Source organism: Levilactobacillus brevis ATCC 14869 = DSM 20054 (assembly GCF_001433855.1).
GTDB classification, from domain to species: Bacteria; Bacillota; Bacilli; order Lactobacillales; family Lactobacillaceae; genus Levilactobacillus; species Levilactobacillus brevis.
The window spans coordinates 350,018-437,055 of the sequence record NZ_AZCP01000001.1; the positions used below are offsets into that span (position 1 = coordinate 350,018).

Below are 87,038 nucleotides of genomic sequence, written 5' to 3' on the forward strand. Positions count from 1 at the left end.
GCGCTAGTAGCTGTGTTATTGGTCACCACGGTCACGGTGAGTGTTAAAGCATTTACACCCACTAAGGTGACCTCAACGGCAAAGGTCGCCACAGGAACCACGAATATTGACGTAGCACTTAATAAGAAACAGGTCAACGCTTTGGCCGACTACTATGTAAATAAGTCGCTTAAAAATTCGACCATGAAATATCGCTTCCAGGTCTCAGATCAAGCAATGTTGACGGGGTCCACTCAAGTTCTAGGTGCAAGTGTGAACTTCGTCTTGCTCTTTAAGCCCACGGTCCTACCGTCTGGCGATGTGCAATTGAAAGCGCAGAAGTTATCGATTGGTTCACTTCCCGTGCCAATTAGTTTTGTAATGAATTATATTGCTAAGAATTATCCATTGCCCAACTGGGTAGCCATGAACACGGCAGATAAAACCATGACCTTACATCTAACGGCGATTGGTAATGGTAAAAAGTTATCCTTTGCTGCTAAAAAGATTGACTTGTCAGGGGACGGGAACTTCGTCTTCCAAGCACGGATTCCTAAGAATTAAGGAGGGACATATGCCCAAAACATTTTATGAGTTTCTAATGACGCAACGTAACCCGGAGAGCTATGAACCTGTGGCCAGTTTTGCCAATAACGCCTTTCTGGACAGCGCATTTCCCAAACAAGAAACACAGTTCGAACCACTCTCCAAATATTTAGAAGAAAACGCGCCTTATTTGCCATCAATGACTATCTTCGATGATGCTTGGCAATTGTATTTGGCAGCGTTGGCTTAGTGTGAAAGTCCTCGGTTGAGGGCTTTTTTATTTGTCCTGAATTTATCAGATAATATATGGTTTGACAAATCAGTATAGAGTTAGTAATCGCTTGGATCCTGGGAATTAAGTGCTCTTTACTCGCTCAGTAACTCTCATTAACATGATCAAAGTATTGTCAATAAAAGAGTTGTGATTTTTATTTAATTCAAAAAATAAAATTAATTTCATTAAAACCATGGAATTTATTTCATAGCAATGCTAGAATGATAACGGTTACAGAATCTTTAACTTATTTGCATCAATATTTTATAACACGAGGGGTGTTAGTTATGGAAACAAAGAAAAGCCACGATTTTGGATTGATCAAATTTCGTGGAAAAGAATTAGATAATGGATACACTAGCAAAATGCCAATTGTCCAATTTGTCTTGGTATCACTATTATTCCCAATGTGGGGAGCAGCAGCTAGTTTAAACGATATTCTAATTACTCAGTTTAAATCTATTTTCCAGTTGAGTAATTTGGCATCAGCCTATGTTCAAAGTGCATTTTCCCTAGGTTACTTTTTAATGGCAATCCCAGCATCGTGGTTGATTAAAAAAACGTCGTATAAATTGACAATTATTATTGGGTTATTGTTGTACTTAATAGGGTGTGCACTCTTCTTTCCCGCATCTGCTGCTGCAACTTATGGCTTTTTTCTAGCAGCATTATTTGTGCTAGCAACAGGTCTGACGGTTATCGAAACTGCTGCTGATACTGACTCAGCACTTTTAGGACCGGAGAAGCAGCGGACATTACGTTTGAATATTTCACAAACCTTCTTACCATTCGGTTCAATTGCTGGTATCTTACTTGGTAAATACCTTATCTTCTCTGGTGGCGAGAACCTCGATGAGCAATTAAGGAAGTTATCAGGTAGTGCTCGTGTTCGTTTTGGTGAAGAAGCCCTGCAAAAGACTCTCCAACCATACAAATACATTATTATGGTAATTGCAGTCATGATTATTTTGTTTTTAATCACTCAATTTCCCAGTGGCAAGCCAAAAGCTAAAGTAGACGAAACTAAACCTAAAGAAAATTTAGGCCAAACAGTAATGGCTCTGCTAAAAAATCACAATTTTACTTACGGAATGTTTACATTATTTATGTATGTTGGTTTACAAGTTTCTGTTTGGTCTTTTACGATTCGTTTGGCATTGAATTTGGATCACTCGATTAATGAAAGAACATCATCAAATTTCGTTATCGGTAGTTACGTTGCTTTCTTTGTGGGTCGGATCATTGCTGACTATTTAATGAAAAAAATTCCACATTTGAAGGTTCTACTTTGGTATTCAGTTCTTGGATTCATTGCAATCGGTTACATGATGATTGATCGGAGCTTCAATGGCGTTTACGTTGCCATCTTAGTATCTGGTTTAATGGGACCAGGATATGCAACAATTTACACTGAAACGCTGGGGTTCATTGAAGACGCTCATCAGACTGAAACTGCTGGTGCTATGCTAGTCATGATGGTTGTTGGTGGTGGTGTCTGGCCAGCTATCCAAGGCTGGTTTGCCGACATTACTGGTTCAATGACAATTTCGTTTGCCGTACACTTCTTAACATTTGGTGCAATAATCATCTATGCCTACCATTACATCAAACATCCATTTGATGGTCTTGCAAAGGAGAAAGAGGTAAAACAATGACAAAGTTCAGACTATACAAAGATAGTTTTAAAGAACAGACTCGCGTTTTGATTGAAAACGATGAATTCACCATTTCTAGTTTTAAATATTCGTCTGGCGTTAAAGCATTGAAGATTAGTAATTCGCGTGGTTATTTGACCTTTCTACCATTTGAAGGGTTAATGATCTGGGAAGCTGTATTTGATGGATTTGATTTGAAGATGAAAAATACTTTCAAACAACCATATCCGGGTAAGCAGATCACTGATTCATACGGCCCATTTCAATTTCACTCAGGTTTATTAGCAAGTGGAAACCCTGGTCCTGAAGATGATCACTATGCGCACGGTGAATTTCCACTTACACAAATGGATTCATCTTTTATAGATATAGATGAAGATAAGGTTACAATCAGTAGTCAAGTTGAATATGTACGAGGTTTTGGTGATCATTATTTTGCCAACCCCTCAGTAACTCTAAAAAAAGGGAGTGCATTGTTTGACATTAGAATGTTCGTTAAGAATCTTTCTGAATATCAGGAAATGCCATTACAGTATCTGACACATATCAACTATAAATTTGTAGAAGGTGCTAAAATTACTCAGAACATTTCTGACAAGGCATTTGAACTACGAACTTCGATACCAGATCACATTCACCCGACTAAGGAATGGATGGCATTTACAGACAACATTGCTAAATCAGGTAAGATGATCAACGATCTCGATAATATCAATCATTTTGATCCTGAAATCGTCTTTTTTGGAGATAAATTGAACAAATTCGTTGATGATGCCGTATTTGAGATGCAAATGGATAAAAAACACACTGTTAAGGTGGCGTTCAATACAACTCAATTTCCTGACGTAACGCGCTGGTTAATGTATAATCCCGATCTCCAAGTCGCCGCATTTGCACTTCCGGCAACTAGTCGAACAGAAGGACGTACGGCGGCCAAAGAGAATGGTACTTTGATTATGCTTAAACCGCAAGAGAGTCGAAGTTTTAAGGTAACCACAGGATTAGAAGACTAATTAATTCAAAAGAAGGTAAATTATCATGTCTAAATATATATTAGGAATTGATATTGGTACTTCAGGTACCAAAGCTATTTTGATGACCACCACTGGTGAAATTGTTGCTCAAAAGAAAGATAACTATTCATTTATGACGCCACACCCAGGGTGGGCAGAATCTAACGCCGAAGACTGGCTCAATGCTGTTACGGCTGTGATTCGAAAGCTATCATCACACGTTGATGATGACGACATTGTCGCTATCGGAATTGATGGATTATATGGCGGTTCCGGAATCCCGGTTGATAAAGACGGTTCTGTATTAGGCCCCGCTTTGATTTGGATGGATCGTCGGGCAACTGCTGAAACAGAGCAAGTTAAGCAACTTGTCAGCGACAAGGAATTAATGGATGTAACCGCTAATCTGGCTGATCCATATTATGGTTATACAAAACTTATGTGGTTAAAGAAGCATAAACCCGCTCTTTATCAACAAACAGATCAATTCTTACCACCCGAATCATTTATTATTAGAGAACTAACTGGTCAGACAAGTATCAATTATTCGGCTGCTGGGAATTTAGCTGGTATATTTGATATCAACAAAGACGAGTGGTCAACAGAGCTTGCCGATAAACTAGGCCTAGATGTTTCCAAGTTACCGCAGAAATTTGTGACAAGTACCGAAATAGCTGGCCAAGTCACTGAAGAATGGGGACAACGACTTGGTATTAAGTCTGGTACGCCAGTATTCAATACTGGTGTCGATGTTGGACCGGCAACCGTCGGAACCGGTGTTATTAAACCTGGTAAAGTAACGGTGGCCTTGGGAACTTCAATGAATGCTGCGCTGGTCACTAAGAAGCCGTTGTGTAATAATGGTCTCATTATTTGGCCATACGCTTATAACCCCAAAGGCCTATATTATAACTTTGCTGGTGCTAATACTGCTGGCGCTATTGTAGCTTGGTTCGTTAAAGAGTTTGAACGTGACTTTGATGAGAATGAAGGGCCAAAAGAATTAGATTTTCAAAGCGCTGATACTCCAGCTGGCAGTAATGGCTTACTCGTTTTACCGTTCTTCATGGGTGAACGCAGTCCATTATGGAATTCAACGGTTCGTGGTACTGTTTTAGGGTTATCTCTTAAGACAACCAAGTATGAGTTATACAACGCTTTTCAAGAAGCAATTGCTTATTCAGTACGTCAGAGCATCGAGACTTTTGGTGCTGATATTGGTAATGAAATTACCTTAGTCGGCGGGGTCAGCAACTCGAAGAAGATGGTCCAGATGATCGCAGATGTCACTGGTAAAACAGTTCTAACAACCAAGTCAGGTGGCGAGGCCAATTTGGGTAGTGCAATCTTAGCGGGTATTGGTATTAACGCGGTTGACCCTGATGATGTTTCAGATTGGATAAAAATCGACCAACGGATTGTTCCAAATTCTAATCGAAATTCATTGTATAATAAGTATTTCCAGATGTACCAATTGGCGTATAATAATGTTAAGGATTTCTACAAAGACTTTTCAACTATCAATAATGAGTAGCATTATTCTTAGGAGGTTTTTACAATAAGTACCCTTAACAAACGTAAACAAATGTTGCGACTCGCCAGATTGTATTATGTTGAAGGCGTTAGTCAAAATCAATTAGCAGAACGAGAGGGAATTTCTAAGGCAACTGTGTCTAGAATGCTTTCATTAGCGCGTGAAAATGGGTTCGTCACAGTTACTGTGAATGATGGTCTACGAGATGCCAATGTGTTGGCCAATCAGCTACGTGATATTTATCCAGACGTTCAGTTTACTGTTGTCCCGACTTCCCATAATGACCGAACAGAGATCCTTGATAAAGTAGCACTTGCAACAGCTCATTATTTAGATAGTTTAGTCAAAAATGGTGACATTATTGGGTTTGGTGGAAGTGAGATACTAAATATGATTGCAAAATATCTTACACCAAAGGATGTACGGGATGTTGTAGCTTTGTCCTTAACAGGAATCATTGTTAACCCTAACTGTGAGTCAATTGCTTATCAAACAGGCGTCAAATTAGCTAATGCATATCAGACTGATGCCAATTTTTTACCCCTACCGATTATTTTCGATGATATTGCTGCAAAGGAACTTGTTGAAAAAGAAGGACTCATCCGTCACCTCGAAAAACTTGGGCGCCTAGCAAATATCGCGTTAATTTCACTAGACTCGATAGAAGACAGTTCATTTTTAAATCAAATGAATTACTTTAAGGATGAGCAGAAGCGAAAAATAACTGAGAAGGCAGTTGGTGACATATTGGGACATTTTATCAATAATAATGGCGAGATCATTGATCCTACCTTAGATGAACGTGTAGTAACCACGCCCCTTAACAATCTTAAACATAAAGAGTATTCTATTGCTACAGTGCATAAGGTTGAAACTGTTCCAACACTTAAAGCTGCCTTGAAGGCTGGCTACTGTAACAAGGTTTTTATCGATCAGTATAGTACACAAGTTTTACTAGATTCATATGTTTAATTAATCCAAAAATCAACCCGATTTTTCCCAATAGTTTAGAATCATCTAGTTTAAGATTGTTTTCTAGGTAACTTGTCATGGCTCTTTGTCAACTAGTGTTGATGGAGGGATTTACGTGGAACTTCGTTCGCTTGCGAACGGGGTTCTTTTTCTTTATGTCATAGAATTATTTTTTGTTTTGTGTGAGAGTTGGTAAGTCGTATACTTAAGTAAGCATATTAATAAATCACTGGAGGTAATCAAGATGGATGAGCATGAGCAGCAACGACTCGAAGAGCTGGCTGAGCGAAGACGACCCGCTTTGGAAATTCGTGCGGAGATGGCGGGGCTTCAAGATAAAAAATACCGAGAAGGCCGAAAATCTCTGGCGACGTCTAAAGAGCAGGTACAATTTCTTCTTAATCTATGGTCGGAAGCTGCCAATCAGCATTTAGCGGGAGAACCCATTCCAGTGGACCTGCATAAATACTCGGGATTGGATCAAAGTGGCTACGGAGAAAATTCAATGAATAGGTTTATCGACGGTGTTCACCAGCAAATTATCCAAGCCGTTGGTGACCGAGACACGTACAAATATTTATGGGTTACCCAGCGTCAAGATGGCATGGTCGTCACGGTGGGGCAGACTTCTTTTAAAAAGGTGTTACATAAGGGTAAAGAATCCACGTCTAACAGTGATGACTTATTCAAGCAATTAAAGCGGCCAAGTGGGACGGCATCTATGGTTTTATGGCATTATCCTAGCGACCAGACAGACGCTGAAATCAACGAGTATCTACGAACTTATTTAAAATGGGCGTGGATTATTCCCGTTAACCTTGATAGGGCAACTGACGGTGAGACAGACCGTAAAAAAATTTCTCGTTTGGAGACCAAGTTGGGTGACTATTTAATTCGTAAGGATGTCCCTATTTTGAATTTCTATTCGCATCGCGCTTGAAGAAGCCCAAATTAATAACGACACGAAAAAGCGATCACCACATCAAATTCAGTGGTAATCGCTTTTTTCGGTGTCAATATTAACAGGCTATAGCTACTGATTAGTGATCTCGTTGGCCCGCTCAATTAGCGAAACAAACTGTAGAATAGTCTCAACTTGTTCGTCAGACAAACCACCTATTTTAAGTTGTTTTTACTATAAATGAGAACGATAAATCTAAAGTTAGTCTAACTAAAGAAATGCTTTAATTCCGACAGAGCCAATTATTGTAAAGCCAAGTATACTGAAATCAAGTACGCCAGCTCCAAGTGCAGCAGGAAAAAGGCATTCAGTCGTTGAAAAAATTATTGGAAAGTCACCACAAACTGGAGAAAAAAGAAGTGTATTACTTTTTGCTGGAGTGGGTATTGCTATATTAGGTGTTTACTTAATGAAAAAAATGGTAAAGGGGTGGTCTATAAAGTTAATATGGACGTGCATTGCCATGTCGTTCTTGCGGGCATAAAATTTATCCTGAAATTTCTCCAGTCATTGTTGTGGCCATTACGAATGGAGATAAGATTTTGCTTACAAAGTTTTTAACGGGTTATAAAAAACACGCTTTACTTTCCGGGTATGTTGAAATTGGGGAAACGCTTGAGGATACAATTAACAGAGAGGTTTCGGAAGAAGTGGGACTTTCTGTCCACAATATTAGGTATTATTCTAGCCAGCCCTGGGCTTTCACCCATTCTTTATTGATGGGTCTTACAGCTGAGTTGGATAAAGACTTGGCAATTAATCTCGAAACTGATGAGATTTCTAAAGCCCAGTGGTTTGACCTGGAATATGATTAAAGCTTTCCGAAACCATGAATTTTAGATTTTTAAAATAATACAGTCTGGATAACTTTTGTGGCCTTAGCTATCAAGTCGTTATCCAGACTGTATTTATATAGAATCGATATGAAATTAAGAAACTTTCATCTTGGTAACCTCAGATTCAGTATGTTTAAAGTATTTTAATTAGCATTTGTCCTTTTTTATCAGAAATGAAAGCGTCAAAATCCCCCCTGAATTGGATTTACTCCAGCTCAAAGGGGGATCAACTTGACCTTTGCCAAATATTAGCCGCTATTTTGAATAAGGTACGAGTTCGGTATCGGCATAATATAATTGTTGTGTACCGTTAAAACGCACTAAATATTTATTGTCCTTTTCATTGAAATAAATAACAGTTCCAATGACCTTGGTTGCCAAGATGGTTACAACGTCGCCCACTTTAAAGCTTTGCATGGAATCAATCCTTTCAGAAATGTCCTCAGCTTTTAAGGACTTCCGCATCTGGTCCAAAGATTGTATCAATTACCAATTCCTGTGTATAATCAATTTCAGTATACTCCTAAAAGAATATGCGGGTGTTAGCTGGACAAATATAATTTTTTATTTGCATAGACTGACTGGTAGGTAAAGCTTAAAGTATGCCCACCAGGTTATTGCCAGTGAATTTCTACTGTGGAGATAACATACGTATCTAAAGTAACCCCAAAAATGATAGAATAGAGTACGTCAGACTTCTATTCTTTCTCCCTCTATTCCTAGAAGTGATAAGATGAGTGGGCAGGGCATGTGAAGAAAGAAACTACGGACGGTTACACACATTCTCAAAAGAAGTCTGTTTCAGTAAGTGATAGCTTTGCTGTAATTCGGAAAGACATATGGCAAATTCTAGGAAATAAATTGATGTGCTATAAACGTTGATATAACAAAGGAGTACAAATTATGAGTACCATTCAATGGTTCCCCGGGCATATGGCCAAGGCCATCCGCCAAATGGAGGAAAATATTCACCTTGTCGACATCGTGTTTGAACTAGTCGACGCACGGATTCCCGCTGCTTCCCGTAATCCGGAAGTGACGCGGATTGCCAAAAACAAGCCACATCTCATTATCTTAACCAAGAAGGATTTGGCCGATCCGCAACAGACCGCAGCTTGGTTGACGTATTACCGTGAGCAGCACCAGCCCGCTATTGCGATCGATTCGCGGGCTAACGTGACACCCAAGCAAATTACCAAAATTGCGGCTAGTATTCTCGCCGACAAGCTCGCAGCCGAAAAGGCCAAAGGGCTGAAAGAACGACCAATGCGGGCCATGACCGTTGGGGTTCCCAACGTGGGAAAGTCCACACTGCTGAACCATTTAGTTCAGCGTAAAGCCGCTCAGGTGGGCGACACACCAGGAGTGACTAAGGGCCAACAGTGGCTACGTTCCAGCAAGCACTTGGAGCTTTTGGACACCCCCGGTATCTTATGGCCCAAGTTCAAGGACCAAGAAACGGCGCAAAAACTAGCATTGACTGGGGCCATCAAAGAAAAGCTATATGCCAAAGATGATGTAGCGTTATTTGCCTTGAACTTCTTTCGCCAATATCACGCCGATGCATTGATTGACCGCTACCATTTGGCAACGAGTGACCTAGAACTTAGTGATGTTGACTTGTTACTGAAAATTACCGAAAAAGTTGGGATGCGCGACGACTATGAACGGGCTAGTGAACGATTAATTTTAGACGCTCGGCGTAAAAAGCTGGGTGGTTTTACCCTTGACCGTGCTCCACGAGCAGCTGACGATCATGAGTAAACAACCCAGCCTGGCCCAACTTAAACAAGACTTAGCCGATATTGCCGACCTCAATGATAGCCGTCTTACGTCGTTAGCGACCGATTCACGCAAAGGGGCCCAACTACTCCTAAAACAGATTCAACACCGACTGGCGAAAGCTGAGGCCGCTGAGCAGGCCTTTCAGGAACGTTTGCACTACGAACGGCCGTTTTGGGCCCGTGGTGAACGGGTTGCTGGTATTGATGAAGTCGGCCGTGGCCCATTAGCTGGACCAGTCGTGACGAGTGCAGTTATTTTACCACCGGATTTTGATATTCCGCTAGTTAATGACTCCAAGCAACTAACTGCCAAAGAACGGGAACGCTTGTATCCCTTAATTCTAGCTCAAGCCCAGTCGGTTAGCATTGGTATCGGTAGTCCAGCACTCATTGACCAAATCAATATTTACCAAGCCACTCGGGTCGCTATGCAACGCGCTGTCTTGGGATTAGGCCTCGCACCTCAGCAGCTCATTGTGGATGCGATGCAGATTCCCGTTGACGTCCCTCAGATTCGGTTGATTAAGGGGGACGCTAAGAGCGCCAGTGTAGCAGCCGCTAGTATCGTCGCGAAGGTTTATCGAGACCATTTAATGGCCACTTATGACGAACTTTACCCGGGCTACGGCTTTGCCCAAAATGCGGGGTATGGTACGGCTGAGCATTTACAAGGCTTAGCCGATCGCGGCGTTACCCCGATCCATCGTCGAACCTTTTCACCCGTTCAAAAAATTTTACAGGCTTAATCACGGAGTTAACCCGAAAAGGGATAAGGAGGTTGCGATATGCAACTGCCACTTCGTGATTTTTTTCTGCGCTTACCATTACTAACTGGGGTTGGTCAACAGACCCGGCGTGCTTGCTGGCACTGGCTAACGGAACACCCAACGATCACGGCATTAACGCCGGCTAATCTGAATCGTCTCTGTCAAGAGGCGGCTATTTCCGCTGATCGCACCCAATTACTGCAACAGGTCTTCACGCCCCAATTAGCTAAACACGTAACTGAAAATCAGCGGCACACGGGCTGTTTGACCATTGTCGATGCTGCTTATCCAGAACAGTTACGCGAAACTTATGCACCACCCGTCGTCCTCTACTATTTAGGCGATCTCCGATGGCTAACGGGGCCGCAACTGGCTGTCGTGGGCTCACGGCAACCCAGTCCTTATGCCTTACGTGCCATGCGCCGGTTATTACCGCAAGTCGTCCGTCAGCAGGTCTGTCTAGTATCCGGTTTGGCTCAAGGCGTGGATACACTGGCACATCAAGCGGCATTAGCCCATCGTGGTAAGACAATCGCCGTGATTGGAACCGGGCTTGATCATTGTTATCCGGCCGGTAATCGCGATCTCATGACGGAATTGGCCCACCATCATTTAATCATATCTGAATATCCCTGGGGGACGGCTGGCGCCCGCCATCACTTTCCAGAACGTAATCGAATTATCGCCGGGCTCTCACAAAGCACTTTGGTGGTCGAAGCCGCTCGCCACTCGGGCAGTCTAATTACGGCTAATATTGCCTTACAGGAGAACCGAAATGTTTTGGCCGTTCCGGGGAGTTTGGACAACCCCAATTCGGTCGGAACCAATGAATTAATCTTGGCCGGGGCGAAACCAATCCTGAATTCTGAACATATAATAGAAGAAGTTTTAGTTGACAAGCGACTATGACTTGAAATATTATGTGTGAGATTATAGTGAAAGATTTAGCGAGCGAGAAGTTCGCCAGGAAAAATAATGCGATAGGGACCACGATCCGCGTCAGAATGGGATCCGCTGTCTATCATACGAGGGAGTAATGTGAGTTGCCGACAAAAGCAAAACCAAAAGCTAAAACCAAAACGCGGCGCAAACCGCAAAAAAAGTTAGTGATTGTTGAGTCACCGGCCAAAGCAAAAACAATTGAAAAATATTTAGGCCGAACTTATAAGGTGGTTCCGAGTCTGGGACACGTCCGGGATCTTCCAAAAAGTTCGATGGGGGTTGACACGGAAAATGACTACGATCCCCATTACATTTCCATTCGGGGTAAGGGTGATGTGATCAAGGGACTACGCTCAGAAGCCAAAAAGGCCAAAGCCGTCTACCTCGCATCTGACCCGGACCGTGAAGGAGAATCGATTGCTTGGCATCTAGCTCACGTGTTAAATCTGGACGTGACGGATAAAAACCGGGTGACATTTAATGAAATTACCAAGGATGCCGTTAAAGAGGCCTTTAAAACACCACGCTCCATCGACATGAATTTGGTTAACGCCCAACAGGCCCGCCGAATTTTGGATCGCCTAGTGGGATATTCCATTTCACCCCTACTGTGGAAAAAGGTCAAAAAGGGGTTAAGTGCTGGTCGGGTACAGTCAATTGCCCTATCTTTAATTATTCAACGGGAAAAGGAAATTAAAGCCTTCATCCCCGAAGAATATTGGACGATTGACGGTGAATTCAAGAAAGCACGGCACACATTTGCTGCCAGCTTTTACGGCTTAAACGGTAAAAAGACGGGCTTGAAGGATAATGATGCGGTACAAGCCGTATTGAGCAAGCTCGACAAAAAGGGGAACTTCGACATTACCAATGTTGTCCGTAAGGAACGCAAACGGACCCCTCAACCACCATTCACCACCAGTTCTATGCAACAAGACGCTAACCGGAAACTAAACTTCCGGACGCGAAAGACCATGATGGCCGCTCAACAGCTTTACGAAGGGATTAACCTCGGTAAGGAAGGCACGCAAGGGCTTATTACCTATATGCGGACTGACTCCACACGGATCTCTAATATCGCCAAGCATGAGGCATCCACGTTCATTCATGAAAAGTACGGTGCTGAATACGCGGCGACTAAGCCAATCAAAGGAAAATTGCCAGAAGGGGCGCAAGATGCCCATGAAGCGATTCGTCCAACATCTGTTTTCCGGACACCAGCTAGCCTAAAGGAACGGTTGACCAAGGACCAATTCCGGCTTTATCAACTCATCTGGAATCGATTTGTGGCCAGTCAAATGACGAATGCCATTATGGATACCATGGCTGTAACGTTGGAACAAAACGGCGTCACTTTCCGGGCTAACGGGTCTAAAATGAAGTTCGAAGGGTTCTTAAAAATCTATAAGGACGGCAAAGAAAAGGATAACCTGTTGCCCGACCTAGAAATCGGCGATCAGGTCAAATTAGCGAAAACCGATCCGGCCCAACACTTTACGCAGCCGCCTGCACGGTATTCCGAAGCCAACTTAATCAAGGCCTTGGAAGAAAATGGTGTCGGTCGGCCATCGACCTATGCCCCGACATTGGATACCATCCAACGTCGTTACTACGTCAAACTTGTCGGTCGGCGGTTCGAACCAACCGAATTAGGAGAGATCGTCGATGGCATTATCAACGATTACTTCCCTGATGTGGTTAACGTTGACTTTACCGCTGATTTGGAACACGAATTAGATGGGATTGAAGACGGCAAACAAGATTGGGTGAAAGTCATTGATAGTTTCTACAAGCCATTCTCAACCGAAGTGGCCCATGCCGAAGATGCGATTGAAAAGATCCAAATTCGGGATGAACCAGCCGGGTTTGATTGTGACATTTGTGGTGCGCCAATGGTCATCAAGATGGGCCGCTATGGTAAGTTCTACGCTTGCTCACGGTTCCCTGATTGTCGCAACACGAAGCCAATCGTTAAGGAAATCGGGGTGACTTGTCCCGTTTGCCACAAGGGTGAAGTGATCGAACGAAAGTCAAAGAAGAACCGGATTTTCTATGGTTGTTCCCGTTATCCGGACTGTGACTTTGTCTCTTGGGACAAGCCAGTCGGTCGTGACTGTCCTAAAGATGGTCATTACCTCGTTGCCAAGAAGATTCGGGGCGGTAGTCAAATTGTCTGCCCAAATGGCGACTACGAAGAAGCACCCCAAAAGTAAAGATTAAGCAAAACACGGCAACCTGCCAGACTATATCTGGTCAAGGTCGTCGTGTTTTTACGTTGTTGATTGCTCTAATTTATTAAAGTGTACTGGGTTTTTGATGAGTTAGTTGAGTTTTTTAAGTCCGTTTGCTAGCATTAACACAGACAGGAGGGGGTAGCTTGGATCGGGCGATTACAGCTTTTATGACGTATCTCAGTGGTGAACGCCAGTACTCTGCGGAAACGGTTAAAGCTTACCATGAAGATTTAAGTGAGTTTGTCCAGTTCTTAGCCGATAATGGTGGCGAGAAACCCTGGACAGCCATCGATCAATTGGATGTTGAGGTTTATCTGAGCGACCTGTATGATCGGCACTATGCGCGAACCACGATTGCGCGGAAGCTATCGACATTACGGTCACTGTATAGTTTTCTCATGAGTAATGGGCAGGCACAAGATGATCCCTTTGCCTATGTACAGCTCAAACGTCATCAGAATCATTTACCCCGTTTCTTCTACGAACGGGAAATGACGGCCCTGTTTACCGCAGCCGCGGCTAATCCGAATGAACAGCTTGCCACGCGAGATACCGCGTTGTTAGAAGTTCTTTATGGCACCGGTATCCGGGTGAGTGAGTGCGTTAACTTGGCCCTGTCGGAGATTGACTTTGACGGCCGGATCATGTTGATTCATGGGAAGGGCAATAAGGAACGCTACGTCCCGTTTGGCCACTACGCCAGCGATGCGTTGCAAACTTATTTTGACACTGCACGAACCCCATTGATGGCGCAGTACCAGCAAGATCACCCCTACGTGTTCATCAATCACCGAGGACAACAACTCACGTCCGCCGGTGTGACGTACCTGTTAAATCAAATAATCAAGCGTAGTACGCTAACAACGGATATTCATCCCCATATGTTGCGGCATACGTTTGCGACTCATTTACTAAATCGCGGGGCTGATTTACGCTCGGTGCAGGAACTATTAGGCCACAGTAGTCTATCAACCACCCAGATTTATACCCACGTGACGCGCGAACACTTACAACGAGATTATCGTCAATTCTTTCCGCGAGCAACGTCAGAACACACATCATCAAAGGAGACGGATTAAATCATGCCAGTAAAATTTGAAGCAACGACCATCTGTGCTGTCCGGCACAACGGTCACAATGCTATGGCCGGCGACGGTCAAGTAACCATGGGTGAAAAAGTTATTATGAAGGGGACGGCCCACAAGATTCGCCGGATCTACAACAATCAAGTTGTCGTTGGCTTTGCCGGCAGCGTGGCCGACGCCTTTAACCTAGAAGAAAAGTTTGAAGCCCAACTTAATGAATACAGTGGTAATTTACAACGAGCAGCGGTTGAACTCGCTAAGCAATGGCGTTCCGACCAGGCTTTGCAAAAGCTGGAAGCCTTACTCATTGTGATGGATAAGGATGAAATGCTATTGGTTTCCGGTTCAGGTGAAGTCATTGCACCAGACGACGACATCTTAGCCATTGGATCTGGTGGTAACTTTGCCTTAGCTGCAGCAACGGCACTTCATCACCACGTCACGGATATGAGCGCTAAGGAAATTGCCGAAAGTGCCATCCATATTGCCGGTGGCATTGATATCTTTACCAACGAAAATGTTATTTCAGAAGAACTTTAATGAACGGGGGATTTACCGTGGACGCAATTGATAAAACACCAAAAGAAATTGTCGGCTTATTAGACCAATATGTGATTGGCCAAGATGAAGCCAAAAAGGCGATTGCCATTGCCTTACGTAACCGTTACCGGCGGATGCAACTTGATCCCGCCATGCAAGAAGAGATTTCACCTAAGAACATGTTAATGATTGGACCGACCGGGGTCGGGAAAACTGAAATTGCTCGGCGATTGGCCAAGATCGTCCACGCACCTTTCACAAAGGTTGAAGCTAGTAAGTTCACGGAGGTCGGCTATGTCGGTCGTGACGTCGAATCAATGGTCCGTGACCTAGTCGAAGTCTCCGTTAGCATGCAAAAGCAAGATCAATTTAAAAATGTTCGGGCTGATGCGACCCAAGCGGCCAATAAGCGTTTGGTCAAGCTACTCGCACCAGCCAAGAAAAAAGAAAATAAGAACAACAATGATTTTGCCAATATGATGAATATGTTTACCCAGATGCAAAACGGGCAAACACCGACGGCACCAAATGATCAAGAGGAAGTCACCGATGAGATTCGTAATGAACGCTTATCGCTGACGGAACAGCTGAATCAGGGATTACTCGAAAACCACATGGTGGAAATCGAGATGGATGATCCCCAACAAGCTAATGCGACAGATAACAACATGCTGGGCCAAATGGGCATCGACCTAAATGACACGTTAGGGTCCATCATGCCGAAGAAGCGGATCAAACGAACGGTAACGGTTGCCGAAGCTCGTGAGATTCTGGTGGCTGAGGAATCCGAAAAGTTGGTCAACAACGCTGATATCAATCATGATGCGATTAAGCGGGCCGAGAATACGGGGATTATCTTCCTGGATGAAATTGATAAGATTGCCAAGGGCAGTAGCCAAAATAGTGGTGACGTCTCCCGCGAAGGGGTTCAACGCGATATTTTACCAATCGTAGAAGGTACCCAGGTTAAGACCAAGTATGGGACCATCGATACGGATCACATTCTCTTCATCGCAGCTGGTGCTTTTGCCGAGTCTAAGCCAAGTGATCTGATTGCGGAATTGCAAGGTCGTTTCCCAATTCGTGTAGAACTCAACGATCTTAGCAAGGCCGACTTCGTTCGCATCTTAACGGAACCCAACAACGCTTTGATCAAGCAATACATTGCGCTGATTGGGACCGATAATGTGAAGGTAACCTTTACCATGGAAGCCATCGAAGGAATTGCGGAATTAGCCTTTGAGCTAAACCATGAAAACCAAAACATTGGTGCTCGTCGATTACAAACGGTCTTAGAAAAATTGTTGGAAGACCTCTTATACGAGGGACCAGACATGGGGACCGGGGATGTCACGATCACCGAAAGCTATGTTAATGATAAAATCGGTGATATCGTCCAAAACAAGGACCTATCACGATATATTCTGTAATTTTTTAAGGACCAAGACACGTTTGTCTTGGTCCTTTTGTGTAGATGGCGTATGATAGTAGATGAATGCTCTATACCAATTGTGCAGGAGGAATTAGATGCTCACCCTTAAGAATGACTATCTGACCGTTAAAATCAATCCACTTGGCGCCGAGTTAACCAGTGTGGTCGATAATGAAACACAACTCGAATATATGTGGCAAGCTGACAAAGCCTACTGGGGACGGCATGCGCCGATCCTGTTTCCAATTGTGGGCCGTCTACAAGACAATCAATACCGATTAGGCGAAACGACCTATCACATGACCCAACACGGGTTCGCTCGTGACCGTGAATTTACGGTCATCGATCAGACCCCAACGCAAGTGACACTGGAATTAACGGCTGATGACCAAAGTTGGGCCTTGTTTCCAGCAGACTTCACGTTAACGGTGACGTTTGAACTCATTGACCATCAATTACGCTTCTCAGCGGATGTCTTTAATCCAGCAACCACCACGCTGCCATTTTCTATCGGCGCACATCCGGGATTCAATGTGCCGTTAGGGGATGCCTTAGCGGACTTCACGGATTATCAAGTGACCGTTTCACCGAAAAAGACGTATCAGCGCGTGCCACTGGTTGGTCCTTATAGTGACAGCCAGCATACTGAGCCACTCGATCTGACCCAACCATTAGGACTAGATCACGGGTTATTTGCCCATGACGCGCAAGTCCTGACCCTTGATAGCGAGACGACCGTCATGTTAAGTACGCCAACTAATGACCACGGGGTAGCACTAACAACCACGGCGCCTTACTTGGGAATTTGGTCACCTTATCCCAAACAAGCTCCCTTTGTTTGTTTAGAACCTTGGTGGGGATTAGCTGATGATGTCCAGGCCACCGGTGAGTTGACGACCAAGGTCGCCATTCATCATCTGGCAGCGCAACAACATTTCCAAGCTGCCTATCAAGTGACTTATTTTTAAACAAAAAGGACCCATCCGACTCAGTAAACCAGTCGAATGGGTCCTTTTTCAGGTTATTTAGCTTGCCGGCGATGATAACCCCGGCCGAAAGGAACCATTGATTCAGTTCCTTGACGAATCCGTTGAATGTTACTGCGATGACGATAGAAGACAAAAACAGTCAAGACCAGCGCAATGCCGGTTAAGTACCAATCCTGAAACACTAACGAGATCAGGGTAATCAAGGTAAAGGCAATCATGCTAGCAAGGCTGACTATGCTAGTCCAGTAGATTAAGCTGACCCACAAACCAGCGGCAATCACAAACATAATGGGGTTATAGGCCAAGAGCATCCCCGCTGAGGTCGCGACGGCTTTGCCCCCCTTGAAGTGATCGAAGATGGAAACGGTGTGCCCTAAGACCGCAAATAGTCCAAATAACAGGGGTGTCGCCGTTCCCAAGACCGTCTGAACGTGAAACACTATTGGCAATAACGTCGCCACTGATCCTTTAGCGATGTCCAGCACCATCACAATGGTTCCCGCATAGGGGCCTAAGACCCGATAAGTATTCGTTGTGCCAATATTTCCAGACCCCGCCTGACGGATATCCGTTTGAAAAAAGGCTTTACCAACCCAGACGCCATTAGGAATCGCTCCGAGAAGGTAGGCCACGATGAGTAAACCAATCAATTTCACAAGTTTTCCTCCGCTCTGAACTGCGATGACGACCGCCAATCAGGTAATCGTTACCGCTAAGCTGATTTATATTCTAGCATGTTTTCACGAGAACGCCAATATTCTATGGAATCTCTAGCCAGTTTTTAGTTTCCTGTGGTATGATTATGAAGTTATTGAATACCTCTGCCTAGCCGTTTAGTCCGTTTATTTGAACATACGTTCGGTTAGGGGTAAACTACCAGTATCATCTAAAAAAGTAAAGTAAAGGGGATTTACGCATGGCGAAAGCAAAACCAAAATATGACGATTCCTCCATTCAGGTTTTGGAGGGATTGGAAGCTGTCCGTAAACGTCCAGGTATGTACATCGGCTCAACTGACGGCCGGGGCCTGCACCACTTGGTCTATGAAATTGTTGATAACGCCGTTGATGAAGCATTGGCGGGTTATGGCAAGGAAATTAATGTCACGATCCATCAGGACAATAGCATCACAGTTGTTGATCACGGTCGGGGGATGCCAGTGGGGATGCATGCCTCAGGGATTCCAACACCCGAAGTTATTTTAACAGTGCTACACGCCGGAGGAAAGTTCGGCCAAGGTGGCTACAAAACATCCGGTGGACTCCACGGGGTGGGGGCTTCTGTCGTGAACGCCTTGTCTAGTTCATTAACGGTGACCATTGTCCGTGACGGCGTTCGTTATCAGGAAAAGTTTGCTAAGGGCGGTCATCCACAGGGCACTTTAAAGAAATTGGGTAATACGCGTGCTCACAACGGAACGACCATTGACTTTAAGCCCGATAGCCAAATCTTTACCACAACTGTTTATAACTTCGGCACCCTAGCGGAACGGTTACGTGAATCTGCCTTCTTATTGAAAGGCGTCAAGATTACCCTAACGGATGAACGCGAGGGGCAAGAACGCACCGAAGAATACCATTTCGAATCCGGAATCAAAGAATTCGTCAGTTACCTGAACGAAGATAAAGACACGTTAGGTGACATCATGTACTTTGATGGCAGTAAAGATGGCATTGAAGTAGAAGTGGCCGCGCAATACAACGATGGCTACACTGAAAACCTATTATCATTCGTGAACAACGTGCGGACCAAGGATGGCGGGTCACATGAGGCCGGCATGCGTAGCGGCTGGACCAAAGCCTTTAATGAATATGCCCGTAAAGTTGGCCTGCTCAAAGAACGCGACAAGAACCTCGAAGGGACCGATGTCCGTGAAGGGTTATCTGCCGTCATTTCGTTGCGGGTACCCGAAGACCTATTACAGTTTGAAGGGCAAACCAAAGAAAAGCTGGGCACGCCTGAAGCACGAACGATTGTTGATAGCATCATTAGTGAGCAATTAGGCTACTATTTGATGGAAAATGGCGACTTTGGCAAGATGTTAATCAAAAAGTCGACCCAGGCTCGCCAAGCACGTGAGGCGGCTCGTAAGGCCCGTGATGAAAGTCGTAATGGCAAACGGCATAAGAAACATGAACGGTTGTTATCGGGAAAACTAACCCCTGCCCAATCAAAGAACGCTGCTAAGAATGAACTCTTCTTAGTCGAGGGGGATTCCGCCGGTGGTTCAGCCAAGCAGGGGCGTAACCGAAAGTTCCAAGCTATCCTGCCATTACGGGGGAAAGTCCTAAATACCGAAAAGGCCAAGTTGCCCGATATCATGAAAAATGAAGAAATTAGTACCATGATTTATACCATCGGTGCCGGTGTGGGAACTGAGTTTAATATCGAAGACGCCAATTACGATAAGATTATCATCATGACCGATGCGGATGATGATGGTGCTCATATCCAAATTCTTTTGTTGACGTTCTTCTACAAGTACATGCGGCCCATGATCGATGCTGGGCGAATCTACATTGCACTACCGCCACTGTATCGGATTCAAAAGACTGGGAAGAAACCGACGATTGAATATGCTTGGACGAATGATGAACTAAACGAAAAGACCAAGAAGATTGCGAATCACGGGTATCACTTACAGCGATTCAAGGGTCTGGGTGAAATGGACGCTGAACAACTCTGGGAAACGACCATGGATCCAGACAACCGCACACTTATCCGGGTCCAAATTGACGACGCAGCGCTAGCTGAACGCCGAGTGACAACTCTGATGGGCGATAAGGTTGAACCGCGCCGTAAGTGGATTGAAAGTAATGTACAATTTACCCTGGAAGATGACGATACCAGTTTGCTAGAAAACGATAAGACGTCAGACCAATAACCGGTGAAAGGAGTTAAATCTCGTGAGTGAAGGACAAAAGATTCAAGAACTTACTTTGGAAGAAGTCATGGGCGATCGCTTCGGTCGTTATTCCAAATCAATCATTCAAGAGCGGGCGTTACCGGATATTCGGGATGGATTGAAACCCGTTCAACGGCGAATCTTATTTGCCATGAACAAGGACGGTAATACCTACGATAAGGGCTTCCGTAAATCAGCTAAGTCGGTCGGAAATGTCATGGGTAATTTTCACCCCCATGGTGACAGTTCCATTTATGAAGCGCTAACCCGGATGAGTCAGGACTGGAAGGTCCGCGAACCACTCGTTGAAATGCATGGTAATAATGGGTCAATGGATGGTGACCCCGCAGCAGCTATGCGGTATACAGAAGCTCGGCTGAGTAAGCTAGCAGGAGAAATGCTACGCGACATCGACAAAGATACTGTCGAAATGGTCTTAAACTTCGATGATACGGAGTACGAGCCAACTGTCTTACCAGCGCGTTTTCCTAACTTATTAGTCAACGGTGCCACGGGAATTTCCGCCGGATATGCCACGGAAATTCCGCCGCATAATTTAGGTGAAGTCGTGGATGCCTTAATCTACTTGCTGAGTCACCCTAAGGCAACGCTAGAAGAATTGATGTCCTTTGTTCAAGGACCCGATTTTCCAACCGGCGGGATCATTCAAGGGAAAGATGGCATTGTTAAGGCTTATGAGACTGGCCGGGGGCGGATTGTTGTTCGCTCGAAAACGGCCATCGAACCGTTACGGGGAAATAAGAGTCAAATTACCGTGACCGAAATTCCTTATGAAGTTAACAAGGCGCAACTGGTCAAAAAGATTGATGAAATTCGCTTGAATAAAAAAGTTGAAGGGTTAGCTGAAGTTCGGGATGAAACCGATCGGGATGGTCTACGGATTGCGATTGAGCTAAAGCGGGATGCTGATGCGCAAGGGGTCTTAAACTACCTATTCAAAAATACCGAGCTACAGATCACCTATAACTTTAATATGGTGGCGATTAATCATCAACGGCCTGAACACGTAGGCTTAAAGACCATTCTAAGTGCCTACTTGGAACACCAACGTAACGTGATTACCAAGCGGACCGAATATAACTTACAAAAAGCCTTGGATCGGCAGCATATTGTTGTTGGTTTGATTAAAGCCTTGTCAATTTTGGATCAAGTTATTAAAACCATCCGGGCTAGCAAGGACCGTCGGGATGCGCGTGATAACTTGGTTGAGGCCTATGACTTTTCTGAGAAACAGGCTGACGCCATTGTCGCCTTACAACTGTATCGGTTGACTAACACCGATGTTACGCAGTTAGAGGCAGAATCCGCCAAGCTTTCCGCGGAAATTGAGCAGGATCATAAAATTTTGGCTGAACCCAAAACTTTAAACAGTGTCTTGCGCCAGGAACTCAAGGCAGTGGCCAAAGACTATCGCAATCCCCGTCGGACAGAAATTCAAGATGAGATTGAAGACTTGAAGATTAAGACCACGGTGACGGTTGCTGACGAAGATGTCGTGGTCTTGGTCAGTCACGACGGCTATCTTAAACGGTCTGGTGTGCGGTCATATACTGCTTCGGACCCAACTGATAATGGCTTGAAAGATGGCGATTATCCTATCTTCATGCAAAAGCTTAGTACCTTGAATCACTTGATGATGTTTACCAGCAAGGGAAACTTGATCTACCGGCCGGTTCATGAGATTAGTGATGTGAAGTGGAAAGAAACGGGTGAACATATTTCCCAAACGATTGGTTTAGCCGCGGATGAAGAAATTGTTGCCACCTTTGCTTTTAAGACACTCAAAGAACCCGGTCGTTTCCTGATCGCAACCAGTGATGGGTACATTAAGCAAACGGCCTTTGCTGATTTAACACCCGGTCGTACTTATAAGAGTCGTGCCGCCGTTTATGAAAAGCTTAAAACAGCGGAAGCTCGAGTCGTTGCGGTGAAGTATCTGACCGAACCTGTGGAACAGGGAATCCTGCTTATTTCTAAGAACGGGTATGCGCTACGCTACCCAGTCGATGAAGTATCGGTCAATGGTGCCCGAACCACGGGGGTTCGCTCAATGGATCTGCGTGACGATGACGAGGTCGTTAATTTGGCCCTCGTTACCGACAATGAAACCATCGCGTTAATTACGCAACGTGGGGCCTTCAAACGCTTAGCGATGAAGGAACTCTCTGTCACCAGTCGTGCGCGACGCGGAGTGATTGTGCTACGTGAACTGAAACGAGATCCGCATCGTATTGTTGACTTCATGACGATTCCAGCTGGCAATCCGCCATTGGAAATTATGACTAGTCGTGAACGGACACATGATGTTATGCCAACGGATCATCCCTTAAGCGGGCGGTATTCCAATGGCTCATTTGTCATTGATACGGATGTTGAAGGACAGCCGCTACAGCTACGCGTTAAGCCAGCTGAATTAGTTCTAGATTAGGGGTTAACCAATCACCAATTTGTGAGGATAAATCGTTGCGCTTTTACTGTAAACAGCCTATTATAGAGTAATAGTAACCATTAGACCAGCCTCATTAACCCCATGTCTGACTAGTCATAAGGAGAACGAAGCGGATGAAAACGAAACAGGAAAGTATCTTTTCTTCTAAAACTCTAACGTACTTTTTACAGTTGGCAGAAACGATGAATTATACGCAGGCTGCTCAGATTCTAGGAATTACGCAGCCCGCATTAACGCAACAAATTAAAAAGTTGGAACGGACCGTTGGCGCACCACTATTTTATTCGGTAGGTAAAAAGCTCCGCTTGTCAGATGCTGGTTATACCATGTTAGAAGCAACGCACCAAATCTATGGTATTCTCAATCAGGCGACTGATGAGATTCAGCAGTCGACAAGTGCGACCCAAGGTGAGATTAACATTGGGCTATTAGCTTCGGTTGAAGACGCGGTGTTTGAAGACTTCGCCATTGGCTTGTATCAAAGCAATCCTGATCTGAAGATTTCCTTTCACATGTTGACGCGTAAGGAGATTTGGGAACGGTTGGAGAATAACAAAATTGATTTGGCCATCATGTATTTGCCAGATGATTCTATCAAGAATTGGAAACCCTACGAATCCAAAAAGATCATTTCCGATGATTTATTGTTCATTCACCATGATGAGCAATTGTCTAAGAAACGGCGAATTAAGTTTAAGGACACCACGAGCCAGCCATGGGCGATGTATCCAGAGGGCTACTACCTGGATCAAACGCTTCACGAAGCTTACAAGAACCAATTGGCTGACTTCCCACAAGGGGTTGCTAACTTTACCACGCCTAACCAGTTGCTTCATTTTTCAATGGAAACGCAGGTCTCAACGGCTCTGCCCAATTCATTTATGATTGGACAAGATAACTTGCCGAATACCTGGACGGCACATTTTGAACCCAATATTCGGTTTGATTTAGCCTTCGTCTTTCGTAAGGGCAAGGCAGAAATTCCGCGAATTAGCCTTTTCTTGGCACAGTTTGACCGGTATTTGCATACCGATGACTACATTTCGCGGCTCAAACAACTTCGGAACCAATTAAATTAAAACTATTTGATAAAGGAGTTTCTATCACATGAGTAAAGCATTAATCTTTGGTCACCAAAATCCTGATACGGACGCTATCGTTGCTGCTAAGGCGTTTGCCTACTACCAAACCCAAATGGGCTTTGATGTTGAGGCTGTCGCTTTAGGCAATCCTAACATGGAAACAAACTTTGTTTTGAACCACTTCGACGAACCAGCTCCTCGAGTTATCAAGACAGTGGCTAACGAAGTTGATACGGTTATGTTAGTTGATCACAATGAAGCACAACAAAGTGTCAGTGATTTGGATAAGGTAATGGTTAGCCACGTTGTTGACCACCACCGGATCGCAAACTTCCAGACGGATCAACCTCTATACTACCGGGCAGAACCCGTTGGTTGCACGAGCACGATCTTAACGGAAATGTTTGACGAATCTAAAATTGAAATTCCCGCTAAGCTAGCTGGATTGATGTTATCAGCGATTATTTCGGATACGTTATTGCTGCAATCACCAACTACCACTGATGCTGACCGTGAAGCTGTCCGGGCTTTAGCTGAAATTTCAGGTGAAGACGTTCAAAGTTATGGGATTGCCATGCTAAAAGCTGGTACTAACCTGGCTGCCAAGAGCGACAAGGAACTCATTGATGGTGATGCTAAGTCCTTTGATATGGCTGGTCGTTCAGTACGGATTGGTCAAATCAATACGGTTGATTTAGCTGACGTTTTGGATCGGCAGGCTGGCTTAGAAAAAGAAATGCAAGCCGAAATGGCGGCTGATGGTTATGATTTGTTCATCACGTTAGCCACCAACGTGCTCAACAGTGACTCAGAAATGATCGTTGCCGGTGAACCTAAGTCAGTGATTGAAAAGGCCTTTAATACGACTTTGACGGATAACCGGGCTAGTCTTCCTGGCGTCGTTTCCCGAAAGAAGCAAGTGGTGCCACCACTGACAGCTGCTTTCAATGCTTAATTGAAAAGTCAATAACAATTCTTATAAGCGCTTCAGACCAATTTTTGATTGGTTTGGAGCGCTTTTGTTCGCTTTAATTGGTGCTTTCTTTATAATACGGATTGATGGTAGATGTTGTCAGTTTCCTTCGAGAGAGGGAATGGTCATATGATCAAAAACTGGTATCGTGGTAGTCTAATCGCTGTCGTTACAATCCTGTTGATGGTCACACAACTTGGTGGGAGCTCGGCATCCGCTAGCAGCACACCTTTTGGTCCAGAACGATTTAGCACCGATCATGCCACTTACACGATCAGTGCTCAGTCACCGTATTACCGGAGAATTTGGCAAGAAGCTATTAAAGCCTGGAACGAGACAGGGGCTTTTCATTTTCAAAAAGCAGACTCGGCAAGTGCGGCACAAGTAACGTTGAAGGTCGCTTCTAAACATGAAGCGGCCGCGCTAGGAGAAGATGTCGGTTTGACCGAATACACAGCCAAACAAAGTTATTTGCAACGGGCTACAGCCACGCTTAATGCTGCATTGCTACGTGAATATAACTACTCTCGAGCCAATCAGCTGGCCGTGGCGGAGCATGAACTGGGACACGTTATGGGATTAGCACATAATCCCGATAAGCACAGCGTTATGTACTATCGGAACCGTAGTGAGGGCATTCAACCAGTTGATATTCAGGGCGTCAAGCTACGCTATCAAACCCCTGCAGGTCAAGCATCTAATTAAAATTAGATTCATTAGTCGGGATTAAAAATCTCGACTTTTTAGGTTGTATAATTTAATTTATAAATGATAAGGCAAAATAGTTGTGTTTCTGCTGAATTTATTTAGACTTAAAGAAGTACCTTGAATTGTGCACAATTGATTGGAGGAATTTGAATGAACAAGCGTGAGAGTCAAGAAGATCTGAAGCAACGCTTAACTGCTGAGGAATATGCGGTCACCCAAAAGGCAGCGACGGAGCCAGCCTTTACTGGGAAGTACGATCAATTTGATCAGCCAGGGATCTATGTCGATGTTGTCAGCGGACAGCCACTATTTAGCTCGACTGATAAATATGACGCCGGGTGTGGCTGGCCATCTTTCACCAAACCAATCGATGCTGAAAACGTGCAGGAGAATACCGATCATTCATTTGGCATGATTCGCCAAGAGGTGTTGAGTACGGATGCGCACTCACACTTAGGTCATGTCTTCAACGATGGTCCAACAGAAGCTGGCGGTTTACGTTACTGCATTAACTCTGCTGCACTAAAGTTCATTCCGGCATCAGAGCTGGAAACACAGGGTTACCATGGTTTTGAAGCTTTGTTTAAGGACTAATAGATAATCGGCTAAGGGGGAATTTAAATGAGTGAATTTGAAACGGCTATTTTTGCTGGCGGCTGCTTCTGGTGTATGGTGCAACCGTTTGATACACAGCCAGGGATTCAATCCGTCGTGTCTGGGTATACCGGGGGACATACGGTTAATCCCACCTATGCTGAAGTTGCCAGTCATACGACTGGTCATACAGAAGCCGTTAAGATTACCTTTGATCCAAAAGTGATTAGTTACGCCCAACTAGTGGAGATTTATTGGCATCAAACTGATCCCACGGATGCTAGTGGTCAATTCCAAGATCGTGGTGATAGCTACCGTCCAGTAATCTTCGTTAATAGTCCTGAGCAACGTCGGGTGGCTGAAGCCTCTAAGGCCGCTTTAGCTGCTAGCGGCCAATTTGATGCACCCATTGTCACAACCATTGAAGAGGCTCAACCTTTCTATCCAGCGGAAGAAGAACATCAAGATTTTTATCGTAAGAATCCCTTCCGTTATCAGATTGAAGAAATGGGCGGCCGTCAAGATTTTATCAATCAACACTGGCGTGATAAAATAGACTAAAAGGATGTGACGCTGATGGGATATGTCTTAGATTTACGCCAGAAACTTGGCCAACAGCCACTCATCGTTGCCGGTGCAGCCGCCATTGTCCAGCAAGATCAGCAACTGCTGCTAGTCGAACGAACTGATAATCACTTATGGGGGTTACCGGCTGGATCCAAAGAATTAAATGAGGATCTAGCAACCACGGCTCGACGTGAGCTTCGCGAAGAAACTGGCTTAGATGGTGTTCAGCCACAATTACTAACGGTCGTAAGTGGTGCCAATATGCAATATACGTATCCCAATGGTGATCAAATTGATTCCGTCACAGCAGTTTATGCCTTGCAAGTAACGGGACAAGCGTTGCCAGATCATGACGAAACTAGCGCAACTGACTGGTTTGAACTTGATGACTTGCCAACAAAACTAACGCCGTTAACGCGTGAGATTTTAACACGATTAAAGCTAAACTAAATAAATGAAACCGCCATATGATTTACAGTAATTGTGTAAAGTCATATGGCGGTTTTTTAGGGAGCTATCGAGCGGCTAACCGGCAAAAAGTCATTAACACTCTACTTTCGATAATATATATTATGTAAAGTAGAGAAAATAATCCTTATTTGGCTAGGTCATATAAGCTACCCTCGTTTTGATTAGACGGTTTAATTTTGGTTAAACGACATTAGATTATTTGCTAGCATGTTTGGTCACCAGCAACCAGACGCTGATAACCGCTAATCTGCTACAGTGTCCAGCAAAAATTGCTTGGCGTGCTTATTGCTTTTCCTGAGTGGTTGCCTGGACGCAATCACATTAAACTATCTCCTAAGTCAATTGCACGCTGTTGCCTCATGATAAATTAGCCATCAGGCTTGCGTGTTGTGCGGACGCGTTGTGATGACCAGTCCATTTGAATGCTGAACGTGTGCTTAGAATCAACGTCAATAGCCATTGGCCAATACTGCTAAATTTAGATGTATCGGTTATATTCAAGCTAATACTGATATGACAGCGTTTATAAGGACTTTTTAAGTCAATATTGATGAAGTGTGACCGTTTTAAGTCGCATTATCCGCTATGAGATCGACGTTTCTAAGCGTAAAATTGCCAAGACATTGCCGTTTAACGGTAAATCCTAGCAAACTGTGGGACTATCCATTAATAGAGATGGCCAATCTCCTAAAAAGTAATCGGTTAATAAAGCCAACACTACTTTCATTAAAACAAATATTTTAAAGAGAGTACTTGATTAAAAATGACTGGGGACTTGCATAACTGTCAGTAAGTCAGTAAAATATGAGTACAGAACATATGTTTGGAGGCCACTTCTATGGAGAAACAGCATTATTTGAAATTAATTGATGAGGAATTGGCTACTGCTCCCTGGTTTGTCCAAGAATATTACCAAGCTAAAGCCACTATTCCATTATCCCCAGCCACGCTTTATCAATATCTAACAGAGTTTCGCCGGTTCTTCAATTGGTTAATCAGTGAAGGACTAACTTCAGCGCCCCACCCCAGCGAGATTGATATTCAGGTTTTAGCGACACTAAAAAAAGAAACGGTTGAATTATACAAGTCCGCCCTGCTAAACCAATCCAAGTTAACAGGGGCCCGTGGTAGTCGAACACACCCAACGATTAACCGTTCTTTGAATGCCCTTTCCTCCTTGTTTAAGTATTTAACGGAAGACACAGAAGATGAGCACGGTGAGGCTTACTTTAATCGTAACGTGATGCATAAGATTGCCCTAGTCCGAACTAACGAAACCTATGCAACCCGCGCGGCTAATTTAAAGACCAAACTAATGCTGGGCCACACTGACCATGATTATTTGGATTTTATTGATCAACAGTACGAGACCAAACTATCGCCAGCCCAGAAACGCTACTTTCACCGCGATAAGCAGCGTGACCTCGCCATTAATGCACTCTTATTAGGTAGCGGTTTACGGGTATCAGAGGCCGCCAATGCTGACCTGCGCCATTTGAACCTTAAGACGGGGACCATTGGGGTCATTCGTAAGGGCGGTCAACGGGATACGGTCCCTATTGCGCCCTGGACTCTGCCCTACATTCAAGCCTACGTTGACCAGCGGCAGGCAACCTACCACGCAACGAATCAGGACCGCGCACTCTTCTTAAGTAGCTATCGTGGGCACGCATCGCGCATGCAGGCCAATTCCATGGAAAAAATGGTGGCCAAATACTCCAGCGCCTTTAAGGTGCGAATCACGCCGCATAAGCTCCGGCATACACTTGCCTCTAAGCTCTATTTAGCTACCAAAAATGAGCAATTAGTTGCCACCCAGTTGGGACAAAATTCCACTAGTGCAACCGGGCTGTATACGCACATCATTGATGAAGAACAGCGACATGGGCTGGAGAAGATGTAAAGCTTTTCAGTGCGTTAGTAGGCCTAACTTTTTCCCTAGTCAGCAGACTCTGCGCAAAAATCAAGTGGATGGCTTTACGACTCCCCAAAAATCAAAACAAGACTATTTGACAATTGCTTGAGTTCCTCCTGCGAGGGTAAACTATTTGTCTGCAAATAGTACTTAATCATACCTAACATGATGCCACCAATCGCGTTGACCTCTAACTCCGACCCCGGATGGGTAAGAACTGCCTGTAACTGCATTTCCAAAATTTTCTTAAGTCCATCTATCAACTGTATTCTAGCTTCTGGAATTGTCATTATCGCTTTGATGGGCCGATTCCAACGTACTAGTAGTTGTCTAAGCTCCTGTTCTATTTTGCTGATAGCATTGCTTAGGGTCACACCCTGGTTAAGTAGACTGGCTCTTTTTTGCAAAGTCTTAGTAAACCAGTTAAGAATATCTTGGCCAATCTTATCTGTAAGCGCAAATTTGTCTTCATAATGTACGTAGAATGTTTTACGGTTAATCATGGATCTGCTGGCAATGTCCTTAACCGTAACGTTGTCAAAGCCCTTTTCTAGGACTAAATCAACAAAAGACGTTGAGATGATAGCATCCGTTTTCTTAATTCTAAGGTCAGTCATGTTGGTGCCCTCCATTACCAGTTTTAGTGGTTTTGTTGTCTTAAGCGTCATATCGCGGTCTTCTGTGGTGTTAAACTACAAATTAGAATAATCTGCCCATTTCTTTCTATCCAGAGTTTAGATAAACTACCCATAGAATCAAAGGGGGGTAGTGAAGATGCTCAATGTATTTAAGAGAAAAAATATTTGGATCAGCATGTTAGTCGTTGCTATATTAATTGGATTGTTCGCCTTTGCGCAGGTTGGCGCTAGAAGCACCGTTAAGGTTCGTCATTTACCATTAGCTTTAGTAGTAAACGATAATGGTAAAGATGCTAAGAATGTAGTAAATAAATTACGGAAAGAGAGCCATGAGAAAAACTCTGAAATCAAATGGGTCAATGTCAACCACACGAATGAACTCACTAAGGGTTTTGCATCCGGAAAATACTACGGGGCGGTTGTCATTCACTCAGGATTCACTAAAGCTATCAATCAGCAAGCAGACTATTTGAAAGGTAAAATCATAACTCAGAAACTAGACACACTGGTTGTTAAAACGCCACTGGCGGCTGAGACGGCACTATTCCAACAACAAAAAGCCTTAGCCAATTCATTAACCCAGAAAACTCCCGCACAAGCAAAAGTCTCTTTATATGTCAGTCAAGGAAGTAATGTGACGGTTGCCAATATTTTGACGACTGCCCTGCCAAAGCTGACGGACCGGCTAAATCAGAAGATTTCTAACGAATATATAACTGTTGCAAATAAGTCAAGGCTAACACTCTCTCCACAGGACTGGTCTAAATTGCAGACACCAATTCACACCACACTTATAAAACGTAATCAAGTCTCAACCAAAGAAGTAAGTGGTATGGCACCATTCTTGGTAACCATCTTCTGTTGGCTCGGCAGTCTTATTGCTAGTTTACTGAATTGGCGAGACCATAGTAAAAATGAGAAAAAACGTCGTGATGGTCGCCTCTCATTAACTGGTGTCACAAGTCAATTAATTTCCGGTGTCGCAATTGTCACTGCGATTGCTGTATCAGTTTACTTCTTCACAAAAGTTTGCTACGACGTTCCAATTCATGATCCACAACAATTCCTGTTGCTGATTGGTGGTATATCATTTGTTTTCTATCTACTACAGTCAGCCGTACTCGATTTGCTTGGACTAAAAGGATGGCCACTATTGCTGATTATCTGGATAGGTTCAATGGCAGTCATTACTTTTATTCCACAAATGCTGAGTCCCTTCTACCATAATTACGTTTATGATCTGACGCCGATTCGATTTGCCTATGATCTTATTCTTAACCAGATGTATATTACAGATGCATCACTCACTGGATCTTCAATGCTAAACTTGCTGTACATTGGAATAGCTTCAATCGCGGTCATGTACGGATCTACCCTTATTAAAAGGCATAAAGAAAGCCAAATCGCGTAGAGCGAGTGTCTTTACCAGCACGAAGATATTTTAGATAGTCGTAAATCGGGGCAGTACCGTTTAAGATACCCCGATTTACGACTATTCTAATTCAATAAGCAAGAACACTTTCAAAGTGAGCTTCACTGATAATAAGGGATTATCCATTCTTGAGTGATACCGGCCCCTCTCATATATAACTAACTCTTATTATAAAATGCCGAAATAAGTTAGTGTCCCATGGTCTATCATAAATTACCTGGAAATGTTAATTGACCAACGTAAGTTAGTTTTCTAGCCTTTTTAGAATGCTTATACTGCAAAAAAACGCCACAATATGATGGCGTTTTTTACTTCGACTGCTAAAGTCCTCTTTTTCAAATCTCATTTCTACATTTCCTAATGATTGGAACTGGGCTAAATGACTGGTATTAATATGGCCAATCTGCTGTAAATCGCTGATAACCTCACCGGTTTGTTTGTAAAAGATGACAAAACTATGGCGGGGCTTCCAGTAGGCAATATCACCAACGGTATAACCGGATGTGTGTGCCTCATTGGCTGGTAAGGCTTGCTTAAAGCGATAGGTTAATTCACGTGAATATAGGTTTAACATCGGTAAGGTCATGGGCATCTGGCTCAGCAGCTCACTAGCGGTCGCATTCTCCTCAAAGTTTGCTGTGAACGTTTGACCGTTCACAATTATTTTTACAGTTTTCATTGGCTATCTCCCATTCAAGGATATTGTATTGGTGCATATTTCTAGGACTTAAAATTACTTAGCTAACAACCGCAGTGAAGACTGGTCGATGATCCGATCACTAAGTTGGTCCAGAAACTCGTTATAGTAGAATTGGTTCTTTAACGTTGTCTTACGACTTAGGGCATAGATGGTCAGTGTGTAATGATGCGGTTGGTCAGGCGGATTCGGCCCGGCATAATGGTCGGTAAAGTAAGCATCATCTAAAGCATAGAACCGTGACATCCAAGAGTTTTGCCCTTGTGGTCCCGTGAAATGACGACTAAAGTCGGCCGGAATTTCAGTCATTGTTGGTATATTGGCCGCTAACCAGTGAATAAAAGGGAAACCAGTTCGCGGTACTGCATCATAATCAATTAAAGAAAGGGCTAACGACGTCGCGTTCTTAGGAATCTCCTGAATTGTAATTGGGAACGAAATAATTGGCTGATTTCCCTTCGTTATTTCAGCTTTACTGGTATATCTGTCGGATAGGAAGCCCTGGTTTAAAGGAATTATCACTTTCATTACAGGACGCCTCCTTAATAAAAAGCAGGTTTGTTCCAAGCCGTATTGGGTTCCGCAACACCGATACTCGTCCGCTGATAGATGTCAGGATTGCGCACAATATTAGCCACTAATTTAGCCACTGCCTCACGAGTAACTTGGGTATCTTTAAACGGTTCGCCCTGGGGGATGACTTCGTAAGCGTCGTGTTGGTCGTTATTATACAGCCAAGCCATCCGTAAAAAGGTATAGTTTAGTCCACTATCATCAATCACTTTGGCAGCCCGTTTAATTTCGGTATAGTCCCCCATCATGCGCGCGTTCCAACGGCCAAATTCACCAGTCACTTCGTCATAAATCCCTAAACCACCGGCTACAATCAGTCGTGCTACGCCATTTTGCTTCATTGCTGTAACCACCTGTTGATTGGCCTTGGTAAAGTGGCCGGTTGCCAAATAGACAATCTCTTGCCCCGCGATGGCTGCCGTCAAGTCTGCTGGATTGTTCCAGTTACCATCAATCAGTGAAACGCGTTGATTATCCGCGTATTGGCCGAGGCGATGCGTCGCTTGTCTGGCAAATAACGTGAGCGCAACATCACTTTGCTCCAATAAACGCGGAATAAGATAGGTTGAAATGTTACTTGTCGCTCCCAATAAAATAACTTTTTTCATTTTTTAAATTGCTCCTTTTACCCTTGCTTAGTTGGGTAGATAGTAAATTCATTGACGTTAACGTCGGCCGGTTGCGCAACCGCAAAGTCAACAACACGGGCAACGGCGTCTGGCGTAATGCCAACAGATTCATATAACTTATTCATGCCTTGCTTGGAACCAGCGTCCGTGATGGTGTGTAATAGCTCCGTATTAATTGCGGCAGGATACAGACTAGTTGTCCGAATATTGGTCTGTTCCTGCGCGCTTTCCATGCGAATAACTTCCATCAAATTACGAACCGCAAACTTCGTGGCACCATAGACACCGGAGCCCGCAAAGGATTTCAATCCGGCGACTGAGGATGTCGTAATGATTTGACCATGTTTTTGCTTGGTAAATTCGGGCATCACGGCGGCAACCCCATTTAGAACCCCCTTCAAATTAATCTCGATCATGGCGTTCCATTCATCAGTCTTTAATGCACTAATCGGGGATGTTGGCATGATACCAGCATTATTGAAGATCACATCAATACCACCAAACTTGGTTTTCGCTAAGTCGACTAGCGCCGTGAGATCAGCTGGATTAGTGACATCGGTTACCCGGTAGGCCGCTTGACCACCTTGTGCTGCAATAGCTCTCACCAATTCCTGTAACCGACTTTCACGCCGGGCACCTAAAACGACTTTGGCTCCATGACTAGCAAGTAACTTAGCACTGGCTTCACCGATACCTGAAGAAGCCCCTGTGATGACAATAACTTTATTTTCTACTGACATAATTTATTTCCTCCTAATTATCTTTAAAGTAGCTGATCTAAACGCAAATTAAAGCTAACTTCTACAACCCTTTGGTTGATCCAATATTTTCTTACGTTTGTCATGCCTTAACTACAAATACTAGTATAGATGGATATTAAGATATTTGAAGAATCCGTTAGTTGGTCTAGTATCAACTTCTGGTTTATACTAGGCTTATTGGAGGTGTTATTGTGGATATCAATCAATTGCAGACCTTTTTACGCGTAAGCGAGTATGGCAGCTTCACCAAGGCCGCTGAGCAAAGCTTCATCTCCGGAACAGCCGTGATGAAGCAGATTAATCGGCTTGAAGCTGAGCTTAACCTAAAACTTTTTAATCGCACGGCAACCGGCGTGCAACTAACACCACAAGGAAAGACGTTCCAACCTTACGTCCACCAACTGCTAAATTTACTCAATACAGCAGTTGAAGAGACTCGGCGCGTACGAACTGATGATAAGCAAATTATTCTGCTAGGAACGTCATTGCTCCACCCGGCCGATCCGTTTATGTCAATTTGGAAAAAAGTTGCGCCCGACATGCCTAAGTTTCAAATCCGCTTAGTTCAATTGCAAGAGGACCTCAACTCTAGCAACCGTGAATATGCAATGCTTGGACGTAGTAGTGACCTCATGGTCGGGACCTTTGACAGTACGACGTTGAAACACGCCTTTAGTGCCACTAAGCTCGGGTCTTATCATTTTGGCATTGCCGTCAGAAGTGATCACCCGTTGGCCCAATTAGAAGAAATTCAATTTTCAGATTTGGCCCACCAAAAGGTTTTAATGGTACCAACCGGAATTAGTGAAAAGAACGATTTATTACGCCAACAATTGCTAGAGAAAGTGCCGAGCGTACAGCCGATTGATACGACAGGCAGATACGACATTAACACGTTCAATAAGGCTGTCGAAGAAAATATTGCCATGATCTCGTTAACACCCTGGAAAAGAATTCATCCTAATCTAGTTACCGTTCCGTTAAAAACCGATATCACTGTTGACTACGGGTTACTGAGCGCGAAGCTCCCCGGTAAGAAAACGGCCGATTTTTTACATGAATTCATACAAATTAACCATCCTAAAATTTCTCAATAATTCAAAAAAAGGCATAGAGGCGTATTTTCACGCATCTCTATGCCTCTTCTATCTTGTTTTAACGCTAATGCCTTCCGTTATTAATTGCATTGTTCATCTTAGTCAGAAAAATTTCTGCTAGCCGTGACGATGGTCGGCCATGCTTCCAAATTAGTTTTGATGAGAACCGTTTCATCTGTGCTAAAGGCCTAAAGACCAATTGACTGTCTGGTTGATGATAGTCCGGTTTGTCAAAGGAAAAAGCCAATCCTACCCGATTACGCACCAGGACGTGCATGCTGTAATACATGTCATAGGTCCCAACAATCTGGACCTGTGATTGATAGGCACCTACCCACTGGCGTAAGGTACGTTCAACGTCTGCCTGACGTGCTAATAAAATTCGGTGACCGGCCAGATCAACCGGTTCTAGAGCCTTCTTTTGCGTTAGTTCATGTTTTGCCGGCATTACCAGTCCCCAAGCATCCTTTTGCGGAAACTGTAATTGCGCATACTCAGGAAAGTCCGCTTCAGTTGTAATAATCCCAAAGTCTAGGGTTCCCTTATCAATACCAGCTCGTACGTCATCACCGGTTGTACTAACTAAATGCACCTTGGCCTTAGGATAAGCTGTTACAATTTGGCGAAAAATTTGCGCAATTAACGCACTCGTAAAGTTCTCGCCCGCACCGATAATAAGATCACCAGATACGATGTCCTGCGCGTTGATCGCGTGTCTGGTGCTATCGGCTAATTGAAGCATTTCTTCTGCCCGCGAGTATAAAAATTGCCCATCTGCCGTCAATTTGATCCGGCGACTACCACGCGTAAACAGTGTGGTCGCTAACTCCGACTCAAGGTCTTGAATCTGGCGGGACAACGTTGATTGCGAAACGTGCAGGACATTTGCCGCTCCTGAGATATTACCTTCCTGTACGATCGTCACGAAATAACGTAATACACGTAATTCCATATTAACCACCTCAAAATAATCATTTTCACTACCCAATTTTAGCATTAAAAAGCTTTCCACATGCATAGTTATCATACATGTGGAAAGCTTTTTACTTACACTTATAACATCTTATAATGACTGCCGGGTTGGCCGCACAATGACCTCACTCACCGACATATTGGCTTCCGTACCAATTGCAAATTCAACGGCTTGGGCAATCTGCTTAGGTTCCAAGCCATGAATATTTTTAAAGAAGTCTTCCGCAAACTGTTTCTGGTCTGCGTCGGTAATAGAGTTAAATAATTCTGTTCCCGTACTCCCAGGTGAAACGATAGTTGTTTTAATATTATTTTCTGCCTGTTCTTGTCGTAAGCCATCCATAATCGCCCGAACGGCATACTTAGTACCACTATACACGGCACTGTCTGGCGTTACCACATGCCCGGCAACCGAATCGGTTGTGATGATGTGACCGCTCTTTCGGGCCGCCATGCTGGGTAAGACAGCAGCAATTCCGTTCAGAACACCCATGATATTAATTTGCAGCATATTTTGCCATTCATCACGCTTACCAGCAATCAAAGGATTGGTGGGCATAATGCCAGCGTTGTTGTAGAGAACGTCTACGCGACCGTATTGCTTGATCGTCGTATCGATAACTGCCTTAACCTCATCGAACTTGGTAACGTCAGCCCGCATTGTTAAAATGGCCTCATTGGGATTAGCCGTCTTTATTTCATCTAACCGGTCTAACCGACGCGCAGCTAAAACCAGTTTCGCATGGTCCGCTGCCAATAACTGAGCCGTTGCCGCCCCGATTCCAGATGAAGCACCCATAATAACAACAACTTTATTTTCCAAATTCATTTGTAATGACCTCCGTTTTTGTTTATCTGTATCAACTTGATGAATATAGAATAAGGCCATTATGGTTAAATGTAAAACAGTTATGTTGCATTTCTTACTATGCGTTATAGTCATTGATTATTAAAAATCATTAAGCTACTAGACAAATGGAAAAAAGCTAATTTCCAGAACTTAATCAGTCCTAAAAGATTAGCTTTCTTATAATGCAATATAGTAATTATTTTTTATATTACCTGTTTATCAATACGAATAATTATCTCATTAATGGCTGTGTCTTCTGGTGAACTGATGACAAATGTAATTGAACTCGCAGTACACTCCGGTGTGATTGCAAACGCATTAAAAAACCGTGTATATTGGATGCTTGCTACTTTAAGTCTAGGACCAAGTGTATTTAAGCATTTTAGGGCACTTAAAAATGGTTTCAGTTGGGCTATAGCCACAATTGAAACCATCCTATAATTTTATAAATTTCATCGATTCTTTTACGCCATTATCATCTGCTTACGATAAGCTAATGGACTTTGATCAAACCATTTTTTAAAGGCACGTGAGAAAGATTCCGGGTCTGCATATCCCAACAAATAACTAATTTCAATCAGGCTTAATGTTCGATCCTTAATTAAGGGCATCACTAGTACCTTTCTTGCGGCCTGAACCTCTTCGTTAAATGTCGTCCCTACTGCGCTCAATTGACGTTGTAAGGTCCGCTTACTGAGGTTTAAGGTATCAGCAACATCGTTAATTGAAAAATCTCCACTTGGAACTTTCTTCAGAAGTAATGCTTGAACGGTAGCAAGTAGTGATTTATCTTGTTGAATTAATAACTTTTGTCGGTCGAGTTCTGGCTGCAGAAAGGCCCACATTGTATTATTTGCTGAGACAAACGGTTGTTTTAAGTCAGTCATACTAAATTGTATACTGTTTGAATTCATCTCTTGTGGGCGACTGCCAATTACGTTTGATAACTGCGAACCATAATGATACTTGCTACCAATCAAAACTGGCTTGATTGGTAGCCCAGTCCCTACACGTAACAAACTAATCAGTAATAATTGTTCAGTCATAACCGTAAACCGGGGCAACTCAATACCTAGGTTATCACCTTCAACGCGGACGTCAATGCGCTCTTGATCAGTAGTGACTACTAGTCGGACTGGGCCAACTAGTGATTTATAAGTTGCGAGTCTTTTAACTGCCTGCAGACCAGTTTGAGCGGAAAGTGCCGCAAAAAATGATGGCATAAAGGTCTGCATGCAAGTAATATCACCAAAATTAATCATCATTTCATCCGATAACTCATTATCAAGCTCACTCATCAATCGCCAATAATCACTATCGGATAGCTCTAGTTGTTCTTGCCAAACAATCTTATGAACACCGGCAGCTTCTAATGTACTGTTCAAATCGATACCCAGTGTCGCCATAAACTTTTGAAATTGCTCAGATATCATTATCTTCAAACCTAAGTCACTCCCATTAGCTTGCGTGCATCATCAAAAAGTCAAAAAAACGAGTTGGTAAGAGTTTTTTTGCCAATACCAACGGCTTGGCGCCAAAACCAACTAAGTAACGTGTGCGTGGATGACGACGATTAACGGCTTTACTAATCGCGTTAGAAATAACTTGAGGGGCTGATAGCATATTTGAGTGATACTGTCGACGCATACCGGTAGCAGCCTTGGTCGCCTGTTGTTCATATGCACCACCCTGAGCTGACGCTACTAAATGATCGGCAGCAATGAATCCCCAATTTGTCTTAATGCCACCAGGTTCAATGATTGAGACCTTAATGCCAAAATTCTTCGTTTCCATCCGTAATGCATCACTAAAGGCTTCAACTGCATACTTGGTTGCATGATACCACGCCCCCATATAACTAACTAATCGACCACCCATTGATGATGTATTAATGATGCGTCCCGCGCGTTGAGCTCTCATGTGGGGCAAAACTAATTGTGTTAGTCGTGCCATACCAAACAAATTAACATCGAATTGTTTCTTTGCCTCTGCGAGTGAAACATCCTCAATCGCTCCATACGAGCCATAGCCAGCATTATTAATTAAAACATCAATTCGCTTTTCATTTTTAATAAGTGTGGCTACCGCCGTTGTCATTGACTCTTCGCTGGTAATGTCTAAACGCAGTGGTCGAACACCATCAGCTGCTAGTGCTTCAAGCTTATCGACTCGCCGAGCTGCTCCATAAACAACGTGTCCTTGACGCGCCAGAGTCATTGCTGTTTGTAAACCAATACCGCTACTGGCACCCGTGATTAAAATAACTGACATAGTCATTCCTCCTAAGACTTCTTAATGTATCCATCTTACCTTGAGGACCGACATAGCTTAATGATTTTTGGTGCCATAAACATAGCCTTATATGCCAATCTATCTATCACCGATGCCATTTTCTCTTATCTTATCGCCCGTAACACCAATGTTGGCATCCACGGACCGCCCCACCAGCCGTTGATACCGGTACCTGTGACTTGAATGTCATGGAATCCCAGACGCACTAACTCCTGGCGGTAAGCGTTACAAGAAAAGCCTAAGTCCGCAATCACCAACTGACCACCTGGTTGTAAGACCCGCGCAATCTCTCGCAGACTCTGCTGCCGACCAGCTTTAGGCTTGACGTTATGGATTGCCAGACTAGAAACAACCACATTAAAGTGGTTATCCGCAAATGGTAACTCACGCATGTCTGCCGTCTGAACGGCGGCAACCTGATCCAGTCCATCTGTATGAATCTTCTGCATAACCGTAGCCATTGAGTTGTTAGTTTGATCTTGTTGACGCCAGATATCAATCCCCGTGATATGTCCTCCGGCAGGTAGCCGGTGGGCAATTTTGAATAGGACCATACCGTGCCCACATCCGATATCTAACGCTCGAGTATCAGTGGATAAGGTAATCTGTGGCAATTGTTGGTCCCAAATCTTTTGTTTACCAATCAGTGTCGTGTATAAGAAGCAACTGGCCATGGCTACGTAAAGTAGCGTGGCGATTAACCAGCTTGTGGCTAGACCCGTAGCTAGCCAAATGATAAAACACGCAACGGCCAAACCAATAAAGATCACGAGGCCCCAAAATCCATCAATTCCATTTTCTCGTACTTTTTTCATAATTTGTATGCCCCCTGATCATTTCTACCAGTATATCAAAAATGATCTCTAGAGGATATCGTTCTTTAACCAATAGCCGCCCAGTTAGTTAGCCTGACTGTGTGTCAAAGGATGTCAAAGCCAAAGCTAGCATCTGGTTGAAACTACTCTCCGCGGACATCGCTGGATTTTGAAAACGCCCAGTCCCCTCATGAACGATCTCACCAATGATTAGATTACGAATCATTCTAGAAACAACGAGTTGGTGTGCCTCGTCTTGATTGAATGGCGCCAGTAGACGTTCCAGGACGTGGTATACCTGATCAATACTTTCCTTTAAGGTACCGACCCGTTTAGTAGCCACCGGCATATTTAGAATCAACTGAACAATTGGGAACTCGGCCGCCGCCAATTGACGACATGTCTTGGCAAATTGGCTAATGGCTGGTTCACCAGCTAGCCCAACTAAATCTTGCTGCAATTGACTGACCAATCTTTGAAAGAAGTCGTTGGCGATGGCAATATGAACTGCGGCCACATCTGAATAGTACGGATAGATTGCCTGTGACTTAGTGCCAAGATGTCTTCCTAGATTCGCAAAGGTTAGTGCCGTGTCCGCACAAACTAATTCTTTAGCAGCCGTAATAATTTTTTGACTTGTTAACGTTCTTGCTGTCAATTTCTTCCTCCTGCTTGCCTTTTACATGTTGTAAATATATATTACAATATGTAAATAAAATAATAAAGGCGATGCGCATGCAAATTCAAACTAATTTTTCCTCTAAAACAATTCCTGATAAATATGGTTGTAATGTAACTCCTGAACACCTTAATCATGGCATCAATCAACAATCATTTCCGTTTCAGATAATTGCCTTACCCACAGGGACCAGCTATGTTTGTTGGACCCTAATTGATTATGATACGATACCACTCATTGGTTTCCCTTGGATTCACTGGGTAGTTGCTAATTACCCTGTTCATACAAAGACCATCAGCATTGCACCTAATTTTAGCGAATCAGCCTTACTTCCACAAGGTCGAAACAGCATTGATTCACTAGTCCAACGTATACGGCATCCATTATGGCGCCATACGTCCTTTGGTCAAAATTTAGCAATTCACTATTCAGGTCCCCGTCCTCGTCAGGGAAGCCATCAATACCGATTGACAGTATACGCTTTGAAGACCCTGATACCAGTGGAAAATGGTTTCTACCTGAATACCTTATTTGACCACCTTGAGTCCGTTATTTTGGATCAAACTAGTCTTAACTTATCCTATGAAAGAAGGCAACCCTAATGTTGTCATTTATCTGGTTAATTTTTATTGGTATTATCGTTGGCACGTTTGTTATTGCGCTGGGCGGTGGCGGTGCTGCCATTTACCTGGGCATTCTCTCTTCCGCTTTTCATTTGGCACCAGCCACTGCGGCAGCCACTTCGCTTGTTACAGCTTTACCTTCAGTTATTATTGGAACTGTTGGCTATATTCGGCAAGGAAAAGTTAACTTTCACATTGGTAATCAAATGTTGCTGACAGCTATTCCGGCTGTCATTGTTGGGGCGTTCATTGCGCCTTTCATTCCAACACCTGTGTATCGTTGGGTAATTGCCATAATTTTAATGGTATTAGGAATTCAAATTTTCTTTAAGCGACAATCCTCACAGACAAATCAAACCAATCACTTTGCTGCTGCCATGTACGGCATTGTCAGTGGATTAATGGTGGGAATTGCTGGCCTTAGCGGCGGTGGTCCTGTACTTGCTGGACTACTATTACTGGGATTAGACACCTTTCATGCAACCGCAACTTCAACCTATGTTTTAGTTAGTATGAGTTTAGTTGGAGCTGCCCTACACTTATCTAACGGCCAAATAGATTGGGCCGCAGGACTTCCCTTGATTGTGGGAACTATTATCGGTGCACTACTCGCACCGTTGGTTGTTAAATTCTTATCACGAAAAGGTCATGGACGCTATCTGAATCGTATTGTCGCCTTGCTCTTAATTTTTATGGGCATCAAATCGTTATTTTAACGCAAAGAAAAAGCACGGTTATTGGTCGGTGGACTTAATAGCCGTGCTCTTTAGATCTTCTTCAAACTTCTGGTTCGGCATGCGTAACGGTCATACCCCCATCAATAATAATATCTTGCCCATTAACGTACGAGGCCTTATCAGATAGTAAAAACGCAACAACATTGGCAATTTCAGTTGCATTAGCAAACCGGCCTAAAGGCACGCGGTCTAGCATGTGTTTTAGCCGTTCTGGGGCAATGTTTTGCTCGTTAAATTGTGTCGAGTTCGTATAGCCGGGACTCACCGCATTAACCCGAATCCCTTGTTCGCCCAACTCTAAAGCTAGATTCTTCGTTAAGTAAGCAATTGCCGATTTTGTAGAAGAATACAAACTGGATGTTTTTAGTCCGCGATGATAGGTCCATGACGTATTAATGACAAGACTACTACCAGCACTCATCAGCCGGGCTGCCGCCTGAAGCGCGAAGAAGGTGCCCTTATAATTTAAATCAACTTCACGATCAAAGTCCGCTTCGCTGATGTCATTAAACGGCTTAAAGGTCCCTAACCCCGCATTAGCAAAGAACGCATCCAAGTGTCCCAAGTCCGCAGCAATTAGCGCCATAACCCGGTTAATTTCAGCGACTTTACTCATATCACCAACATAGGTCTTTATTTGTGGGTAGGCACTGGCAAATGCCTGTGTCTTTTCTGGATAGCGACCAATAACGGCTACCTGCCACCCAGCCTGTACCAACGTCTCAGCCGTAGCTAATCCAATGCCCGAGGTACCACCAGTAATCAAAACTGTTTTCATGAGAAAATGGTCCTTCCTTCGGTAAATAAATTATTAATACCATCAAAGAATACCACTTTCTCCACTGACAACAAGCAACTAGTCTTATTCATGAGTGGTATCTATACCCAGTTCTTCACTACAGCACCCATTCAAAACACATGATTCCTAACTGTCGACTGCCACAGATGCCTTTCCCGTTTGAAAAATACGATCTAGCGTCGGATAATCCGTAAAGATATTAAACGCCTGGGGAGTTCGCTGAATCCACATCATAATTGCGCGGACACGACCGATAAAAAAGCAGCGTTCCAGCTCCGTCATTTTTCGATTCCGCTCTATCTGTTTTTCGATAAAAAACTTAAAAAACTCTGTAACAAAAGATTCATCGGTAGTTTGGCGCTTAATTATTGCTTCAATACTTGAGGATTTAACCCGGGCAAATAATTCAAACGGGTGTTGGTCGATATGACTCGTATCAATTTGTTCTTGAATTAAAATATCCTCGAAGATATGTTGTAGCAAATCATATTTATCCAAAAAGTGAACATAGAATGTGGATCGATTAATCAAGGCGCTTTCAGCAATATCGTTGATTGTTACTTTATCAAAGGGAGTTGTCGTTAGTAGTTGTCTGAATGCTGTGACAATGGCCCTATGTGTTCGTTTTGTTCTTAAATCTGGCATAATATCCCCCACATTTTTAGATAGTGTCTATTAACCCAACACCGTACTCCATTATAGCTTAATTCACTAAGATTAGGTGGTATGATACGTTCATTGAGCAATGAATAACTGAGCTCAACGAACTTTCTGGAGGCATTAAAAATGACAGAAAAACAAATGAAAACCTTACGCTATCACGCTTATGGAGAACCTTTAGCCGTTTTAAACCTTGAAACCACTACTATTCCCGTCCCTCAAGCCAACCACATTCGAATTCAAGTTAAGGCATGCGCTTTGAATCCGGCCGACTGGGCTTGCTGTCACGGTTTCGTCCCTCATATTTTACCACGAGGGATTGGGACCGACGTTGCCGGAATTGTTACCGGTGTTGGTCGCCAAGTGACCGATGTTCAGCCGGGGGATGCCGTCTTAGGTAACGTTAATTTTAATGATTATACCAGTGCTGGAGCGGCCGAAGAAGCTGTGCTGGATCATTGGGCCAAAATTCCGCAACCGCTCGACTTCACAGAAGCCGCCGCATTGCCAATGGCGGTAACGACCGCCTACGCGCACTTAAAAGCACTCGACCTCCATGCAGGTCAAACACTGGTCGTTCATGGCGCCGGGTCAATGATTGGTTATGCGGCCGTCCAAATTGCTCGGTTAAACCACGTTAATGTCATTGCAACGGCAGGTCAAACCTTTGCTAAGCAACTTGAAGCTTTTGGTGCCACGGTGACCTCTTACGGCCCCGGACGAGTTGAACGGGTGTTAGCCTTGGCTAATAACCAGGTGGACGCCGTTTTGGAGACTGCCTCAGCAAGTGGCGCATTGCCCGACCTAATTAAAATGGCGGGTAATCACCCAGACCACGTCATGACAATCAGTGACCATGAAAATGCCAAAAAATATGGTGTTCGGTCAACATTTAGCGAAAACATCGCGTTCCCCTATGACGAGGTTTTGGCAAAGTACGCCCAGCTAGCGGCCGAAGGTAAATTTGAGATTCCCATTGCCCAAACATTTACGATCGACGATTGGCAAGCCGCCGTTACAGCTAGTTTGACCGGCCACGCGCACGGTAAGCTCGTTATATTATTTGCAGACTAATTAAAAAATGTCCACGGATTTTATCTCGTGGACATTTTTTAATTAGTCATTAGTAACAATGACTTCTCCCATCTGAGAGTTTCCCATCACATAATCGTGAGCAGCGGCAATTTCCGTTAGTGGAAAAACCTTTGAAATGGGAATTTCAATATGATTGTGATTGATTAAATGAAAGAGCTCATCAATCATCGTTTGATCGACAAACCCCGAGTCGTAGTCGGTAATATAACGATTCTGTAATTCAAACGGCGAGAAGTCCTTCATCACCCAATCACCTGCCAGTAGCCCAACGACACAAGCCGTCCCACCAACCTTTACGTGTGCGAGTGAATCATGAATCGTTGCCGTTCCCACCAGATCAACAATACCATCGTACATCGCATCCGTTTGCAATTGACCATCCTTGTCCAGTACAACATCGTCGGCACCTTGCGCCGTTAAGATTGCCGCACGTTCTGATTTTCGAGTAGTTGCAACAATCCTTAAACCACTAGCCTTAGCAAGCTTAATCATAGCCAAGCCCACAGCACTCGTTCCACCTCGAACTAGCATGGTTTGCCCTGGTTGCAAGCGTAGCGCTTTAATCGACCCCCAGGCTGTAACAAAGGTCTCTGGGTACTGTGCCAACGTCACCCAATCACCTGCAAAGTCAACGGTGTATAGCGTCTTATTAGGGACCAGAGCGTATTCCTGCTCGCTACCGTCAAATTCGCGGCCAAATCCGCCATTTAATGTAATCACGCGTTGTCCCTGCTTGAACCCCGAGCCAGCCGTTGTCTCATGAATCTCACCGACAGCCTCAACGCCGATGACTCGTGGGAACTTAACGGTTGGAGACCCACCTTCGCGTGTCAAGACTTCATACCGATGAACGCCAAACGCATGAATCTTCATCACCGAGTGGGTTGCATCGGCGTGGGGAATTGGACGCTCAACTAGCTTTAAGACATCTGTATTACCGGGATGGTCAATCACAACTGCTTTCATAAATCGTTCCTCCTCGTTATCAATAACTGACTTCATTACTAAGAAAGTATAAACTGTAACGTAAGGGACACCTCAAGGGGGAATTTGAAAAAATGTTAACCATTCGTAAATTTGCCGAATTAGCAGGCACAACTCGCCGGACACTACTCTTCTATGATCAAGAAGATGTGTTTAAACCGGCTCACATTGCTGATAATGGTTACCGGTATTACAGTTATGATCAATTGTATCAGTTAAAATTCATTCTACAATTACGGCACTTAGACTTACCGCTTGCAACGATTAAAGAACTGTTAGCGACAAACGATGCAACCCAACTAAATGAACAATTAAGGACTGTCCTCAGTCACATTCAAACTGAAATTGATAATCTAACGTTATTAAAAGATACCTTGGCGGAACGATTTCAACAACCCGAGTTCAACGAAAATAGCCACTTACTAGTACCCACAATTGTTGAACGTCCCGCAATGGCCTTTTGGTGTTCACCGAAGTCTGCCGGCTGTACGGATAGCGATATTAGCGCATTATACCAAGCCTTCTATCAAATTATTGGTCCACTGAAACTATTGGATAAGCATGAATCAGGCTTTCTCACCTCAGTCGCCAATAGTGATGCGCAGGCTTACCCCACAGCTAGCTTCCAAATTATTAAAGCCGTAAGCTTAGCTGACGTCACCACTATTCCTATCGTTCAGCGGCTGGCTGGGCAGTACATTGTTGCTACTGCCATGAACGATATGGGAAGCATTCTACATACCTTAGATAACATTCAGCACTACGTCAATCAGCACCGGCTGACAATCGCTACACAGATGTGGCAATTGAACTTGAATGAACAGTTAACGAGTAAGGCCGGCTCTCAGTATATCTCGATTGAATACCAATTGATTTAACGGTACTACTGGTAGTCTTTAAACCGTTGCCTCGTTTTCCTCATTTAACTGGTCACAATTAATAATTAACTGGCAGACTTCCTTGTCTGGTGTGAGCTTCATCGAATACTTGCGGCCATATTCAATCATGGTGTGATGCGCTTGATGCAACTCTTCTGGTGGCAAAACGCCGACAATTTTTTGCTCAACCTGCAGTGGTGAAGCATTCTGCGCCACAAAGTGTAAACGCTTGGAAATCGCCGAGACATGTGTATCCACCGCAAAAGTTGGTTGGTCAAAGACATCACTCAACACGACATTGGCCGTTTTTCGGCCGGCACCCGGTAGCGCCATAATTCCCTTACGATCAGTGGGCACAACATCGGCCAACTCTTCATGAACAATGCGCGCCGTTTTAATGATATTACGGGCCTTGTTATGAAATAGACCGACGCTCTTAATGATGGCTTCCACATCCGTGACGTTTGCCACCATTAAATCTTGGGGGTCTGGATATTTCTCAAACAAAATGGGTGTCACTTTGTTGACGGAAACATCTGTGGCCTGTGCGCTGAGAATTACCGAAATGAGATACTGAAAGGGTGTCCGTGAATCCAGTGAGGGACCAACTGGTCCAATCTCGTCTTCCATCTGGTGAATCGCCCATACAATTTGATCATCTTTTAACATTGACGGCTTCGCTTCTTTCCTACTGATTTCTCTAAGTCAATTCTACCCGAAATTGGCGGAAAACCAACTGATTTAACCCCACCAGATACTTACGAAATGACTAAAGTGGCAAAGAAAGACTAAAACACGAGTCAAATTCACCCACTAAAACCAAATGTGCGTTAGGATGGGACTAATCTAAAATAGACTTCAGTTGGAGGCGATGAAATGCGTTGGGAACCTTTACTCATTATCTTACTATTGGCTGGGTTAACCGGCCTATTCATCCTAGCGACTCATTACCGCAAGCACTGGCTGACATGGTTAGTTTGGGGCTACTTAACGAGTCTGGGCGCCATTCTCTTTACCCCACTCGCTTTTACGGGCACAGCCGTTTACATTATCGGTCCTGGGTCTGGTCAAGTTAATCTCACCCATTTGGACATGCTTAATCTTGGCTTCTTTGAGAACATTATAATGACAATTCCGTTGGGAATTCTGCTGAAATGGATCTGGCCTAAATTGTCACTTTGGCGCCTGCTTGAACTCGGCGGACTGGCGGGAACGTTCTTCGAAACAACGCAGTATATCCTGTCACAACATTGGCTGATTAACCGCAGTAGTGACATTAATGATGTTATTTCCAATACCCTGGGCGTTATCGTGGGTGGTATGGTCGTGGCCCTGTATTACCGTTTAACGGCACTTCACCACCGTAAGCCCCTTACAAATTAGAAGCGAGACGTACGCAGACACTTACAGCGCGCGCCTCTTTTTTTCGTCAATACGTTAAATCCGCCCAAAAATGTGATGATTCTTTGACCAGAGTCTTACATTTTCTCTAAAGGAACCAAGAAACCTTAAAACCATCGCGAGAAATCCCCGTTCGCCACCTTTCCGCGGTACGATGGTCACATGTTAACAAACGACGCCCATATGATTGCATCATTTTCGGAGGTGATTCGATGCGCTGGGAACCTTTACTATTAATCGCTTTAACGGCCTGCTTAAGTGGCCTGCTCATTATCATGACGGGTAAAAAAATCCACTGGTTTGCACTCGTTATCTTGGGCTACTTCACCGGCCTTGCCACTATCTTATTTACGCCTATCTCCGTGTACGGAACCGCTCTATACGTGATGCCCCTAGGTGCCGGTCGCATTAACCTGACGCAACTGGATGTTTTCAACTTAGGTTTTCTAGAAAATATCATGCTAACCGTTCCAATTGGCCTCCTATTAAAATGGTTCTGGCCTAAGTTATCACTGCTGACGGTTGGTGGCCTAGGTCTCCTAGTCGGTAGTAGCATTGAAACGTTCCAATATGTCTTATCACAACATTGGCTGATTAACCGTAGCAGCGACATCAATGATGTTCTCGCCAATGCCGCCGGAATCATGATTGGCGGACTCATCGTGGCTCTCTATTATCGATTATCTACTAGCCGGCGTTCACGCGCTCGGGTGGTCGCTTAAATCATATCGACCTCAGGCGATTGTTCTCAAACCAGCGGAACAATCGCTTTTTATTTTGCCAGTCAGACCACCTCGGTCTATACTCACTGTAAATTTACACAAAGAAGATGGGGCGAATGAATTGGCTATATGTAACTATCGGGATACTGCTTTTTATTGTGGCAATTTACTTCATTGACGGTGGCTGGGCCCAAAATCTTGGCAGTGTCTATAAAAATTACAAGGATTCCAAACTCCCCTTATCAGTATTCATCAGACTACTTCTAAAAAGGCACGAGTAATCCGAAAACGAACTTTGATATCGCACCAACTAAAAAAGCTGGACATATTGTCCAGCTTTTAGTCGTCAACCGATGAGGCTGCCTTACTTTTGTGAAAGACAAACCACTTGCTAAAGAAATAGTTAGCTAATACCACGACGATTTGGTCAACCAACTTGGTTAGCATTTCATTCTGTTGTAAGAGTGAGACCCCGATCCACATGATACCCATATCCATAATTAAGGTAACGCCACGCGCTGCAAAAAAGGCAACGGCTTCCTTAGCCAGCATCTTGATGGTGGTGAAATGGGAATGAAAAACCCAGACCCGATTGGTTAAATACGCAAAGAGTACGGACAAGAACCACGCCCATACGTTCCCAACTTGATAGTTCCACCCCCATAACGTGACGGTGACGTAGAAGACAACGAGATTGACCACCGTTGTCAGCCCCCCGAAAATAAGATACGCCAAAATATCTTTGTATTTTGCGTATAATTGGATTATCTGGTGCATGTTTATCCTCTCCCTGAGACTAGACTTATAGTTACGTTATAGCGAAATTAAGCAGGCAATGCAAGCAGCACCGCGTGTTTGATAGAAAAAGTTAAAGGTTATGCGCCTTCCCTAATTAACTAGACGTGGGACTTAGTTGCCAGTTTTGGTTGTGTTATGGCGAGGTGATTATTTTGTTTGTATAAGTTAAAGTAATTAATTTAATCTCCTCAATCTGTCGATACCCATTTAAAAACACCGTTCCGGTAAAAACCAAAACGGTGTCACTAAGTTATTTATTCAAACGGGCTTGAATCATCTGGATCACTTGACTCTTTAACAACAGATAAACCAGCACAATCTGTACCGGTGTGACGATCAGTTCTTTCAATGCTCGAACTGGCAATAAGCTCCAAAATGGGGTCTGGTACATGATGGTCACCCATAGCGTATTCAACAACGTATTCACCAGCAAGGCAATCAAGACAGACGCCCCAATCACCCGCCACCAACTAACTGGTTGTCGATACAAGAACACGGCGTAAATAAGAGATCCGAGCACTGCGGACACCGTGAACCCGATAAAGAATGGTCCCCCGGTCATCAACGTGCCAATCACATCGACCACCGCAGCAGTCAGCATCCCCCACCAGGGACCGAACCATTTCGCAATCAAAGCAACGATCAAAAAGGTAAAACTAACCTTGATGAAATTGTTACCAACTGAGAAGCGACTGATGACCAGTTGCAAAGCCATCAATACACCCATCGTCACCATACTCAACGTGTCCAGCTTGGGTAGCTGGGTTTTTGCCATTGTCTTCAATTTAGACATCTCCTAAGGGAGTTGCCACATTCCTGCGGCCAATGCGGAAATAAAATCGCGGGCCAATTGCCCTTCGTCCGGTGTTCACATTGTGTTCACATTGCGTTCCACCGGCACTTGACGCTTTATTTCCTACTCCGTAAATTTAATTACAGCTAATAGCATACCACACTGAGCAACTTCATGCACAACCTATGCCCGTTCAAAGTCCTTCATCCACGCCAGAGCCAACGCTTTTTCACCTAAATGAGCCCCGATGACCGGTCCAAAATAGGACTGTTCTACAGGAATCTCGGGATACTGCGTAGCAATCTTGTCAGCCCACGTTTGACCGGCCTCAGGGTCATTGGCATTAATCACCAACGCACGCAATGGATAGTCAACTTGTGATTGGGCTTGAACGAATAGATCTTCCACCCGGGCTAATGCTTTCTTCCGTGACCGCACCTTCTCAAACGCAACGATTTCATGCGTATCATCGTCAAACGTCAATAAGGGCTTAATCCGTAAAACACTACCGATAAAGGCCGAGGCATTGGATAATCGGCCGCCACGCACCAAGTTTTGCAGATCATCCACCACAAAATACTCCCCGATGGTTGAACGTAAATCATCCATCCGAGCAATAATGGCTTCGGGTTCCGCACCATCAGCGGCCATCTTAGCGGCTTCAATCGCCAAATACCCCATTAACTTCACCGTAATTTGAGAGTCATACGGAATCACGCGAATATTATCAATCGTGGGGGCTAACGTCTTGAGTTGGTTCACAAAACCAGAAATCGTACTAGCTAAGTGAATACTAATCACGGCATCGTAGCCCTCATCAGCCAGTTGGTCATAGAGATTAATCATTTCACCCAACGGGGGTTGGGACGTACTTGGAAATGACTTTGAGTTTCGTAATCGATCGTAGAATTCACTGGTCGTAATATCAACATCTTCATCGTAAGAGCGACCATCAATGATCACCGGGATGGGTACCACGTGAATGTGATACCGTTCGACCTCTTCTGCGGACAAATAGCAAGTACTATCGGTGACCACAGCAATCTTCATTCTTACACCTACTTTGTCTTTCATTCGTTTACCTAGAATAACATAAAACGCGTCGAACCACTAGGCATTGTCTATGGCTTGCCGGGGAATCGACCAAAAGATCACTAATCCCAGGATGAACAGAATTGCCAGCGAAGCCGCCCCAATTCGTGATTGACCGGTCAATTGGGTGACGACACCGACTAATACGGGGCCTAAGACCGCCGAAAACTTCCCTAAAATATTGTAAAAACCAAAGAATTCACTGGCCCGATTCTTGGGAACAATCCGGCCGAAATACGACCGTGATAATGCCTGAATGCCGCCCTGACTCGTACCAACTAGAATCGCTAACACCCAAAAGTCAGTTGTGGTTTGTAAACGTAACGCATCCACACAGATAATCAAATAGACCATAATTGCCATTAAAATTCCGGTCCGGGTGCTAGTTTTGCCAGCTAACCAGCCGTAAAAGATGGAACAAGGAAAGGCCACTAGTTGAACAACCAGTAAAACCATAATTAACGTCGTGCTATCAATGCCGATGTCTAGCCCGATTGAGGTTGCCATCGTAAAGATGGTATCAACCCCATCAATGTAGCAGAAATAGGCAATCAGAAACCATGCCAGATGTCGATACTGCCGTAAGTGCCGAATAGTTTGCCAGACCCGATGCCAGCTTTGTTTCAAGGGGGCCTGCGTCACACTGAGCGAATGCCGCTGGTGGACGTTTAACGGCAGTGGTAAGAAGAAAATTACCCACCACAGCGCCGCTAAGACAAATCCCCAACGGGCAACGGCGGTACTAGATAATTGACCGAATCCATGAGTTAACTGTAAAACCATGAACAACATGAAGGCAATCACGCCCCCTAGATAGCCAAAACCATATCCGATACTAGAAATTCGATCCATTGACCGGTTATCACTGACATCCGTCAAAAAACTATCGTAAAAAAGATTCCCGCCAGAATAACCCAGTACAGAGATAATATAGACCACCAGTAGCCACTGCCATTGGGTTGTCGGTAAGACAGCTAGCCCCAGCGTCATCACCATCCCCAAGATGGAGAAACTGGTTAACAACCGCTTCTTATAGCCTTGGTAGTCGGCGAGCGCCCCTAAAAATGGTGCCAGCAAGGCGACAAGTAACGTTCCCAGACTATTGGCATACCCCCAGTAGGCAGTGGCGTTCGCCGCACTGACCCCGTTAGCCGCCGCAATGCCCTTAAAGTAAATGGGCAACACCGCGGTCGTCACGATAATCCCGTAGCCAGAGTTGGCCCAATCATAAAAGACCCAGCTCCACTGTTCCTTAGTCAGCTTCATGTGACGCCCCCTTAAGGGCATCCAGTAAGGTATGACCCGGTAATGCATTGGGGAACTTAACGCCCAGCAACGCAGCAAACGTTGGCGCTTCATCAATTAAGTCAGCTCGTTCAATCGTTTGATTTTCCTTAACACTAGGCCCATTTAAGACTAGTGTCGTAAAATAATCGGGTTTTAAAGGATCATAACCGTGAACACCATGATATCGATCGGGTTGTCCCAGACTATCGGGATCAACTGCTTCAACCACCTCAGCACGATTGGTCTCATCCGTGAAGTAATACCCAGCCTGAGCCTCAACCATAAATCGGCAAGTTGGGTCAGCCCCGCGCGCTTGGGCCGTCTGCTGATCACTCACCCGTTCAACACCAGGAGTTTGTTCCAACAGAGTCCGGAGTGTCTTCAGATCAGCAAAATTGCGGGTGTAAACATAAGTACTCCCATCACAGGACTTAGCCCAAACGTGCCAATCATTTTTCACTGTCCCGGCGGTAGTTGGGGTTAACCATCCCCGTTTGGCAAAGGCCTGATTCAAGTGAATCATATGATCCACGTTGATTTGATAGTGGTCCCCCAAGATAGCAAAGTTGGTTTGGGCAAAGGTGCCTGCCTCAATCGTTGCATCGATTAATTGGCCCACACGCTGATCCAATCGGTGTAATGCGGCTAATGCTTCGTCAGAACGTACCCCATACCGATGACGCATACTATCCATGTCAACCAGGTGAATCAACGTTAACCAGGGCTTCTTATGCTTTAACGTATCCACCGCACAAGCCGTGATAAAGTCATCTAACTCGGGTTGTTGAATTCCCCGCCGTAAGTGACCATATTTTTGATTCATTCGTAACAAAAAAGCGGGACTACTAGCCTTTAAAGAAACCAAGACTTGGTTCGTCCAAATTCGATTGGGGAAAATTTCCGCTAGATTATACGTAATCTTACTACCCGCCGTCACCGGCCATAAAAAGGCTGCCGTTTTTCGGTGCTGCTGCCGCACTAAGTCATACAGGGTTGGGACTTGAACATCCCGTTGATACCAATACCAATCTGGAGACTGGCGTTGCGGCTGGCGTTTGGTATTATTAACGATCCCATGATCCTTGGGATATTGCCCGGTGATAATCGTCGTGTGCGATGGGTAAGTTAACGTGGGATAAATTCCCTGAACCTGCTTAACCCGTGTGCCCGTGACGACTAATCGCCGTAAATTAGGTAATTCTGCTAGATGGTCGTCTAAGTCACGACTCCCCAGCGCGTCTAATGAAATAATGACTAATCGCTGTTGAATAATATGTCACTCCTATTCGTTAATTCTGCAACCCCCGTCGCCGGTCCAAGCTCTTATCTAACCGGTTTAAAAGAATCTGTAATAAGTTACGTTCGTCAGTTGACCAGTGCTCAAAAATCTGGTCTGACAAGTCCTCGAATGCCGTATTAATGGCCGCGGCTGTCTGAGTTCCCTGTTCTGTAATGGTGTAAATCAATTGCCGTTTATCACGACCAATGGCTTCCTTAGTGACCATCTCCTTAGCCACTAAGCCTTTCAGTTGTCGACTCAGCGTTGACGTATCAAGCCGCGTTTGTTGGGCTAGAATTTCCTGTGTATTTTCGCCGCCCCCAATGTGGTCGAGTAGTTGCCACTCGGACACTGTCAGCTGATAACGTTTCGTCATTCGCTGGAGTAAGGTTTGTTGTACCTTATTAATCGCAATTAACGCTTCAAGACTGGATTTCATTAGACCCTCACTCCTTTAATTGTATTTTACAACGATTCGCCTGCTAACCACAAGGGCCAATCTGGCTAACTATCGTGGCTTAATTTTGCCAAATAAGTATTCTTCTTTGCACTTCGCTTGCTAGGCCGGTATACTTTACTTTGTGTTGTTTTTTTAATCGATTAAACATAAATTTCTGCTTAGAAAGGTGTTGTTCACGTATGTCCTTTGATGGTTCTTTTACCCATGCGATGGTCCACGAACTCAATCAGACCATTGCCACCGGGCGGGTTAGCAAAATCAATCAGCCCTATGCTAACGAAGTGGTCCTAACTGTTCGTGCGAATGGCCACAATTACCCGATCTTGTTATCAGCTAATCCGACGTATGCCCGCATTCAGAGTACCCAAATTCCTTACATTAACCCACCGACCCCGACGAACTTCACCATGATTTTACGTAAGTATCTTCAAGGGGCCATCCTAAAAGAAATTACCCAAGTGGCTAATGACCGCGTGGTCCATTTACACTTTACTTCACGTAACGAGTTAGGTGACCAACAAGAACTGTTATTGATCATTGAAATTATGGCGCGACACAGTAATGTTATTTTGGTAGACAGTGCCTCGATGAAAATTCTGGACACCATCAAGCACGTAGGCTCCGATCAAAACCGTTATCGCCTACTGTTACCCGGGGCCCAGTATATCATGCCACCTAAGCAAGATTTGGATGATCCGTTCCAAGGTCCGCGCACTGATTTGGCCGCAACTATTCGCGAGTTTCCTAACCAGGAAGTTCTGGCCCAAACGCTACAACATCAATACCAGGGGCTGGGCAAGGACACGGCCGCAGCACTGGCAACCGCTCTGCATGCAAGTGGCGATGCCCAAAAGCATTTCCAAGCCTTCTTTGAACGGTTTAACGCCCCGCAGCCAACGCTGACCGTGACCGTTAACAACAAGACCAACTTTACTGCCTTCCCATACCCAACGTCTGGGACTACCGAATCACATCCGACCCTCAGTGCGCTACTCGATCACTACTACGAAGACAAGGCTGAGCGAGATCGTGTTCAACAGCAAGGTAGCGTCTTAATTCGGGTGGTTCGTAACGAGCTCAAGAAGAATCGCACAAAGCTCAAAAAGCTTCAACGAACTTTAGCGGAAACTGAGAACGCCGACGATTATCGGATCAAGGGTGAAATCCTCACCACCTACCTGAATCAAGTTGTTCGCGGAGAAACTGCCGTGACGTTACCCAACTTTTACGATGACAATCGGCCATTAAAAATTACGTTATCTAACCAGTTATCACCTAACCAAAATGCGCAGAAATACTTTAAACGCTATCAGAAAGCCAAGAACGCGGTGATCTACGTTAACGAGCAGCTCGAAAAGACCCAAGCTGACGTTGACTACTTCAGTAACATTATGGCCCAAATTGAACTGGCTGCACCCAAGGATCTCGTGGACATTCGGCTGGAACTACAAGAAGGCGGCTACCTACGCGACCACGATCACCAGAAGAAAAACAAAAAACAACGGCGGCAAAAAGTTAGCAAGCCCGATCGTTACACGGCCAGTGATGGTACCAAGATTTCGATTGGTAAAAACAATTTGCAAAATGATCAATTGACGTTGCATTCTGCCAAGCGCACCGATATTTGGCTACACGTTAAGGATATGCCAGGCTCGCACGTCATTATTCACGATGCAGATCCTAGCGAAGCGACCATTTTAGAAGCGGCTCAATTAGCGGCCTACTTCTCCAAGGGTCGTGACTCCAGTAACGTTCCCGTCGACTACGTACCCGTTAAACGGATTCACAAACCTAACGGGGCTAAACCCGGATATGTCATTTTCACCGGTCAGAAGACCGTTTACGTCACACCTGAAAGTGATTTAGTTGCTCGGCTAGCCGATTAATTGCAACTAACAACTAAAATTAACTAGCAAAAAGACGGCCTATCAGATAACTGACAGGTCGTCTTTTTGCTAACTACAACTAAATGGTTCGATTAATAATTCGGTCTAACTCATCCGTATCACTAAGGTTGGTCAACGTTAACGCCTCACTTGAGCCAAAAGCGATGGTTGCCCCCACTTCTTGATCCGTGGTTCCGGGCCGATTCAAAACATGTAACTGGCGGAACGGAAAGGCCGCATTCATTAACGCAACTCGATTACTGTGAATGTCCACTTTGATTGCCGATAATTCCGCATCATCTAGCGTTCCAATATGTTGTCGCGTCAACATCCGCACCCAATTGACACCCGTTACTTTGCTAAGAAACGCCATTTCAGTTAGCCGGCTCGGTCGCACACCCACCACGGTTAGCTGGTGGCTATCTGAATCCGGTTTAGGGGCAAAGAGAACCTGAATCATCCCGGTCACCTGCCGCTCACTAACCGCTTGTTTAGCCTGTTCAACTAAGTTTGTCCGTCGTGAACGGGGTAACTCAGCTGGCATCCGAAATGCTGTCACCTGGGATAACGACTTATTCATCCCGGGAGCAATCATGTCCATCACCCCAACCGCTAACTTATGCTGATTATGAACAAACAGGCTCACCCCAATCGTTGCCATCTCCGGCGCAGGTTGGTCTGTTTCTTGATCTGGAGGTAACACGTGCAGATTGATGTCTAACTTACTCAACTCACGGGTTAAGTAATGCCGGTTACCGGGAACAATCACAATATCCGGGTGCTCAACGTGAATCACGTTGAGCACATCCCCTAACTGAATAGGGTCCACATACTGCTTGTCCGAGAACTCTGGCGCAATTGCGACCGCATTAGGATTCGTATTCATCAGAATTGTGTGATAACCCGCCCGTTTCAACTGCTTTAACATTTCAGTCGTAAAATACTCCGCCGCTGAGTTAGGGCCTAGTTGATTACCGCCCCGTCCTAAGACTAAGGCCGTTCGCTCTCCCAGTGACTGACTCTCATTTTCATACTCAAAGGTACTATAAAAACCACTAGTCTTTTCCGGAAATTCACCAGCTGTCGGTTCAATCATCTTGTACGTTGGGGCAATGCGAGCATCCGCCAGCAACTGCCGGATCTTAGCGGTATCCGTTTGCCAGATACGCGCAATCATCCCATCGCCAAACCCGAAGTACCGGGCCCGCAGTAAGACATCAACGTCAAGGGGATGATCCTTAATTGCCTGTTCAATTAACAACAGGTGCTGGAGCTTTACAAAGTAAAAATTATCAATTTTGGTCAGCTCACTCAGCTCGGCGGGTGAATACCCCCGGCGTAGAGCTTCAATCAAAACCAAAATCCGGTTGGCCAATGGATGAATCAGCTGCCGAATCATCTCACCATCCGTTAGGTTACTAACACTAGGCAAAACATCACGGGGAGAAAATTGTGAACTCCGTACTGATTTTAACAACGCTTCTTCAACTAAGCGGCCCAGGCCAATGGTCGACCCGACTGCCTTCATCACAGTGTCTAAATGCTGGTCGGCATCGGGTACCTCTTGAAACGGCCATAACGGAATCCGCACTCCAACATGGTCCACCATCGGTTCCATGATCGCGGTCTGTTTAACATAGCCACTGGGCAACTTAACATCTACTAGGCGTTGGCCCAACAACAATGCCCCCACAACTAATGCAATGGGATACCCCGTTGTTCGTGCTGCCAGTGCCACCCCGCGTGTAAAGTAAGGGGCAATCTTGGTCACATAGAAGTGCTGATTGGCCGGATTTAGGGCAAAGTGAAGGTGTAACACCCCAACAATCCCCAACTCGGTGGCAATCCGAAATGTCGCATCCCGCAAGTCTTGATACTCGCGATCGTTTAACGTCTGCGGCGGGGTCACCACAATTGAATCCCCGGAGTGAATCCCAATGGGATCAATATTTTCCAAACCACAAATCAGAATCTTTGTATCCGCTACATCTCGCACCGCAACCATTTCGACTTCCTTGTAGCCCACGACACTTCGCTCCAACGAGCATTGATCAAACCGGGATTGCTGGAAGCCTTGATTCAACGCCGTCAGCATGTCATCGACATTTTCACAAATGGTGCGGTTCGTATCCACCCGCGGTGACACGGGTTTCACAATTAGGGGGAAGCCAATGGCCTCAACCATCCCCATAGCCTCATCAGTTGTACTGACCACTTGGGCCTCGATAATGGGCTCCTGAATTTCCTTAAGCGTTGCGTTCAACGCCGCCGGATTGTTAATCTGCCGCAAGGTCGCCGGTGCCATACCTAACACGGTTACCCCAAAACGACCAATGTCACCATCTTCAATGAGTTCCTGGGCGATCTGGATACCTAATAAACCACCTAAAGATGGCAAAATAGCGTCCGGCTGATCCTTTTCAATAATGTGCCGAACATTTTCAGTCGTCACCGCCTGGACATACATGTTGGTTGGCTGAATCTCTTCCAGCGCGACAGAAAATGGATTATTATCGATCACTAAGGTACGTACACCGTGTTTTTTAAACTCCGTCATGATTTGTACGGTCGCGCTATCTAGTTCAGTTTCATGGCCGATCTCTGTTGGTCCGCCGCCAATAATCAATACTTTTTGTATGTCATTTAAACTTGGCAAGCTTATCCCTCCCGTGCCGTCATGGCTTCCATAAATTCATCAAACAAGTCGCGGCTTTCATGCGGACCGGGGGCCCCATCCGCAAAGAATTGCACGGAAAAAGCGGGGAAATCCCGGTGCCGCAATCCCTGCACGGTGCCATTAATCAAATCCACATAAGTGGTAATTAGCCGGTCACGATCAATCGACTTGGCCACTACCGCGTAGCCTTGCCCTTGCGTCGCATAAATAATATCGTTCGTCACAATCCGCCGAATGGGATGACCGCTGCCATGGTACTCAACTGGTAACATCTTCAACTCTGCGCCATTAGCTAGTGCAAACAATTCATGGCCTAATCCAATAGCGAACAGTGGAATTTCTGCTTGGACAGTTCGAATCATCTCTAGTACCGCATCGCCTAAATCTAGTGGTGAACCCGGTCCAGTCGACAATAAGACCCCATCTGGGTCCAAATTCAAAACATCTTGAGCACTGGCTGTCCACGGTAAAACCGTCACATTACACCGGCGCTCAGACAACTGCCGTAAAATTCCATGTTTGAGGCCAAAATCAATCACCACGACGTTTTTCCCAGTATCCGGGTTCGGATAAGGCTTCGGCGTGGCAACTTGGTCGACTTGCCGGTTAGTCAGCACAGTCGCATTGAGTTGGTCAAAAGCGTGGGCATCGGCGACATCCACAATACTACCCTTCATCGGTCCATCCAATTGCCGCAATTTCCGAATTAAATGTCGCGTATCAATTCCGCTAATGCCAGGAATATTGTGTTGCTGTAAAAACTCATCGAGCGATAGACGTGATAACCGATTGGTCGAAATATTGGTCACATCGCGAACCACCATCCCCTTAGCCGTCGGTAAAATTGATTCATAGCTGTCATGGTTAATTCCCACATTACCAATCGCCGGCTGGGCAAAAACAATAATCTGATTATGGTAGATTTGGTCCGTAATGGTTTCTTGATAGCCTAATAAATTTAAATTGGAGATGACTTCTCCACTCGTTGTCGCGCCAGCGCCAAAACCTTCACCAGCGTAGGCCGAGCCGTCTTCTAAAATTAAATAACGTTTTGCCATGCAAAATCGGCCCCTTTACCAGTCTTATGCTTGTTGAATTTCCACAGCATCGCGGTCATCGATCTCACTCACCGAAACCTTAATTCGTTCGCGCTGGGAACTGGGAATATTTTTACCAACAAAGTCAGCCCGAATTGGCAATTCGCGATGACCACGATCGACCAACACCGCTAGATTAATACTCTTAGGCCGGCCGAGATCCATAATGGCACTCATGGCCGCGCGGATCGTTCGTCCCGTATATAAGACATCATCTACTAAAATGACTTTTTTACCTTCAACCGAAAAGTCAATATTGGCAGCCGTTACTTCTGGTTCCGTCTGCGCATCATGATCAATGTCATCACGATAAGGCGTAATATCTAAATCACCAACCGGAACGGTAACATTTTCCAGTTGTTGCAAGCGGCTAGCAATTCGCCGCGCTAAGTAGACGCCTCGGGTCTTAATGCCTAAAATTACCAGATCATCGACGCCCTTATTGCGTTCAATAATTTCGTACGTGATCCGTGTCAGGGCCCGTTGCATGGCCATGGCGTCAACAACTACCTTTACCATTTTATTTCCTCCTTGAGCTTTCACGGTGTGAGCATCTGTGCAGAAACGGGCGCGTTTCTTCGGCAACATTGGTGAAGAAACCCGCCCGCCTGATTACCCGGCAAACCCGTTGATCTATCTTAGTATGTTTAGCATAAAAAACCTAGATTGCTTTGTCAACCGGTAATCCGGCTTGTTGCCGCAAGTGACGAACGGCTTTCGCAAAATTCTCGGGTACTGGTGCCGTGAAAACCAACTCTTCTCCAGTGGTTGGTTGCTTGAATCCTAGTTCACGGGCATGTAGAAATTGACCCGCCCCCTTGAGGGTCTTTTTCGGTCCGTAAAGCGGGTCCCCAGCAACTGGGTGATTAATATACGCCATATGCACCCGAATCTGATGGGTTCGCCCAGTTTCCAACCGACACGCAATTAACGTGTACGTACCATAACGTTCTAGAACTCGGAAATGGGTCACAGCCGGTCGACCATCTGTCACAATTGCTTGTTTTTTACGGTCCTTGGGAGAGCGCCCAAGTGGTGCCCGAATCACGCCGTCTTCTTCCTTAATGTTACCGTGGACGATTGCCACATACTCACGCAGATTCGTTTTAGCCTGTAATTGCGCGGACAGGCTCTGATGCGCGTGATCGTTTTTGGCAACCATCAGTAGTCCCGAAGTATCCTTGTCGATGCGATGCACAATCCCCGGCCGCAAGGTACCATTAATCTGTGATAAAGGACTGTGATACAGTAAGGCATTCACCAGCGTATGGTTTGGATGACCCGGTGCAGGATGTACCACCATCCCCTGCGGCTTATTAACCACCAACACATCAGCATCCTCATAAACAATCTCTAATGGGATGTCTTCTGGTGTTAAGTCTAGCGGTTCAGGATCTGGTAGACTGACCCGAATCGTTGCCCCCACCTTGGGTTTGTCCTTTGGCTTGACCGTTGCACCATCGACCGTGATCTGACCGGCCTCAATAGCAAGCTTGGCCTGCGACCGCGATACCGTTGCGACCGCATCCGCCACTAACTTATCTAAACGTTCAGTCGTTGTCACTTGAAATTCCGTTGTTTCCATCATTTAGCCTCCCGTCGATCAGCTAGATAAACGCCAATCGCAATTAAAATGACCCCGACTGTTAAACAACTGTCGGCAAAATTAAAGATAGGGAAATTGATAAAGTCCAGTTGGAACATATCAACGACGTATCCCTGCGTCAATCGGTCAATGAAGTTGCCAATAGTTCCGGCCATCATCAAAGCCAAACCGAGTTCTTCTAATCGGTGGTTTTGATCTCGCCGATACTGCCAAAAGAAGTAACCCATAATGCCCAAAGCCACCACGGCGATAACCGCAAAAAACCACATTTGTCCTTGTAAAATACTCCAAGCAGCACCGTTATTACGCAAATGCGTCAGTGATAGTACGCCCGGAATAAGTGGGTGTTCACCACCTAAAGCAATATTGGCCACCACAGCGTGTTTAATGAACTGGTCCACGCCCACCAATAAAATAATTAAGATTGTATCCACAATCAGCATAGAGTCCGGAGCACCTTTCCTATTAGTCGTTATCGAAAAGTATACCAGAAAAGTTGGCATTTAGGCACTTTAGCCCCCACAAATTCCAGAAAAGGCCAAAAAACAGTCATCGCTGTGAATTCGTCACACACGACAACTGTTTCAATTTAACTAATTGTTTTAAAACAATCCACTAATGGTCCCATCTGGGGCAATATCCATATCCAAAGCTGCTGGATGTTTGGGAAGCCCGGGCATAGTCAAAACATTTCCGGTCAGGGCGACCACAAACCCAGCACCTAGCCGCGGTGCAAATTCACGCACATGGATAGTAAAGTCCTGTGGGGCCCCCAACTGATGCGCGTCATCAGTCAAAGAATACTGAGTTTTGGCCATGCAGACGGGTAAATGATCCCAGCCATATTGGGCAAACGTCTTAAGTTGTCGTTTGGCTTTAGCTGATAGTTCAACCTGCGCACCACCATAGATTTTTTGCGTAATGGCCGTCATCTGCGTCATGAGATCGGCATGCTCTGGTGTCAACCGCGTAAAATGGCTTGGTTGTTGGGTCGCTGTGACCACCTTATCAGCTAGGTCCATCGCTCCGGCACCCCCATCGGCCCACACCGTCGTTGTCGCTACGGGAACGTCAATGGCTGCCACTTCAGCTTCTAAGGCTGCCACTTCAGCGTCCGTATCACTCGTGAAACGATTAATTGCCACCACCACGGGAACACCATACTGCTGCATACTGTGGATGTGCCGCTTTAAGTTGGCACTGCCTTGTTGTAAAGCCGCCACATTCTCAGTTTCTAGATCGGCCCGCTTGACACCACCGTTATACTTAAGCGCCCGAATTGTCGCCACAATGACGACAGCGTCAGGTGTCTTCCCTAAGACTGGTGTCTTGATGTCCATAAACTTTTCACCGCCCAAATCGGCCCCAAATCCGGCCTCCGTCACCGTATAATCACCTAGTTGCAGCGCTGTTTGCGTGGCAAGCACTGAGTTACACCCGTGCGCGATATTGGCAAAGGGGCCACCGTGAATGATCGCCGGATTATGTTCCAACGTCTGAACCAAATTAGGCTTAATGGCATCCTTTAATAACAGGGTAATGGCACCGCCAACTTGTAAATCACCGACAGTGACGGGTTCCTTATCCATATTGTAACCAATCAAGATGCGATTAACGCGGCGTTTCAAATCACTTAGGTCCTCACTCAAACATAAAACGGCCATTAATTCACTGGCAACTGTAATGTCGAACCCATCTTGCCGGGGAACCCCCGATGTCCGACCACCCAACCCAATCACCGTTTGCCGTAACGCCCGATCATTGATATCTAAGACCCGTTTCCAAACAATTTGGCGTGGATCTAGGCGTAAGGCATTGCCCTGCTGAATGTGATTATCAATTAATGCCGCCAAAGTATCGTGGGCTTCCGTCAAAGCATGCATGTCCCCAGTAAAATGGAGGTTAATGTCTTCCATAGGCACCACTTGAGCGTACCCGCCACCAGTCGCACCACCCTTAAGTCCCATTACCGGGCCTAAAGAGGGTTCTCTTAACGCCAAGACTGTTTGATGACCTGCCCGGTTCAGTGCATCCCCTAAGCCGACCACAACAGTGGACTTGCCTTCACCAGCTGGGGTCGGATTGATAGAGGTCACGAGTACCAATTTGCCTTGCGGTCGCGGACTAGCCAATGGCAGATTAATCTTCGCCTTGGTGTGCCCATAAGGTTCAATCTGATCGGCGGTCAATCCAACCTTAGCCGCAATCTTTTCGATGGGCTCTAGGGCTGTTGCTTGCGAAATTTCAATATCTTTCAAACTGTTTCCTCCTGACGTTCATTCGCTGCCATGGCTGTTTGAATTAATCCAGCCAATTCAATAACGGAATTTCGTGGCAGTAAAAACTGATAAATCTTTCCTTGCGCCACAATCCCCAATCGATACCGGGACACCTGAACGCTGCTAACTTGGTGTAACGGAATGACCAAGTGACGGTGGTTCAACACGGTACTAACCATCAAGACACCGTTTGCCATGGTAATATTTCTAAAGTGAATCTCGGCCCAACACAGGACCGCAAAAGCAATAAAGAATCCTAGGGTATACCAATTAAAATGGGTCACCTCTAGCCAGAAAATAGCGCCCATGAGGAGCACCATGAAGGTCCAGCTCCAATTAATGACACTGCTGATCGGATTCGGTTGATATAAAAAACGTCGTTCTTGGGTTATCATTGGGTTATACACCTCGTTCAATTATAGGAGTGATTTTTCTTGTATACCTTATATACAGACGCCGCCACCCAACCCCAAACGGGACTGAGTGCTGGTGGCATTCTCATTATCCATGATCATCAGCAAACGCAGGTCAAAACGACCTTGCAAGCCACCACTAATCACCAAGCGGAATTTGAAACCGCTCGTATCGGCTTCGAACGCCTATTAGCCGTAGTTACTGATCCAGCGCAAGCCACCGTCTTATTCTACACAGACAGCCAACTGGTCAGTGACAGTCTGGCAAAACACTATGCCAAACACTACCAATCCCTAGTTGATGCCTTATTACAAGCCCAAGCACCCTTTCAGTTGGTGCTGACCCAATGGGTGCCTGAAAAACAAAATCAAGGTGCCCATACACTGGCTAATCAGGCGCTTCATTCTGCGGAGGGCTTCAAATAAGTGGCTAACGGCTTCTCGTATTCGCTCCAATCCGGAGTTCCACCATATAACGCCGATCCTGCCAACAACCGCCCCACTTGTGGTCCGGTCGTCAAGCCAGATGAGCCGAGGCCTGAAGCCACCAAAATAGCTTCATGATCGGGGACTGGTCCGAAGAAGGGGGCAAAATCACTGGTGTAAGCCCGTGTACCAACCCGGGTCCCCGTGATATTAGCCGTCGTCAATGACGGCATTAGTCGTTGGGCACTCGCAAATAGATCCGCGGTGACCATTGGGTCCACTTGTAAATTAAACTTGCCGTCATCTTCATGCGTCGCGCCAACAATTAATTTACCATGACCAAACGGAACAAAATCCCGTTCACCTTCCGGCATCAATACTGGCATGTTTTCTTGGATAGGATAATCCTTAACGGCCAATTCAATTAACTGGCCTTTTTGTGGTCGCACATCAGCCGTAATACCTAACGGCGCCAACAGTTCCTTGGCCCAAGCGCCTGCCGCAACGATTACCCGATCAAATTGCCGAGCACCCAATGATGTGACCACTTGGCCCTGGGCCGTTAGGTGAACCCGTTCTCGCCGAATAGTCAAATTCTTAGCGGTTGCCTGTGCCAATAGACCGGCAACTAAGGCCGCACCATCTACCCGGGCACCACCACTAATAAAGACTCCCGGTTGGGCATTGGCCAGCAAGGGAATCTTGGTCTGGACTTCAGCAGCCGTCAACGTTGTGACTGACCCCATCGTGACCGCCGTTTGCCGTCGCTCTTGGGCCAAGTCAAATAGCAGCTCTAAATCCGTGGGAATTTCTCTCGTAACAATGGTCCCAGTTTGTTGATAAACATCCGTCCCTAATTGGGCATCATGGATCAGTTGGGGATATAAATCTGCCCCCGCCTTTGCTAGCTGATACCACTGTTGATTACGCCTTTTAGATAGCCAAGGTGAAATAATACCGGCCGCAGCCGTCGTGGCCTGTCCTAGACCATCATCAAACAAGGTCACTTTAACCTGTTGACCACCCGGTAAGGTGCTTAAATAATAAGCAGCGGTCGCACCGACGATCCCGCCACCAATAATAGCAATTTGTTTTTCCATGTTCGCATGAACCTCCTCATTTAAGAAAGAGCTTTACCGTTTTCATTTTAGCATAACTTACCTGGTAAAGTTGCTTACTGGACATTGTCCCAAACAAAAAGGACCCCGCACCCGCCAATCGGCGTGATTCGGAGTCCTTTTGCTTTTTGCTTAAAGTTATTTGAAAACTAAGAAACGATCATCGTCAGCCATGTATTCCTTATCACCGGCTGGTGCTTCAATCGAACCAAAGTCCATTTCAGCCCGTAACCGCCAGCTAGCAGGAATGTTAAAGGCAGCCCGAACTTCATCATCAATTAGCGGATTGTAATGTTGAAGGTTAGCCCCTAAGCCATTTTCGGCTAAAGAAGTCCAAACAGAGTACTGGGCGTTGCCTTGAGCTTGTTCAGACCAATCTTGGAAGTTATCCGCATATAGTGGGAAGTTATCCTCGAATTCTTTAACCGTCTTCGTCTCCGTGTAAAACAGGATTGTCCCAAAGGCTGCCTTGAAGTTATTAATCTTCGCTGCTGTTCTCGCAAAAGCTGCTTCATCGGGAACTTCTTGTTTCAAACGATTAATCACGATGTCCCACAACTTTTCGTGTGAGTCGCCGAATAAAATTACCGCCCGTGTCGTTTGATTATTAAACGGCGTTGGTGCTTGCTTCATATTGGTTTTGATTAAATCCGTCAATTCATCAGTTGATAGCTTCACATTGCGACCCAGTGCGTAAATGCTCCGCCGTTTCTTGGCTAAATCGATAAAGTTTGTTTCCATGGTAAAAAACCTCGCTTTTTAGGATACCCGGTAATGGGCAAATTATGTTTAAGTTTAATGCACTATTTCAGTTTATCACTTACTTTTTGAAAGTAAAGTATTTCATCTGCCCTCCGTCAATCTTTCAACCGCCTACCCACCCAATAGGCTGATTAATTGGCTAGTTACCTGTTTTTCATCAACGGGGATGGTTGGTAATAGGACCAAAACACCCACGAGATAGGTCCACACGGCTAATGAAGCCGACTGTGGCTCAAGCGTTAGTTGTTGCTGCGCCGCATACAAAGTCACAACGGTGGTTAAACTCTGCGGTACCGATAAATCTCCGGTCAAAACAAATTGGATTCCATATGGATGATCGTGTTGATAGGTTAATAAGTTCGTCACCATTTGCCGAAGCATCGTTGGTGCATCGGCCGAGTCCAAGACCCCCATCCGCAGAGTCGCAGTGACTTCTGCTTGAATAGTCGTTTTCAAGTTAGCTAATAGACTGGCTTTATCTGGAAAATGCCGATAAACAGCCGCTGGGGTAACCGCTAAAACTCGAGCAATTTGGCGCAATGAGAGTTGATTGGCCCCAGCTTCCTCTAGTTGTTGACGAGCAACCTGCTGGATAGCGGCTGCTAAATTTTGCCGATGATAAGGCTGTGTAACCATCTTGATCCCCCCTCAAACGTGTCCGTACCGCGGATTATATCTCAATGTTAACACTGATTACGTCGAATGTAAACACCAGTAACATTGATTTAAAAATAGCAATCCTTACGGAAACTTTACAGTCATAACCGTTGCTTTGTTTTACAATATGTTTAAAGATCTTTTTAGAAAAGAGTGGCTTATTTATGACCGCAACGCACACCGTTTCCTCAAGACGCTTAGTCGCGCAGTTCATTAGTTTTTGGTTATTATGGTTTATTGTTCAGATTGGTCTCAACCAGCCTATCCAACGGCATTTTACTGGCTGGTCCCAAGAGATCCTGCTAGACCTCATCAAACTCACCGTTTGGCTGGGGGCCGCTTGGTGGTTCTTACATCAAACGTCCGCTCAGCAATTGACCGTCCCTAATTCCCAGCAGTGGCGAGTGGCTTGGCGCTTCACCGCTGGCTACCTGGTCTTTGGCGCAGTCGTAGTCTACTTATTATTCCAGTTTTGGCTAGCACATCACGGCTTGCGGATTGCTCACGGTTTTATCCCTGAATACTGGGGACGCTATTTCCTCGTGGTTGGGATCACTGAGGAATTTGTTTTCCGTGGTTACTTTTTAAACGTCCTACTAAAGAAAACCAGTTTGACGACAGCCAACATTTTGCAGGCTATTGCATTCGCCAGCCTACACATCCCCCGTTATCTGACAACTGTACCGGCAATGAGCCTGACGAGTTGGATAGGCAACCTGATCTCTGTTTTTGCGCTGGGTCTCCTGTTCGGCTGGTTATACGCTCGCAGTCACTCACTGTGGCCAGGTATCGTTACCCATATGACTTGGGACATTTTAGTTACCCTCTTTGCTTAAGCTCTAAAAAATGCGTTCAGGACTGTTAAGTCCCAAACGCATTTTTTAATATCGCTTTTACGTCGTCTGAATCCGTCGTTTCAAGAATCCTAGCAGGACGCTTAAAAACGCAAATGGTAAGCAGAAACTCAGAAACGCTGTCAGTAAGACTGGTGCTACCGTAATGGTTAATCCCAGATCAATCACACCTACACCCACGCTTACCCACAGCAAGAGTCGCCACCAACCACGCCGTATCCGCGGTTGATAAGTCAAACCATAGACCAGAAGTGTTAAGGCTGTCGTCAGCAACAGTGCCCGATCAATCAGCGGCATGGTCACTAAGCCCGTTAGTATTAAGGCGACGACACTTAACCCGATAAAGAAGTAACCGTACCAGCGTTGCGTCTGAACAGTTGATTTCATCATGATCGCTCCCTTTATCTATCTACTTGACACTTCTATTTTACTTGAAAATGTAATCGCTTACCATAAAAATATCTTTATGGAGTCCACCGATTGTCAGCACTTTTTAATCGTCAACTCGTAAATTACCATTCCACGAATCACTAACTAGCGTTGATGCCGTGCCAGTAAACACCTGTAAGAATTCCGGTAGACTAGCGGCACTGTTTTCTCGTGTTAAGGCCGTGATTGGTAACCAACTTAACTGACCCTCCGCACTGGCCTTTAGGGTTCCTGTAAAATCTGAGGCCCGATACAGCAATCCCAGCTTGCGGTGCTTGCGGTCATCGTCAAACCATTCGCAGGTACCGCAAAAAGTCACGCCAGATAATTGGAGACCCGTTTCTTCAAAAACCTCGCGAATCGCGGCCGTTGCACAGGGTTCGCCAACTTCCACATGACCGCCCGGAAAGCTATGTCCGGCTTTCCAAGGCACATTAACCTTGTCTTCCACCAAAACACGTTGTGTCTCAGGATCTGTCACCATCACCATTGTTACCAATTCAACTGGCTGCGTTCGTGTTGCCATTCTACCGTCCCCTTTGTCATTTCGAGCTGGCTTAATTCTAGCAAGTTCGACTATAGATTGTAAAGTCACGCTACAAAACACGCCAGCTCCAAAGAATACCCAGTAACATTAACAAACCCATGAGTAAAAAACCAATACTGGCACCAAACACATCATTAATCATTCCCATTCCAGTTGCAACAAAGATTTCAATAAATTGTGCCAAGCCATTCCAAAGGGCCGTTGTCCGACCCATATAATCTGGCGCAACCTGATGCATCAACACCGTTCCTAAAATCACCCGCAGCGCTGAGTTACTTAAGCCGAGCACAAACGTCCCCACAAATAGGATCGACACCCATCGGCCCACAAACAAGCCCAATAGCGTTAAAGCAGCAACACTAAAAAACAATAGAATGAGTGACTTAGTCGATCGTTTCGTCAACAACCAGCCCGTTATTAAACCTGCAGTCAACCCACCAATGCCATAAAACATGTCAGCCGTACCATAAGTCACGCTATTAGCCCGCAAAATGGTCAACACATAGTCGGGGGCCGACACGTTAAATAGCTGGGTCACAATGAGCGGTAACACTGATAGTAGCCCTACGGACAAGATCAGTGGCCGCTGTCGGACATAGTGCCAAGCCCCAGTCGCTGTGGGAACAATGCTCGTTGGCAACTCGGTCGCCGTTGGGACATCATGAAGTAACCCAATAGCAACGAGAAAAACAGCCACGTTAATGGCTAAAATCATCGTAAATCCCATGGTATGAAGAATAACGCCAGAGACTGCCCCAGCGGAAAACATGCCGACTTGCAAAGACACCTCAATAAACGCATTAGCTGCCCCTAAGGCTTCCGGCGGCAGCAATGTTTGCACATAGCTTCGTGAGGCCGCCATATACGTTATCCAACCAGCCCCCGTCACGATAGCCAAGATTGCCATCACTCCCAAGTTAAAGCCAATCAGTTTGAAGTATCCCCAAACGCCAACCAACGGTAGGAGCCTTCCCCAAAAGCTGATCAAAATAACCGACTTGCGTGAAAAAACGATCCGTCAATCGACCAGCGATCGGTGACATTAAGAATCCAGCAAGTACATTTAACGTTAGGTAAAGGCCGACTAACTTGTTGGCATGAGTCTGTTGGAGCATAAACCAATTGGCACCAACCGTGGTTAACCCTACACCAAAACCTGAAATAACATCGGCTAAAAAGAAGTGCCGAAATCCGCGTTGTTTCACTAAATCCCAACCCATCATTGGCCCACCGCCTTCAAGTCTTGATTAAGGCTTGCCGCCTGACGTACTGCCACCGGATCATTACTCAAGCTTCCCGGTCGATTGGCTTGTCCAATCACGGTTGCCTGCAACGTCATTCCCAAAAAGGCACAGATTTCAGCAACCTGCTGCACAATTGGTTGGGCCTTAACCCGTGGATCATCACCACCCACCATTAACAAGATGAGTCGTTTACAAGCGATTCGTTGGCGAAAAGTAGGATCTAATGCTAGCGTTTCAGACCACCGCTCAATAAAGGCTTTTAATCGCGCTGCCAGTCCATACCAATAAATTGGGCTGGCAAGAACCACAGTTGGCGCTGCTAGAAATGCCTGCAAAATTTTCTGATAGTCATCAACGGGAGGCAACCAGAGCGGCGCCCAACGCTGGTCTTGAATAAAGTTAAGTTGCCGGTCAGCCAAATTAATCGTTGTATAGTCCAAGCCTTCGAGTACCCAATGTGCTAATGTTTGTGTATTGGACTTCGGGTGACCAAAGACCCCCAACAACAGTATTTGCTTCTGCATAAAAATCATCCTCCTGTAGGTGTAACTGATTTTAGTTTACAGGTAATCCGTAAAAGGGTATCGTTATGACAAGCAAATCGTCAAAACGAGGTGAATATGATGACTCACGGGGAATTGATTAAAAAATTGCGTCACGAACGAGGACTTATCCAGCAGCAACTGGCAACCGGCATTTCGAGTCGGACAACCCTGTCATCACTTGAAAATAACCAGACCGATATTACTTCGAGCATTCTTTTTGCCTATCTCAAACGCATGAATATTTCCGTTCAAGAGTATCTCTTTTATTTCAACGGGGACTCGGCTAGTGAAAAGGAGCGGGCTTCTCAATATTTTTATGATACTGTTATCCAGCAGCGAGATCTGGAAATCAAAAAAAGAATCCTGAATTATCAGTCACGGTATCGGGATTCTAACGATTTTTATTTTTGTTGTTTGTCGATTGAACTCAAGCTCTTCTTAAATCACAAACACCAACAGGCTGTGTTTGACGTCGACGAAGATATGAGCTTGATTAAGGCTTACCTCGAAAACATTACCCAGTGGGGACATTTTGAAATGTCCGTCTTCTCTAACTGCCTGTATATTTTCTCTAGTGATTATATTCGAGGAACATTCAAAATACTGTTGAAGCGTACCAAAATTTTAAGTCGGATTGATACTTACCAAAACGATCTTTCAATTTTTCTCAATAATTGCATCGTCTTATCATTAGAGCGCCACCATTTTGACGCCACTGATTTTTATGTGCAACAGCTCTTCTCACTTTCCGCTAAAACACCACGGCAAGCCTATGATCGAATGATGTGTGCCTACTACCTTGAGCTCTTAAAAGCTGTCCGTGGGCAATCTAGTGCTGTTTCAGCAACCATCGACAGTTTCCGTAACCTAGGCTTCCAAGAACACGCTGATGAATTGGTTGCTTTAAAACAACGATTACTTTCTCGTACCGTCATGCAAGCTTAACCCCATCAAATGTACGAAAAAAGGAGGCTCACTGGCCTCCTTTATTTTAGTCTGTTTTCAAATCGTGATTGTCTGAGCGGTTGCGTTCCAGGTGATGTTCAATCCCGTAGCAAAGTAATCCCAAGCCAGCAAAAGCAATTGGAAAACCAACCGCCCACAGCGCCGACTTCATGAACATGAGTACGAGACTTAGCAACCCGACTGCTAATACTGCGAAAATAATGACCGCAATTTTTTCTCCTGTCATCTTCGTTCCCCCCAAACTAGATATGCAAAATTTGTGGCCCCTAACCACATCTCTAGCTTAGCAGGTCCTTGCGATTTCGGCAATCATCTCGACTAAGCTTAATAAAGTCACTAACTTTAATGATTCTTTTCATGATGCCGGTTGCTACTATGCCCCTGCAACCGTTGAAGTTGTCCTTTGAATTCACCCGCAAACCGTTCTTGGTCCGGTTGAAATTCTGTGGTTAAGCGTTCACTGAGGCCAACCGTGTAATCGGCCCGTTCTCCATGTTCCCCTTGGTCAAGTCCGAGTTGTTCTTCTTGTGCATCTACCCGCATTGGCATTAACCACCGCAATAGGCCTATCAGAAGACTGCCCATCACTGCGACAATGACAATTGTCACGATCGTCGCCAACGTTTGGATACCCAGTAAATGCCAATCACCGCCATAAGCCAAGCCATTCGCGGCAATCGTTTGATTAACTGCTTTTGTCGCAAAGACTCCCGTTAACAGGCTACCCACAATACCACTAATGCCATGACAACCAAAGGCATCGAGCGCATCATCCACCCCCAGTCGGGGCTTCAGATAAGTTACAAACCCAAAGCTGGCTAACGTTGCCAGGGCCCCAATTGCCACCGAACCTAAAATCGTCACGTATCCAGCAGCCGGGGTAATGCCGACCAAGCCACATAACGTCCCCGTACAGACACCCACTAAGGTTGGCTTTCCGGTCGTCCACATGTCTAGCAGCATCCACACGATCATGGCCGTAGCCGTGGCGACCGTACTTGTCAAAGCCGCTTGCAGTGCCACACCGTTAACCGCTAACGCACTACCGGCATTGAATCCGTACCACCCAATCCATAAAATGGCTGTTCCTAATAACACCCACGGTAAATTATAATGACGTGCCGTAGTAGGCTTCGTTAGCCGCGGTCCCAGCCATGCTGACAAGACCAATGCCGTCACCCCAGCATTAATGTGCACGACGGTTCCACCAGCAAAGTCCAAGACACCTAATTTGGCTAACCAGCCATCTGGACTCCACACTAAGTGGACCATTGGATAGTACACACAAAGAGACCAGGCGATTAAAAACCACAATAAGAATTTAAACCGAATACGGCCAACTACCGCTCCCACAAACAACGCTGGCGTAATAACCGCAAACATCATTTGAAATAAGGCATAGGCGCCCAATGGTATATGATTGACCGTCAAGCTCGTTAAATTAACGCCCGTCATCAACGCCTGATGCAAATTACCAACTACGCCACCAATATCACCAGAAAAGGCCAGTGAATATCCTACGGCTACCCACAATAAAATGGCCAGGCCCGTCATGATAAAAACGGACAACATCGTATTCACGACATTCTTTTCAGAAACTAAGCCACCATAGAAAAATGCTAGTCCAGGTGTCATAAATAAGACTAGAATACTTGCGATTAAAACAAATGCCGTGTTTGCTAAATTCATCATCAACGCCCTCTCTGCCCTTGATGTTAGAAATTCTAACATCATTTTTGAAGAAAGTCATCATTAAATTTTCACTTTCGCGTTGTTTGGACCATTAAGCAACCACAAAAAAGGGACAAAATAGCGATATAATCGCCATATTATCCCTTTTAAATCGAATGTTAATTTTTATGACATACGTTTTTGAATGGCGTGCGGTAGCATCTTGCGAATGCCGCCACGCGGATCGCGCACGTCGCCAATATACCGTGGAATGACATGAATATGGGCATGCATGACGGTCTGGCCGGCTGCCGCACCACTATTAATCCCGATATTGTACCCCGCCGGAGCATAACGCGTATCTAGTAGATCCTTAGCCGCAAAAACCAAAGCATCCATCGCCTGCCGTGTGACCGGTGGTACATCAAAGTACGTTGCATAGTGCTGTTTGGGAACTACTAATAAATGGCCTTTGCGAACCGGGTGAATGTCCCAAAAGGCCTTAGCCAAGTCATTTTCCAACACGACCGCTGTTTTTTGGCAAAAAATACAGTTCGCTTCGATCATTGGCCTTACCGATTGTGTCGCGGTTGCCGTTGTGCCCAGAATTGGAAGTAGTCCGTCCGCAAAGCCCCGTTATAGAGTTTCCGAGTCTTGGTCGCTTTCTGCCCATAGAAATGTTCAAATTCCAAATCAGCCGTCAAGATGTATTTAGACCAATCGGTTAGTGGCTTAAAGACTTGCCCCATTTGTTTGTACAGTTCACGAACACTGGCTTGATCACTCAACCGTTCCCCATATGGTGGGTTAGCGACAATCACCCCGTGTTTCAGTTCAGTCTTAAAGTCTTGGACCGCCAACTGACTGAAAGTAACATCTTGTGACAAGCCAGCCTCTTGCGCGTTTCGCTTCGCAATCGCCACCATCTTCTCATCGATATCACTACCGAAAATTTGTAAGGGCGTGTCATAGTCTGCCAGTGCATCCGCTTCATCCCGGACCTCATCACTGAGTTCTTGCGGTACCCAGTCCCACTTTTCACATGTGAAATCTCGATTGAATCCTGGGGCTAAATTACGGCCAATTAGCGCTGCCTCAATCGGGATCGTCCCAGAGCCACAAACGGGGTCCCAAAACGGCATATCTTTATGCCAACTGGTTAAAGCGATCAACGCTGCGGCCATGTTTTCCTTCAACGGCGCGCCCCCTTTACCCACACGGTAGCCCCGTTTGAATAAACTAGATCCCGTCGTGTCTAACGTCAACATGACATGATCCTTGTCAATCATCACTTCTAGTGGATACAGTGCGCCCGTTTCTGGCATTCGGGTACGGCGATGGTAGACGGCTGCTAATTTCGTCGCAACGGCTTTCTTAACGATTGCTTGAGCGTCAGGGACACTGTGTAGCTGTGACTTCTTGGAGCGACCTTCTACCGGAAAAGCGGCATCCATGGGAAGCAATTCATCCCAGGCAACTGCCTTAGTGGCTTCAAACAATTCGTCAAAAGTGGCCGCATCAAACTCAGCCACAATGATCCGTACCCGATCAGCTGTCCGGAGCCACAAGTTGGCCCGCAAAATGTCCTTAATCGTCCCATCAAACCGGACACGGCCATTTTCAACCTGAGTTTCGTAGCCTAAATCACGCAGTTCACGCCCAGCGATTGCCTCAATCCCACTAGCTGTCGCTGCATATAAATGAAAAGTCTTCATGACGTCCTCCTTATATTTTCTAATCAAATGGGTGTTTATCCCAATTATCGCTATAAAAAAAGGTGGGAGCAAGCTCCCACCCACCTGACATGGTGTAAATCCCTGTAAGCCATGTTTTGTACCACCCAACCGTTTCAGGCAAACGATCAGCTGGCAGTAATCATCTATCTCGAGAGTTTCCTCTCCCCCCACATTTCGTTCAATTCCATATGTGAAGCGCCCCTACCAAAAGTTTGGGTTGCCCGCTCGAGGGGTTTACCGCGTTCCACCGCCTAGGTTTCCCTAGGCGTATCGTCACTGTGGCACTTTTCAGGGATACTCAAGCATAGCCGAAGCCTTAGCCGTTTTTTCCCGCCGTAACGCTATTGCTAACGTCCCCCGGCTTATTTTTTCACCGAGCACGAACACTACAGGCATCGCAGCCTGTGCGAGCATGGACTTTCCTCAGCCGACATAAGCCGACCGCGATTACTCAGGATCTACACCAGTCTATAATTCTACAAACGATGTGACTCGTTTGGATCATTATCTAATTGTGAACCGAAAACGTGCCGTTCCAAATTGGAAAGCCGCTTCAAAATATCCATGTTGGTTACATTTGAAGAAGCTGGGCTAGTTGCAGCAGCGCGGGGTTGACTTGCACCCACTTGAACCTGACGAGTCAACTCGTCAACTTTTGCCAACAACCGTTCGTTTTCATCTTGAAGCCGTTGATTCTCCTTCACAAAGGCATCATAGTCCTTGATGACATTGTCTAAGAAACTATCGACATCATCAGGGTCATAGCCGCGCATTTTTTGGCGGAATTGCTTTTGTAAAATTTCCTTCGGAGTAAAATTAACGTTTTCCATCGATCATTACACCTCGTTATCGTAATCAAACCGGCGATATCTATAATACCAGTTTTTATTCAAATTGGGAACCATTATTTAAATTTTCTTGATATTCATTGGCACTTTCTTGTAACCAATCCATATCAATCAACGTCAGGGGGTAAGCATGCTGCTCAGCAAATCGCGTGATTGCCTCGTAATCATACTTCGGTTTCCCTTCAACCTCTAAATCATAAACCATGACTGCCTCATCCGTATGGGTCAGCATAAATTCTTGATAGTTTCTTAACTGTTGGGGTCCATGATAGGGCTGCTCACTAACCGATTGGTGGAAATCCACCCGGCTAGCTAGTTGGGCATACGTCCCCCGGTTATTCTCATTCCAGTTGCTCCCGAATTCAGCAAATGGGGTCATCATCGCAATTTTAAGCTCTGGATAATCCGGCTTTAACGTCAGACCCACCTCAGCAGCCCATTGCTCAACCCCTAACTGGCCGCCCGTAATCAGCCAATCCATGCCATTTTCAAGCTTACCAATTAGAAGTTTTTTAAGTGTATCCTTAATCACCAACAACTTGGGGTCCTGACTACCAAAGACGCCCAGTTCATAGCTCCGATAGCCCGTTAACCATAAGCGACTCATTTAGCCACCCCTTTCTGACGGCTCCTTATCAGTGTAGCGAAAAAAAACGTTGAGGGCAATTAAAATCCGTTTAAAATCCGCTTTTTTCATCAGTAAAGCCGCGTTTAGGAGTTTTTATTTCCGAGTGAGCTTGGTATAATGTCAATAACTGGCCCACAATCTGGTGAGCAAATGCCCGCTAAAACAAGGAGTGTGAAGCGTTTATGACTATTCGGTATCCCAATGGGCATGCCTACCGTGCACCAGCCAAAAAAATCGGGTCCCAGTTTTCTAGTACCAACACCAACTACGGTAAACGCGGTATGACACTAGAAGAGGAGCTCAATGAAAGTAACACGTATTACGAAGTCAATGGCGTGGCTGTGGTTCATAAAAAGCCTACTCCCATTCGCATTGTAAAGGTGGATTACCCTAAACGCAGTGCCGCCGTGATTAAAGAAGCCTACTTTAGTACCGCTTCTACCACCGATTATAATGGTGTCTATCGGGGTCATTATTTAGATTTTGATGCTAAGGAAACCCGTAATACAACGTCGTTTCCACTTCAAAACTTTCATCAACATCAGATTGACCACATGCGTGCTTGTACAACCCAGGGGGGAATTTGTTTTGCTATTATCAAGTTCGTCACCCGCCAGGAGATTTACTTGTACCGTGCGCAAGATCTGTTTACTTTTTGGGACGCGCAACAGCAAGGCGGTCGGAAGTCCATTCCTTACGCCACCATCGCGCAAGATGGGATTCAAATTCCCGCTGAGCTACAATTGCCCGTTCCCTATCTTAAGGCCGTAGATCAATTACTCTCATAAACTACCGAGTCTAGTGACTACGCTGAAACGTAAAGGAGATTACCATGTCTAGTAACAATTCACCACGGGAAACCCGGATGAGTCGTAACGCTGATCGTACCCCTGGCCCCAAACGGCCACATACCGGTTGGCGGACCTTTCGCCGGATTTTGTACGTCATCGTCGCTATTGGCGTCTTCGCCATTCTTGCCGGAGCCGGCCTGTTCTTCTTTTACGCCCAAAGTGCACCTAAGGTCACCCAGAGTGCCCTGTCCAGTGACGCTTCTACAAGAATATACGATGCCAATGGCAACGTTATTTCACGAATGGGCGCCCAAAACCGGACTTACGTTAAGGCAAAGCACATTCCTGCAACCCTAGCCGCAGCGGTCGTATCCACTGAGGATCGCCGTTTCTATAAAAATAATGGGGTTGACCCCATTCGGATTGTCGGGGCTGCGTTTGCAAACTTCACCGGATCCTCATTAGGAATGCAAGGCGGCAGTACATTAACCCAGCAATTGGTTAAGCTGTCCGTCTTCTCAACCGCCGCTTCGGACCGAACGTTAAAACGTAAAGCTCAAGAAGCCTGGTTGGCCTTAAAGGTTGATCATAAATACTCCAAGGCAAAAATCTTGGAATATTACATCAACAAAGTTTACATGGGCAATGGGGTCTATGGGATGCAAACGGCCGCGCAATACTATTACGGGACCACGCTCACACATCTAAGCTTGGCTCAGTTGGCCTTGTTAGCCGGGATGCCACAGGCACCAACCCGCTACGATCCCACGACTTATCCTGCTTTGGCTCAAAAGCGTCGTGATTTAGTCTTAGACTCAATGGTTGAGACTAAAGTCATTACCTCAGCTCAAGCAAGCCAAGCTAAAGCAACCAGTATCACTTCGGGATTGGTCAAAACGCACAAGTCAACCAGTACTGGTGTGAAAAATACTAAGGTTATCGATGCCTACCTCAAGCAAGTTTATGCCGAACTGAAGTCCAAGGGCTACAACACCACAACTGGTGGCCTAAAGGTTTATACGAACCTCGACATGAGTGCCCAAAAGAAGCTCTACAACATTGTCAACTCTGAAAATTATGTCAGCTTCCCTTCTAAGAAGTTCCAAGTTGGGTCAACTATCGTTAATCCGAATAACGGCCAAGTTGTTGCGATGATTGGGGGCCGGAAAACAGGGAATGTTACGTTTGGGCTAAACCGAGCCGTTCAGACAGACCGGTCGAGTGCCTCAACGGCTAAACCACTAATGGATTATGGTCCAGCCATTGAATACCTGAACTATCCTACTTATGAGCCGGTCAAGGATACGGCCTTCACTTATCCGGGAACGACTAAGAACCTATACGATTGGGATAGACAGTATCAAGGAACCATTACCATGCGTAAGGCCTTGTATGAATCCCGTAACATTCCGGCTGTCCGTACCTTGCAGAATGTCGGTATCAGCAAGGCAACTACCTTCCTCAAGGGCTTAGGTATGACATTCGATAAGACCTTGACGCTGCAAAACGGGATTGGGTTGTACATTTCAACCGAGCAAGAAGCCGCAGCCTATGCCGCCTTTGCCAATGGTGGAACTTACTACAAACCATATTTGGTTTCAAAAGTCGTCACGCAAGATGGCAAGGCCCATAACTACTCTTCTCAAGGCAAACGTGCTATGTCTGCAGCGACTGCCTTTATGCTGACTGACATGATGAAAGACGTTATGACCAACGAAAATGGTTCTGGCCGTTCAGCGGCAATTTCTGGCCTCTATCAGGCCGGAAAAACTGGGACCGACTCTTATCCAGATGATTACGCTGATAAGGTCCCAGATGGCGCTACAATGGACTCCTGGTTCACAGGTTACACCAAGAACTATGCCGTTTCTGTTTGGACCGGTTACGATAAGCAGTTCCAAACGGGCCATTACGTCAGTGAAACCGAAACTAAGATTGCCCAAGAGATCTATAAGTACGAAATGACCTACTTGGCTTCCAAAAAGGTTAATTCCGATTGGACCCAGCCAAGTACCGTAACGAAGACTACGGTTAACAACAACACCGAATATTACGTGACTGGTCATCCTGGAACCGTTTCTGATGCAACCACAACAGACTCCACGTCAACGAGTCAGTATGGTTCGACCAACACGACTAGTTCTTCGGCCTACAGCAGTAACAACCAAGTAACGACTAGCTCCAGTTCAGCTCGGGCCAGCTCATCCACAACTGAATCTAGTACCAGTAAGGAATCATCCAGTACTGAACAGACCCCTAGTGGTAATGGGAATGATGACAATACCACGACGGATTCATCGTCAGCCAAAAATACAACGCAAAATGACAACGCTAGTTCCGGTAATTAATCCGATAGTGTTAGGTACCTATTAAAAGAATCGTTATTCTCAGTCGATTGAGAATAACGATTCTTTTTTTAGCTTCAATCTCGCTTCTCTTTTCTTACCGCTAACGTAAGATAAAATCTGCTGGTATACCTATCTGTTCAACTTGATCACTAGTTGCTAATTCAAACGCCGTCTGACCAATTGCTGATAAATGATGATCAATTGTCGGTAATTTTAATAACTGACCGGCTAACTGATTTTCTTGCCCCATCATCGATGGTACTTCTAGCTGATGATCGAGATAGAATTGGCGAACACCAGCAGCGATATCGTCACTATTTGCAAAAATAAAATCTACTTGCTGATAATGCTGTACCAATTGTTTAGCAGCCGCATAGCCATCATCAAAAGTGGTTATACCCATAACGAGACCATTTGGATTTGGTTTACGGTCGAATACATGCTGAAAAACTTCCAGAGTAAGTCGGCTAGTCGCACTCACAGTTGTCGAACGGCTTAACAGCACCGCAATTTGTTGATAATGATGCTGCTTAATCCAATTAAAAGCAGCTAAATAGGCCGGTTCACGTACAGAAAAAGCCGCCGATAACGATATTGCTTGCGGATCCTCACAACACACAACAGCACCATAGGATTGATACTGAGCCAATTGGGCTAAGGGTAAAGCGTGTGAAATAAAAATTAAGGCATCAAAACTCTTACGATGTAACTGCTCCAAATATTGCTTCTCCAGCTGCGGATCATACTTCGATGACAACATCACCACCCGGTCCTCTGCCGCAAATGCAGCTCGCAAAATACCATTAGTAATTTCCGTAAAGTATGGATGTCCCATATTGGGCATCACCACACCAATGTTCTTTGTCCGACCATGACTTAGATCTCGCGCAATATCATTAGGAACATAGTCTAATTATTGAATAATGGCCCGGATTTTTGCTTGAGCTGCCGAAGAGACATAGCCACTTTGATTTAAGACTCGCGACACGGTTGCTGGTGAGTACCCCGCCAAACGGGCAACATCTCTGATCGTTGCCATTTCATCATCACCCCTGTTAGTCTAAATAGTGTTTTATTCCATAAGCAACGCCGTCATCTTCATTACTTAATGTCACAAATTGGCTTGCTGCCTTCATTTCAGGTGCCGCATTCCCCATCGCGATTGACCGGCCAACTACCTTTAACATCGGCTAATCGTTGTGCCCATCACCAAATGCAGCTGCCTCGGCTAATGTTAGTTCACTTGATTCCAATAGTGTCATAATTCCTTGAGCTTTTTGTGCTCGAAGACTGGTAATCTCTAGATAATGATTACCTGCCTGCTGACAATTAATAACACCTGTAAATTGATCCAATTGGCATTTCAGGGCCTGCATAGTTTGCGTATCGTCAACAATCAACATGAGTTTGAATAACGAATGCGTTTGAGCAAACTGAGCTAATGTTTGCTGTATAACAATTGGCTTTTGCCGTGTTAAAGCTTGTTCGTGTAAAATTCCGCCATCAACCCGCTCAACATACCAGTCTGCTTGATCATAACAGCTCACACTGACTTGCGGAAATTTCTGTGCCAAGATAGTCAAAATGTTGGAACTCAATTTAGGATCAAGCGCGTGATGAACCAACGTTTTTCTTGTCTGTGGATCAAAGATAAGCCCCCCATTGAATGCAATTTGGGGAGCCGTCAACGCTAATTGTTGAATAGTCGCCTACATCTCCATGGGCGCACGGGCAGATACTAGCGTCACAGAACATACGCTATCAGCAACTGTTCGTCGATTATCATCACTTACCGTCCCTTGCTCATTCAGCAAGGTCCCATCCATATCTAAAAATATCTGTTTAATCGTCATTGACTCGACCTCCACTTCTACTCATAGCCTAACGTATGAAACGCGTTTCATAGCAAGACTCATAGCGTAAAAAAGACGATTATTTTAATTTTAGCAATAAAAAAAGCCTGAAGCCAAGCTCCAGACTGATAGGTTGTACTAACGATTAGAAAAACACAGCCTAATCATCCGTTAACTTAAAGATTGGGACATCGGGAATGGCCGTGGTTGGCGTCGTTGCCGACTGTGTCCGGCGTGGCGCTTGTCGTTCTTTTTCACGTTGAACTTGCGCCGCTGTTTTCAGGTTTTTACGCTCCCAACTCAACAAGATTCGATCCATATATTTCAAACTATAGGCTTGACTCAACACCGCTTCTTTCAGGGCTAATTGAATCAACTCGGGGCGATAGTGGTCTTCATCTAACCACTGAGTGATGCTCTCCATCTCCAAAGGTGATAACGGCCGACCGAATTCGGTTTCGATCTGATTGAAGATTGCCGAGCGATCATTACTAGCAGTTTGTTTAACGACCTGTTGCGTCGTTTTCACTGCTAGCTGGCTAAGCTTTTCCGTCAACAACCGAAAATCATAGGCGTCTTGTTTTTGCCCCTGACTATCCGTAACGGTCGTAATCACCATTAGTTTTTGGGTAATCATTTCGTGCAAGAGCTGATAGACCCGTTGTTTATCCCAACCTAAATGGCTGGCGATAACCGTCGCGTCTGGTAGCGGCTCCCCTCGATCCATGTATCGCCGTAATTGTAGGTAGACTAAAAGCTGATCCGTCGTCATCCCCACCTCACGAAAATGGTCGAGTAAATAATTAGCCAGGCTAGTTTGACCTGCCTGAACGTAATGCTGGATAAATTCAGTCATTCGATTAACTCCTTTACCAATTGAAAACGGCCGTACTCGCCAACTGCGAATCGACCGTTTCGTCAAATATCGTAATGAACCATTACGGGGTTGTCATAAATTTAGTTAGCCGCTCAATCGCCGACAATAAAGTTGCTAAATCAGCCGCATAGCTCAATCTGACGTGTCCGGGCAAGCCGAAAGCACTGCCAGTTACTAACGCCACATGCGCCTCATTAAGAACTGCAGCCACGAAGTCAGACGTGGTGGTTATTCCCTTCATTGCCATCGCAGCCGATACATCTGGAAACAAATAGAAGGCCCCTTGCGGTTTATGATTCAGTTTAACCCCGGGAACCGCTGCTAACAAAGGATAAATTCGATCTAGTCGTTGTTGAAAAGCCGCCTTCATCTCTGCTACAGGGGTTTGATCGCCAGTTAACGCTGCTAAGGCCGCTGCTTGACTCACTGCTGCGGCATTGCCCGTCATGTGTGATAAAACCGTCGTCATTGCACTGATGATGTCTGGTTGGCCCACCGCATATCCAATTCGCCATCCCGTCATGGCATAGGTTTTTGACACCCCATTAATCATGACTGTATGCGCCGCAATCTTATCACCAAGTGACAACATCGATGGTACCGGTGTTGGCCGATCATAGACCAGTTCCCCATAAATTTCATCGGCCACAATGATTAGCTGATGGGCCACCGCCCAATCACCTAACGCCGTCAATTCGGCTGGTGTATACACGAGACCACTGGGATTTTGAGGAGAATTTAGCACAATTGCCTTAGTTTTTGGCGTAACAGCCGCTTCTAATTGTGCCGGTGTCACTTTCAAATCAGCAGTTGGGGCCACTTCAATCGGCTGCCCCCCCGCCAGCTTAACCTGCTCGCTATAGCTGACCCAGTAAGGCGCCGGGAGTAATACCGCATCACCTGGATCAAGTAACACCTGAAACAGCGCATACAACGCCATTTTGGCTCCCGTTGTAACGACGACCTGTTGGGGAGTTACCGTCACCTGTTGCGTTTGCGATAGCCGATCGACAATTGCCTGCCGTAATGGCAAAATGCCTGCCGTTGCGGTATACCCATCAACTTCATTGGCTTGAATAGCGGCAATCGTCGCTGATTTAATTGCTGTTGGCGTTGTAAAATCCGGTTGGCCAACACTCAAGTTTAATACATCAATACCGGCGGCCTGCAATTCTTGCGCGCGTTGCGCCGTTTGGAACGTTGCGGAAGGAGCCACCTGCTGGGCTCGCTGTGAAAGTCGCATGGTCAACCTCCTACGATGATTTAAATGTTCGCAATTTGTTGTAAAACTTTGCCATTACTATATTGGTAAGTCAGATAACAAAGCTTGCCACTCTGATTCAAATAGCTTACCTGCCAAGCTGGCTTACCATTAAAGATGCTTAACGCTGCTGATAAAACCTTCTTGGGATTACGTTTCCAAACCTGTTGTAAGACCGTATTTCGTGAAATTCCGTCCGTTTGTTTCAAGACAGTGACTTTCTTTCCCGTTTTAGGCACGATCACGTACACCTTTTGTTTAGCTTTATTTTGACCCGAAACGGTGTAATACGTGGTATTCAGGTTGGTCCAATAAAAGTCTTGTGTACTAGTCAGATGCCCGGAATCTTTAGCAACGGTTTCTGCATGAACGCGCGCTTGGCTTAACGGCTTGGTTGCTTTATTAATCATGACACCCGCACTGATCAAGACTACTAAAATCACAAGCAGGATGGTTAAGAGCACCCAGTGTCGTGGTCGGCGTTGGCGCTTATACTGTTGTCTCATCAATTTTCCATCGTACTCCCTTATCAAACTTCTCAAATTTCAATCCCAGTCATTATATCAGACTTCTGGGGGTGTCGCCGAATCGGCTGGCTTTTTTTCAAAAAAATTAATTAAACCCTGTGTTAGGGTCCCAATATCTCCAGTTGTTTTCGGTAACTCCGCTGGTAGTGCGCGTAAGATACTTTGACCATACTGGCGTTCGACTAACCGTTGATCTAAGATGACCACCGCACCATAGTCATGGGGCGTTCGAATCAAGCGCCCAATTCCTTGACGCAACTTCAACGTCGCCGCTGGTAAAGCCGCATTATAAAACGGATTTTTCCCTGCCGCTTCCAGCCGGGCATAATTTGCTTTGACGAATACGCGATCTGGTGAATCGAAAGGCAATCGCGTCACAATCAATAACTCCAATTGCTCGGCGGGCAAATCAATTCCTTCCCAAAAACTCGCCGCACCTAATAAAATCGCTCCGTGACTGGTGGCAAATCGTTTCGTAATCCGCTCACGACTACCACTGACACCTTGAGCGAAAATGTCTCGGCGAGCAAACTCTGGTTGGGTCACCAACTGCTGATAGACCTGTTCAATCACACTGAGTGAATTAAACAAAATCAAAGTCTGCTTATTCACCGCGCCAGCAATTTGGGTAATCGCTGCCGACAAGTAAGTGACGTAATCTGCTGGCGCCACTCGACTCAGGTTAGGGCCTGAATCCGCCATCAGCAATTGTGCTTGCTTGCCATAGTCAAAACTGGAACGCATCCGATGGGTCACGGTTTGCTCACGTTGTAAATCGAATTGATCTAACACATATTGTGAGCGACCTGATGAAAAGAGCGTGGCCCCAGTCAAGAGCACCGGCTGAAATCCCGCATACAAGTGCTGACTTAAGAATCCCTCTGTAGCTAATAGGCCACTAGCCAATTGTAAGCTCGTTCGGTCCCCAACGTGGTTCATGGTTAACCAAAAGAGACTAGCTGGTGCCTGATCAACAACCTGCCGCAAAATTTCTAATAACTGGCCCATCTGATCGTCAAAAAGGTGCACCCGCGTATCAACCTGCTCGAACAAATAGCGTTCTGCCGACGTGAATTGGGCTTGTTGCTGATCATAGCGTTGCCGTAAAGCATTCAGTCCGGCTAACAGATCATCTGTAGCCATTGTTGCGCGGTCAATTGTGCGACTGCGATCAATTTCTTCGGTCAACGCTTGCGCACTAACTAATTCTTCAATGACTTGATTATGATTATTCAGTCGTTTATTGGCTAAAAACCGTAAAAACAGATGATCCACCAATGTGGTTAATTGTGTCTCTAACGTTTGACTAGCCGACAACAGCCGGTGCAACGTTAATGTTGCTTGAGTGTCCGCCGCGAACAAACGCAGTAAGCTGGGTCCAATTTCTCGATTAATGTCTCGCTGAATATGATGCAATTCATTGAGTAACTGGGCAAACTTAACTTGAGTTCGCCGTTGTTTCAACGTGCTTTCTGTTAAATGCTGTGCCTCATCAATGACTAAATAAGGTTGTTGGAGCTGCTCACCTAACGCCAAAGCGTGTTCACTCAAATAAGCGTGATTCACAATAATTACTTGGGCCTGCGCCATTCGGTGGTCTCGCCGCCGGATGAAGTCATCATCATAGAAAGGATTATCCACCGTAACGGCACCTTCATGAACAATCTCTTGGAAATAAGGTGCCCGATACGTCGCCAAATGTAATTCATCGAGATCACCAGTCGTCGTCATCGTCAGCCACACTAGTAAACGCAGCTTTAACAACTGCGTCTGCTTAGAGGTCTCTGCAACGTTTAAGGTAGTTGCAAATCGCTGCAAATCAAGATAATGCCGACTGCCCTTAACCAAAACAGCATTGACAGTAAAGGGGACAATTTGATTTAGCAGCGGGATCGTTTGGTCCAATAACTGCTCTTGTAGTAAGGTCGTTGCGGTACTAACCACAACGGGTCGACCAGTCTGTCCTAAATAAGCCATTGGCAATAGGTAGCCTAGACTCTTCCCAATCCCGGTTGGCGCTTCTACAATCATGTGTTTTACCGGATGCCGATCCGCCTCAGCATAATTATTATAGATGTAATTCATCATCTTAGCCTGTTCCGGCCGCCATTCCAAATTCTCCGGCATCAGCTTTTGTTTTTGCTTTTTGGTTTTCGGATATTTACTAGGTTCAGCTAAAGTTGTCGCCGGTAATGGTGCCGGTTGCCGTAGGGCCAACCCATTTTTAATGTAAAGATAATCCGGTAGCTTTCGTGGTGACTGCTCATTTAACTGCTGAGCCACTCGGAACAGTGTCGTCGTCTGCAATGGCAAATCCGCTTGCAAGTCGATCATTCGTTGTAGTGTCACCATTGGTAAAGCCCGTAATCGCCGAAATAAAAAGATAAATAATTCGGCCGTCGCACTAGCATCGCTATCAGCCGAATGCGGATTGTCGTGTTCAATATTAAATAATCGACTCAGGTCGCGTAGCCGAAAGCTCGTTGCAGTCGGCAATAAGATCTGACTCAAAGAAACCGTATCCACTGCGGCAATTGGTAAGGCCGGATACCCTACCCGTTCAAGCTCAGCATTGATAAACGGCAAATCAAAGTTAACGTTGTGCGCAACAAATACCGTGTTTGTTAACAAGCTATACAGCGTTCCTGCTACGTCATCAAAGAGGGGCGCATGCCGCACCCGTTTATTGGTAATCCCCGTTAGTCGCGAAATCGCGGCGGG

At 45.3% G+C, this 87,038-nt stretch carries 88 protein-coding genes, 1 other RNA gene, 1 pseudogene and 1 riboswitch (1 of these 91 cut by a window edge); of the genes and pseudogenes, 39 read left to right on the forward strand and 51 right to left on the reverse strand.

Annotated elements, in window-relative coordinates; translation table 11 throughout:
• The 16 genes from FC61_RS01870 to FC61_RS01945 all read left to right on the forward strand — a co-directional run.
• Nucleotides 1-543: the 3' portion of a YpmS family protein gene (locus tag FC61_RS01870; RefSeq protein WP_011667563.1), read on the forward strand. It extends 57 nt beyond the left edge of the window; the window shows 543 of its 600 coding nt (coding positions 58-600); its start codon lies off the left edge, out of view; its stop codon occupies nt 541-543.
• A 10-nt stretch (nt 544-553) separates the two neighbouring features.
• Nucleotides 554-775 carry a YozE family protein gene (locus tag FC61_RS01875; RefSeq protein ID WP_011667564.1) on the forward strand — a complete coding sequence of 74 codons (222 nt, stop codon included), beginning with the start codon at nt 554-556 and terminating at the stop codon, nt 773-775.
• 311 nt (nt 776-1,086) lie between these two features.
• Nucleotides 1,087-2,454 (forward strand): sugar MFS transporter, encoded by a 1,368-nt coding sequence (locus FC61_RS01880; RefSeq protein WP_021741850.1) that lies wholly within the window; start codon nt 1,087-1,089, stop codon nt 2,452-2,454.
• On the forward strand, nt 2,451-3,467 hold the full coding sequence (locus FC61_RS01885; protein ID WP_021741851.1) for a DUF4432 family protein: 1,017 nt from the start codon (nt 2,451-2,453) through the stop codon (nt 3,465-3,467). The genes FC61_RS01880 and FC61_RS01885 overlap by 4 nt, the downstream gene beginning before the upstream one ends.
• A 25-nt stretch (nt 3,468-3,492) precedes the next feature.
• Nucleotides 3,493-5,001 (forward strand): FGGY-family carbohydrate kinase, encoded by a 1,509-nt coding sequence (locus FC61_RS01890; protein WP_021741852.1) that lies wholly within the window; start codon nt 3,493-3,495, stop codon nt 4,999-5,001.
• Between the two features lie 69 nt (nt 5,002-5,070).
• A complete protein-coding gene (locus FC61_RS01895) occupies nt 5,071-5,973 on the forward strand; it encodes a sugar-binding transcriptional regulator (RefSeq protein WP_162251066.1) in 903 nt (300 codons plus the stop codon).
• Nucleotides 5,974-6,217: 244 nt separating this feature from the next.
• Complete coding sequence (locus FC61_RS01900) at nt 6,218-6,913, forward strand: hypothetical protein (protein ID WP_021741854.1); 696 nt, start codon at nt 6,218-6,220, stop codon at nt 6,911-6,913.
• A gap of 563 nt (nt 6,914-7,476) precedes the next feature.
• A complete protein-coding gene (locus FC61_RS01905) occupies nt 7,477-7,749 on the forward strand; it encodes an NAD(+) diphosphatase (protein ID WP_052471882.1) in 273 nt (90 codons plus the stop codon).
• 924 nt (nt 7,750-8,673) lie between these two features.
• A complete protein-coding gene (gene ylqF / locus FC61_RS01910; protein ID WP_042516736.1) occupies nt 8,674-9,534 on the forward strand; it encodes a ribosome biogenesis GTPase YlqF in 861 nt (286 codons plus the stop codon).
• The gene (locus tag FC61_RS01915; RefSeq protein ID WP_021742524.1) at nt 9,527-10,300 is read left to right on the forward strand and encodes a ribonuclease HII; all 774 of its coding nucleotides are present in this window, start codon (nt 9,527-9,529) and stop codon (nt 10,298-10,300) included. The genes ylqF and FC61_RS01915 overlap by 8 nt, the downstream gene beginning before the upstream one ends.
• 39 nt (nt 10,301-10,339) lie before the next feature.
• Nucleotides 10,340-11,230 (forward strand): DNA-processing protein DprA, encoded by an 891-nt coding sequence (gene dprA, locus FC61_RS01920; RefSeq protein WP_021742525.1) that lies wholly within the window; start codon nt 10,340-10,342, stop codon nt 11,228-11,230.
• A 134-nt stretch (nt 11,231-11,364) separates the two neighbouring features.
• Entirely contained in the window at nt 11,365-13,476 is a 2,112-nt protein-coding gene (topA, locus tag FC61_RS01925) for a type I DNA topoisomerase (protein WP_015473756.1), read from the forward strand.
• A gap of 164 nt (nt 13,477-13,640) precedes the next feature.
• The gene (gene xerC / locus FC61_RS01930; protein WP_011667573.1) at nt 13,641-14,576 is read left to right on the forward strand and encodes a tyrosine recombinase XerC; all 936 of its coding nucleotides are present in this window, start codon (nt 13,641-13,643) and stop codon (nt 14,574-14,576) included.
• Between the two features lie 3 nt (nt 14,577-14,579).
• Nucleotides 14,580-15,122, forward strand: a complete 543-nt coding sequence (hslV, locus tag FC61_RS01935; RefSeq protein WP_021742527.1) for an HslVU peptidase proteolytic subunit — start codon at nt 14,580-14,582, stop codon at nt 15,120-15,122.
• A 17-nt stretch (nt 15,123-15,139) separates the two neighbouring features.
• Nucleotides 15,140-16,552: an ATP-dependent protease ATPase subunit HslU gene (gene hslU / locus FC61_RS01940; RefSeq protein WP_111705402.1), complete on the forward strand. Its 1,413-nt coding sequence runs from the start codon at nt 15,140-15,142 to the stop codon at nt 16,550-16,552.
• A gap of 97 nt (nt 16,553-16,649) precedes the next feature.
• Nucleotides 16,650-17,522 (forward strand): aldose 1-epimerase family protein, encoded by an 873-nt coding sequence (locus tag FC61_RS01945; protein ID WP_021742529.1) that lies wholly within the window; start codon nt 16,650-16,652, stop codon nt 17,520-17,522.
• Between the two features lie 53 nt (nt 17,523-17,575).
• Here FC61_RS01945 and plsY read toward each other — a convergent pair whose 3' ends face one another.
• Nucleotides 17,576-18,199, reverse strand: coding sequence for a glycerol-3-phosphate 1-O-acyltransferase PlsY (gene plsY, locus FC61_RS01950; RefSeq protein WP_024855009.1), 624 nt, complete (start codon nt 18,197-18,199; stop codon nt 17,576-17,578).
• Nucleotides 18,200-18,459: 260 nt separating this feature from the next.
• Between plsY and parE the strand changes: the two genes are divergently transcribed.
• The 9 genes from parE (at nt 18,460) to xerS (ending at nt 29,216) form a co-directional block, all read left to right on the forward strand.
• A complete protein-coding gene (gene parE / locus FC61_RS01955) occupies nt 18,460-20,427 on the forward strand; it encodes a DNA topoisomerase IV subunit B (protein WP_011667578.1) in 1,968 nt (655 codons plus the stop codon).
• Between the two features lie 67 nt (nt 20,428-20,494).
• Nucleotides 20,495-22,897: a DNA topoisomerase IV subunit A gene (gene parC, locus FC61_RS01960; protein WP_042516778.1), complete on the forward strand. Its 2,403-nt coding sequence runs from the start codon at nt 20,495-20,497 to the stop codon at nt 22,895-22,897.
• A gap of 134 nt (nt 22,898-23,031) precedes the next feature.
• Nucleotides 23,032-23,997, forward strand: coding sequence for a LysR family transcriptional regulator (locus tag FC61_RS01965; protein WP_011667580.1), 966 nt, complete (start codon nt 23,032-23,034; stop codon nt 23,995-23,997).
• Nucleotides 23,998-24,025: 28 nt separating this feature from the next.
• A complete protein-coding gene (locus tag FC61_RS01970) occupies nt 24,026-24,955 on the forward strand; it encodes a manganese-dependent inorganic pyrophosphatase (protein ID WP_011667581.1) in 930 nt (309 codons plus the stop codon).
• A 147-nt stretch (nt 24,956-25,102) separates the two neighbouring features.
• Nucleotides 25,103-25,678: a matrixin family metalloprotease gene (locus FC61_RS01975; protein ID WP_011667582.1), complete on the forward strand. Its 576-nt coding sequence runs from the start codon at nt 25,103-25,105 to the stop codon at nt 25,676-25,678.
• A 153-nt stretch (nt 25,679-25,831) separates the two neighbouring features.
• Entirely contained in the window at nt 25,832-26,275 is a 444-nt protein-coding gene (msrB, locus tag FC61_RS01980) for a peptide-methionine (R)-S-oxide reductase MsrB (RefSeq protein ID WP_021742533.1), read from the forward strand.
• Nucleotides 26,276-26,302: 27 nt separating this feature from the next.
• Nucleotides 26,303-26,836: a peptide-methionine (S)-S-oxide reductase MsrA gene (msrA, locus tag FC61_RS01985; protein WP_021742534.1), complete on the forward strand. Its 534-nt coding sequence runs from the start codon at nt 26,303-26,305 to the stop codon at nt 26,834-26,836.
• A 15-nt stretch (nt 26,837-26,851) separates the two neighbouring features.
• Nucleotides 26,852-27,292, forward strand: a complete 441-nt coding sequence (locus tag FC61_RS01990; RefSeq protein WP_021742535.1) for an NUDIX hydrolase — start codon at nt 26,852-26,854, stop codon at nt 27,290-27,292.
• An 859-nt stretch (nt 27,293-28,151) separates the two neighbouring features.
• Nucleotides 28,152-29,216, forward strand: a complete 1,065-nt coding sequence (xerS, locus tag FC61_RS01995; RefSeq protein ID WP_021742536.1) for a tyrosine recombinase XerS — start codon at nt 28,152-28,154, stop codon at nt 29,214-29,216.
• A 74-nt stretch (nt 29,217-29,290) separates the two neighbouring features.
• On the opposite strand, the gene FC61_RS02000 is transcribed toward xerS, so the two are convergent.
• Entirely contained in the window at nt 29,291-29,845 is a 555-nt protein-coding gene (locus FC61_RS02000; protein ID WP_035464971.1) for a TetR/AcrR family transcriptional regulator, read from the reverse strand.
• Between the two features lie 157 nt (nt 29,846-30,002).
• Here FC61_RS02000 and FC61_RS02005 point away from each other — a divergent pair, with 157 nt between their 5' ends.
• Nucleotides 30,003-31,277 carry a YhgE/Pip domain-containing protein gene (locus FC61_RS02005; RefSeq protein WP_021742538.1) on the forward strand — a complete coding sequence of 425 codons (1,275 nt, stop codon included), beginning with the start codon at nt 30,003-30,005 and terminating at the stop codon, nt 31,275-31,277.
• Nucleotides 31,278-31,542: 265 nt separating this feature from the next.
• Here FC61_RS02005 and FC61_RS02010 read toward each other — a convergent pair whose 3' ends face one another.
• From FC61_RS02010 to FC61_RS02025, 4 genes are read right to left on the reverse strand one after another with little or no spacing between them, the layout of a single operon-like run.
• Nucleotides 31,543-31,977 carry a cyclophilin-like fold protein gene (locus tag FC61_RS02010; protein WP_021742539.1) on the reverse strand — a complete coding sequence of 145 codons (435 nt, stop codon included), beginning with the start codon at nt 31,975-31,977 and terminating at the stop codon, nt 31,543-31,545.
• Nucleotides 31,978-32,031: 54 nt separating this feature from the next.
• Nucleotides 32,032-32,523: a YbhB/YbcL family Raf kinase inhibitor-like protein gene (locus tag FC61_RS02015; RefSeq protein WP_021742540.1), complete on the reverse strand. Its 492-nt coding sequence runs from the start codon at nt 32,521-32,523 to the stop codon at nt 32,032-32,034.
• A gap of 14 nt (nt 32,524-32,537) precedes the next feature.
• The gene (locus FC61_RS02020) at nt 32,538-33,176 is read right to left on the reverse strand and encodes an SDR family oxidoreductase (protein ID WP_021742541.1); all 639 of its coding nucleotides are present in this window, start codon (nt 33,174-33,176) and stop codon (nt 32,538-32,540) included.
• Nucleotides 33,177-33,193: 17 nt separating this feature from the next.
• Nucleotides 33,194-33,937 (reverse strand): SDR family oxidoreductase, encoded by a 744-nt coding sequence (locus FC61_RS02025; RefSeq protein ID WP_021742542.1) that lies wholly within the window; start codon nt 33,935-33,937, stop codon nt 33,194-33,196.
• 212 nt (nt 33,938-34,149) lie between these two features.
• Between FC61_RS02025 and FC61_RS02030 the strand changes: the two genes are divergently transcribed.
• A complete protein-coding gene (locus FC61_RS02030) occupies nt 34,150-35,055 on the forward strand; it encodes a LysR family transcriptional regulator (RefSeq protein WP_021742543.1) in 906 nt (301 codons plus the stop codon).
• A gap of 64 nt (nt 35,056-35,119) precedes the next feature.
• Here the strand turns inward: FC61_RS02030 and FC61_RS02035 are convergent, their stop codons facing one another.
• The 6 genes from FC61_RS02035 to FC61_RS02060 form a co-directional block, all read right to left on the reverse strand.
• Complete coding sequence (locus FC61_RS02035) at nt 35,120-36,007, reverse strand: LysR family transcriptional regulator (RefSeq protein ID WP_035464973.1); 888 nt, start codon at nt 36,005-36,007, stop codon at nt 35,120-35,122.
• 111 nt (nt 36,008-36,118) lie between these two features.
• A complete protein-coding gene (locus tag FC61_RS02040; RefSeq protein WP_024525232.1) occupies nt 36,119-36,856 on the reverse strand; it encodes an SDR family oxidoreductase in 738 nt (245 codons plus the stop codon).
• Between the two features lie 485 nt (nt 36,857-37,341).
• Nucleotides 37,342-38,310, reverse strand: coding sequence for a helix-turn-helix domain-containing protein (locus FC61_RS02045; RefSeq protein WP_021742547.1), 969 nt, complete (start codon nt 38,308-38,310; stop codon nt 37,342-37,344).
• Between the two features lie 25 nt (nt 38,311-38,335).
• Nucleotides 38,336-39,148: an oxidoreductase gene (locus tag FC61_RS02050; protein ID WP_035464966.1), complete on the reverse strand. Its 813-nt coding sequence runs from the start codon at nt 39,146-39,148 to the stop codon at nt 38,336-38,338.
• 125 nt (nt 39,149-39,273) lie between these two features.
• A complete protein-coding gene (locus FC61_RS02055) occupies nt 39,274-39,984 on the reverse strand; it encodes a class I SAM-dependent methyltransferase (protein WP_021742549.1) in 711 nt (236 codons plus the stop codon).
• A gap of 88 nt (nt 39,985-40,072) precedes the next feature.
• Complete coding sequence (locus tag FC61_RS02060; protein WP_021742550.1) at nt 40,073-40,642, reverse strand: TetR/AcrR family transcriptional regulator; 570 nt, start codon at nt 40,640-40,642, stop codon at nt 40,073-40,075.
• 77 nt (nt 40,643-40,719) lie between these two features.
• On the opposite strand from FC61_RS02060, the gene FC61_RS02065 reads away from it, so the two are divergent.
• The gene (locus tag FC61_RS02065; protein WP_021742551.1) at nt 40,720-41,265 is read left to right on the forward strand and encodes a YbhB/YbcL family Raf kinase inhibitor-like protein; all 546 of its coding nucleotides are present in this window, start codon (nt 40,720-40,722) and stop codon (nt 41,263-41,265) included.
• A 2-nt stretch (nt 41,266-41,267) separates the two neighbouring features.
• Entirely contained in the window at nt 41,268-42,002 is a 735-nt protein-coding gene (locus FC61_RS02070) for a sulfite exporter TauE/SafE family protein (protein WP_111705401.1), read from the forward strand.
• Between the two features lie 61 nt (nt 42,003-42,063).
• On the opposite strand, the gene FC61_RS02075 is transcribed toward FC61_RS02070, so the two are convergent.
• Both FC61_RS02075 and FC61_RS02080 read right to left on the reverse strand, forming a co-directional pair.
• Nucleotides 42,064-42,801: an SDR family NAD(P)-dependent oxidoreductase gene (locus FC61_RS02075; RefSeq protein ID WP_021742553.1), complete on the reverse strand. Its 738-nt coding sequence runs from the start codon at nt 42,799-42,801 to the stop codon at nt 42,064-42,066.
• 147 nt (nt 42,802-42,948) lie between these two features.
• Nucleotides 42,949-43,467, reverse strand: a complete 519-nt coding sequence (locus FC61_RS02080) for a TetR/AcrR family transcriptional regulator (protein WP_021742554.1) — start codon at nt 43,465-43,467, stop codon at nt 42,949-42,951.
• A gap of 141 nt (nt 43,468-43,608) precedes the next feature.
• Here FC61_RS02080 and FC61_RS02085 point away from each other — a divergent pair, with 141 nt between their 5' ends.
• The gene (locus FC61_RS02085; RefSeq protein WP_021742555.1) at nt 43,609-44,556 is read left to right on the forward strand and encodes an NADP-dependent oxidoreductase; all 948 of its coding nucleotides are present in this window, start codon (nt 43,609-43,611) and stop codon (nt 44,554-44,556) included.
• Nucleotides 44,557-44,598: 42 nt separating this feature from the next.
• On the opposite strand, the gene FC61_RS02090 is transcribed toward FC61_RS02085, so the two are convergent.
• Nucleotides 44,599-45,543, reverse strand: coding sequence for a zinc-binding alcohol dehydrogenase family protein (locus FC61_RS02090; protein WP_035464967.1), 945 nt, complete (start codon nt 45,541-45,543; stop codon nt 44,599-44,601).
• Between the two features lie 92 nt (nt 45,544-45,635).
• On the opposite strand from FC61_RS02090, the gene FC61_RS02095 reads away from it, so the two are divergent.
• On the forward strand, nt 45,636-46,439 hold the full coding sequence (locus FC61_RS02095) for a MerR family transcriptional regulator (protein WP_021742557.1): 804 nt from the start codon (nt 45,636-45,638) through the stop codon (nt 46,437-46,439).
• 18 nt (nt 46,440-46,457) lie between these two features.
• Here FC61_RS02095 and FC61_RS02100 read toward each other — a convergent pair whose 3' ends face one another.
• Entirely contained in the window at nt 46,458-47,108 is a 651-nt protein-coding gene (locus FC61_RS02100; protein ID WP_021742558.1) for an endonuclease III domain-containing protein, read from the reverse strand.
• 207 nt (nt 47,109-47,315) lie between these two features.
• On the opposite strand from FC61_RS02100, the gene FC61_RS02105 reads away from it, so the two are divergent.
• Nucleotides 47,316-47,822 (forward strand): VanZ family protein, encoded by a 507-nt coding sequence (locus FC61_RS02105; protein WP_011667748.1) that lies wholly within the window; start codon nt 47,316-47,318, stop codon nt 47,820-47,822.
• 230 nt (nt 47,823-48,052) lie between these two features.
• On the forward strand, nt 48,053-48,562 hold the full coding sequence (locus FC61_RS02110) for a VanZ family protein (protein WP_021742560.1): 510 nt from the start codon (nt 48,053-48,055) through the stop codon (nt 48,560-48,562).
• 339 nt (nt 48,563-48,901) lie between these two features.
• Here FC61_RS02110 and FC61_RS02115 read toward each other — a convergent pair whose 3' ends face one another.
• The 6 genes from FC61_RS02115 to FC61_RS02140 form a co-directional block, all read right to left on the reverse strand.
• The gene (locus FC61_RS02115; protein ID WP_021742562.1) at nt 48,902-49,339 is read right to left on the reverse strand and encodes a GtrA family protein; all 438 of its coding nucleotides are present in this window, start codon (nt 49,337-49,339) and stop codon (nt 48,902-48,904) included.
• Nucleotides 49,340-49,610: 271 nt separating this feature from the next.
• Complete coding sequence (locus tag FC61_RS02120) at nt 49,611-50,153, reverse strand: folate family ECF transporter S component (RefSeq protein WP_015473742.1); 543 nt, start codon at nt 50,151-50,153, stop codon at nt 49,611-49,613.
• A 24-nt stretch (nt 50,154-50,177) separates the two neighbouring features.
• Nucleotides 50,178-50,286, reverse strand: a riboswitch (THF riboswitch).
• A 50-nt stretch (nt 50,287-50,336) separates the two neighbouring features.
• On the reverse strand, nt 50,337-51,203 hold the full coding sequence (locus tag FC61_RS02125; RefSeq protein ID WP_011667753.1) for a DegV family protein: 867 nt from the start codon (nt 51,201-51,203) through the stop codon (nt 50,337-50,339).
• Between the two features lie 60 nt (nt 51,204-51,263).
• Nucleotides 51,264-52,511, reverse strand: coding sequence for an MFS transporter (locus FC61_RS02130; RefSeq protein ID WP_021742564.1), 1,248 nt, complete (start codon nt 52,509-52,511; stop codon nt 51,264-51,266).
• Nucleotides 52,498-53,805 (reverse strand): alkaline phosphatase family protein, encoded by a 1,308-nt coding sequence (locus FC61_RS02135; protein ID WP_024525249.1) that lies wholly within the window; start codon nt 53,803-53,805, stop codon nt 52,498-52,500. Before FC61_RS02135 ends, FC61_RS02130 begins: the two co-directional genes overlap by 14 nt.
• Before the next feature lie 16 nt (nt 53,806-53,821).
• Complete coding sequence (locus FC61_RS02140; RefSeq protein WP_011667756.1) at nt 53,822-54,250, reverse strand: MarR family winged helix-turn-helix transcriptional regulator; 429 nt, start codon at nt 54,248-54,250, stop codon at nt 53,822-53,824.
• A gap of 200 nt (nt 54,251-54,450) precedes the next feature.
• Between FC61_RS02140 and FC61_RS02145 the strand changes: the two genes are divergently transcribed.
• Nucleotides 54,451-56,157, forward strand: a complete 1,707-nt coding sequence (locus FC61_RS02145) for an NFACT RNA binding domain-containing protein (RefSeq protein WP_021742566.1) — start codon at nt 54,451-54,453, stop codon at nt 56,155-56,157.
• Nucleotides 56,158-56,236: 79 nt separating this feature from the next.
• Here FC61_RS02145 and FC61_RS02150 read toward each other — a convergent pair whose 3' ends face one another.
• The 7 genes from FC61_RS02150 to FC61_RS02180 form a co-directional block, all read right to left on the reverse strand.
• On the reverse strand, nt 56,237-58,813 hold the full coding sequence (locus FC61_RS02150; RefSeq protein ID WP_021742567.1) for a carbamoyl phosphate synthase preATP-grasp domain-containing protein: 2,577 nt from the start codon (nt 58,811-58,813) through the stop codon (nt 56,237-56,239).
• A gap of 2 nt (nt 58,814-58,815) precedes the next feature.
• Nucleotides 58,816-59,892 carry a carbamoyl phosphate synthase small subunit gene (locus FC61_RS02155; RefSeq protein ID WP_021742568.1) on the reverse strand — a complete coding sequence of 359 codons (1,077 nt, stop codon included), beginning with the start codon at nt 59,890-59,892 and terminating at the stop codon, nt 58,816-58,818.
• Between the two features lie 24 nt (nt 59,893-59,916).
• Nucleotides 59,917-60,450 (reverse strand): bifunctional pyr operon transcriptional regulator/uracil phosphoribosyltransferase PyrR, encoded by a 534-nt coding sequence (gene pyrR, locus FC61_RS02160; protein ID WP_011667760.1) that lies wholly within the window; start codon nt 60,448-60,450, stop codon nt 59,917-59,919.
• Between the two features lie 142 nt (nt 60,451-60,592).
• The gene (locus tag FC61_RS02165) at nt 60,593-61,516 is read right to left on the reverse strand and encodes an RluA family pseudouridine synthase (protein WP_035464968.1); all 924 of its coding nucleotides are present in this window, start codon (nt 61,514-61,516) and stop codon (nt 60,593-60,595) included.
• The gene (lspA, locus tag FC61_RS02170; protein ID WP_035464969.1) at nt 61,516-61,980 is read right to left on the reverse strand and encodes a signal peptidase II; all 465 of its coding nucleotides are present in this window, start codon (nt 61,978-61,980) and stop codon (nt 61,516-61,518) included. Before lspA ends, FC61_RS02165 begins: the two co-directional genes overlap by 1 nt.
• 159 nt (nt 61,981-62,139) lie before the next feature.
• On the reverse strand, nt 62,140-63,795 hold the full coding sequence (locus tag FC61_RS02175) for a formate--tetrahydrofolate ligase (protein WP_042516733.1): 1,656 nt from the start codon (nt 63,793-63,795) through the stop codon (nt 62,140-62,142).
• Entirely contained in the window at nt 63,792-64,211 is a 420-nt protein-coding gene (locus FC61_RS02180) for an EbsA family protein (protein WP_021742313.1), read from the reverse strand. Before FC61_RS02180 ends, FC61_RS02175 begins: the two co-directional genes overlap by 4 nt.
• A gap of 39 nt (nt 64,212-64,250) precedes the next feature.
• Here FC61_RS02180 and FC61_RS02185 point away from each other — a divergent pair, with 39 nt between their 5' ends.
• Nucleotides 64,251-64,655, forward strand: a complete 405-nt coding sequence (locus FC61_RS02185; RefSeq protein WP_021742314.1) for a ribonuclease HI family protein — start codon at nt 64,251-64,253, stop codon at nt 64,653-64,655.
• Here FC61_RS02185 and FC61_RS02190 read toward each other — a convergent pair.
• The 3 genes from FC61_RS02190 to FC61_RS02200 form a co-directional block, all read right to left on the reverse strand.
• Complete coding sequence (locus FC61_RS02190; protein ID WP_021742315.1) at nt 64,631-65,755, reverse strand: NAD(P)/FAD-dependent oxidoreductase; 1,125 nt, start codon at nt 65,753-65,755, stop codon at nt 64,631-64,633. The genes FC61_RS02185 and FC61_RS02190 overlap by 25 nt on opposite strands.
• A gap of 156 nt (nt 65,756-65,911) precedes the next feature.
• Nucleotides 65,912-66,514, reverse strand: a complete 603-nt coding sequence (locus FC61_RS02195; RefSeq protein ID WP_011667767.1) for a nitroreductase family protein — start codon at nt 66,512-66,514, stop codon at nt 65,912-65,914.
• 132 nt (nt 66,515-66,646) lie between these two features.
• Nucleotides 66,647-67,171, reverse strand: a complete 525-nt coding sequence (locus tag FC61_RS02200) for a TetR/AcrR family transcriptional regulator (RefSeq protein WP_021742316.1) — start codon at nt 67,169-67,171, stop codon at nt 66,647-66,649.
• A gap of 185 nt (nt 67,172-67,356) precedes the next feature.
• On the opposite strand from FC61_RS02200, the gene FC61_RS02205 reads away from it, so the two are divergent.
• Nucleotides 67,357-68,028 carry a CPBP family intramembrane glutamic endopeptidase gene (locus tag FC61_RS02205; RefSeq protein WP_021742317.1) on the forward strand — a complete coding sequence of 224 codons (672 nt, stop codon included), beginning with the start codon at nt 67,357-67,359 and terminating at the stop codon, nt 68,026-68,028.
• Between the two features lie 57 nt (nt 68,029-68,085).
• Here the strand turns inward: FC61_RS02205 and FC61_RS02210 are convergent, their stop codons facing one another.
• The 5 genes from FC61_RS02210 to FC61_RS02230 all read right to left on the reverse strand — a co-directional run bounded on the left by FC61_RS02210 (nt 68,086) and on the right by FC61_RS02230 (nt 70,790).
• Nucleotides 68,086-68,433 carry a hypothetical protein gene (locus FC61_RS02210; RefSeq protein WP_024525258.1) on the reverse strand — a complete coding sequence of 116 codons (348 nt, stop codon included), beginning with the start codon at nt 68,431-68,433 and terminating at the stop codon, nt 68,086-68,088.
• 106 nt (nt 68,434-68,539) lie between these two features.
• A complete protein-coding gene (locus FC61_RS02215; protein ID WP_035464901.1) occupies nt 68,540-69,001 on the reverse strand; it encodes an 8-oxo-dGTP diphosphatase in 462 nt (153 codons plus the stop codon).
• A 70-nt stretch (nt 69,002-69,071) separates the two neighbouring features.
• Complete coding sequence (locus tag FC61_RS02220) at nt 69,072-69,911, reverse strand: MFS transporter (RefSeq protein ID WP_338086376.1); 840 nt, start codon at nt 69,909-69,911, stop codon at nt 69,072-69,074.
• A gap of 28 nt (nt 69,912-69,939) precedes the next feature.
• The gene (locus FC61_RS12440) at nt 69,940-70,245 is read right to left on the reverse strand and encodes an MFS transporter (RefSeq protein ID WP_021742321.1); all 306 of its coding nucleotides are present in this window, start codon (nt 70,243-70,245) and stop codon (nt 69,940-69,942) included.
• A complete protein-coding gene (locus FC61_RS02230) occupies nt 70,242-70,790 on the reverse strand; it encodes a flavodoxin family protein (protein WP_052471879.1) in 549 nt (182 codons plus the stop codon). The genes FC61_RS12440 and FC61_RS02230 overlap by 4 nt, the downstream gene beginning before the upstream one ends.
• Before the next feature lie 99 nt (nt 70,791-70,889).
• Here FC61_RS02230 and FC61_RS02235 point away from each other — a divergent pair, with 99 nt between their 5' ends.
• Nucleotides 70,890-71,756, forward strand: coding sequence for a helix-turn-helix domain-containing protein (locus FC61_RS02235; RefSeq protein ID WP_035464903.1), 867 nt, complete (start codon nt 70,890-70,892; stop codon nt 71,754-71,756).
• 46 nt (nt 71,757-71,802) lie between these two features.
• Here FC61_RS02235 and FC61_RS02240 read toward each other — a convergent pair whose 3' ends face one another.
• The 7 genes from FC61_RS02240 to FC61_RS02265 form a co-directional block, all read right to left on the reverse strand.
• On the reverse strand, nt 71,803-72,003 hold the full coding sequence (locus tag FC61_RS02240; protein WP_011667772.1) for a hypothetical protein: 201 nt from the start codon (nt 72,001-72,003) through the stop codon (nt 71,803-71,805).
• A 116-nt stretch (nt 72,004-72,119) separates the two neighbouring features.
• On the reverse strand, nt 72,120-73,466 hold the full coding sequence (locus FC61_RS02245; RefSeq protein WP_035464905.1) for an ammonium transporter: 1,347 nt from the start codon (nt 73,464-73,466) through the stop codon (nt 72,120-72,122).
• Between the two features lie 168 nt (nt 73,467-73,634).
• Nucleotides 73,635-74,015 (reverse strand): HIT family protein, encoded by a 381-nt coding sequence (locus FC61_RS02250; RefSeq protein WP_021742325.1) that lies wholly within the window; start codon nt 74,013-74,015, stop codon nt 73,635-73,637.
• A 5-nt stretch (nt 74,016-74,020) separates the two neighbouring features.
• Nucleotides 74,021-75,163: a THUMP domain-containing class I SAM-dependent RNA methyltransferase gene (locus FC61_RS02255; RefSeq protein ID WP_035464907.1), complete on the reverse strand. Its 1,143-nt coding sequence runs from the start codon at nt 75,161-75,163 to the stop codon at nt 74,021-74,023.
• 100 nt (nt 75,164-75,263) lie between these two features.
• An RNA gene (gene rnpB, locus FC61_RS12265) (RNase P RNA component class B) lies at nt 75,264-75,643 on the reverse strand.
• A gap of 17 nt (nt 75,644-75,660) precedes the next feature.
• Nucleotides 75,661-76,014 (reverse strand): cell division regulator GpsB, encoded by a 354-nt coding sequence (gpsB, locus tag FC61_RS02260; protein ID WP_011667776.1) that lies wholly within the window; start codon nt 76,012-76,014, stop codon nt 75,661-75,663.
• A 55-nt stretch (nt 76,015-76,069) separates the two neighbouring features.
• Nucleotides 76,070-76,639 (reverse strand): SLOG family protein, encoded by a 570-nt coding sequence (locus FC61_RS02265; RefSeq protein ID WP_021742327.1) that lies wholly within the window; start codon nt 76,637-76,639, stop codon nt 76,070-76,072.
• A gap of 203 nt (nt 76,640-76,842) precedes the next feature.
• Here FC61_RS02265 and recU point away from each other — a divergent pair, with 203 nt between their 5' ends.
• Both recU and FC61_RS02275 read left to right on the forward strand, forming a co-directional pair.
• The gene (gene recU / locus FC61_RS02270; RefSeq protein ID WP_011667778.1) at nt 76,843-77,448 is read left to right on the forward strand and encodes a Holliday junction resolvase RecU; all 606 of its coding nucleotides are present in this window, start codon (nt 76,843-76,845) and stop codon (nt 77,446-77,448) included.
• A gap of 44 nt (nt 77,449-77,492) precedes the next feature.
• The gene (locus FC61_RS02275; protein ID WP_024525265.1) at nt 77,493-79,799 is read left to right on the forward strand and encodes a transglycosylase domain-containing protein; all 2,307 of its coding nucleotides are present in this window, start codon (nt 77,493-77,495) and stop codon (nt 79,797-79,799) included.
• Nucleotides 79,800-79,899: 100 nt separating this feature from the next.
• Here the strand turns inward: FC61_RS02275 and FC61_RS02280 are convergent, their stop codons facing one another.
• From FC61_RS02280 to FC61_RS02305, 7 genes and pseudogenes are all read right to left on the reverse strand, one after another.
• Nucleotides 79,900-80,649: a type 1 periplasmic-binding domain-containing protein gene (locus FC61_RS02280; RefSeq protein ID WP_306765413.1), complete on the reverse strand. Its 750-nt coding sequence runs from the start codon at nt 80,647-80,649 to the stop codon at nt 79,900-79,902.
• Nucleotides 80,650-80,712: 63 nt separating this feature from the next.
• Complete coding sequence (locus FC61_RS12580) at nt 80,713-80,838, reverse strand: LacI family DNA-binding transcriptional regulator (protein WP_021742330.1); 126 nt, start codon at nt 80,836-80,838, stop codon at nt 80,713-80,715.
• A 16-nt stretch (nt 80,839-80,854) separates the two neighbouring features.
• Nucleotides 80,855-81,652 (reverse strand): annotated as a pseudogene (locus FC61_RS12530) (Cof-type HAD-IIB family hydrolase).
• Nucleotides 81,653-81,812: 160 nt separating this feature from the next.
• Entirely contained in the window at nt 81,813-82,508 is a 696-nt protein-coding gene (locus FC61_RS02290; RefSeq protein WP_011667782.1) for a DnaD domain-containing protein, read from the reverse strand.
• Between the two features lie 82 nt (nt 82,509-82,590).
• Nucleotides 82,591-83,772, reverse strand: coding sequence for a pyridoxal phosphate-dependent aminotransferase (locus FC61_RS02295; protein WP_021742334.1), 1,182 nt, complete (start codon nt 83,770-83,772; stop codon nt 82,591-82,593).
• A gap of 20 nt (nt 83,773-83,792) precedes the next feature.
• Complete coding sequence (locus FC61_RS02300; protein WP_021742335.1) at nt 83,793-84,296, reverse strand: cell wall elongation regulator TseB-like domain-containing protein; 504 nt, start codon at nt 84,294-84,296, stop codon at nt 83,793-83,795.
• Between the two features lie 57 nt (nt 84,297-84,353).
• Nucleotides 84,354-87,038: helicase C-terminal domain-containing protein (locus FC61_RS02305; RefSeq protein WP_057717079.1), on the reverse strand; the 2,685-nt coding region annotated here is incomplete at its 5' end.

Bases quoted from the DNA above. Each gene is read 5' to 3' on its own strand.
- FC61_RS02075 (WP_021742553.1), bottom strand. From the start codon at position 42,801: ATGAAAACAGTTTTGATTACTGGTGGTACCTCGGGCATTGGATTAGCT.
- FC61_RS02110 (WP_021742560.1), top strand. From the start codon at position 48,053: ATGCGCTGGGAACCTTTACTATTAATCGCTTTAACGGCCTGCTTAAGT.
- FC61_RS02205 (WP_021742317.1), top strand. From the start codon at position 67,357: ATGACCGCAACGCACACCGTTTCCTCAAGACGCTTAGTCGCGCAGTTC.
- FC61_RS02290 (WP_011667782.1), bottom strand. From the start codon at position 82,508: ATGACTGAATTTATCCAGCATTACGTTCAGGCAGGTCAAACTAGCCTG.
- lspA (WP_035464969.1), bottom strand. From the start codon at position 61,980: ATGCTGATTGTGGATACAATCTTAATTATTTTATTGGTGGGCGTGGAC.
- FC61_RS02045 (WP_021742547.1), bottom strand. From the start codon at position 38,310: ATGATATCTGAGCAATTTCAAAAGTTTATGGCGACACTGGGTATCGAT.
- FC61_RS02140 (WP_011667756.1), bottom strand. From the start codon at position 54,250: ATGAAATCCAGTCTTGAAGCGTTAATTGCGATTAATAAGGTACAACAA.
- parE (WP_011667578.1), top strand. From the start codon at position 18,460: ATGGCGAAAGCAAAACCAAAATATGACGATTCCTCCATTCAGGTTTTG.
- FC61_RS02210 (WP_024525258.1), bottom strand. From the start codon at position 68,433: ATGAAATCAACTGTTCAGACGCAACGCTGGTACGGTTACTTCTTTATC.
- FC61_RS02090 (WP_035464967.1), bottom strand. From the start codon at position 45,543: ATGAAAGCAGTTGTGATTGACCATCCCGGTAATACAGATGTCTTAAAG.
- xerS (WP_021742536.1), top strand. From the start codon at position 28,152: ATGGAGAAACAGCATTATTTGAAATTAATTGATGAGGAATTGGCTACT.
- FC61_RS02010 (WP_021742539.1), bottom strand. From the start codon at position 31,977: ATGAAAACTGTAAAAATAATTGTGAACGGTCAAACGTTCACAGCAAAC.
- FC61_RS02155 (WP_021742568.1), bottom strand. From the start codon at position 59,892: ATGGCAAAACGTTATTTAATTTTAGAAGACGGCTCGGCCTACGCTGGT.
- FC61_RS12440 (WP_021742321.1), bottom strand. From the start codon at position 70,245: ATGATGGGTTGGGATTTAGTGAAACAACGCGGATTTCGGCACTTCTTT.
- pyrR (WP_011667760.1), bottom strand. From the start codon at position 60,450: ATGGTAAAGGTAGTTGTTGACGCCATGGCCATGCAACGGGCCCTGACA.
- FC61_RS02050 (WP_035464966.1), bottom strand. From the start codon at position 39,148: ATGTCAGTTATTTTAATCACGGGTGCCAGTAGCGGTATTGGTTTACAA.
- FC61_RS01965 (WP_011667580.1), top strand. From the start codon at position 23,032: ATGAAAACGAAACAGGAAAGTATCTTTTCTTCTAAAACTCTAACGTAC.
- FC61_RS02180 (WP_021742313.1), bottom strand. From the start codon at position 64,211: ATGATAACCCAAGAACGACGTTTTTTATATCAACCGAATCCGATCAGC.
- FC61_RS02020 (WP_021742541.1), bottom strand. From the start codon at position 33,176: ATGAAAAAAGTTATTTTATTGGGAGCGACAAGTAACATTTCAACCTAT.
- FC61_RS02035 (WP_035464973.1), bottom strand. From the start codon at position 36,007: ATGGAATTACGTGTATTACGTTATTTCGTGACGATCGTACAGGAAGGT.
- FC61_RS02100 (WP_021742558.1), bottom strand. From the start codon at position 47,108: ATGTTAAAAGATGATCAAATTGTATGGGCGATTCACCAGATGGAAGAC.
- FC61_RS02015 (WP_021742540.1), bottom strand. From the start codon at position 32,523: ATGAAAGTGATAATTCCTTTAAACCAGGGCTTCCTATCCGACAGATAT.
- FC61_RS02130 (WP_021742564.1), bottom strand. From the start codon at position 52,511: ATGAAGCTGACTAAGGAACAGTGGAGCTGGGTCTTTTATGATTGGGCC.
- FC61_RS02295 (WP_021742334.1), bottom strand. From the start codon at position 83,772: ATGCGACTTTCACAGCGAGCCCAGCAGGTGGCTCCTTCCGCAACGTTC.
- FC61_RS02240 (WP_011667772.1), bottom strand. From the start codon at position 72,003: ATGACAGGAGAAAAAATTGCGGTCATTATTTTCGCAGTATTAGCAGTC.
- FC61_RS02055 (WP_021742549.1), bottom strand. From the start codon at position 39,984: ATGAAAAAAGTACGAGAAAATGGAATTGATGGATTTTGGGGCCTCGTG.
- FC61_RS02255 (WP_035464907.1), bottom strand. From the start codon at position 75,163: ATGAAGACTTTTCATTTATATGCAGCGACAGCTAGTGGGATTGAGGCA.
- FC61_RS02080 (WP_021742554.1), bottom strand. From the start codon at position 43,467: ATGCCAGATTTAAGAACAAAACGAACACATAGGGCCATTGTCACAGCA.
- FC61_RS02265 (WP_021742327.1), bottom strand. From the start codon at position 76,639: ATGAGTCGCTTATGGTTAACGGGCTATCGGAGCTATGAACTGGGCGTC.
- FC61_RS02195 (WP_011667767.1), bottom strand. From the start codon at position 66,514: ATGGAAACAAACTTTATCGATTTAGCCAAGAAACGGCGGAGCATTTAC.
- gpsB (WP_011667776.1), bottom strand. From the start codon at position 76,014: ATGGAAAACGTTAATTTTACTCCGAAGGAAATTTTACAAAAGCAATTC.
- FC61_RS02005 (WP_021742538.1), top strand. From the start codon at position 30,003: ATGCTCAATGTATTTAAGAGAAAAAATATTTGGATCAGCATGTTAGTC.
- FC61_RS02215 (WP_035464901.1), bottom strand. From the start codon at position 69,001: ATGGCAACACGAACGCAGCCAGTTGAATTGGTAACAATGGTGATGGTG.
- FC61_RS01945 (WP_021742529.1), top strand. From the start codon at position 16,650: ATGCTCACCCTTAAGAATGACTATCTGACCGTTAAAATCAATCCACTT.
- msrA (WP_021742534.1), top strand. From the start codon at position 26,303: ATGAGTGAATTTGAAACGGCTATTTTTGCTGGCGGCTGCTTCTGGTGT.
- FC61_RS02300 (WP_021742335.1), bottom strand. From the start codon at position 84,296: ATGAGACAACAGTATAAGCGCCAACGCCGACCACGACACTGGGTGCTC.
- FC61_RS02105 (WP_011667748.1), top strand. From the start codon at position 47,316: ATGCGTTGGGAACCTTTACTCATTATCTTACTATTGGCTGGGTTAACC.
- FC61_RS02125 (WP_011667753.1), bottom strand. From the start codon at position 51,203: ATGAAGATTGCTGTGGTCACCGATAGTACTTGCTATTTGTCCGCAGAA.
- FC61_RS02115 (WP_021742562.1), bottom strand. From the start codon at position 49,339: ATGCACCAGATAATCCAATTATACGCAAAATACAAAGATATTTTGGCG.
- FC61_RS12580 (WP_021742330.1), bottom strand. From the start codon at position 80,838: ATGGCAACGATCAGAGATGTTGCCCGTTTGGCGGGGTACTCACCAGCA.
- FC61_RS01975 (WP_011667582.1), top strand. From the start codon at position 25,103: ATGATCAAAAACTGGTATCGTGGTAGTCTAATCGCTGTCGTTACAATC.
- FC61_RS01900 (WP_021741854.1), top strand. From the start codon at position 6,218: ATGGATGAGCATGAGCAGCAACGACTCGAAGAGCTGGCTGAGCGAAGA.
- FC61_RS02085 (WP_021742555.1), top strand. From the start codon at position 43,609: ATGACAGAAAAACAAATGAAAACCTTACGCTATCACGCTTATGGAGAA.
- ylqF (WP_042516736.1), top strand. From the start codon at position 8,674: ATGAGTACCATTCAATGGTTCCCCGGGCATATGGCCAAGGCCATCCGC.
- FC61_RS02245 (WP_035464905.1), bottom strand. From the start codon at position 73,466: ATGAATTTAGCAAACACGGCATTTGTTTTAATCGCAAGTATTCTAGTC.
- FC61_RS02165 (WP_035464968.1), bottom strand. From the start codon at position 61,516: ATGGAAACAACGGAATTTCAAGTGACAACGACTGAACGTTTAGATAAG.
- FC61_RS02000 (WP_035464971.1), bottom strand. From the start codon at position 29,845: ATGACTGACCTTAGAATTAAGAAAACGGATGCTATCATCTCAACGTCT.
- FC61_RS01885 (WP_021741851.1), top strand. From the start codon at position 2,451: ATGACAAAGTTCAGACTATACAAAGATAGTTTTAAAGAACAGACTCGC.
- FC61_RS01990 (WP_021742535.1), top strand. From the start codon at position 26,852: ATGGGATATGTCTTAGATTTACGCCAGAAACTTGGCCAACAGCCACTC.
- FC61_RS02275 (WP_024525265.1), top strand. From the start codon at position 77,493: ATGTCTAGTAACAATTCACCACGGGAAACCCGGATGAGTCGTAACGCT.
- FC61_RS02230 (WP_052471879.1), bottom strand. From the start codon at position 70,790: ATGCAGAAGCAAATACTGTTGTTGGGGGTCTTTGGTCACCCGAAGTCC.
- dprA (WP_021742525.1), top strand. From the start codon at position 10,340: ATGCAACTGCCACTTCGTGATTTTTTTCTGCGCTTACCATTACTAACT.
- msrB (WP_021742533.1), top strand. From the start codon at position 25,832: ATGAACAAGCGTGAGAGTCAAGAAGATCTGAAGCAACGCTTAACTGCT.
- FC61_RS01970 (WP_011667581.1), top strand. From the start codon at position 24,026: ATGAGTAAAGCATTAATCTTTGGTCACCAAAATCCTGATACGGACGCT.
- hslV (WP_021742527.1), top strand. From the start codon at position 14,580: ATGCCAGTAAAATTTGAAGCAACGACCATCTGTGCTGTCCGGCACAAC.
- FC61_RS02065 (WP_021742551.1), top strand. From the start codon at position 40,720: ATGCAAATTCAAACTAATTTTTCCTCTAAAACAATTCCTGATAAATAT.
- FC61_RS02025 (WP_021742542.1), bottom strand. From the start codon at position 33,937: ATGTCAGTAGAAAATAAAGTTATTGTCATCACAGGGGCTTCTTCAGGT.
- FC61_RS02145 (WP_021742566.1), top strand. From the start codon at position 54,451: ATGTCCTTTGATGGTTCTTTTACCCATGCGATGGTCCACGAACTCAAT.
- FC61_RS01890 (WP_021741852.1), top strand. From the start codon at position 3,493: ATGTCTAAATATATATTAGGAATTGATATTGGTACTTCAGGTACCAAA.
- FC61_RS02250 (WP_021742325.1), bottom strand. From the start codon at position 74,015: ATGATCGAAGCGAACTGTATTTTTTGCCAAAAAACAGCGGTCGTGTTG.
- FC61_RS01915 (WP_021742524.1), top strand. From the start codon at position 9,527: ATGAGTAAACAACCCAGCCTGGCCCAACTTAAACAAGACTTAGCCGAT.
- FC61_RS01880 (WP_021741850.1), top strand. From the start codon at position 1,087: ATGGAAACAAAGAAAAGCCACGATTTTGGATTGATCAAATTTCGTGGA.
- FC61_RS02040 (WP_024525232.1), bottom strand. From the start codon at position 36,856: ATGAATTTGGAAAATAAAGTTGTTGTTATTATGGGTGCTTCATCTGGA.
- recU (WP_011667778.1), top strand. From the start codon at position 76,843: ATGACTATTCGGTATCCCAATGGGCATGCCTACCGTGCACCAGCCAAA.
- parC (WP_042516778.1), top strand. From the start codon at position 20,495: ATGGGCGATCGCTTCGGTCGTTATTCCAAATCAATCATTCAAGAGCGG.
- FC61_RS01875 (WP_011667564.1), top strand. From the start codon at position 554: ATGCCCAAAACATTTTATGAGTTTCTAATGACGCAACGTAACCCGGAG.
- FC61_RS02095 (WP_021742557.1), top strand. From the start codon at position 45,636: ATGTTAACCATTCGTAAATTTGCCGAATTAGCAGGCACAACTCGCCGG.
- FC61_RS02120 (WP_015473742.1), bottom strand. From the start codon at position 50,153: ATGTCTAAATTGAAGACAATGGCAAAAACCCAGCTACCCAAGCTGGAC.
- FC61_RS02235 (WP_035464903.1), top strand. From the start codon at position 70,890: ATGACTCACGGGGAATTGATTAAAAAATTGCGTCACGAACGAGGACTT.
- FC61_RS02190 (WP_021742315.1), bottom strand. From the start codon at position 65,755: ATGGAAAAACAAATTGCTATTATTGGTGGCGGGATCGTCGGTGCGACC.
- FC61_RS02200 (WP_021742316.1), bottom strand. From the start codon at position 67,171: ATGGTTACACAGCCTTATCATCGGCAAAATTTAGCAGCCGCTATCCAG.